This is a genomic window from Desulfonatronum parangueonense (assembly GCF_054656975.1).
Genome location: NZ_BAAHXH010000003.1, coordinates 1,424,921 through 1,540,263, shown reverse-complemented (window position 1 = coordinate 1,540,263; position 115,343 = coordinate 1,424,921). Strand labels below are relative to the sequence as shown.

The following is a 115,343-nucleotide window of genomic DNA, read 5'->3' as shown; positions in this document are numbered from 1 at the left end:
GGACAGGGAGGCTTCCGGCTTCAGTGCATGGTAGCCGAGCAGACGACAGAGGCTCTCGGACCAGACTTCCTTCCCGGCTTGAAAGTCTATCAGCCAGACCCCCCCGGACCGGATGTGCCGCTCCGGCCCGGAACTCGTTCCATCGAAAAAGAGGTTGATGGGTAAGATGTCCAAGATTCCGCAAATTTTTTCAAACAGCGGCAGGGACGGGTTGCGGCTCCCCCGTTCCAGCTGCCCTACGTATTGCTTGCTGACGCCCAGTTCCTGGGCCAGCAGCTCCTGGGTCATGTTTGCCAAAGAGCGATAAAACCTGATCCTGTCTCCCAAAACGTGTGCGAGCATTCGATTCTCCTTCATTTTGGGACTATCCCAAGAATGGAGAGTTTGCCAAGCAATTGGAAGCTTTCTTTCTTGGAATCTGACACTTTGAGAATCAATAAAATTAAAGAAAAAATTGACCTGGTAAGCTATAATTGGCGAAAATGGGGAAATACATCGAATTCGATGGTTTCTTGTTGCAGTTGTGCAATGTTCGATATTGCCATACATCGGACAAGAATGCCCCAGAGTGTAAGTCTTTAAGTGCGATGTATAAACGGCTACAGAAGGATTATCAGCCGTAGGTGTAGGATAGAGAGCTGGTGAAAACTCTGAATGTGTCTACCTGATTAATGTGTAACCGATTGCCTGCGCCACGGCTATGTGACGGCCGGCGCAGCGTCTACAGGAGGCGGTAGTGGCGGAATATGGAGAATGGGTCCGGAAAGGTGCGGTCTTGAGCGACGTTACCGCGGAGAAGGAGTACAAGATCAGTCGGGATTTTATTCATCAGGGCATCAATCTCGGAAAGCTCGAGTTTCGGGAAGCCTCTATCTGGGGCAACCCTTTTATCAAGATTCTGCGCAGTCAGCTTGAAGCCTATATCGCTGAGGAGTTTGGGAAGGAATATTTGGTCGAGGTCAAGGGCAAAGCCGAACTACGGACAATCAAGAAGGACATCAATACGCTGAAAAAGAAGCTGAAAGAACTGGAAGGGCGTAAGGCCGAGCTGGAGGCGCTCTTGAAATGAGGGAATATTGCCTGGAGGGAAACGAAGGCGAACGACACCGGGCAGGATGGGTGGGATGTTGCGCAATGGTTGGAGCTTGTCGTGCCACCTCATATTCGCTGCGCCAACTTTCTGAATTTTTCAATGAAGGTGCTAGTTCGTTCCCATGAATTGAATTCAGCTCGAAACTCGCTGACCTTTTCCTGAACATAATTCGCGGGCAGCAGTTCCGTATCCAGAGCTGGAACGAGGTAATCCCAATATTCATCCGTGTGGGGTTTGAATAAATCATGCTCGGAGGCAAGTTTGCCGAGTTTCGTACCTGGCAGCGGCTGATACACGAAAGCAGCCGCTGCATCCGGCATTATCAATCTGTTCAGCTCTATTGTCCGCTCAAGGTGTCTTGGGGTCTCAAAAGGCATTCCAAAGATGTTGTAGGTGACGAGCATTACGTTGTGCTTGCGCAATGTTTCAGCGCCGTGAAGAATTTCACTGTTGGTCATATGTCTATCGAGATAGTCGGATCTGTACTGTTCATCACCTGATTCCAGACCAAAAAAAACCAGCGACAGGCCGGTGTTCGCAAGGTTTTTTATAATATCCTCCGAGCAGCGATCAATTCGCGCATTTATTGAAAATGGCAAATCGATGTTATGTTTATACAGGTCACAGAATTCTTCTATCCAACTCGATGACTTGATGAACATTTCATCCATAAATTCCAAGAATTCAGGATTATAACGATGTGTGTAGCGCTTGATGAAGTCAACCGCAACTTCTGGAGAATACTTCCGCAAATATTTTTTTTTGCCTCCCAGAATTTCCATGAATGATTTGTTGTTGCAATATGTGCAACCGTATGGACACCCTCGGCTTGTTATCGCCGGCAAGGAAAATACTCCTGTAAATGCGAAACTGCCGGTTATTTTTTCTTGCAGGGGCTGGTTTCGTTCTTGATGAAACAGATCCAAGTTAAGATAAGGGTATTTATGAATATCTTCATTACACCATGGCTTATTCATGTTTTTCGCAGAGCTTGATTTGAAACGCAGGCCAGGAATTTCAAGAAAAGGTTTTGTCGACAGGGCGTCTAAATTGCGGATGAGATCTATCATGGGTTGTTCGCCGTCACCAAGGCAAACTGCGTCAACACCTGGAAACGCCAAAATCTCATCTGGACAGAGGATGGCATGACAACCCCCAACGACGATAAACCCATTGAACACGGACGAGAGACCCGAGATCACTTTTTGAATTCTGTGCCAATTGAAGGTCATCACTGAAAACGCGACAATCATAGGCTGTTTTTCCAAAATTCTCTCAATGGTCTCTTCAACAGTATCAAAATGTTTGCCTTTGATCTCTCGAAATATGACCAGGCTCGAATTCACTTCGCGATTCTGGATGGCGGAAGACAACAAGGCTATCCCCAAGTGATATTCCATATCAGTTGTATGATAGCAGAATACAACGTTTTTCATAGGTTGATTCCTTGGCAAAGAAAGACGCGGACACTAATGGGAAATCTGAATACACAGGCACCGTTGTGTTTAAGAACTTATCCGGCAGTTATTGAACAAGTCTCGTATATCCCAGATTATGTGATTACGTGTCAATGTGTTTTATTTCACAAACAGAAATTCACATCCATGATCTTTCGAGGTCAAGCAGCAAACAGGTCAAAAATGGCACAATAAAGCCACTTAAAACAGCCATAGTGCTGTTGCGCTTCTTCGAGCATTGGGGGCGGGTAAGAGTCATCGCGGCAATTTTCTCGAAGTGTCTTGTTTGCGTATTCAGTCTTACTTCGCAGAGGCCGAGAAAAAGCAAGTTTTTCTGCATTGGAGAAAGGCCTGGGCGGGATCAATGTTCATTTTATTACGCTTCAGAAAGCTCGGGTGAGTAAAAATATTACTGCGTTTTATCGAGAGACTCTTGTGCTTTCGCTTTCAGTTGTTCCTCAAGTTGTTTCAGGCTACCGGCCATTGAGTTTACGAACTGCGCGGCTTGATTGATCGGGATAATCAGGGTGCCTGCTTCTGACTGCGTGTTGTCCGGACCGTTCTGTATCATTGTGATGCGGAGATTGTTGTTGGAAAAGCTGACTTTGCTGATTCCATCGGTGAAAATATGCATTGTTGCTCCTTATTGAAATTTGATCATGTCATCATCGCCGATGACAAAGCCAAGGGTGTCGGCGGTCTGGACGGGAGTATAACCTTTGAGTGGGCCGCGCCGAAGGTTGGCCAGAGACAGCAAGTGGGCGTAGATTAAGGGCAAAGCGCCACTATCACGAAGTTTGTTAAATTCAACGTGGGGCATTTGGTTTAGTTTTTTTTCATTGATCACTTGTAAACCGGTGAGTTGCGAGTCTTCCTTTCCTTGAATCTTGACACGTATCACTTGGTCGGTCATCAAGTCAGCATCTCTGATCAACTGCACTATGCGCTTGGTGACAGGCTCGGCTTTCTGCATCTCTTTCAGCAGGCTCATTTTGTTTGAAAGAGTTGTCGAAGGTGAATTGCCGACGAAGAGCGGGTCGCCTTCCGCTGTATTGATCATGGGCGCTTCAATATCTACGGCAATGCCGAATTGTTCTGGATTTTGTGGGTTATGCACCAAACTGAAAGGATATGCTCGGATGCGGCCAGGGACATATTCTGCGAGCCACTCACCATTCTCCATGCCAACATACGCATTGACTCCCTGCATGACACCCAACAATGCACATGGAATTGACTTGCCTTTTATGAACACAAGCGGGAATTCTCTGGCTATGTCCGCCATTTCTGAAAAGACCACGGGGGTAATAGTTTAGCGCTTTGCATCGGTCCTTACATTAGGCAGCCATCGCCAAGTCCTGCTTCATTTTTTGCAAGTGCCGTTTCTCGATGGCTTTGACGGCAAGCTCTTTGACATATTTAACCTACACGCAGAAATTCAACCGGGCTCACGGAAGGGTAGGGCATGTTTTCAGGGGCGGTTCAAATCCATTGTGGTTGACAAGGATTCCCATCTATTGGAGTTGTGCCGCTATGTCGTCCTTAATCCGGTTCGGACAGGATATGGATCGACAACGCTGGGATGCGTTCTAAATTCTTTAACAGGGCTGAGCAGATCTGTCAGGGGGAGCATTACGCGTTTCTGTAAATCGGGATGCGAGCATTACGCATTTTTTGATGAGCTTCACCCATTTAGATCGCCCCTTCAGGGCTGGATAAACTAACTCATTGATATCCCAGGGCGTTGCCCTGGGCTGTATTTGCCCCTCCTTCGGAGGGGTGCCCGAAGGGCGGGGTGGTTTAGGTTGAAAAGTAAGGACATGTAGCGTTTTTGTACTTCTCTTCGGCACCACCCCGTCAGGCTTCGCCTGCCACCCCTCCAAAGGAGGGGAATTCTTGACCCCGTGCCCGAAGGGCGGGGTGGTATTAAATTCTGTTTCGTCCTTTCAGGGCTTGATTTCAGCCCCAAAGGGGCGACATGTTATATCCCAGGGCAACGCCCTGGGACAACGATGGGAAAGCAGAACTGTGTCATAAACGCGTAATGCTCCCTCTGTCAGGAACCTTGACTTTTTTGGACATACTGTTCAACCAAACATGAAAACTTGGAGAGACGCCTTGGGCCTGCAATCGGAAAAGATGATTTATGAATTTAAAACATATTGGAAAAATTATGTTTTTCAGAGTATTGCCGCAACTTTGACCATCTTCATCCTTCTTCTCGTAGTCAGCATCCAGGAAAAACCGGTCATTATCGCGTCCATAGGCGCAAGCGCGTTTATTGTCTTTGCCATGCCGGGATATTTTACCGCGCAGCCGAGAAATCTGATCGGAGGGCATCTTGTAGGAATGATCTGCGGCTTCCTGGCATCTTCTGTACCGCTTCAGCCCTTCCTGCCGGATAATATCGCCATTTCCCTGGTGTATTCCCTGGCTGTGGGAGTATCAATCTTTATAATGGTGGTTATTGATGCTGAACATCCCCCTGCCGCGGGAACCGCGCTGGGAGTGGCCATAGCCGGTTTTTCCCTGAAGGTCGTGCTTACCATCCTAATCAGCATAATCATCCTTTCGTCTGCTCATTATCTTTTCAGACGGCACTTGAGAGATTTAACCTGAATAGACGTGCGGGAATGGATTCATTCTTCAACGCTTATCGTCCATATTTACCGCAATACGGCGAAGATATCCCGGCACAGAGGGTCGATGAGCGATGAGCGGTCCTCCAGATTCCAGAACGCTCCCTGGGTTCAGTTGTCGGGCCGTGAGGCTCGGCCGGTCTTCTGGGGGCGGTAGCGTGGACACACTTCAACGGATGAGCCGCAACAAGGCCCTTCAGCCGACTCGGCAGCTTTTTCGCCCGAACGGATGAAGGTTGTTGTTCGGTCTCATTGAGAAACCAGGGACAAGCTCAGGCACACAAGCAGAAATGCCGGATGAATCCCCGGCGGAAGAGGATGGCGCGCCAGGACCGTCTCAGGTCCGCCAAGGCGACCGGGTGGGTGAGTCGTTATAGTGGAAAGAACATCATCAAAAGCTATGCACGGTGGTTTGCGGTGGACCTGTTGTGCGCGGTCATCGAACTTCGCATGCTGGGAGTGAGTATCAACCTGGAGCGAGAAGTTCAGATAAAGGCAACGATCGAAGCTCGGGCAGCCGAAAAACAACGGAAGAAGGCGGCGACGGAAGCCGGGTGCGAAGACATCTGTGCGGATTTCGGACAATACACCGATTCACTATAGACAGCTGAAGAACTGTTTACCAATGCGGTAAATCAGTCATGGCAGTGTCTGTCTACCTTGAACAGGCCGGATTGCTTCGATCATTGTGAGGCGGGAAATGAAAGACGATTACCAAGCCATCTACGAGACGCTATACCGGATATACCAAAAGCATCGGCGGAAATATCGAAAGAACCCCGACTCCAGGCAGATGTGCTGCATTTGGTCGACGTACTCCCCGCCGGACATCATCGAGGACACTCCCCCATTCAACGACATTGAAGATGCCTTCGGCATCATCATTGACGAGGACACCGCGTTGATGCTCTACGACATGCATTTGGACGAAGCGGCAAGGAAGATCATGGACATGAGGATTGAGCAGCTCCCAAAATGACCGACATCCTCCCCATAAACACCGTAGATCCTCCCCAAGCCCAACCAAAACCCGAACAAAAAGCCCATGACGTCATCAGCGGCTGGTGAAGGTCGACATCTGAAGGATAAACTAGGTATGAGCGCACGAATCCAGAATGACAGCAAGCAACTCGCGGCATTGGGCAAGTTGATTGAGGAGATCACCGTCGACGCATACGGCGATGATGAGCAGCTTTGGGCTTTTCGGCAAGCCATGGAGGATGACATGGCGCTGCCGGTGGATGGGTTTGTCATCGGAGAGCCGGTTTCGGTGATCGCAATTGACTACGATGGCAATGAACGGCGCGGGTTGACGGCGAGATGCCGACGAGAAAACGGTTCCGAGTATGATGTAGCTGTCTCCGAGGTCGAGTTGTCCCGGGCATCCGCTGGGGCTCTTTACATCGCCGCCTACCGAAAGTGGCTCAACCTCGACCCGTACCCTGTCGAAGCCAGGGTACCCTCCCGAAGCCCGCGACAACATAAGGCGGCAGACGATGACATCGACCTGGGCAAACCCGTCGAACTGGTCGCGCTATTGGTCAAGAAACGTGCCATCCGGTGCCGTTTGTTGGGAAGCGAGCGGATCATTACCTTGCGCGCGGACCGAATTTGGGAAGTGGCGCCTGGCGCAATCGTCACGATATTGCCCCGAAAGCAGTGGCGTTACGGCGGTCATCCATATCTCTCAGGCGAGATGCAGTCGACCCGAATCGACATCAAGGCTCTCGATCTCGTGCCATTGAGGCTTGAGAATATGGGCATGTGGGACCCCAAGGAGGAGTACTGGGGAGGAGAAGGCGAACCCATCGAGAAATGGGCCAAGCCGATCATCGCTCACGGCCCCCGCCCCATGTTCGAGATGGAACAGGTGCTGCCCGGCGAGGATCCAGACGATCCTTTCGATGATCCCATCACCCGGTCGAACGATCTTGAACATGCCGGTGAGCGGGCAGAGGCGTTAAAGCTTTTAATGGAACTGTGTCAGGCGGACCTGCGTTGTCTCGACGCCCATTCTCACCTGGGCAGTTTTGTCTTTGACCACCGTCCCCAGGATGCGATCCTGCATTTCGAAGTCGGCCTGCGCATTGGCGAACTGTCTTTGGGTGACGGCTTTACCGGCGTTCTGCCGTGGGGCCTTATCGACAATCGTCCATTTCTACGATGTATGCACGGTTATGGATTGTGTCTCTGGCGGCTTGGGCGATTTGACGAGGCGGGGCACATCTTTCAACAAATGCTCTGGCTGAACCCGTCTGACAACCAGGGCGTGCGGTTTATCATTGATGATGTGAAGGCGAAAACGGCATGGTCTGCCCGGTGAGGTGGCTTTTCATTCAAAACTTCCTGCGGGTATGTACGGGAACATGTCGTGCCCTTTGATCTGATCGTACTCTTTTCCATCATTACCGTGGCCCTGGTGGTCTTCATCGGAGGCTGGCTGCGCGTGGATCTGGTGGGCCTGCTGGTTCTGTCGGCGCTGGCCCTGACCGGCCTGGTCTCGCCGCACGAGGCCCTGGCCGGGTTCAGCAGTCCGGCCGTGGTCACGGTTTGGGCCATGTTCATCCTTTCCGCGGGGTTGACGCGCACGGGCGTGGCTCATCAGCTCGGACGCCCGCTGCAAGCCTTTGCCAAGGGCAGCGAAGCAGTGCTCATCATCGCCCTGATGGTCAGCGCCAGCCTGTTGTCCGCGCTGATCAACACCGTGACCGTGGCCGCGATCCTGCTGCCCGCGACCATGGAGCTGGCCCGGCGCAGCGGGCGGCCGCCGTCCCGACTGCTGATGCCGCTGGCCCTGGGTTGCCTGCTGGGAGGTCCATTTACCGGCATTTCCACTCCGCCCAACATCCTGGTCACGGATGCGATGTTCAACGCGGGGCTGACTCCCTTCGCCCTGTTCGACTTCACGCCTATCACCGGGGTCATTGTGGCCGCGGGCATCCTCTTCGTGGTGCTCATTGGCCGCCACATGCTTCCTCAACGCAGGTCCGGACCGGACATGGACCCGCAGTTCAATCCCGGCGCCTCCTACCAGATAGATACGTACATCTTCTCCATCCGCATTCCCAGGGACTCCCCCCTGGACGGCCGTACCCTGGTGGAAAGCCGTTTGGGGTCGGCACTTTTTCTGACCGTGGTGGCGCTTCAGCGCAAGGGGGTCTTGATGCTGGCCCCCAGGCCGAGCGACCTCTTGCAGGCGGAAGACAGGTTGATCGTGCATGGGCATCCCGATCAACTCCAACGCTTCCACGGCAGCCACCATCTCCAGGTGGAACAATTGAACCGCCTTGATACCCTGGTCTGCGAATGGCTTGTCCAGACCGAGGCGCGCATCGCCCCGGGGTCGCCCCTTGTGGGGCAGACCTTGGTCCAGAGCGGACTGAGGCGGGAGCATCGGGTTCAGGTTCTGGCGCTGCATGGCGCGGATGGGACGGAAATCTCGGACCCGCAACGACATGGATTCGCCGTGGGTGACCGACTGCTGCTGCAGGGAGAACGGGAAGCCCTGGACAAGCTTGTACGCGAAGGCTTTGTCGAGGGGCTGCACCACGTTCAGGCTGGAGCCGAGCGCATGAATGCCGACGGCAGGTCCCGCTTGCTGACCGTGCGCGTCCCCAAGGGGTCAGTACTGGCGGACCATGATCTGGTGGAGAGCCGCCTGGGCAACGCCTTCGGCTTGACCGTGGTCAGCATTCTCCGCGACGATCAACTTATCTGCATGCCGTCGCCGAGGGAAAAAGTGCTGGCCGGCGACCTGCTCGTGATCCAGGGCTCCGAACGGGATTTGGATGTCCTGAAGGGATTGCAGGACCTGGAGATTGAGGAAAAAAGCCCCAGCCTGACGGCGGAACTGGAGTCCCAGCAGGTCGGCGTAACCGAGGTCCTTCTTTCCCCCAGAACAAATCTTGCGGGGCGCACCCTGGCCGATCTGCTGTTCCGGGATCAGTACGGCGTCAGCGTGCTGGCCGTCTGGCGAAAGGGCAAGGCTTATCGCACCGGCCTGCAGGACATGCCCCTGGAGTTCGGGGATGCCCTGCTGGTGTACGGCCCGCGGCGCAGCCTGGAGGCCGTGGCCCGCAATCCGGACTTTCTCGTGCTCGATCAAGCCGCGGCCCAGGCCCCGCGACTGGAAAAGGCCCCATTGGCCGTGGTCATCATGCTGGCCGTGATTCTGAGCGCCATTTTGGGTTTCGTGCCCATCGCCATTGCCGCGCTGACCGGTTCAGCCCTGATGGTGCTCTCGGGTTGTCTGAGCATGGAGGAAGCCTATCAGGGCATTGAATGGAAAGTGATCTTCCTGATCGCCTCCATGCTTCCCTTGGGCATGGCCGTGGAACACACCGGAGCGGCCCAGATGGGCGCCGAGGCCTTGATCGCCATGGTCGGCGACTTTGGTCCGCGCTGGGTGGTGGCCGCGCTTTTTCTGGTCACGGTGCTGGGCACCCAGGTCATCCCCACGGCGGCCCTGGTGGTCCTGATGGCGCCGGTGGCCCTGACCACGGCGGAAAGCCTGGCCATTTCACCGCACCTGTTGATGATGACCGTGGCCATCTCGGCCTCGTCCAGCTTCGCCAGTCCGCTGTCCCATCCGGCCCATCTGCTGGTCATGAGCCCGGGCGGGTACCGCTTTGTGGACTACATGAAGCTGGGTATCCCCCTGACCGTCATTTCCTGGCTGATGTGCGTGTGGCTGCTGCCCATATTCTGGCCAGCCTAGCAAGCGGCCGGGTGCAAAATGATCTTTGACCCGGCAGAATATTTATCTTGGGAATTAAATCATATGTTTATAGAAATAACAGAAAACGACGTTCTTGTTGGTGTCGAATTTTCATTGCTGAATCGCGAAAAGGATTTTAAGGACGATATAAAAATAAGCTTATCCGAAACATGTCCTAAAGATCAAAGAAAATTATTTCATGCTGATCAAGTGAGTTTGGGATGCTGGTAGTATGCACGCATTGAAATGGACATCTATCTTCGAAACCGCACAAAAAGAATATCCGGTTCAGGTAATATGAAACAGGAAGAGAGCATCGAGAGCCACGTGGGCTGACGGATTACATGCTTTTTGCGACACTGGATGGCGCTGGATACCGGCTATGCGCGCTTGCTCAAAGCCTGGCAGAGCAAACACCAGCGGCGTAGAAATTTGTGGAAGGAGATGCAGGCTTTGGGTTTGCCGACGACACTCGGTTCCGGCTGATTCGGCACTTGCGAACATTTCAGAGCAATTTGTCTCAGGCTGGTTTACCTACGCTGCATTCCTCGGAGAGCTGTTTCTTGATTACATATCCTTGAAGGGATCGACTTGATCGTAAAGCACTGTTTGACAGGTCCTCGAGAACCTGACAATGGTCATTAAAATGATCTTGAGTATGTTTTGAGGACAGTATAATGGCCACACCAGGCGAACGAATTCCAAGAGCCTATTCGCGATACAGTACCGAAGCCGTGAGCCTCTTGGGGCGGCTTATCCGTCTGTACCGGGGTAGGCGCAGGATGACGGCCATGGATCTGGCGGATCGAGCCGGTATTTCCCGGACCACGCTACGCAAGATCGAATCCGGCGACATGAAGTGCGAAATCGGCCTCGTGTTCGAAGTCGCGGCCTTGGTCGGAGTGCCCTTGTTCGCGAACACATCCCTGCCGCTGCATGATCTGCGGGAGCACATCGAAGCCAAGATCGCGCTTTTGCCGCAATCCGTGCGTTCTGGCTCGGGTGAGGTTCATGACGATTTCTAGGCGCGACACGTTCACGGAAGCTTTTGTCTGGGTTTGGCTCCCGGAAGAGACAGAACCCGTGGTGGCCGGACGCCTTGTTGGCGTCCAGGGCGAGACCCTGATCTTTAATTATGGACGGAGCTACCTGGAACGAGAAAACGCCATCCCGTTGTACGACCCGGAACTGCCCTTGCAAACTGGACAAATATCACCGCCACCGGGTTTGCGCATGCCCGGCTGCATCCGTGACGCCTCACCTGACGCTTGGGGGCGACGGGTCATTCTTGGTCGGTTGTTCAGTCGGCTGGAACGGAGGATGTCCGGCAAGACCGAGGATGTCGGACAGGTGGATGAACTGACCTATCTGCTGCACTCCGGCTCCGATCGAATCGGTGCGTTGGATTTTCAACATTCAGCCACGATTTATGAACCTCGATCCGCCGGAATGGTCTCGCTGGAGGAACTCCTGGAAGCGGCCGAACGCGTGGAAAAAGGACTCAACCTTTCCCCGGCCCTCGATCAGGCCTTGCACCATGGCACCTCCATCGGCGGAGCGCGTCCCAAGGCCCTGGTGGACGATGCGGACGGAAAACACATCGCCAAATTCTCCTCTTCCACGGACCTGTACGCCGTGCTCAAGGCCGAGTTCATCGCCATGCGCCTGGCCCATCACTGCGGATTGAACGTGGCGGGAGTGCGCATGGCCCGGTCCGCAAACAAGGACGTCCTGCTCATCGAGCGCTTTGACCGGGTGCGAGTCCCCAAACAAGTCCCCGGCGGTTGGCGGCGCAAAGCCATGGTTTCGGCTCTGACCATGTTCGCATTGGACGAAATGATGGCCCGGTATTCCTCCTATGAACAGTTCGCCGAATTGATCCGGCACCGTTTCACGAACGCCTCGGCAACCTTGCGCGAACTCTTCGCAAGACTGACCTTCAACATCCTGGTCGGCAATACCGACGACCACGCCCGCAACCACTCCGCCTTCTGGGACGGCCGGATGCTCACCCTCACTCCGGCCTACGACATCTGCCCCCAGGGACGAACGGGCCGTGAGGCTTCCCAAGCCATGCTCATTCTGGGCGACAACCGGTTGAGCAAGCTCTCTCTCTGCCTGGATGCCGCGCATCTTTTTCTGCAATCCGAGACCAGCGCCTGCGCGTTGATCGAAGGGCAGATCAAAGCCATTGGCGAGCATTGGCGTGCAGTTTGCGATGAGGCGGGCTGCGGTGCGCTGGATGAAAAAATGATGTGGGGTCGCCAGTTTCTGAACCCTTTTGCTTTCGAAGATCTTCGCGGATCACGCTTGTGGCTGCGTGAGCTTGCCGAGGATGTCCGAAATGCTTCGGATGGTCGGGTTTGATGCACGTATGGAAAACCGCGGCGATACCGGGAGCGGTCATACCGGGCTCAAAGCCCAGCCCCAGATCAAAGCAATGACGTTGGCTGAAACTCACGGCTTCGCCCTGCCCACCCAATGGCGAGTCCCTCTGGTTGATTATGCCGGCAGGGCAAATATTATGTACTGAAGAGCAGTACATAATAGGAGGCGCCAGATGGAAACTGTCAACGTAAAACAGTTTCGCTCAAACATGAAAGATTATGTCGAACAAGCTGCCCGTGAGCATGAGCCGCTTAAAGTGACCCGCCGCAAAGGGGGTGACTTTATTGTCATGAGTGCGGAAGATTGGGAACGAGATCAGGAAATCCTTTACGTTCTTCAAAATTCCAGTCTGATGAAACAGATTGCCGAAGCTGCCCGCACACATGGGGAGCGTTCCGGTTACACGCCAACGGATGGGGAAATGAATGAGATCCTTGGTGTTTGAAGGGGAAACATGAGCTATCTACGAAGAGCTCAGAACAAAGGATACGCGTTTGCATAAAGCCCTTTGTACACTTCTCAAAGAGATGCTTCGTGGGGATCCGACCACAGGCACGGGGAAGCCCGAGCCCCTTCGACACAACCTTTCCGGCTTTTGGTCACGCAGGTTAAGCCAGAAAGACCGCGTCATTACAAATTCGATGATGATTACGTATATATTTTCGCAATTGGCGGTCACTACAATCAAATTTGAGTCCCGCTAATCACGGCGCGGCCCTACGAACACCGAGATGGGGCCGGACCGAGGGGATGACGGATGCGCGAAAAGCCCCGACAGCATGTCCGCCGTCCACATTTTAAATTCCTCGACTACGACACTGGCTGCCGCAAGTCCGTAACTCTCAGTATCAAAAAAATCGAGATCAAATGATGGGTGCAAGTACGGCTTTCGTGGCGCTGGCGGCTCTTTTCTGGGGATTGTCCGGCGGGATCGGCGGAATTCTTATGGCCGCCGGCTGGGATGCGTTCGTGGTTTCATTCTACCGGGGCGTGATCGGACTGCTGTGCGTCCTCGTCTGGCTCTTGCTGCGTCCGTGCGGCAGTGGGCTGACGGATCGCCGGTTATGGTTCTGGTCGGTGATTGCCGGTCTTGGCGTAGCAGGCAACTTTTCTTTTTATTTCGTGAGTATCGGCCAGGGAAGCGTCGCGGTTGCGGCGACGTTGATGTACTGCGCACCTGTGTTCGTGTACCTCGTGTCATTCGTCCTGAAGCTGGAAAGGCCCACCCCGCTGAAGTGGGCAGCGATCGCGGTGGTGATGCTCGGCATCGTGTTGCTCACGGGGATTTACGATATCGCCGCAAGCGGCGTCACGGCGGTGGGCGTGGGCGCCGGGCTGCTTTCCGGGCTGTCCTACGCAATTTTCATTTTCGGCTTCAAGTATGCGGCGCCGCACGGCAGCCCGCAGGCGATTCTCGCCATTGCGTTTGCGGTACTTGCCGTCATCCTGATCTGGCCGGGGGATGCCGACCAGGCCGCTGCGGTTCTGCGTACTCCGGATTGGCCGTTGTTCGTGGTGCTGGGCGTATTCGGCGCGGGATTGTCCTTCGTTCTTTATATCATCGGCCTAAAGCATACGGCGCCGGCCGTGGCCTCGATCGTGGCCACGGTTGAACCGGTCACCGCGGCGCTGTTCGGAGTCGTGATTTTGAACCAAACCCTGATTGGTCCGCAAATTTTGGGCATGGGGCTGATATTGGTCACCGTGACCGCGCTGAGCATAATTTCCCGATCCGCAAGACCACCTTCCGATCTAGTGGTCCGTTGACAAATTTCCAATTGCAGCGTCGAGTTCATGTATGGCAAAGATCAAGAAAAGCGGTTCTTCGGCTCAAAAGCGGGCGTGAGCGTCATGGCACATACATTCTTGGCTGGAAAATGACGGCCTTTTTTGGAGTTGTTTTTTGAATATTCAGATGGTTAGTTCTCTCCGGCCCCAAATTCAAAGAGGTTAATTTTATCAAACAGAATCGTGGGTTGAGTATGGGGTTCGTGGCACTTGCAGCATTATGTTGGGGACTGTCAGGCGGGATTGCCGGCATTCTCACGGCCCAGGGCTGGGACCCGGTTGTGGTGTCGTTCTACTGGGGCGCCATCGGGCTTTTGGTCGTTCTCGTCTGGCTAGCGTTGTGTCCGGGTGGGAGCGGATTGACAAGTAGTCGGCTATGGTTCTGGTCGACGATTGCCGGTGTGGGCGTAGCCGGCAACCTCGCATTTTATTTAGTAAGCATCGCGGAGGGCAGTGTCGCGGTTGCGGTGACCCTGATGTACTGCGCACCAGTGTTCGTCTATCTCGTGTCCTTCACACTCAGGCTCGAAAGACCCACTGTGCTCAAGTGGGGCGCGATGGTGATGGTCATGCTTGGCGTTGTGCTGCTGACAGGTATTTACGACATTGGAGCTGGCGAAATTACGCTGCTTGCCACCGGCGCAGGGCTGCTTTCCGGCCTGTCCTATGCAGTATTCATTTTTGGATTCAAATATGCGGCACCCCACGGCAGCCCACAGGCGATTCTTGTGATAGCGTTAGTGGTACTCACAATTATACTCATATCTCTGAGCGATGCCGATCAGGCCATGGGAGTGCTGAAAGCACCGAGTTGGCCACTATTCGTGTTGTTGGGGGTGCTTGGCGCCGGATTTTCGTTTATTTTCTATATCGTCGGCCTGAAACATACCACACCGACTGTAGCGTCCATTGTGGCCATGGTTGAGCCGGCCACCGCTTCGCTCTTCGGCATTGTGATTTTGAAAGAAAGTCTGGCCGCACTACAACTCTTCGGTATGGGACTGATTTTGGTCACTGTCACTGTTCTGAGTGTATATTCAAGCTCTCAAAGTGAGTCTCTTACGACGAAACCACATGCCAAGTAGTTTCCATCCGGAAACTCCTTGTTTCCGGATGCTGAAATAGACGTCAGTCGCTGATTCAGCGACTGGTGATGGCCGGCATCAGGAAGGAGAAAGATGGATGAGCGCGCGAATCCGGAAAGAAGGCAACGAACTTGAAGCATTGGACAAATTGATTGAGGAGATCACCGTCGACGCATACGGCGATGATGAGCAGCTTTGGGCTTTTCAGCAGGCTTTCGAGAATGAGATGGCATTGCCGGCCGATGGGTTTGTCATTGGGGAGCCGGTTTCGGTGATCGCAATAGACTACGATGGAAACGAACGTCGCGGCCTGACAGCAAGATGTCGACGAGAAGACGGTTCGGAATATGTCGTTGCGATCCCCGAGGTCGAGTTGTCGCAGGCATCCGGGGGTGCTCTTTACGTTGCCGCCTACCGCAGGTGGCTCAACCTCGATCCTTATCCTGTCGAAACCAAGAAACCCTCCCGACGCCCGCGGCAACACAAGGCGGCAGACAATGACATCGACCTGGACAAACCCGTCGAATTGGTCGCTCTATCGGTCAAGCGTACCATTCGGTGCCGTTTGTTGGGAAGCGAGCGGATCATTACTTTGCGCGCGGACCGAATATGGGAGGTGGTGCCTGGCGCAATCATCACGGTAGCGCCCCGAAAGCAGTGGCGTTACGGCGGTCATCCGTATCTTTCCGGCGAGATTCAGTCGACTCGAATCGACATCAAGGCCCTCGATCTTGTGCCACTGGGGCTCGAGAATATGGGCATGTGGGACCCTAAGGAGGAGTACTGGGGAGAAGAAGGCGAACCCATCGGGGAATGGGCCAAGTCGATCATCGCTCACGGGCCCCGACCGATGTTCGAGATGGAGCAGGTGCTGCCCGGCGAGGATTCTGACGATCCTTTCGATGATCCCATCATCCGGTCGAACGATCTGAAACATGCCGGCGAGCAGGCAGAGGCGATGAAGATTTTAATGGAGCTGTGTCAGGCGGACCTGCGGTGTCTCGACGCCCATTCTCATCTGGGCAGTTTTGAATTTGACTATCGTCCTAAGGGCGCCATCCAGCATTATGAAGTCGGCCTGCGCATTGGCGAATTGTCCTTGGGTGACGGCTTTACCGGCGTTCTGCCGTGGGGCTTTATCGACAACCGTCCATTTCTGCGCTGTATGCACGGTTATGGGTTGTGTCTCTGGCGGCTTGGGCGTTTTGAGGAGGCGGAGCACATCTTTCAACAAATGCTTTGGCTGAACCCATCCGACAACCAGGGCGCGCGGTTCCTCATCGGCGAGGTGCAGGCGAAAACAGCCTGGGAAGATCGAGAAGTCGAGTGAAACAAGGTAAATACCCATGAGCCTCACAAAGCGAAAACAAATCGATCCGCTGGAAAAAGCCATCGAAGCGGCACTGTCTCCCGGCCGTTACATTTCCTATAATACCTCCTGGTCGTTCGTGGAGGATGTCCAGGGTGTTGCCGACGACATCGGCGAGATCATCCTGAAAGAGCCGGCACGGGCTGCGCGACTTTACGAGATCTTCATCGCCGCCTGTCATGAAAAAGCCGATGAGATCGACGACTCGAGCGGCAATTTCGGGATGCTGGTTGAGGATCTCTTTCAAGGTTGGATCAATGCACGCCAGGCTGCGAATTTTGATCCGGACGAGACCGCAATAGCACTGATATCCTGGATGGAAGACGATCCTTACGGCTTCTGTCATGATCTCGATCGTGAGGTTGTGAACGTTCTTGACAAGATGGGTTTGGAGGCCTTCGTCCAGCAAATTCGCATCAAACTGGAATCCTCTCCCATCCAGAGTGACGAGGAAAAAGGGTTTTCCGGCTACGCACGCCAAAGGTGGGGCGGGGCACTGAAGACGTTGCTGGCAGCCCAACGGAATGTTGACGCCTATATTGAGCTTTGCGAACAGACCAAGCTTGAAGCCAAGGACTGTTTGACTATCGCAAAAATGTATAAAAGCCGGAGACGTCCTGAAGAGGCGCTTGCCTGGGCTGATCGAGGCTTGAAGATTGCACGATCAGAACGTGGAAAATTCCACGGAGAATACGAGCTGCGTAATTTGAAGCGGACGCTTCAGGTAAAAATCGGTCGATCGAATGATGCGCTTCAATCCGCCTGGGCCGAGTTTGAGACATCCCCCTCCACGTTCTCATACAAGGAACTGATGCGCTATGTACCGGACAATGAGAATGCGGAGTGGCACGAAAAGGCCATGACTGCGTCGGAAAAAGGCGATTTGTCCTCTCTGATTGAACTGTGGCTCGAGCAGAAAGAGTTTGATCGCCTTGTGGCCCGCCTGCACCGGACAACGGATGACGAATTGGAAGCTCTCAGCCACTACGAGGCCGAGCCGCTGGCGCGCAAGCTGGAGCGCTCTCACCCTGATGTCGCCGCCAGAGTATACCGCGGGCTCTGCATGCGCATCGTCAATGCCGGCAAAAGCAAATATTACGATGCGGCGCTCGACCATATCGAGCACGCCAAGAAATGCTACTCAAAAGCCGGCCTTGATGCCGACTGGCAGGCGGTGGTTTCCGAGGTGCGCAAAAGGCACTGTCGCAAGAAGGGATTCATGGCCGGTTTCGAGGATGTCGTCGCCGACGCAATTAAACAGGTTGATCCGTCTTTTCTGGATCGTGCAAAAGCGCGTTGGTCAAGGAAATCAGGTAGCAGTTGAATCATTTTTGGTAAATACTCAGCAGATTCTGATAAATGACAGGAACTGGTCCGGCTTGCCGTGAAGGGTGCGGCTTCCACGTCAATGGTCCGCGCTCAGCTTTTTCGTATAGAACAGGAACAATATGCTTCAAGAAGCCCGCGAGGCATTGCGGGAGTGCGCCAGGGAAAAGGACGCGGCAATCCTGCGGCGATTCTTCAAAACCGGGCCCGGTGAGTACGGGGAAGGGGACCGGTTCATCGGCGTCCGGGTTCCCACGACCCGCAAGATCGCTCGAATGTATCGGGCAATGCCCCTGACCGGTGCGCAATCGCTCCTGACCAATGTGATTGACCATCGGCATCCTTCATGCTCCCATGAACCAAATGCGGTCAGGCCACGAAAATTGGTCGGGATCGAATGAGGCAGGCGTTCTGGATGCCTGCCGTACGTCAACTGGAGCTGTTTCAGGGAAATGAAAGCGGGTACTCTTCATGGCAAGGCCGAATCCGGAACATGCCCTGGATGCGGGGCTCAGATATGTCGATGAATGGACAAGGTGCATCCGGCGCAAGCGGTGGGGCAGGGGATTCCGGTATCTCGACCACAAGGGTGATCCGGTCCGGGATCCTGATGTTCTTGACCGGATCGCGGCGCTGGTCATCCCGCCGGCATGGCGGGACGTCCGGATCAGCGCGGATGAGAATGGCCACATTCAGGCCGTGGGCCGGGACGCCAGAGGCAGGAAGCAATATCTCTATCATGCGCGCTGGACCGAGGCTCGCGGACAGGCCAAATTTGCCGGTCTGCCGGCATTTCTGGAAATTCTGCCAGAAATACGGCGGCGTGTGGCGAAGGATCTGCGGCGTCGGGGATTGCCTAGGGAAAAGGTGATCGCTCTGCTGGTCAGGCTTCTGGAGAGCACGCTCATTCGCGTGGGCAACGAGAAATACGTCAGGATGAACAAGTCCTTCGGCTTGACGACGCTGGAGGTTGATCATCTGGATGAATCCTGTCCCGGTCTCTGCCTGACCTTCGCCGGCAAACGGGGCAAACCCGTATCCGTGAACCTCCGGGACAAACGGCTCTTGAGCTTGATCAGGGAGATCCAGGAACTGCCGGGACAGCGCCTCTTTCAGTACGTCGATGGCGAAGGTGAGGTTGTGCAGGTCGACTCCGCGGACCTGAATGAGTACCTCAGGCAGGTCTCGCAGAGAGAGATAACAGCCAAGGATTACCGGACCTGGGGCGGGACAATGCTCGCGGCGGCCCATCTGGAGGATATCGGCCGCGCGGAAACCGCTACCGGCAGGAAGCGAGCGGTGAACAAGGCCGTCAAACGCGTGGCCAAGGCCTTGAACAACACACCGGCCATCAGCCACAAGTACTACATTCACCCGGATATACTCGAAGCTTATGAGCAGGACACGCTCTTCAACTACATGGAGCAGGGCAGGGCTCGTGCCGAACAAGGCCGTACCGAACTGACTCCGGTTGAAGAAGGAGTGCGTTTGACGCTTTCAGCCGCGATTCAGAGTAAATAACCGGTCGTCTCGACGGTCCTGCGTGACCTGATTGCTCACATTTGTCCGTGAACCCACTGTACAATTTGAGAGGCCCCGAAGCTCCGGAGAAACGGGCTTTTTCTTTTCCACTCTGAAAAAGCACCATGGTCGGTATGGACTGGGTGCCGTACTTCTGTCCGATCCGAGGCGCATCCCGGGTGTTCAGCTTGGTCAGGCGCACCTTGGGAAAGAGGATTAGTGCCGCTTCCTCGAAAGCGGGCGCCATCATCTTGCACGGCGCGCACCAGGGCGCCCAGAAATCCACCAGAACAGGAATGTCCTTCCTGGTGATGTGCCGATGAAAGGTGTTGCCTCCTTGACTCTTTCCCTCCCGAGCGACTGCGAAAACTGAACCGTATTGCCATCGAAACAATAAGCGTACACTGCCGGAAAGCTGAACATGTCAGGCGGAGGGAGCCTCAACGTTCTCGAAACCGATTCCGATACCGACTCCGACCCCGATTGCCGGAGGTAGATTCACATAAAGTGTGCTGAGTAGGGCGATGGAGTTTATGCCTGCAAATTTCGCGGCGGCGAACTCGCGCTTCCTCAGGGAATCCGACAGGCGGGAGAGGATACTTGCCCGCCTGTTGGTTCTGGTCGGCTTGTCCCGGCTGGGAGTGGCGCCGTCGGATGGCCTTTCGTCGTGGGGCGTCGATGTTTTGGGGCGCCCCGCGCTGGGCGGCGCGGACGCTGGTTGGGACTTCAACATCTCGCACACCGAAGGGTTGGCCGCCGCGGTTTTCTCGCTTGCCGGCCGGGTTGGAATAGATGTCGAACGCCGTGGGCCCGGTGACTCGGTGGAGGAGTACCTGGACGCTTTCACGGCGGCCGAACGGCCATGGATACTCGCCGGCGCGAATCCCAAAAAACGCATGTTGCGGCTTTGGACGCGCAAGGAGGCGGTCTTGAAGGCGGCGGGAACCGGTTTTTCCCTCAACCCAGCCACGCTGGATGTCCTGGACGGGGATGTCGTGGTGGGTCGTGTACAATATACAACCCGCGAACTTGGCTTGGGAGTGGATTATCATTGCCATATCGCGGCGGCGTTCGAGCCGACCGGCGTCGAACAATGGCGCCTCGGTCCCGCGGAGCTTTTGATGGAAGCACACAAATGGCTTTCGCGGGCTCGCCAGTCCAGGAGGTGGATTGACAACAAAACTGCGGAGACTGATCGATGATGGCAAATTGCAATTCCTCCGACGGCGGAGCCGCGGCCGCGTTTAAACGACTGTCCCATCCGCAGATGAGGATATTTCTCGACCAACTCCGTTTTCCGGAATCGCCATTCGCCAATATTTCCTGGACGGCCACCTTCGAGTCCAACCCCTCCTCCGCGCGGCTCAAGGCGGCGTTGAACGCCGTGTTGCGCCGACAGGACGCGTTGCGGCTGCGCTTCGCCGTGGATGAGGGGGGGATGCCAGTCCAATACGTCGCTGAGTTTTTCAAACATGATTTCGAGGTGCTCGAGTTTCCTTCCATGGACGCGCCATCCTACTTGGAGTGGGCCGACGCCAACGCCCAGAGGAAGTTCGACCTGATCGACAGCGAAATGTTTTCCCTCGCCATTATTCTCTTCAAAAATGGTGTCATCGGCATTTTCGCCAAGTTCCACCATCTTGTGTATGACGGTTTCAGCGTTGATGTTTTCATTGGTGGGATCGAGCGGTTTTTGCTCGATACCGAGGGGGGCGGGGTTCCTTCCGCCTCCCCCACGGAAGCGTGCTATTTCGACCTCCTGGATTTCGAGGACAAGTATGGCGCGTCGTCAGACTCCGAGAAACACCGGCAACGCTGGCTGGATATTTTTACGCCCCTTCCCGAGGCGGATCCGATCTTTGCCGCGTCCGATGGGGATACGAATGTCGGAACTGATAGAAGAAATGGGTGGGCTGGATCTGATGGTGATTTCCGCGGGAGCCTTTCTTGACGTTGATGAGCAAAATCCATTTGAAGCCGATAAAAAAATCATAGAAGTCGATATATTGGGATTTTGGGCCATGGCGCAATTGGCCGTCGCTTATTTCGAAAAACAAAAGACAGGGCATCTTGTTGGCTTCTCATCCATCGACGCTCTGCGAGGAAATGCGTCATGTCCCGCCTACAGCGGCGCAAAAGCTTTTGTTTCAACGTATTTGGAAGGTGTTAGAAACAAGATGAAACAATCCAGGTTGCCCATTCATGTTACTGAAATAATACCCGGTTTTGTTGACAATGAAAAGATTGCCTTCAGTAAAATGGATGATACATACTGGGCTGCTCCTTTACCCAAAGCGACAAAGCAAATATTTACCGCGATCAAGAATAAAAAAGAAAGGGCATACGTAACCAAGCGCTGGAGAATCATTGCATGGCTATTAGCCATCACGCCTGAAAAAATCTATAATAAAATTGGCGGCTTTTGATAAAGGCTACCATAATGGCGAGTATATTCGGACAACCACACTGAGCAAGAAAGACGCATAAAAGTGTAACTGCTCAACAGAGCCAGAAAAAGGCCTGGATAGCGATAGCGCCGGCCTTCGCCGGTATGACTAACGTGGGAAAGGCTTGCCCAGATACGTCATTCCGGCGAAAGCCGGAATCCAGTGCTGGAGAATGATCATGCACCGTATGTGCTGAATAGTTACTAAAAAGTAAGAATTCTCGTAGCTACTCACCCCTCCCAATCTCCTCCCACCAAATCCGCTCAAACCCCAGACTGACCACCGCATACCCGCGCAAGCGCAAATTTCCGTACTTCCGGTTCAAAATTTCCATGTTCTTCCGCACCTGCTCCCGGGCCTCGTCCATGGCTTGGCGCATCAGGCGCAATCCCTGAAGTTCGTCCAGGCTCATCGCCAGAGCCCGCTCCCCGCTCAGCCCGGCGTCCTTGAGGGTCACGAACTTGAATTCGATGAGGATGTCCAGGATCGTGAACCGGCGGGCGTCCGGACGGATGATCATGGTCAGGTCGGCTCGGCGACGCTCCAGCTCCGGTTCAGAGTCCATAACGTAGAGGATGTCGTTGTACAGCAGGGTCAAAAAGGCCGTCTTTACGGTCAATTCGTTGGCCCAGCGGTAGTCCGCGGTGTGGAAGACCCTGAAGTACTTCTGCTCCACATAGGCGCACAGCGGGGCCATGTCGCCCTTTTGCGAGAGATGCTTGGCAGCGTCCTTGCCTGTGTCCCGAAGCATGGGATCAGGCAGGAGCATCTCGGCGATCTGTTCCACGTAAAGCTTGCGCATCACCAGGTTGGGCACCCGGAGCAGCAGCTCGCCGTCAGGCGTCCTGCCCTCCAGGGAAAGCACGCCGAAGTAGTGCAGCAACGAAGCCATGAAGGAATAATCCTTGCCTTGGTCCCGGAGCATGTCCCGCATCCCGAAGCGACTGGCCAGGCGTTCCACCTGAACCTGCGCACCCTCAACCATAAGATCCAACAACATCTGCCCGCCACCGGGGAGTTGGGCCAGGTATTCCAGCTTGGCCCGGTCCGTGGCCAGATTGTCGTCCAGCATCTCTCGAGGATACTCGCAGTCCAAGACAAAATTTTTGAAGAAATACAGGGCAAGGGTCGGGTTATACAGTTTTTCAACATTTTCCGGGGAAAACCGATATCCGTTGTACCACGTCCGCATCATTTCCAGAGCCTGCTTTCGGACTGACGCATCCAGCTCGCAGACCTCCGCGACCAGATCCATGCCTCGCGCGACATCTTCTTCCGTAAACCCGCAGAGATCGTTGAGTTGTCGGTGCTGATAGATGTTTTCCGCGATATTGAACCCGCTGGTGATGTCGCTCATGACCACGGGGGAAACCCCGGTGATGAAAATCCGGTCGATCAGTCCTTGACCGGCCAGGGATTTCACGGCCTTGAACAGGGTACGCAACGGACCTTCCTCGAACACCAGGGCCTCATAACGACGATTCGCATCCCGTTGGGCGCTCATCATGACTTCGTTGGCGAAGTTGTCATATTCATCGATGAGCAGAAAGAACGGATGACCGCTGCGTCTGGCCACCGAAGCCGCGGATTGCAAAGAGCTGAGGGCATTGTCCCGGTCGATGCGGATTTCTTCGCGCAGATGGTCCCCATACCACAGGACAAAGGAGTCGATGCACGTATTGACGTGATCATGCAGCGCCCGCCTGATCTGGTTCACGGTTCCCGTGGGATCCACGCAGGAAAAGTCCAGTTGCAGCATAAAGAAACTGCTATGCAGCGGAGTGGGGTTTTGCCCGATGGCCAGGCGACCGAACATCTCGTCAAAGAGTTGGGCCGAGGCCAGATCGTAATAGCTGAACAAGGTGGACAGCAGCAGGCTCTTGCCGAACCGCCGGGGTCGGATGAAGAGCTGGTATTTCCCGCGTTCCAGCAGGGGGATGCGGTCCGTACGGTCAACATAGAAATAGTCGTTGGTGGCGACATCGCGAAAATTGCTGTTGCCGTAGGGAAATTGCATGGGATTCCTCCAGGGGCTGCTGATGATTTGGGGCTGGTGGTAAAAACTTAGGTGTAATTCCCCGCGGGAGCAAGATGAAGCAATGTGGCCCTCCTCATCATCTTTCCTGTTCCTTCCCATCAGCATTTTCAGGTTTCTTTCCTCATCTGAAACTGCTCGACTACTCACGAGTAGAGTCTTGCTGGGTAACGGCATTCGCCGGTTCGTATATTGATGATGCCGGGCAGGATGCATCCTGGTCCATGCGTCGTCAAGCCGGCTCAGGGCTTGCGCTTTGCCTCGCGAAAAGCGAAACCGGGGGCCTCGAAACAGTGGAGGTTTGATGTGACATCCCGAAAAACGTTGTTCTCCCGCATTTCTCCGGACCATCTGGTTCATGGCGTCAAAACAGGGCTGGCTGCTGTCCTGGCATATGTCATCGTGCTCGTATTCAACCTGGAATACGGTTTCTGGGGCGTGTTGTCCGCGGTGATCGTGATGCAGATCAATGTGGCCGATTCGGTCCAGATGTGCTGGTACAGGCTCACGGGAACCATTATGGGGGCGATGATCGGCATCGCCGCGATTCTGGTCTTCCCACATCCCGGTTGGCAGACGGCGCTGGGGCTTTTTCTTTCCGTGGGCTTTTGCGCCTACATGACCAGATACAACCCGCGCTACCTGATGGCGGCGATCACGGTGGTAATCATCGTTGTCGCCGGCAGCGAGGAGGACCAGCGGGTGCTGTTTGGTCTTTACAGAATTTTGGAAATCGGAGTCGGTGTGGGCAGCGCCTTTCTGGTTACTGTTCTGGTCTGGCCCCGGCGGGCCGGGACACGGCTCCGGGAACAACTGCGGTCCCACTTTGTGGAAGCGGCCCGCTGTCTGAAAACGCTGGTGGAGGCCTTTCTATCCAGGCAGACCTCCGTCGAGCGGGATTTGCTGGACGACCTCAGCGCAAAGGCGCTGCAGGGCAGGGAACTGTTGACCAAGGCGATTCGCCATGAGCGCCTGCTCTCATCGGAGGATACCGCCGCATTGAGCCAGAGGGTGACGGCTCTGGAAAACTGCGTCGATCAAATGCGATCCATGCAAAACGTTCTCAACAATTTCGAGGAAGGCGAAGGGTATGACATCATCATGGCCCAGGAAGTACGCGATATGGCAATGAAGATTCGCGAGGCGATGGTCTCCATCGGCGAGGGTCGCGAAACCGCGCTTTCCGAGCTGGAAGAGGCCGTTCAGCGCTTCGACAAGCGATTCGAGGAACTGCGTTCCGCCGGTGTCACCAAGCGTTTCAACCTGCACAAGCTGCTCCAGGTTTTTTCCTTCCTGCACGCCCTGGAATACACGGCCAGGGGATTGTTGAAAACGAGGCTGCCTTGACATTCCCTTTCCAAAACAGATTATTTTAGCACTAGTCATGCAAGGTGATCAGCGTTCGACGAATGGTCGAACATGCTGGGTCCCATGGAGAAGATCAAGGAGGCGCTCGATGCGTGAACTGCAACTTGTCGTTGTTTTCTTTTTGATGCTCATGGTCGCTGCCTGCGCCACGGTTCCCGTGACAGGACGCACGCAATTGCAGCTTGTTCCCTCGGATCAGCTCGTTGCCATGAGCCAGGAGCAGCACACTCACTTTCTGGCCGAGCACAAGTTGTCTCGTGATACCGCAAACGTCAGGATGGTGAGAGAGGTCGGAAACGACATTGCCCGAGCAGTGGAAGCCTATATGCGTGATATTGGAAGAGGGGCTGAAGTCGCCAACTATAACTGGGAATTCAATCTGGTCGAGGATGATTCGGTCAATGCCTTTGCCATGCCCGGAGGGAAGGTCGTCATCTTTACGGGAATTCTTCCCATCGCACAGAACAGAGACGGCCTTGCCGTGATCATGGGGCATGAAATCGCTCATGTTGTTGCCGATCATGGAAATGAACGCATGAGCCAAGCTCTTCTGACCCAAATGGGAGGGCTTGCTCTGGCAACGGCCTTGAGTCAAAGACCTGCCGCCACGCAGCAATTGTTCATGGCCGCATTCGGAGCCGGCGCTCAGGTCGGGGTGTTGTTGCCTTTCAGTCGGCTGCACGAGCGAGAGGCTGACCATCTGGGTTTGATATTCATGGCCATGGCCGGGTACAATCCGGAAGAGGCGCCGCGGTTCTGGGAGCGGATGACGGCGGAAAAAGGCGGTGCACATACTCCTGAATTTCTCAGCACTCATCCGGCAGACAGCCGCAGAATCGAGGAGATCCGAAGGCTGTTGCCCGAAGCCATGGAGCACTACAGGTCAGCTCGGTGACGACACGGCTGCATTACCACGGTCTGATCGATATTTTTGATATTGAAGCGCAATTTTGGTAGTTGCCGTCAGTCCGCTGACGACTGGCGGTTTTTCACGGCGTTTCCGCTTTTCGAGAACGGAATGCCGGATTGATAACCGCACGAGGAATATTCTCCAAGTGCGGTTTTTGCTTGCTTTCTTGATGGAGAAATGATGGTCAATGCCGGATTGGTGCTGGAGGGAGGCGGACTGCGGGGCGTGTTCACCTCCGGAGTGCTCAGGCGTTTTGTGGATGAGGATTTGTGGTTTTCCAAAATTTACGGCGTCTCCATGGGCGCGTGCAGCGGCGCGAATTATGTGTCCCGTCAGCCCGAGCGGAACCGGATCGTCAACATCTCGTTCGTGAACGACCCCCGGTACCTGAGCTGGCTGCGGCTGCTCCGGGGCGGGGACCTGTTCGGCATGGAGTTCATCTTCAAGACGATCCCGCATTCCATCGTGCCTTTTGATTACGCAGCCTTCCGGAACAATCCCGTCCGGTTCTGGGTCGGCGTGACGGACTGCTCCACCGGCGAAGCATGGCATCTGGAAAAAGGCGAATTCGCGGACACCGTGGAGAATGTGGATGCGGTATTTCAAGCCACGGCCAGCCTTCCGTTGATCGCCAAACCGGTGCTGTTCAGAGGGCGCACGGTCATGGACGGCGGCATAGCCGACGCGGTGCCCATTCGCAAAAGCATTACGGAAGGGGATGCAAAGCATGTGATTGTGCTGACCCAGATGCGAGGCTACAGGAAAAAAACAAACCAAAGCCGGATTCCGTGGCGACTTTGGTATCCCGGGTATCCGGGCCTGGTTTGGATGCTGGACCGCCGCAATGAAGTCTATAACGAGACAATGGATCTGATCGAAGACATGGAGGCCCGAGGCGAGGCATTTGTCATCCGTCCGGAAACGACTCTTGGCATAGGGCGGATCTGTAGAAAGCCCAAGAAGCTTTATGACCTGTACGACATCGGCTATTTCGAGGCTCAGAAGCGGATGGATGCGCTGCGGGCATATCTCTCCTCGTAACAATGTTTAACTGCTCGTCTGAACAGGTTTGTTCTTCAACGGATTGTTTGACTTGCGCTATGGATTGGTTAAATTGAGATGCTTCCGGCGCGGCGTATATTTTTCCCTGCCTTCGGACGCCTGGATCGTTGCAGATGTAATTTCTCCGGTTGATCACGGCTGATCCCGCGACATTCATGGAGTGCAACTACTCAGCTTCAGAACGGGAAGAGATCAGCTTTGCACAAACTTGTGATAAGCATGACCCTGGATTTCCGCCTTCGCGGGAATGACTTGTTTTATTCCGTCTCCGGATCAGTCATCCCCGCGAAGGCGGGAATCAGCTAATAACTCGGATGAGCTGAGTATTGCCCCATGGAACAATCAAAACATACTATAAAGAGGTAGTTGATGCTTCAATCCAGACCGGGGGTCTGCAAGGAAGGTTTTCCATACATCGGGTTGGGAGTCTTCGTGACCCTGACCATGGCGATCATGGGCTGGACCATTCCAGCGCTTGTGGGCCTGATCCTGACGATCCTGACCTTGAATTTTTTTCGCGATCCCGAACAGGTCACCCCGCGGGAGCCCGGTCTGGCGATAGCGCCGGCCGATGGTAAAATCGTTTATATCGGGCTGGCCGTTGATCCGGCAACGGGCAAGACGCGACAGAAGGTGTCCATCTTCATGAACGTGTTCAACGTGCACGTAAACAGAACTCCCGTGACGGGCAGGGTCGAGAAGATCACCTATTTCGCCGGAAAGTTTCTGAACGCGTCCCTGGACAAGGCTTCGGAAGACAACGAGCGCAATCAGTTCCGGATTGTGGACGAGTTTGGACATGGCTGGACAATGGTCCAGATTGCCGGTCTGGTGGCCCGCAGGATTGTCTGCTGGGCCGAAGAAGGGGACGAGGTGACCCGCGGCCAGCGCATCGGCCTGATCAAATTCGGATCCAGGGTTGACCTTTATCTGCCGGAAGAATATAAAGTTTGCGTGACAAAAGGGCAGAAAACATTTGCCGGACTGACCGTCATGGCCAAGCTGAAAGCTCACCCGAATCTTCCCGAGGCATCGTGAATCGTCAGAATCAACCGATCTGCAAAGGAGTATATCTCCTTCCCAACCTGTTCACCACCGCCAGTCTGTTTTCCGGTTTCCTGGGGATCATCTGGGCCATCGAGGGGTTGTTCGTCCATTGCGCCTTGGCGATTCTGGTGAGTTGCGTGCTGGATGGCCTGGACGGAATGGTTGCCCGCCTGACCCGATCCACAAGCGAATTCGGGGTTCAGCTGGATTCCCTGGCCGATCTGGTGGCCTTTGGCGTTACCCCGGCCATCATGGTCTACATGTGGCAACTTCAGAACTACGGCCGCCTCGGCCTCGTGGCCTCCTTTCTTCTGGTGGCCTGCGGTGCTCTGCGTCTGGCCAGGTTCAATGTCCAGGCTGGAAAGATATCCCAGAAATACTTCATTGGCCTGCCCATCCCCGCGGCAGCTTGCGTACTGGCGACGCTGGTCCTGTTCAGCACCGTTTCCCCGGGGTTCCTTGAGGACAGATTCGGCGTCCTGACCCTGATCCTGGTCTATGTCCTCTCGTTCCTGATGGTCAGCAGAGTCCGGTACCTGTCCTTGAAGGAATTCGAAGGCATGCGGACGCATCCTTTCCGCACCACGGTCGTGGCCATGCTCATGCTCGTGGTCATTGCCTCCGAACCGAAGGTTATCGGGTTCATGTTCTTTCTCACCTACCTGATTTCCGGGTTGGTCCTTTCTTTCCTGATTCTCCCCTTTCGCAAGGTCCGTCTGCTACGGGAGTCCCCTAATGAACTCCCGTAACCAATCCTTCCCCCTCATATCCTGATTCGTTTTCTTGCTTCGTGAACACTTCACGGTCGACACCATCGCGCGTTGGCATCACGTGTTCAGGATTCAGGTTCTTTCTCGGAAATTCGCCGCAAATAGCATTTGGTACACTGCGCAAGGACGATATCAGTTCACCAACTTTTCGTCTTGCCGGATCTTGCATCCGGAGAAGTTCGCAACTGCTCAAAAGGTCCGGCGCAATCCCAGGATCGTATTGTACCTGGAGTTCCACCTTCCTGGGAATGACATCCGTTGGCTTGCATTACCCGGTTCGTCATGAACGTGAAGCCTGTCCTGCGGACGGGGAATGGGCATCCAGACCATGCTGCACCGAGTTGTTGATCAAGTACATGTTTTCGTGGCAACCTGACATATTATATTTTCATATTTCAAATACATTGCGAGGGCGTCATGGATAATTCACGAGTTCTTTTTTTCGATACCACCTTGCGCGACGGAGAGCAGTCACCCGGCGCAACCATGAACATGCAGGAAAAGATTCGTCTGGCCAGACAGCTTGAATCCCTGGGGGTGGACATCATTGAAGCCGGTTTCCCCGCGGCCAGCCAGGGGGATTTCGAAGCGGTGCAGGCCATCAGCCGGACCGTCAAGGAGTGTCAGGTCGCCGGACTGTGCCGGGCCACTCCCGGTGATATCGACCTGGCCTGGAACTCCATCAAGGACGGAGCAAATCCGCGCATCCACACATTTCTGGCCACATCCCCGCTGCACATGGAGTACAAACTGCGCAAAACCCCGGACCAGGTCCTGGAGATGGCCGAAGCCGCGGTGCGGTATGCGGTCAAGCATACCTCCAATGTGGAATTCTCGGCCGAGGACGCTTCCCGCTCGGAGTGGGACTTTCTGGCCAAGGTGGTGGAGCGGGTCATTGCGGCAGGAGCGAGGACAATCAATATTCCCGACACCGTGGGCTATGCCCAGCCGGACGAATTCGGCGCCTTGATCCGCTATCTTCTGGAAAAGGTGCCCAACAGCGATCAGGCTGTTTTCAGCGTGCATTGTCACAACGACCTGGGGCTGGGGGTGGCCAATACCCTGGCAGCCCTGCGGGCCGGCGCCCGGCAGGCCGAAGTGACCCTGAGCGGCATCGGCGAGCGGGCCGGCAACGCGGCCCTGGAAGAGGTGGTCATGGCTCTGAACGTGCGCAAGGACATCTACAACCTGACCACGAACATCAAGACCGAACAGCTTTTTCCCTCCTGCCGCCTGCTTTCCCTGATCATCGGCCGGCCCATCCCGGCGAACAAGGCCGTGGTCGGCGACAACGCCTTTGCCCATGAATCCGGCATCCATCAGGACGGCATGCTCAAGCATCGCTCCACGTATGAGATCATGACCCCGCAGAGCATCGGTCGTGCCGGGACGGAAATGGTGCTGGGCAAGCATTCCGGCAGGCACGCCCTGAAATCTCGTCTGGAGGAGTTGGGATACCGGCTGGACGAGGCCCAGCTGGACCTGGTTTTCCAGGCTTTAAAGCGCCTCGCGGACAAGAAGGAGCAGATTGCCACCGAGGACATCGAGGCCCTGGTGCTGGAGGAGATCTACCGTATTCCGGACAAGTACAAGCTGGTCTACCTGAGCGTGATGTCCGGGAACATGGCCATTCCCACCGCGGCCATGAAACTGGAGGTGGACGGCGAGGAAAAGCAGCTGGCGGATTTTGGCGTGGGACCGGTGGACGCGGTGTTCCACACCATTGCCAAGGTCTGCGGACGCAACCCCAAATTGTTGCAGTTCTCCGTAAACGCCATTACCGGTGGCACGGACGCCCAGGGCGAGGTGACCGTACGCATCGAGGAAAACGGCGCCTCGGCTGTCGGGCGTGGAGCGGATCCGGACATCATCGTGGCCAGCGCCAAGGCGTACTTGAACGCATTGAACCGCATCGCCAAAAAGCAGGAGGAAAAAATATGCCCCAGACCCTAGCGGAAAAAATACTGCAAGGTCACACCGACGACACGATCACGGGTGCGGGCCAGATCGTGCAGGCCAGGGTTTCGCTGGTCCTGGCCAACGACATCACCGCGCCCCTGGCCATCAAATCCTTTGAGGCCATGGGCGCGACTAAGGTTTTTGACCCGGAAAAGGTCGTCCTGGTCTGCGATCATTTCACGCCGAACAAGGACATCGACTCGGCCCAGCAGGTCAAGATAGTGCGGGACTTTGCCCGGCGCATGGGCATTGTTCATTTCTACGACGGCGGTGAATCCGGCGTGGAGCACGCCCTGCTGCCGGAACTGGGGCTGGTGGGGCCGGGTGACGTGGTGGTGGGCGCGGACAGCCACACCTGCACCTATGGCGGCCTGGGCGCCTTTGCCACGGGCATGGGCAGCACGGACGTGGCCGGGGCCATGGCGTTGGGTGAAACCTGGTTCAAGGTGCCGCCGACCATCCGGGCAACGTTCACCGGAACCATGCCCGCGCACCTGGAAGCCAAGGATCTGATTCTATTGCTCATCGGCAGGATCGGCGTGGCCGGAGCGACCTACAAGGCCCTGGAGTTCGACGGCCCGGTGATCCGGGAGATGGATGTGGAAGGGCGGATGACCATGGCCAATATGGCCATCGAGGCCGGCGGCAAGGTCGGCTTGTTCGCCTCTGACGAGAAAACCGCGGCCTATGCCCGGGCCGCGGGGCGCAAGTATCCGGCGCATATTGCCGCGGATCCCGGCGCGGTCTACGAGCAGGAGCTGACATTCGACGTCTCCGGGCTGTCGCCCCAGGTGGCCTGCCCGCATCTGCCGGACAATGTCCGGCCCGTGGAGGAAGTCTCCTCCGTGGCGGTGGATCAGGTGGTCATCGGCTCCTGCACCAATGGACGGATCAGCGATCTACGCCGGGCCGCTGCGTTGCTCAAGGGCCGCAAGGCGGCCAAGGGGCTGCGCCTGATCGTCCTGCCGGCCACGCCCATGATCTACAAGCAGGCGCTACGCGAAGGGCTTCTGGAGATCTTCATGGACGCCGGAGCCGTGGTCGGGCCGCCCACCTGTGGGCCGTGTCTGGGCGGACATATGGGAATCCTGGCTTCCGGGGAAAAGGTTCTGGCCACCACCAACCGCAATTTCAAGGGCCGCATGGGCAGCCTGGAGAGCGAGGTCTACTTGGCCGGGGCAGCGGTGGCCGCGGCAACGGCCGTGACCGGTCATATCTGCCATCCGGCGGAAATCGAGAAGGGGAGCTGACATGATCTACACTGGAGCGGCCCGCAAGGTCGGGGCCAATATCGATACGGACGCCATCATCCCGGCACGGTTCCTGGTGACCACCGACCCTCTGGAACTGGGCAAGAACTGCTTCGAGGGGCTGGAGCCGGGCTGGATCAACCGGGTCCGGCAGGGCGACATTCTGGTTGCCGGCCCGAATTTCGGATGCGGATCATCCCGGGAGCACGCGCCCATCGCCATCCTCGGCGCGGGCATGCCGGTGGTTCTGGCGCACAGTTTCGCCCGCATCTTCTATCGCAACGGTTTCAACATGGGGCTGACCCTGCTGGAAATTGGCGATGCCGTGAACGATATTCAGGAGGGCGATCGTCTGGAGGTGGACGCCGAAAAGGGACTGATTCGCAATTTGGATCAAGACAAGGACATCCCCTGCGCCCCGGTTCCTCGATTCATGCAGGATATCCTGGCCCAGGGCGGTCTGGTGGGATACGTGCGGAACAAGATGGCCGCGTGATGCAAATCAAGGGGGGCTTCCGGTTTACGCGTACTTGATCCGATAAACAGAAGAGAATTTGAACCGCCCGCTCCCGCTGGTCGCTTGCGGCGCCAAGGTACGCCAAGAAAAGTTTTTGTCTTCCGCTGGAAAGATGTGGAAGCCAAAAGGCTGCCATGCTTGACGGTGAACTTGGGTCTTAGGCGAAGCGGGTGGTTCGGTTTTGAAAAGCATGAGTTGCTCGACGGGTTTGTCCTTTCAGAATAAATTCTTATGTATCGCAATGGAGGTACAGCAGCATGCGCAGTTACAATATCGGTTGGTTTCCCGGGGACGGCATCGGGCCGGAAGTGACCATGCAGGGCCGCAAGGTGCTGGATGCGGCCGGAGCCAGGTTCGGATTCAAGATCGACTGGAATCATATCGACCTGGGCGGCGAACGCTACCTGAAGACCGGAGAAACCGTGCCGGACTCCGTGCTGGAAGAGATGCGCGGACTGGATTCCATCTATCTCGGAGCCATCGGCCACCCCGACGTCAAGCCGGGCATCCTGGAGCAGGGCATTCTGCTGAAGATACGCTTCGCCCTGGATCAATACATCAATCTGCGCCCGGTGAAACTCTATCCCGGGGTGGATTGCCCGCTCAAGGACAAGGGGCCGGAGCAGATCGACTATGTCGTGGTCCGGGAAAACACCGAGGGGCTTTATGCCGGCAGTGGTGGGTGTCTGCGCAAGGGAACGGTACACGAGATCGCGGTGCAGGAATCCGTGAACACCTATATGGGCGTGGAGCGCTGCCTGCGCTACGCCTTTGAACTGGCCGCGTCCCGGCCGCGCAAGAAGTTGACCCTGTGCGGCAAGACCAACGTACTCACCTTTGCCTTTGGTCTCTGGGAGCGGGTCTTTCACGAGCTGGCCAAGGACTATCCCCAGGTGGAGTTGGACTACGCCCATGTGGACGCCACGTGCATGTGGATGGTCAAGAACCCGGAATGGTTCGACGTGATCGTCACGGACAACATGTTCGGGGACATTATCACCGATCTCGGAGCCATTACCCAGGGCGGACTGGGCATTGCCGCCGGCGGAAACATCAATCCGGAAGGGGTGTCCATGTTCGAACCCATCGGCGGGTCCGCCCCGAAATATACCGGCCAGGGCAAGGCCAATCCCTTGGCCGCGATTCTGGCCGGGCAGATGATGCTCACCGAATTGAAGGAAGATGCCGCTGCGCAGGCCGTTGAGCAGGCCGTGATCGGGATCCTGCCGACCATGGCCGGTCAGGGCGCCGGGCGGATGGGCATGACCACGGACGAGGTCGGGGATCGTGTTGCCGAGGCTGTCGCTTAAACTGCCCCTCTACAAGCTGGGGGACGGGCTGAACTGGTTTCTGCAAACCATGTACGGCACCGTCCTCCAGTTTCTGAAAAACAACCTTACCAGCCACGCTTCCGCCGCGGCTTTCTACTTCCTGTTGTCCATCGGGCCGTTGATTCTACTGATTGTTTCCCTGCTGGACATGTCCCTGATCAACAATCCGGATCTGAGCGACCGGCTGTTCAACTTCCTTACGCAATTCAACGAAGAATTGAACGAGGACTTTTTTCGACGCATCGGCATCTTCGAGTCCCAGGTGGCCATCAGCGGCCTAGGTTTTTTCGGCTTTCTCTGGACCAGCCGCCTGATCATCAGTTCCATTCAAAGCGCTTTTAGCGTCATTTTTCCTAGCACCCGGACCAGGAATTTTTTGTGGAGCAATCTGCTGTCCCTGGTTCTGGTTCCGGGGGTCCTGACCCTGCTGCTCCTGTCGGCGCTGTTCAACATGATCATCCGCTTTCTGTACAATCAGTTGCAGGTCATCATCCAGATGGAGCAGGTTTATGAACCATTGCTGTATCTCTCCGGCTGGATCGTTCCCCTGGGACTAGTGTTCGGCCTGATTTTCGTCTGTTACCGGTTTTTGCCGCTGGCAAAGCCGAACACCCGGCATGCCGTTCTAGGGGCCGGACTGTGCACCCTGTCCATTCATGGCTTGCGGCTTATTTTCGTCGAATTTATCACCCTGGCTTCCTACAACTACATCTACGGATCCCTGGGCGCGGTGATTTTTTTGCTGCTGTGGGTCTACGTGATCTTTCTGCTTTTCTTCCTGTTTGCCCAGTTCGTGGAAGTGGCCGGACAGGTGGATATCTTTGCTCTCGACCGAATCATTGATCCGCAAACCCGTTCGGAAGGGATCGGACAGAAGATCGAGACAAGGCTGTTCAATCGTTCACGGCGCATCTTTTCCAAATACTCCCGGAAGGTGAAGGCCGGTGAAGTGATCTATCGCAAGGGGGATCGACACCGCCACATCTACTACCTGTATTCCGGTAGCGTGGAATACTTCGACGAAAAAGAACCGGACGCCGCTTCGCGCCTGGACGATGTGGAGCCGGGACAGTTCTTCGGCGAAACGGCTTATCTGCTGGATCACTCCCACATCGTCGGAACCCGGGCCAGGGAGAATTCTGAACTTCTTCTCGTGCCGCCTCATGTTTTCGAGAGTCTCTTGGCCCACAGTCCGGCTGTTGCGCGGAAGGTCATCGAGTCGCTGAGCCTGAGGTTGAAGCAGGTGGCAACGGGAGAGAAGGGGGGAGTGGCGGAACCGACCTGAGGGAGAAGTCGTGTAACTGTTCAATCATTCCGGGAAAGAAAACCTGCAAGGAAACACCTGGACCCGGTGGGCCGGGGGCATGCCCGGCGGAGTCCGCAAGGGGCATGGCTTTCGGTCACAATGGCGCAGCCGACACGTTCCGCTATCCTCGCAGCATGGCAACGACTCAGCAGACTCCGATGAATGACAGGAACTGGTCCGGCTTGCCTTGATTTTGCGGTCTCGCATGTCTGACTGAGCCAGGATTCGTTCATCGAACCATTGCCGGACGCTTGGAGCACCAAATGTTGTTTATTCACGCAATGGTTCGATGTTACGAAGCCGGCGAAGGAGTTTGCGAGGCCGCAAAATCAAGGCAAGCCGGACCTCAAGCTGAGTAGTTACGCAGCATGCCCCTGGCGGGAGATTATCCGATCTTATTGAAGCAGTAGCGAAGCAGTCCCGCGAAGCGTTTGCTCGCGGGACTCTGGGGAAGGGTTAGTCGACCTTGAAAAACGCTTTTTTCATGGCATTGCAGACCGGACATTTTTCCGGAGCTTCGCCTTCCACTGTATATCCACAGACGCTACAGACATGGACGTCCACTTCCGCGGGTTTGCCCAGATTCTGCATGGCCTTTTCATAGAGGCCGGCATGAATTTTTTCCACTTCATTGGCGAAGTGAAAGCCGCGCTCGACCGCCTTCTGCTGTTCTTCCTGCGCTTCGGCGATCATCTGGGGGTACATTTTCGTAAATTCATGGGTTTCACCGCTCAGGGCTTCCTTGAGATTCTCCTCGGTGGTCCCGATGCCGCCCAGCAACTTGAGATGGGCGTGGGCATGGACGGTTTCAGCTTCGGCCACGGCCCGGAACAACCGGGCGACCTGGTGATGCCCTTCCTTGTCGGCCTGCTTGGCAAATGCCAGATATTTGCGGTTGGCTTGCGATTCGCCGGCAAATGCTTCCTTCAGATTTTCCTTTGTCTTGGACATGGGCTTCTCCTTTTTTGCTGCAATGCGCTGTTTTCGGCGACGAGCTTTCTGTGCGCCGTGCCGTTGTCATACATCACTCCCATCATACTGAAAGTGGCTCAGCATGGAAAGTCGTTGTCGCCATCCAGAAAAAGGGATAATGGCTTTTCGGGGCATCCGTTAGGCGTATTCAGGTTTGATTCAGGAGATTTTTGTCGAAAATGGAGGCAAAGACATGTTGGGGAGCATGATGGAGCGCGATTTTCGTCGGCTCAGTGAATTTGTGCAGAAGAAATGCGGCATCAAGATGCCCGCATCCAAAAAGACCATGATGGAGGCCCGGCTGCAGCGGCGATTGAAGGCCCTTGGCCTCGCGGATTACCGGGCATACTGCGAATACGTTTTCAGTCCCAAGGGCACGGAGAGTGAGATCCCGCACCTCATTGACGCCTTGAGCACCAACACGACCAGCTTTTTTCGCGAACCCCACCACTTCCAGTATCTCACTTCCACCGTACTTCCGGCCTGGTGGCAGAAATACGGACACAGCCGGGAATTGGCGGTCTGGAGCGCTGGATGTTCTTCCGGGGAGGAGCCGTACACCCTGGCCATGGTTCTTGCGGAATTCATGGAGCATCATCCGCTGTTTCGCTGGTTTATCCTGGCCACGGACATCAACACTCAGGTACTTGAACGGGCCGCCAAGGGCATCTATCCCGACGACAGGCTGAATTCCATTCCGGCCCAGCTCAGAAAAAAATACTTGTTGCGCAGCAAGGACCGCTCCAAGAAATTGATCCGCATCGTCCCAGCCCTGCGTGAAAAAATCCATTTTCGCCGCCTGAACTTCATGGAGAAATTCGGCTTTCGAGAACCCATGGACATCATTTTCTGCCGCAACGTCATGATCTATTTTGAGCGCGACGTGCAGGAACGTTTGATCCGCAACTTTCTCGACTATCTGCATCCCTGGGGGCACCTAGTCATTGGTCATTCCGAAAGCCTCGCCGGAATGAATCTGGGATTGCGCCAGGTTGCTCCGACGGTGTATGGAAAGGCATAACGGCCTGTTCTTCAGCAAAATTCGTCCTTTGGGCGGACATGAATGCGGAGACATTCACGGATTTCCATTTTTTTTATCCTGCCCTTGACAGACCGACTGCACTTGGCTACTTACACATCCCTTCGAGCGGGAATAACTCAGCGGTAGAGTGCAACCTTGCCAAGGTTGAAGTCGCGGGTTCAAATCCCGTTTCCCGCTCCATTTTTTTTCGGCGGCATAGCCAAGTGGTAAGGCAGCGGTCTGCAAAACCGCCATTCTCCGGTTCAAATCCGGATGCCGCCTCCATTTTTCATATCTCTCGCGGGAGTAACTCAGTGGTAGAGTGCAACCTTGCCAAGGTTGAAGTCGCGGGTTCAAATCCCGTCTCCCGCTCCAGTTTTTACCCTTTCTTCCCCATCAGCAATTTCATCCGATTCCCTATTCCATTTGCTTCGCTCCATCTCATTGCCGAACTGCCATTTCGGCAGGTCTAGAAGGATTTGTTCGAATGCAGCTTCTGAATCGTCCCCTTATCCCACAACAACTCACGCAATTACTGCGCGAAGGAACTCTCGAAGAACTCATGGCGATGGTTTCCGCCAGAAGGGCTGTTCATTTCGAGAAGGTGCGCGTTGGTGAAGATGTTGTGGAGTGTCTTCAGGTGACCGACATGGAAGGCTACATCGAGGAGGAGTTGGAGCGGGCAGGGGGCGCGGGATTCGATGCGTTGCCGCTGTGGGCCAAAATCTGGCCGGCCTCCCTGCCCCTGGCCATCTATATGCAACGCCTGACACCCAGCCCGGATGAGCGTGTTCTCGAAATCGGCGCCGGACTTGGCCTGGCGGGCCTTTTTGCCGCCAGGCACGGATTTTCCGTCGTGGTCAGCGACATCGTGCCGGAGGCACTGCTCTTTGCCAGGATCAACGCATTGCAAAACAGTCTTGGCGAATCCGTCCAGGTTCTCCCCATTGATTTTGTCAAGAACGGTCACAGCGGTCGCTATCACCGGATCATCGGTTCCGAGGTGCTTTACCGGGAACAATTTTTCGATCCGTTACTGGCTTTTTTGCGCACCCATCTGGAACCGACCAGCCGGAGCGAGGTCCTGCTTACCGCGGATGCAAGCCGGCGTTCCTCAAAGTTTTTCGCGGCAGCCAAGAATCATTTTCACATCGCACGCTCTTCCATGCCATATCAGACTGATCGGGTTCATGATATCGGCTTCGGCGACGATAAACCCGAAAAGCAACTCTGGTTTTACCGCATGAGACCGCTATGAGCATTCACCTGAAGTCTTGTCCCAAAGGGCATACCCGAGAGTTGGACAAAGTCTGCTCACCGGAACAAACCGTAGAGTGGGTGCGCAAGGCGTTGGCCGTCTTCGGCGACGATATCCTTGCTGAGACCAGGCGCATAGATACCGGACGGCTTGGAATCCCGGTCTATTTGAGTGTCTGTGGAGAAATGGCGCGACAGGTCATGCCGACACGCAAGCAGATGGGCAAAGGCGCTTCCGCCATCCAGGCCGAAGCCTCGGCACTGATGGAACTTGTCGAGCGATTCAGCTTCTTTACTTTCTGGAAAAAAGTTCAGGATATCGTGCCCTGCACCTGGAGCGAAGCGGAGCGGACGTGGCCGGGAAAGATTTTGCCGATTTCCGAAATCTCCAGTTCGGTTGCCGAAGACATTCCCGCCGAGCAGGCCAGGGCCCTGATGGATCTGGTTTCCTGGCGATTTGTTCCGGCAACCCGTCTGGATACCGGTCAAGAAATGCTTGTTCCCCTGGAATGGTTCAAGAAGATCAATGAATTCAATGGATCTTCCGCAGGCAATACCGAAGAAGAGTCGATTCTACAGGGATTGTGCGAGCTTGTTGAACGGCATGTTTGCGCGGTGGTGGATCGCCGACAAATGGAAACGCCGACCATCGATTCAGCCGGTGTTGAAGACCCTGTACTGCGACAACTCTTGGATGCATTTGAACGTCAAGGTGTTATCGTTCTGCTCAAGGATTTTTCCCTGGGGCTGCCCGTACCCACCGTGGCAGCGGTTGCCTATGATCCGGCCACGTTTCCGGACAGCAGCGAGATCGTTTTCACCGCGGGCACCGCTACGACTCCGGCCAAGGCGGCCATCCGCGCTTTGACCGAAGTGGCTCAGCTGGCGGGGGATTTCGAAACGGGGAGCAACTATGAGGCTTCCGGACTTTCGAAATTCACTTCCCTGGAACAAATCGCCTGGCTGGAACGCGGAGAGTCTGTTGCACTGGCAAGTCTGCCGGATATCGGTCGTGAGGACATTCTCGACGAGCTGAAAAGTTTCTGCGAGGAGTTGTTGAACCAGGATTTTCGGGCCTACAGCGTTCAGACAATCCATCCGGCACTGAATGTTCCAACCCACTATTCCTTCATCCCAGGCTTTCAATTTCGCGAGAGGGCGTCCAATTCCTCCATCGGACTTTTTGTCGGACGCATGCTGGCTGAGGAGTCCTCATTCGAGCAGGCTCAAGCCGGACTGGATATGCTGCGACAAATGTATCCACTGGAAGCGTTTCCCGTGTTCTTTCAAGGCTTGCTGGCCATTCGTCGGGAAGCTTTCCAGGAGGCCCGGGAACTGCTTGCACGGAGCGAGCAGGGATTGGAGCAGCAGGACGACCAGGCCTTGGCCGCCTTCTATCAGGGCTATGCCATGAGCCAGGAGCAACGCTGGCCCGGTTGCATCCCGCATCTGGACCGGGCGATACGGCTTTGCCCTGAGGTCAAGGAATATTTCAACCTTCGCGGCGTGGCCAATTTCAAGCTGGGCGAATATGCCCTTGCTGAATCGGACTTCCGGAGTGCTCTGGATCTTGACAGCGGTTCTGCCATGGATTTGGCGAACATGGGACTTTGCGTCAAATTCCAGGGGCGAACGGAAGAAGCGGAACACTTGTTGCAATCCGCTCTTGATCTCGATCCGAATCTGGGTTTCGCTCGAACCCACCTGTTGGAATTGCAATCCGGAAGAGCAGCTTGACAGCTCGGGTATCGTAGATCGTACTTTGTGATATGATTCCCGTTTGGAAGGGCTAGAGGTTCTTTTCGGACAGTTTTTCGGGGATTCAAGATATTCGGCATTGACAAGAAATCCCTGGTATTTTACAAGCTCCAAAGATTCAGGCGGTCATGTAAATGAAATCCATGAAGTTGTTTTTCAAGGACTTTCATTTGGTCTCGAAGGAATGTTCTCTCGTTTCTGATTATCTCGGACACTTCGTCCGTGATTTTTTTGCAAGGTCCAGGTCGTGCTCACGGCACATTTATTTCGAGTTTTAACAATTGTTAAGGAGGATCGACAATGGCAACAGTAGAATTCAAAGGAAATAACTTCGAGGTCGATGAAGATGGTTTCTTGCAGCGTTTTGAAGACTGGAACCCCGACTGGGTTGAGTATGTCAAGGAAAGTGAAGGCATCAAGGAATTGACCGACGAACACCAGAAGGTCATTGACTTCCTGCAGGATTACTACAAGAAGAATGGAATCGCTCCCATGGTTCGCATCCTGTCCAAGGTGACCGGATACAAATTGAAGCACATTTACGAACTGTTCCCGTCCGGACCTGGAAAGGGCGCCTGTAAGATGGCCGGCCTTCCCAAGCCCACAGGCTGCGTATAGTTTCCAGATTTCGTATCTGATGTTCAAAAGCGGAACTCGTAAGAGTTCCGCTTTTTTTTGTTCTTTTGTAACTATTCAGCTCAAAAAAAAATTCAAAAAAAAATGGTACTTATTCAGCAACAATGCCGTTGCCGTGTTTGGCATTGAAATCAGAGTCGAAATCGAAATCGGTATCGGAAGGGAAGCCATGTGAAGGAGAAAAACCAATTTTCGAAATCGATTCCGATCCCGATTCCGACCCCGATCCCGATTAGCAGAGAAGGGCGTGTACTGAATAGTTGCCGTTTTACTTCGATTGCCGCGACGGACTTTGCCGTGGTTTTGCTTCCTCGCCAACTCCTCGGCGGAACCGCTTGAACTGATTACTTGCGTTGTCTTGAGGCCAGGTATTTCTTTTTTTGCTTTTCGTAACCCAGGCTGGTCCAGACAGCGGCAATGGTTCCGCTGATGATGACCATGATCAGGCTGACGGTTCTTTGGACCTGCCAGCGTTGATCCGTAAGCCATTCCGCGGCCCAGGCCGATCCGGACTGCTGAATGGTATGCAGGAGAACGGGAACCACGACAATCGAAGCCAAGAGACCGAAGATGGCCAGCCAAAGGAATCTTTTGCTCAAGAAGAGCACAAAGAGCGAACTCTCCCGAATCAGCTTGACGCTTTTCATCCGTTTATTCATCTTCTGAAGAATATCTTCCACCTCCTGCATCTGCACCAGTGCCTGCCGATACGTTTTCCCGTTATGCAGATCCATCTTGCTGATGGATTGGAGGATGCGTCCGCCTTTGTTGTAATAGCCATTTATTTTGCGAATCAATCTGGGGAAGGGGAAATAGCAGATCTCTTCATACATTGACCGGATCCTGTCGATATTGTCGCGGCCTCGCATCTTGATCGCGGCAACAGCTTCCTTGATTTTCCTGTCCGTATCCTTTTGAAGATTTTTTCCGGCGGTGATGGTCCTGGAAAACATCACGTAATTCTGGACGTCCTTTTTCTCCTGGATATGCTTGATTCGCTCTTCGGCATCCCGACGAAACGAGTTGTCCGCTTCGAACCATGTTGACAGTTTGGTGCTGAGTTGGTGCAGGTCGTTCTGTTCCCTGGCGGCACGATGTTGCGCCACTGCCCAGGGGCCGGACATGGATGTCAGCAGAAAAGATCGACCGCGTTCCAGTTCGTGGTCAATCAGGATGCGATTGAAAATGTGTGGATTTTCAGCCATCAGCTCTGCAAAAAGGACCCAGGCCTGATCAAGAAAACCTTTCTTTGTGGTGCAGACTCCTTGCCGATACCGAGGTTCCGGCCATTTCGGGCTGAGGGCAAGGGCCTCGCCGTAAAGTCCATGCGCCTGATCATACGCTCCCTGGACCTCCCGCAATCTGCCCTTTAAAAAAAGCAGGTAGGCCTGTTGCAGAGGCGTGTAGCTGAGATTATGGGCATCTCTCCAGTGGGCTTCGGCCTTCCGTTGATTATCCGTTTCCAGGGCGATGAAACCCAGCAACACATGTGGCTGATAGTTTTTCGACGTCCTCAGGATGGCCTGCTGCATCATGCGTTCAGCCTGCGCATAGTTATTGGACCGGGCATTTTCCAGGGCCGCCCAAACGTATTCGCCGTCCGGCTGGGTGAGCTGGCGCAGACCATCCGGAAATTCCTTGCCCCTGCATCTCCAGACAAGACGGATCATGCGCTGCTGTACGGGAAAATTGATCTCGAAGACGGCCTTGAGAAAAAGACTTTCCGGGGCTTCGGCCAGTAGGATGTCGGGATTTGCGCTCAGGTTGCCGTTTCCCACGAGCTGATCCAGCTTCTTGACGGCCTGAGCGAATTCCTTGTGGTCCAGGCTGCCGATTTTATTCCACACGCCCTGATCCTGGTTGAAAATTTGCCGACTCGGGCACTGGGACAGCCGGTGGGATTTCATGCCGCAATAGAAGCACGGCGTTTCCTTGCCCGCGGAGGTGACCGCCGAAACCGGAAACTCAAGGGTTGGACGTTGCGTCGGACCGCTGGTTCGTAAACTCACCCGGCATATGGAGTCCAGCTTCAATGTGCCGGAGGGATCAAGAAAGGTGATTTCGAAATCCTCCCGGAGCAGCAATCCCGCGCTCAGGGGAAGGTGCGGCTCATCCGGAGGAAGACGATCCCAGTCCAAAGCGACCTTGTTGGGCAGGTCATCGGTGAATGCCAGCCCATTGGGTGTGAGTGCATTGTAGAGGCAGGGCCAATAAAAATTCTGGTCTTCCGATTTGACATGCGAAATGGTTGTCAGAAGTTCTTTGCACCAAGTGGTCAGCAATGCCAGTCCGTCAATCCGGAAGAAAAGCAGCTTATGCTGATAGATGTACCGGATGCCCAAACGATCCAGCATTCCTTTCAGGCGGATGTAGAAATTTTTCCAGCGCAGAGCATACTGTTCATTGCCCGTATCCTGCACTGGTTTGACGAAGAAGAACCAGCTCAAAGCGGCATCAAGAGAAAACCCGGGATCAACCAGCAACGTGTGCCAGTTCAAGGAGGACATGCCGTAGGCGGGCGGACGCTGCTCCGCAGACAACCCGGAAAATGTTTTTGCATGTTGAACAAGGTCCGGATGAATCCAGACATCCAGTGATTCTCCCGGCAGAACTTTTTGCTCTTTGAGTTGATTCGGAATGCTCAGCGAAAGATTGCGCAAGGATTCCCCGATGAGGATCTTGGCCGGCAAGACCTGGATCAGCACCGGTTCGGGATCAATCTTGGCCCAAATCAGCAACCGGGCCAAAGCAGGATAAACCTGACTGTTTTGAAAAAACCAAAGACTCTGGTTGGCGGAGACGATGATCTTTTGCCCTCCAAACCGGATCAGGGTCTGGTGGATGGTGGTGTTGGCATTCTTGTTGTTCCAGACCACCCAGACGCCGAAGCCGGAGAGCACAAGGCGAGGGTTCTCGATGCTGGACAGACTTTTCAAGATATCCGAAAGCAGGTACATGCAAACCTCTTCAAAACTCTAACCAAGGATGAATCATGGATATCAGCAAGGCGATCGCGGAGTTGAAGCAAATCCCGGGTTTCGCGGACAACGTGGGCATGGTGCTGGTCCATAACGGTACTGTTCGTAGCTGGTCCAGGCAGGACAAGCAACAGGTCACGGCTCTTGAAGTGACGCCGGATCAGGAAAAAATTCAGGAGCTGGTCCGGGAGTTTTCAGCAAAACCCGGAATCTTCCGGATCGTCGTGGAAGCCAGATCCGGCCGCTTTCAGCCCGGCGACGACCTGCTGTTCATTATCGTTGCCGGAGATGTTCGCGAACACGTCAAGCCGGTGCTTTCCGAACTCCTGGAGCGCATCAAGGCGGAGGGGGTTCGTAAACGGGAAATCACGGCCGGAGGATAATCGTTTCAAAAATGTCCGTGTAACGCCTTCAACGTCCGGGCGGGGGAGCGTTCATTTCCGTCAGCCACGGCCGCAGCCAGTCCTTGACCCGCTGCGCCTCCTCGGACCTGTCGCGTTTGAGGCTGCCCTGAATGTATATCGCCGCCTTGGCGCGAAGTTCCCAAAGCGTCATTTCCCGTTGTCGCGGCGTCAAGTTTGCGTTCCGGAGCAGCTTGTCCATGGCCTGGAGGCGGTAGAGATCCAGGCCGATGATTTTGCGGGACAACTGGTCCGGGTGTCCTCCGGTCTTGCAGACCAGTTTTTGCGGGCATAGCCCCACGGGATGCCGCACCAGCGTGCGCAGCCAGAGGTCGTAGTCCTCGCATGCGGGAAGAAGCGGATCGAAGGGGCCGATCTCGTCCCAGAAGGCACGATCAAAGAGCACACAGGAAGGGCTGATCAGGCAAAGCTTCAGGGCCTGCTCCAGAAACCAGCCTTCGGGTTTGCCATGTTTGTTCTTGGGATTGACGCGTCGGCCATGCCGAATCCACATTTCGTCCGTTTGCGAGATTCGCCATCCGCCGGCCTGATGGCAGCGCAGGTGAACGGCCGTTTTTTCCGGAAGCCACCAGTCGTCCGAATCCAGCAAGGCCAGGTATTCGCCCTGAGCTGCCGCCAACCCGCTGTTTCGAGCAGAGGAAACCCCCAGGTTGACCTCATGCCGGATGAACCGGACACGAGCATCCTTGATGGTCGTGAGGGATTCAGGCGTTGTATCCGTGCTGCCGTCGTCCACCACGATGACTTCCAGGCCATGGCCGGCCGGCAAGTTTTTCTGTTCCAGGACCGACCGGATGGCCCGGAGAACCTCCCCAGGGCGGTTATGGACCGGGATGACCACGGAGACAAGCACTTGCGGCATCACCAGAACTCCAAAATCAACCTGGCATAGACCACGGCGAAAACAAGCATGATCAAACAGGGCAGGGCCAGGCTTTTCAGGACTTCATCCAGGCGGGCGTGGAAGTACTCGCAGGTCAATATCAGGCAGATATGCAAGGGCGAGGCCAGGACGCCGACAAAGCCGGAGAAAAGCACAAGGACCACATAGCCTGTGATCTGTTCGATGTGCAGGTTGGCTGCCAGGCCCACGATCAGGGGCAGCGCTCCGCCGACGAAAGCCACGGTCAATCCGGAAATCATGCCCACGATGAAGGGCAGGAAGACACTGAGCCAGAACAGGGCCGTGGACGTGGTCACTGATCCGGCGAGGGCATCGACTATCCCTCCCTGTTCCAACACGGCCTTGAAAGCAAAAATGGCCGCTATCAGGAATAGCATCCGGAGCGCGTGGGGACTTTTGACCACTGTCCAGAGCATGCTTGTCGGGAGCCGATTCTGCCGGACAAGACAGACCACTGCCGCGGACAAGGCAATGATGAAGCCCCATTCCATGGGGATTTCCGGTTTCAGGAGCGTGATCAGCCCCTCGAGACCCAGGGAACCGAATACGGCGATCAGCATGGGCAGGGATTCCCGGAGCAACGGGGCGAGACTTCTATTTTCACGGTCCTGGGCAACCGGCGCCTGATCCGTCAACGGCAAAACGCCGGGGCGCAGAAAGAACAGCCAGCCCAGAAGGATGGTCAGCACCAGGCTGGGCCAGGTGAACATCAGCAGGCGAAACAAGGCCATGTCCGCGATAAAGGCCGCCAGAATAATCCCCGGATACAGGGGCCAGCAAAGTTCCCAGACATGACGGAACCAGTAGTTGAGCTGAACGAACCGCTGGGGCGAAATGGCGAAGGGAGCGGCGATCTCCTTGAGCATGGGCGCGGAAAAAATCGCGCCCCCGGGCATGGGCAGCAGACCGATCAGGGCCGGGAAAAAAACCAGTCGTGGCCGTGGCCGGTGCAGCAATCCGGAAATGTGCTCCATCATTCGGCGACCCTGGCCGGAACGTTCCAAAATGTCGCTGAAGTACAGGATCAGCAGGACGATCCCGCCCAGCAGGAGAACCTTTTCATGATAGATGCCGGCGGCGGCGATGGTTGCCCATTCCAAAGGGTGGACGCCGAACAACAGGGCCAGGAGCAGGCTGCCCAGCAGAATTGATGTTCCGATGCCCAGCTTGTAACGGATTCCCGTGAGAATGGCGGTGAAGGCCAGGGCGATCATCAGCAACGGCCAGATGGTGGTCATACGGATCAGCGCCGCAGCTTTTGTTCCAGAAAAAGTTTGAACTGATTTGCTTCCGGCATGGCTGGATTCAGTTTCAGAGCCTTGTTCACGAATTTGAGCGCCAGGGTGTTGCTGCCTTTTTCGTGGAAGATGCGGGACATGTTGAACATCAGGTTTTCATCGTCTTTGCTGAAGGGCAGGGCCCGGGCATAGTATTTCAATGCCTGAACGAACATATCGTTTTTGCGCAACGCAATGCCGAATTCATTGAACATATGCTTGTGGCACGGCTGGAAGGCGCCTTTGAGACGGACCAGACGCCGAAAGACGATGTCGCCGCGTTCCCGATCACCTCTGGAGAGGTAGCATTGTCCCAGGCCGAACGTGGCCCGAATGTTCTCCTCGTCGATGCGCAGAACGTTTTTGAACTCCATCTCCGCGCTGAAGGTTTCCTTGTTTTGGAGGTGCCGCTCTCCACGGGCCACGCCCTTTTCCACCTCGCGCATGACTGGAATTACTTTGGACAGGTAGACATCCGGCTCCGGATGGTAGTTTTTGAGCAGCTCTTCCTTGGTGATAAGCTTGGCCGAGCCAGTGGGCATGAAACGATCGTTCAGGGATTGGACGGCGATCTGGTCGTCCTCCTGCTCCACGGCGTAGACCTGGATATTCTGGACCGTATTTTTTTTGGTGTGGCCGAACCCCACGGGAACGAGGCAGTTCGTGGAGAAAACTCCCTTGATGGCGCCGGGGGGCAGAGGGAGTGATGAGGGATTCATTATTAAGATATTTCGATATGTTGAGGTTGTTGTTGACCAGCCTGGAAGCAGTCTATTAACTGCCATTCCCAATGGATGCAAGCTGAGGAATGGTCAGTTCCGGTGTAACTACTCAGCTCTTTCATGCTAAAACTTGGGTGTTCCGGATTGTCTCGATTTTGCGGCATCGCCTGTCTGACTGAGCCAGGATTCGTTCATCGAACCATTGCCGGACGCCTGAAGCGCCAAATGAGGTTTATGCAAGCTATGGTTCGATGTTACGAAGCCGGCGAGTTGCGAGGCCGCAAAATCGAGACAATCCGGAACGCAGCTGAGTAATTACGTTCCAGTAACACATCTGCCACGGTTGTGGATCAACAAGGAGGGAGAATGAGCGACTGCATCTTGGTGACCGGCGGCGCCGGATATATCGGCAGCCAGACGTGCAAGGCCCTGGCCGCGGCGGGATATCGGCCCGTGACTCTGGACAATATGGTTTATGGTCATGAATGGGCCGTCAAATGGGGCGAACTGGTCCGCGGCGATATTCTGGACGCTCGGGCCCTGGATGCGGTGTTCTCCCGCCATGCTCCGGTGGCGGTGATCCATTTCGCGGCCTATGCCTATGTGGGTGAATCCGTGACCGATCCGGAAAAATATTACCGGAACAACGTGGGCGGGTCGTTGAGCCTGCTGGAAGCCATGCGCCGCCACGACTGCCGATACATGGTTTTTTCCAGCACCTGCGCCACATATGGAGAGCCGAAGGAGATCCCCATTCCCGAGAACCATCCCCAGCATCCGGTCAATCCCTATGGCTGGAGCAAGCTGATGATCGAGCAGATGCTCAAGGATTTTGACGCGGCCTACGGAATGCGTCATGTGGCCTTGCGCTACTTCAACGCCGCGGGAGCGGACCCTGACGGGATGGTCGGCGAGGAGCACGATCCCGAAACCCATCTCATCCCGCTGGCCATCCTGGCCGCCCTGGGCAAACGCGGGGCATTGTCCGTGTTCGGCCGGGATTATCCCACGCCGGACGGCACGGCCATCCGGGACTACATTCATGTGGCCGATCTGGCCGAGGCCCATGTGGCTGCCCTGAAGTTTCTGTTCGCCGAAAACCGCAGCGAGGCCTTCAACCTGGGAACAGGCACAGGGCATACTGTGCAGCAGGTCATCGAGACGGTTCAGGAGGTCGGTGGCCGGAAGGTGCCGGTGTCGGACGCGCCACGACGGGCCGGAGATCCGCCGGCCCTGGTGGCCGTGGCGGACAAGGCCCGGAACATTCTCGGCTGGGAGCCGAAAATCTCCGACTTGCAAGGCATCATCCGGACAGCATGGGACTGGCACGGCAAGCAGTAGGCTTTCCTCGAGCCCGCGGGTCCGCGCAGAACGGGTTTGATTATCCGTGAGCGGGCATGGTGAAGGTGAATGTCGTGCCCAGGCCTGGAGTGCTTTCGGCCCGGATCGTGCCGCCGTGTTTTTCGATGAATTCCTTGCACAGCAGCAGCCCCAGCCCGGAGCCGCGTTCGCCCTCGGTGCCGCGGGTACAGGTTCGGCGATCCAGGCTGAACAGCCCCTGGAGAGTGGCAGCGTCCATGCCCACTCCCGTGTCCTGTACGGTGATGCGGAGCGTCTTGCCTTCGGTTATCGCGGTGATGGTGACGACGCCCTCGCGGCCGGTGAACTTGATCGCGTTGAAGAGCAGATTGCGAAATACCGTGCTGAGCATGGGCTGGTCCGCATAAATGGTGACATGATCCGGTACGGCGCAGTTCAGGACGATGGACTTCTGGCGAGCGGTGGGTGCGATGAGGTCCAGGGTGCCGCGGATCAGCCCGGAGAGCGGATGCATCCGCGGTTCATATGGGGTAATCCCGCGCTGCATTCGGGCCCAGTCCAGCAGATTGTTCAGCAGGTTGTACAGATTTTCCGCATTGTCCTTCATGTCCGCGGCCAGACGGCGGATGTCCTCCTGACTCATCTGCTCGATGTGTCCGGACATGAGTCGGATAAAGGAAAGAAAGCCGATGAAGGGCGACCGCAGATCATGGGCGATGATGGCGAAGAACTTGTCCTTCTCGGCCAGGGAAGACTCCAGGCGGGCGTTGACCAGCTTCAATTCCTCTTCGACCCTGGCCTGCTCAACCCTGGCCCGGGCCAGCTTGATCTGGCCGAAGCTGAGGCTGGAAACCAGGTCCGCCAACCTGGCGTAAAAGGCCATGGCATGGTGGACGGTTTGCTCGCTGAAGCGAGTCACTCGGTCCAGGGCCGCGAGATAGGCTGTTTCATCGAATCCGTATTCATGGGCCTGTTTCCGGAACAGATCGCGGTCCGGTACGTCTTCCGCGAAGAGAAACTGCCCCAGGAACAGGTTGCCCAGGTGGTTGCCGCCAATGATGATCGGCGTGGCCACATCCCACAGGTTGTTCTTGCATTTATAGAGCTTGAACGTTCCGGGCTCCCCACTAACCGAGAGTTGCGTGTCGCTTTCGAGGCAGTTGTATCTGGTTTGCGGATGAACACGATGGAACATGGTGCAGATGTCCTGCCACCCAGTGGAAACAAGAACCTTGCCCTGAAGATCGACAATGGCGCTTCCGATGTTGGTCAGGGAGAAAAAGTCGTCCATCAGCAACTGGATCGCCTGGATGTCCAGGATATCCTCAAGGGCCAGAGTGCCGATATCGCCGCCGGGTGAGAGCAGGGCGTGCAGCTTGTTCCGGACCCTGGTCTCGCTCTTGCGCAGGGCAAGATCCATGTTTTTGCGTTCGGTGATGTCCTTGATCAGTCCGTCGTAGGCCACCAGATGCCCCTGCAAGTCCGACTTGGGCACGATGGTGTTGCTGATCCACCGCACACTGCCATCCTTGCGATGGATACGGTGCTCCAGAGGGTCAGCCCGGCCGTGAGCCAACACGCTGCGGGCCTGTTCCCGGACCATATCCCGGTCTTCGGGCAGAACCATGTTGATCCAGAGATACGGATCCGCGGCGAACTCTTCCGCCGTATAGCCGGTCACCGCCTCGCAGGCCGGGCTGTGCACGGTCTGCGCAATCCGGCCGTCTTCAACGCGCACGCTGTACAGATAATCGGTCAGGCATTCGGTTATCCGCCGGTAGCGCTCCTCGCTCTCCGAAAGCGTCTCTTCGGTCTTCTTGCGCTCGGTAATGTCCGAGAGAAAGCCTTGATTCATGACGACGTTGCCGTTCTCGTCGCGAAGGGCCCGCACCGTGGCGGAGATCCAGAACGTTGACTTGTCCCGGCGGATCATGCGGCATTCATAATCGAGAACTTCGTTGTGCAGGGCCAGCAACATGAGCAGTTCTTCGCGGGCTTCTGGATTATGAAAAATCTGTGCGGCAATATCGGTCACGCTGGACAGCAGTTCCTCCGGAGAATCATAGCCGAACATGCGCGCCATGGCCGGGTTGGCCGAGATGAAGCGGCCCTCGGGGGTGGAGGTGTAGATTCCCAGGGGAGTGTTTTCCACCAGAGCCTTGTAGTCGAGTTCCATGATGCGGAAAGCCTCTTCGGTGTCGGTGTCGGAACTTGTGTGCCGGGCAGGGGGATGTTCTTCTGGGGTCTCGGAATCTGGTGCAGAGGACATGAGTCTTGGATCCTTCAGAAATCATACATGTTCAAGATAATGGCCGACCTGGTGATTTCTCCGATCAGGCGGTCGTTTTCCACCACCGGCAAGAAGCCGAGTTCGGAATGGGCCATGAACTGGAGCGCTTCCCGGACGCTCTGGTCCGGATGGATGACGGGAAGGCCTTGGCGGGTCATGGAGGTGACCGGCCTGTCCCATTGCCGGTCCTGGGTGATTTTGGCCGTCTGTTCCCTGCCGAATGATCCCAAAAGCCTGCCGTTGTCTCCCAACACGAGCATGGCCTGACGTTCGGCGTGAGCGAGGCAGGCGGCGGCCTCCCGGATCGTGGCTCCGGCCGGGATGCAGGCGCTGGTCTTTGTCATCAGGTTGCGGACCGGTATCTCCCTGCTCGGCGTCTGGAGGATCAGTTCGATGACCCGGTCCCGGACAGCGTCAATGGGGGCGTGGACAACGGCTGACCCGGCTCCGGCATGCCCTCCGCCGCCCAGGACGCGCACCAGGGCGCCCACATCGAACATTCTCGGATTGCCGCGACCGATGACCACGGTCTTCTGGGCGCTCATGGGAAAAATGCCGAAAGCCGCGTCCAGCCCCTTGATCTCCTTGAACTTGCTGACCACCGTGGGCAGCATGTTCAATCCCTTGTGCGCCTCCTGAACGCAAACGCCCAATTGCAGGCTGCCGATGGCGAAGGTTTCCGATTCGGCCAGCATGCGGGAGAAGATGTCCAGATGCCGGGCGTCGAGAGCACTGTCCAGGTAGGCGCAAACCACGTTCAGGTCGGCGCCGTTTTCCAACAGGAAAGCGGCCATGCCCGCGTCCCTGGCCGTGGTGTTCGGGAAGGACAGGGAGCCGGTGTCGTCGTAGATGCCCAGCAGAAACAGGGTCGCCTGGACCGGTGAAAAGGCGCAGTCCATGGCTTTCATCCGCTCCAGAAGCAGCGTCACCGTGGCCCCGACCTCTTCCCGGTGTACTTCCTTTGCCTCGATGTTCCCCGGAGTCATGTGGTGATCCCAGACAATGGCCGGGAAATTGTCCCTTCGAGCCAGTTCATCCAGGGCGTCCAGGCGTTCCCAGTTGGAGGTGTCCGTGACGATGAGCCGTTCAACTTCGGAAACGTTCAGAGCGTTTCGCGACCTGAGCTGGAGCATGTCCCAATGAACGGCCAGGAATTCGCGCACCGATGGTTGGACATGGGCAGGGGCAATGCGCACAGCACCGGGATAGAGATAGGATGCGGCGACCATGGAGGCCAGGCCGTCAAAGTCCGTATTGGTGTGCGTGGTGACGATGATCATGAACTGACCTCAAGGAACGAAACGAACATTGTGAATGTCGTGCAACGATGGTTCCGGGAAAAGTTCGGGGCGCACCTTTGCATCATGCGCTGTTCTTCGGTATCTTGAAACATGTTGACGATGATATCGGACAAAAGCATGCTCCGTGCGTGTCATGTCTTTTGCTGCGGACAAATACCATAAGGGAGTTTATATGACCAGAAGGACGGGGGGCGTGAAGCAGAAAACACCAACGCTGGACTTGACGTGCAAAACGTTCGACGCGGATATCGGACTGCGGGAAGACAACTCCGTGGAGGGGTTGAAACGGGACATCATCCGGCATGTGGTTTCCACCCAGGGCAATGATTACGCTCGACCCAGCGACTACAATTATTATCATGGCCTGGCCCTGGCCGTGCGGGACCGGATGATCATCCAGTGGATCAAGACGCAGCGCTCCTATTACAAGGATAAAGCCAAGCGGGTTTATTATCTGTCCATGGAATATCTTCCCGGTAAATCGCTGATGAACAGCCTGCATTGCCTGGGCCTGACGGAAACGGCCCAGCAGGCCCTGAAAGATTTCGGACTGGAACTGGAAGACGTGGCCGAGGTGGAATGGGATGCCGGCTTGGGCAACGGCGGCCTGGGTCGTCTGGCGTCGTGTTACCTGGATTCCATGGCCACCCAGTGCATTTCCGGGTACGGGTACGGCATCCGCTATGACTACGGCATGTTTCACCAGATGATCGAGAACGGCGCCCAGGTGGAGAGTCCGGACAACTGGACCAAGCGGGGCAATCCCTGGGAGTTCGATCGTGCCCGGTACATGAAACCGGTCAATTTTTTCGGGCGCGTGCAGACCTGGGTGGATGACCAGGGGCGATTGCGGCACAGCTGGGTGGATACGCAAAAAGTGCTGGCCATGGCCTGCGATCTGCTCGTGCCCGGTTTCCGCAACGGCCAGACCATCAACATGCGGCTCTGGGCCGCCAAGTCCACCATGGACTTCAACCTGGAGTACTTCAACACCGGCAACTATATCGGCGCATTGGAAGCCAAGATCCGGGACGAAACCATCTCCAAGGTGCTTTATCCCAGCGACCAGAAAATGACGGGCAAGGTGCTCAGGTTGTCTCAGCAGTACTTTTTCGTCGCCGCGTCCCTGGAAGACATCCTGCGCCGCTACAAGAAAAAACACGACACATTCGACAAGTTTCCGGAGATGGTGGTCATCCAACTCAACGACACCCATCCGACCATCGCCATACCTGAATTGATGCGCATCCTCGTGGACGAGGAACTGCTGGACTGGGATACGGCCTGGGACATCTGCACCCGTGTCTTCGCCTACACCAATCACACCATCCTGCCCGAAGCCCTGGAGACCTGGCCCTGTTCCCTGATCCAGCGCGTTCTGCCCCGGCACATGGAGATCATCTACGAGATCAACCACCGCTTCATGCAGTGGCTGGACACGCTGGCGGACGGCCACCCGGATCCGGACATCCGCAAGTCCCGCTTGTCCATCATCCAGGAACATCCCGAGAAGGCCGTGCGCATGGCCAATCTGGCCATTGTGGGCAGCTTTTCCGTCAACGGCGTGGCCGCGATGCACACCGAGATCATCAAGAGCGTAGTGTTTCCGGAGTTTCACGCCGTGTTTCCAGGACGTTTCCGAAACATCACCAATGGGGTTACGCCCCGGCGCTGGCTGAACCAGGCCAACCCGGGACTGACCGAGCTGATTTCGGAGAAGATACCCGGAAACTGGCTTTGCTATCTGGACAAGCTGGAGCAGCTTGCGCCTTCTGCCGATGATCCGGAATTCAGGGCTCGCTGGCAGGCGGTCAAACGCGCCAACAAGGAAATCCTGGCAAGTTACGTCCGGCGCAAGATCGGCATCGAGTGCAACCTGGACGCCATGTTCGACGTGCAGGTCAAGCGCATCCATGAATACAAGCGCCAACTGCTCAACGTGCTGCACGTGATCACCCTCTACAATCGCATCAAGGCCAATCCCGGCGGCGAGTTCACTCCACGGTGCGTCTTCTTCGGCGGCAAGGCGGCGCCGTCCTACTTCATGGCCAAGCTGTTCATCCGCCTGATCAACGGCGTGGCGGACGTGGTGAACAACGATGCCGACATGGCCGGTCGGCTGCAGGTGGTCTTTCTGCCCAACTACTGCGTTTCCCAGGCTGAGAGGATCATTCCGGCAACGGAGCTTTCAGAGCAGATCTCCACGGCGGGGTACGAGGCGTCCGGCACGGGGAACATGAAGTTCGCGCTCAACGGCGCGCTGACCATCGGCACCCTGGACGGGGCCAATGTGGAGATGCTTGAGGAAATCGGCGCGGAGAACATGTTCATCTTCGGCCATACCGCCGACGAGATCCGGGACCTGCGTCGATCGGGCTACAATCCCTGGCACTACTGCGAAAGCGATCCGGAGCTGAAAAAAGTCCTGTCCATGATTTCCCAGAACGTCTTTTCACCGCGCGATCCCGGCCTGTTCGCGCCCATCACGGATTCCCTGCTCCATAACGGGGACTATTACTGCGTCCTGGCGGATTACCGGGCCTATGTGGACTGTCAGGAGCAGGTCAGCCTGGTCTACCGCGACCAGGAGGAATGGACGCGCCGATCCATCCTGAACACGGCTCGGATGGGTAAATTCTCCAGCGACCGCTCGATAGCCGAGTATGCCCGTGACATCTGGGGCGTTGAGCCGCTGGCCTGTCCGATTTGATCCTTTGAGTTGAGAAGCTTGATTCAAAAGGGAGGAGCCGAAAGGCCCTCCCTTTTGCGTCCTTAGGGACTTACGCCTGAAGCCCTGTCATCCGGGTGACAAGTGTGAGATAACCGCCCGCTGCGCTCAAGGCGCAGGGGACGCCAAGGAAACATTTTGAAAGCAGGGAAAGAGCTGCTTTCAAAAAGGATGTCTCTCCCCTATCGGGGTGATGTCACTTCGCCGTCAAACGTGAAGCCTATTGCCTGCCGCATCTTTCCAGCGGAAGGTAAAAAAAATCGGTAACTGTTCAGCATGCACTGCCCTGCGGACTTTGGCATCGCAGTCGGGGTCGGTACCGGGATCGGATCGCAGGCGGAGCCATGCATAGGTCTTCTCAACATTTTTCGAAACCGATTCCGACCCCGACACCGACCCCGATGTCGGAGGCAGATCGCACATCATGTACTGAATAGTTACAAAAATCGTAACTATTCAACACATACTCTATGGTCACTCGCCAGAGCTGGATTCCGGCTTTCGCCGGAATGACGTATCATACCACGTCCTTTCCAAGTTAAGTCATACCGGCGAAGGCCGGTATCCAGTTCGATTTTTCTCGGATGAGCTGAGTAGTTTCAAAAAATCTTCTTTACGTCCTTCGCGCCTCGAGCGAAGCGGCCTGCCCCGCCCTCACTTTGTTCAGGAAAGTTGTCATTTGCCACGGACAGCCAGGAGAAAGTGAGTGCGGAGGCGGTTCAAATACCTTCTGTTTGGGTTGCGAGCATGGCCCGCTTTAGGCTCAGAGCAGAAGGATCAACAGCCAGAGTGCGGCTGCCGCGGGAATGGCGGCGATGCCGTCGTCGAGCATGACGCCGAAGCCGCCGGGAACATGGCGGTCCACATAGCGGATCGGCCAGGGTTTAATGATGTCGAAAATCCGGAAGAAGACAAAACCGGCAGCCAGTTGCAGTGGTGAGAGCACGGCAAAGGGCAGCAGGGTCAGCCACTGGCCCAGCAGTTCGTCCACCACGACGCAGCCCGGATCCTTGCGACCGAAAATCCGCTCCGAACGGGACGCCGCCCAGGTGCCGACCAGGAGAATGAACAACAGCACCAGAACGCGCATGGAAAAGGACAAGGGCATGAACAGCCAGGGCGCGGCAAGAATGGCCGCCAATGAGCCCCAGGTACCGGGCATCCTGGGCAGAAGCCCGAACGGGCCAAGGGTGGCGATGATTGATGCGGTGCGGTCGAGCAACGGGCTGGGCATGTGAACTCGCTTGCGGTGAGGAGGTTGAATAAAGTTGGAAATGACAGGTCCCGAATCGAGTAATGCCTTGTTTCCGGTTAGGCAATCATTTCTTGATGAATGACGTGAGAGGCCTTATAGTTGTGAGAAGATACTTGATTTGTTGATATGAGGCGAAACCATGTCCTTTTACCGAAAGTACATCCTTCCCCGAGCAACGCATCTGACATGCGGCATGAAGCCGATGATGCGGCAGCGGCAAAAAGTGATTCCTCGAGCCGCGGGACATGTCCTGGAGGTTGGGTTCGGTTCAGGGTTGAACCTGCCGTTCTATGATCCGCGTGGCGTTGTGAAGCTGTGGGGGCTGGATCCGTATCCGGAAATGACGTGGATTGCGCAGCGTGACATCCCGAAAGCTCCTTTCGAAGTGGAGATCCTTGAGGCGCCGGGGGAGCAAATTCCTCTCGAGCGCAACAGCGTCGATACCATTGTCATGACCTATACTTTATGCACCATTGCCGATCCGCAACGAACATTCGCTGAGATGGCCCGCGTGCTCAAACCCGGTGGTGAGCTGCTGTTCTGCGAACACGGCGTTTCTCCCGATCCCCGCGTGCATTCATGGCAGGATCGACTGACGCCGATCTGGATGCGCCTGGCGGGCGGGTGTCACCTGAACCGGGACATACCAAAAATCATCACCCAAGGCGGCTTCCGGATCAGGGATCTGGAGACCGGATACGTCTCTCGATGGCGGATAGCCAGTTACAACTATCTGGGAACGGCACGTCCCGGATGAAAAAAGGAGGTCACCATGAAAGCATTGGCAGTCAACGGAAGTCCGCGCAAGGGCGGCAATACGGAAATCTTGCTGCGCAAGGTTTTGGAACCGATCCAGAGCGACGGCTGGGAAACCGGGTTCATTCAGTTGAGCGGGAAGAAAATTTCAGGTTGCATAGCCTGCTATAAATGTTTCGAGAACAAGGACCAACGTTGTGCCGTGACCTCGGACGCGCTGAACGACATCCTTGCGGAAGTCCTGGCAGCGGATGCGCTGATTTTCGGTTCACCCACCTATTTCACCGACGTCAGCGCCGAAATGAAGGCCCTGCTGGACCGCACGGGGCTGGTCAGCGTGGCTAACGAAGACCTGCTGCGCGGCAAGATCGGAGCGGCCGTGGTCGCGGTGCGCCGGGGAGGGGGCACGCACGTCTTCGACACCATCAACCACATGTTTCTGATGTCCTCGATGATCGTTCCCGGCTCGATCTACTGGAACCTGGGATACGGTCTGCACAAGGGCGACGTGCTCCAGGACGAGGAGGCGCTACGGAACATGAATCACCTTGGTCGAACCATCGCCTGGCTGGGCAAGGCAATCAAGCCGCATCTAGACACTTTGCCCGAGTCCGGACCGGCGGATGAAACATGAGGGGGCACAGGACACACAAAGCAGACACGGGGCCAACCACGTCTCCATGCTCAGCCGCTTTTTCTAGCAATGTCCTCCAGAATGGAGTATGCTGAAAATGATCGACACAATGAGAAAGAGAAAAGGAGTGACAGGAAATGGACAAGATATTGGAACTAGATTGTCCGCCGGAGATATTGCTGGGCTTGCATTTGGACGCCAACCAGTTCGCCAAACTTGTCAAAATGGAAACCGCCTTGGCCTTGTTCCGTGATGGCAGGCTGTCGTCCGGCATGGCGGCACGCTGGCTGAAAATGCCACGCGTTCTTTTTTTGTTGAAGGCCATGGAACAAGGCTCAATCTCTCTGCTAAATGATACCGAAGAAGATTTCGTCCGCGAGACATCCCTGGTATGATCGTCTTTTCCAACACAACGCCGTTCATCTCGCTTTCCTGCATTCATCGGCTTGACTTGCTGCCGAAAATTTTTGGCACAATCCATGTGGCTCAGGCTGTTGTTGATGAATGCGCCGAGGGTGGAAAGATAGTTGTCCCGCTTCTTGCGGAACTGGAATGGGTTGACATCGTCCCCGACACAAAAGATGTCAGCCTGACGATTTTGTTTGAGCTTGATCGTGGCGAGAAGCAAACGATACTGCTTGCTCGAGAATATAAAGCGGACATAGTCATCGTGGATGAACGGCTTGGCAGAAACATAGCCGAATACCTTGGCCTTGCCGTCACAGGCACACTTGGCGTACTTGCAAAAGCCAAACAACTTGGTCACATCGAATCATTTCGCGATACCGCACGTTTCATGCAGGAACAAGGCATCCATTATAACACATCACTCATAGATCGCATCGCTTATCATATGGGTGAATGAGTCTGTCTTTGTCTTAGAATGAGGTATACGTCGCGCTCGCAAGAGATACATGTCATGAACCTGACATGGGGTAGGGCAGGATCATTCGTACAATTGTCCCCAGGACAGTCGCGCTTCAAACCACATGTTCCTGATGTCCTCGATGATCGTTCCCGGCTCGATCTACTGGAACCTGGGATACGGTCTGCACAAGGGCGACGTGCTCCAGGACGAGGAGGCGCTGCGGAACATGAATCACCTTGGTCGAACCATCGCTTGGCTGGGCAAGGCCATAAAACCGCACCTGGACAATTTTCCCAAGCCCGGACCGGCGAATGAAACATGAAGGGCCACCGGGCTTTTGGGCGGGCATGCGAAAAGACGTGAACGCGCCATGATTTCCCGCTGGACACTGGAAGAAGTGGCCGCATGGGGTCCTCGCTGGCTGGACCTGGGCCGGGATGAGGATTTTTTGCAGCCGCACCCGGACATCTGGCCGTCGGAAATCCGGCTGATTCCGGAATTGCTGGCACAGATCCAGGCTTGTCTGCCGCCGGTCCCCAGACGACTTTTTGATCAAGCCTGCCTCGCCGCCCTGGCTTTGTCTCCAAATCGCACGGACATTTCCGCGCTCGCGGATGTTTGCCTGGATTCGATGCGCAATGGCCTGCCCTTGACCCGGGCGCGGGTGGTCGAAATGTCCTGGATTCGAGTGCCTACGTTTCTGGCGGATCACCGCAGAGGATTGTTGCGGTTTGTTTTGCTGGGCCGAGGACAACAGGAGCATGCGCGGTGCAGTCTTGTAAAGCTGGATTCGACCGCGGCCCGCGCCGTGCGCACTGCCCTAGAACTGGTCGGTACGCCGGACGTTTTTGTCTGGCCCATCGTCGAGCCGGGAATTCTCAGTCCGGCCTTGCACGGCGAATCCCTGGCCCTGCCCGTGGCTCTGGGGGCATGGCTGCTCCGACGGGGCCGCGACTGGCCGGACGGGCTGGCCTGTACTGGTGGATTGTCGACAACCGGAAGCGTGCTGCCCGTGGACAACGTATTCATCAAGGCCCAAACCGCGGCATGGAGGGGATACACGACATTTTTTCATCCTCCGCGGCAACAGGTTTTGCTCGGAGATGGGATGACGGCCGCGGCCGCGGCAATTGCGACTGCTGTGGAAGTTCATACCCTGGACGTGGCGCTGAACCTCGCCGCATGCTTCAATTCGGATCGGATTCCGGGTCATGACGGGCCTCTACCAATATCGGCATGAACCGGAAAAAGCCCAGGATTTCATTGCCGCGTCCCGACAGCGGGGTATGTTCGAGGATTGGCGACATAAGGTTCAGCGTATCCTGTACGGAAATATAAAATCGTCGACCAAGGTTTCCCTGGTATGCCTCATAATAGGCCGAGGCTTCGATTCCGTCGTCAATGACCTTGAACTCCTCAAAACAGATTCCAACGCCAACATCTTGAAGTAACTGCTCAATAAGACAGGGCAACTATCTCCGCGGATCCGTGCCGCCTGGATACCGGCCTGCGCCGGTATGACGGAATTGAGTGCGTGTTGACGAGCACCCTGGGTCGTCACCCCGGCGCAGGCCGGGGTCCAAGCGATGCGGCCCAGAGTTTTTGAGCAGTTACATCTTGAACCCCTAGCCTTTTGCTGCAATGCAACAAAATATATTGCTTCCTTTTAGCAGCCATCTTATAATATGACCTGCTTCCGAAGGTGCTCTTCCCTCAACTTCAGATTCAGGACCACCTCATGCACCGCCCTCCCAACCCCTTTACCATCAAGGAGCTGTCACCCTCCGCCCCCTTTTGCAATCGAGAGGCCGAACTTGAGTCACTGCTCCGCTATGCCGTAGCCGGTGCGTCCGTCGTACTTTACGCACCACGGCGCTTTGGCAAGACATCCCTGGTGCGCAGGGTGCAGGCGAAGCTGGTGCAGCAGGGTGGGGTGGGCTTGTTCGCGGATTTTTTTGGGGTAACCTCATCCGACGACGTGGCCAGAAGGCTGGCCATGGCCGTGTACCGTTTCACCAGCTCAAGGGAAAAGCTGCTCCAGAAGGCCCTGCGCCTGATGCGGACCTTTCGTCCCGTGTTCAAGCCCGACGAAAGTGGTGTCTTTTCGGTTTCGGTGGAACCGACCGGGGCAAAATTGCATGGCCTGGAGCTGCTCGAGCAGACCATGCTGTCCCTGACCGAGGTAGCTGGAGCGTTGTCCGACAGGGTCAATTTGACTCTGGACGAATTCCAGGAAATCGGCGAGTTGCCGGACGGTTTCCAGATCGAGGCCTTGCTGCGGACGAACATTCAGCGCATGCCGTGTTCGTTTTTCTTTGTCGGCAGCAGGCGGCGGATGCTGCTGGACATGTTTGTGGACAAGAACAGGCCGTTCTATCAGAGTGCGATGCTGATGGAACTGAAGGCGTTGCCTGAACGGGCATTGTCCCCATTTATCTTGGAGCGATTTCAGGAAGGCACTGTAAAGTGCGATGCGGAAGCGGCCCGATCCATTCTTGCCCTGACCAAGGGGCACCCGTATTATACCCAGAAGCTATGCTTCCTGATCTTTGAACGATGCGGAGAGGTGGTTCTGGGGAGTGATGTACAGGATGGCTTGAACATGCTGATCGAGATGGAAAAACCATTGTTCGAGGCCATGCTCCAGGGTTTGGCGCCCCGTCAGATCGCCTTGCTGCGCGGGCTGGCCGCCGAACCGACCGAGGCTGTTTTTTCTTTGCCGTACATGCAGCGCCATGAACTGGGTTCCACCGGAGCTGTACAGGGTGCCCTGAAACGACTGACTTCCCTGGATCTGGTGGAGCGAAACGAAAAAAACGGCCTCTGGAGCCTCTCTGACCCTTTTTTTGCTCTGTGGCTTCGTGAGATGTAGATTCGAATTAATTGTCCAGCACACGTGATGTGATTTACCTCCGGCAATCGGGGGCGGGGTCACGAACGGAAAATATACGCATAATGAAAAATGAACAGGCTATAAGGCCTGCTACTAATATTGTCAGAATTTGTATTGTTATAATTGGCATCATCCTTCTGCTGACGGGTTTGCGATCCATGATGGCGGATTTGGATGCGTTGATCCATGATAACGGTAGAGCACAGAATGGGCCTTCCGTTATGCTGAGGCTGCCTGTGGAACGTGTTTTTCTGGATCAAGAAGAGGATGGTCAATCCTCCCGGCCTGGTTCCGGCCAGGATGATGAAGGTGCTGAGGAAACTGCTGAGGCTGAGGAGGCTGCAGAGGACGAGACGCTTGCCGAGGTTACTTCACCGAGTGAGCAAGTGCTGGATCAGGATTTACCGGACGCAGAATTTTTGAAGAAGTCCGTGGATCAGGAGCCATCGGATGAGATAACGGATGATCAGAGTGATGCATCACCCGCTGCCATGCCCCGTCCTGTCCATGATGCAACACCTGAGATCGACGAAACTGATGCAGCAGAACATTCCTATTTTGTCCAGGTCGGAAGTTATCATGTGCAAAGCAATGCCGAGAATTCCGCATCTCGTCTCAGAGAAAAGACCTATCCCGCTCAAGTCCGGACAATGGTCCTGAATGGGCAGACATGGCATTTTGTTTTTGCCCATGGATTTACTCATGAACAAGCGGCCCATGCATGGGCGGCACGCTTCAGGGAGAAGGAACAACGCGATGCCGTGGTGGTTCATATGGCGCCATCAAGATATCGGGTACTCTGGGAAAACGGAAAATGATGCATTTGGTTGCGCCGCACTGAAGACGAAATTATGGGCGTAAGGGAGGATGGCTTTTCGGATCCAGGTGCCGATATCCGGGGGCTTGGCCTGGACCTGACCCGCCCACAATCGGGACGCACTGATTTGTGAACATTGTTTTCAGGTGTCCGGCAATGATTCGATGAACAAATCCTGGCTCAGTCAATCATGCGAAACCAGAAAATCAAGGCAAGCCGGACCAGTGCCGGCATTCAAACTGGCTGAGCATTTGCTGGGAAGTAGCCTGATGCTTTACGCGGTCATGATCGGCATTATGTTGAGGTTAGAGGAGAGGATAAGGTAATTTGGGGTCCAGAAACAGTTGCAGGTTGCCGACGTGTGCTTTTTCAGTCAATCCAGTTGATTGTCAGAACGTCATGCATTTGACGATTCCATCGTTCTTGCGCATCCCTTACGCCAAGGTATTCAAAATGAGCGATTGGCCGGACCAGTTCGAATTTTCGCGGTTTCGGTGATGTTTGGGAGTCGGAAGCAAATTGGCATGGCAATGGCATTTAGGGCTGTATGGCTGAAATACGGACGGTCAACCTCCAACCTGCGAAGGGGGGCGCTCATGCAACAGCCGACAGTCAAATCTCAACCCGATCGAGAAACACACGCCACCATAACCAATCATGCCTGGCGTCGAATGACGGCACGAGGAATATCAACCGAAGCGGTGGAAGCTGTTCTTGACTATGGCCGCGTCGTTTACACCCGCGGAGCTGCCATTTGCGCCATAGGGCGCAAAGAAGTCAAGTTTTTCAGCAGGCAAGGCATCAACCTCACCTTGTATGAAGGAGTGCAGGTTGTCTGTTCCACTGACGGGGCAGTAGTGACAACATACAGAAACCAGGATTTTCGAGGATTACGCTCCTCGCGCCTGCATTTTCCGAAAAGGCGTTTCAGGGGATAACAGGTTACAACCAAGGCAGGCCGGTCATCAGGTCGAATCGTTCCGGAAAGGGCCGGGAGTCGCTGTGAACAAATACAAACAGATTGTTGGGCTTGTTGCCTGGTTACTGATAACCTTTGCTGCCGCTGCAATCGGAAGCGTAGCCTCGATGGATGCCCCGGCTTTTTACGCCCAGCTTTACAAACCGGCATGGTCGCCTCCCGCGCAGGTTTTCGGGCCGGTATGGACGGTCCTGTACACGCTCATGGCAGTGGCGGCCTGGCTGGTCTGGCGTGCCCGTCCTTTGGTGGAAACACGTTTCGCCCTTGGGCTGTACGTGGCCCAGCTTTTCTTCAACGCGCTCTGGTCATGGCTTTTTTTTGTTTGGCAACAGGGGCTGGGGTCATTTTTGGTGATCATCGTTCTGCTGGGACTGATTGCAGCCACTTTGATCAACTTTTGGAAACATAGATCTTTGGCCGGAGCGCTCCTGATCCCATACCTGCTCTGGGTGGGATACGCGGCGTTTTTAAACTATTCGCTCTGGCGACTTAACCCGCATATCCTTTGAAAGGTTTGCAGGAATTTCGCAATTGTCGAAACATTAAAGGGCGAATCTTATCCGCTCAATTCATCGATAGCAGGTGGTGCGTTATCTCAAAGCTTCCAGAGCGGTTTTTAGGATTTTATTCAATACCTTGAGCATGTTATCCGCACCCTGGGCCGCCGTTTTCCCTGCTCCCCATCCATAATAGTTTCCACGGTCACGTCAATTCGTCTTGAAGTTCAGCCTGACTTAATCCCAGGCGTTTCCGGACCTGGCGAGCAAACATTGCTGTAACCCATGGCTTCCATCTCATCCTGACGCTTTTGTTCCACCAATTCAGCTTCGGTTGTCGAATCACGATCAGGCCTTAATTTTACCGCTTCGCGGAGACAGCCCGTTCCAGCGCCTTCGCCAAGCCCTCCATCTTCACCGGTTTGGCCAGATAGTCGTCCATTCCCGCGGCCAAAAATTTTTCTCGGTCTCCGAGCATGGCGTATGCAGTCAGGGCGATGATCGGAATGTCCTTCTTTGCCCCAAGCGTTGTTGACTGGCGGATGGCCATGGTTGCCTCAACCCCGTTCATCACCGGCATCTGAATATCCATCAGGATAGCGTCAAAGTCCTGAGCCTCGAGCAGATCCAGGACCTGCCGGCCATCCTCGGCTATGGTCACGACATGTCCAACTTTTTCCAGGAGCTTGCTGACGAGAAACGAGTTGGACGGTTCATCTTCGGCCAAAAGAATGCGCAGGCACTGTGTGGCTTTGGCAATTTGCCTTGGTCCTTGTACAGAAGAAACACTTAGACCCTCGGGAAGCTTGAAGGGCAGAACCACATACATGGTGGTCCCTTCGCCGGCAGTGCTGTCCACGGAAATATTCCCACCCATCAGGTCCACAAGGCGTTTGACGATGGAGAGTCCCAGCCCCGCGCCTTGATAGGATCGGGTATAGGAGGCGTCCACCTGGACAAACGGCTTGAACAGGGTGTCCAGTTTGTCGTCCGGAATGCCGATGCCTGTGTCTGAGACGGAGAAAAAGATGCGGCATTCGCCCGGCTTTGGGCTGGACAAATAGGCCATCTCCAAGGTGACGATCCCTTTGTCATTAAACTTCAGGGCATTGCCCACGAGGTTGAAGATAACTTGCCGAACTCGGGCCACATCACCGATAAGTTGCCCTGGAATGAGCGGATCCAGCGAACAATCCAGCAGGATGCCTTTTTCCCGTGCCGCCACCGAAAAGAGTTCGATAACGGAATCGTGAAGTTCCTGCAGGCTGAATTGCTCCGCGCGAATTTCCAGCTTGCCCGCTTCAATGCGTGAGATGTCCAGGATGTCCGTGAGCAGCCGGGTAAAACGGTCCGCGGACTTTATGGCTATGGCTGTGTATTCGGCTTGCTCCGCATCCAGCGTTGTTGTTTCCAGTAGCTGCATCATGCCCATGATCCCGTTGAAGGGAGTGCGCAGTTCATGGCTCATGTTGGCCAGAAAATCGCTTTTGGCCTTATTGGCGGCTTCAGCGGCCATGGCTGCAATTTTCTGTTTCTTTTCGCTTTGGATCAACTGGTCCAGCATTCTGGAGTTGCGCAACGCGATAGCTGCCAGATCACCGAAAGCCTTGGCAATGGATGCATCTTCGTCGGTAAAACCCCCGGGCTTGTTGGCCAAGCCGATGATGCCTTGGGTTGCGTTTTCCACGACAAGCGGGGCGAAAAGGACGTTATCCAAACTGAGATGCCCCTTGGGCATGAATTCCATCCAATGGCTGTGCATGAAAGTGTTATCATATACAACGCGGTTGTTCTCGTATGCTTTCGCTCGAAGTCCACGAATCGGCATGGGCAATTCCGGGTTTACAGAGCAGGGTCTGCCTCCGGCTTCCAGAAAGAGCAGTTTGTTTTCTTGTCCATCATCGGAGAGCAAGGCCACGTATCCGGCTGTTGAGCCAATGATGCCGGAAGCGATGTCGAAAATACGTCTTGCTGTTGAAGCAAAATCATCTCGAGTCAAAACTGTTCTTGCAGCCTCAAACAAGGATTTTCGCTGACGTGCAGCTTTTCTGGAGTCTTCCAATGCCTGCTGTAACGCATCTCCGGCTCGTTTCTGCTCAGTGATGTCCCTGAATTCAACCACGCGAGCCATCTTTCCCTGGTAGGGAATGTTTCTCGCCTCAAGGCGCAACGGATACTCTTCCCCATTCTTGCGAAGTCCGAATGCCTCATAGGGCTTTTCATAGCCGGAAACAATATTGTTCATCACCAATGCACGGGATTTTTCAGCAATCAGAAGCAGTCCGTCCATCCCGATAAGCTCATCATAATCAAACCCGGTGATCTCGGAGAGTCCCTGGTTGCACTCCAGGATGACGTCTTTGTCGTGAATAGCAATGCCGCCAAACGATGCATTATGCAGAGCCTTGAAACGCTCCTCGCTTTCCCGCAGTTCATCTTCGGCCTGCTTGCGTTCGGTAATGTCGCGAGAAAAAATACTGACGCCGATGACTTGGCCCTGCTCGTCACGGATTGGGCTGTGGGTAACTTCAATAAACGCTCTGGACAGTTCCTGCTTGCCGGAAAATGCCTCATCAGTGAATGATTCTCCGCGCAAAGCACGATCGAGATTGCCTCGGGATGTTTCCCTGTCCTCTGGAACTGTTTGATATTCATAAAGGCTGTGCCCAATCTTGATGTCCACGCCATACAGCGCCTTCATCCCCTGAGCATGGCTCTGATTGAAGCTGGTGTATCGGTATTCGCGATCTAAAGAAAAAATTGGGGAAAGAGAACTCTCCATGATCCCCTTCAGCAGTGCATTCTTAAACCGCAATTCCTCCTCGGCCAGGTACCGTTCAGTAATGTCCTGATTGACAACAATGGCCGCTTCAATGTTTCCCTGTTCATCCAACACTGGAGCGGTATAGTTGAGGATAATTTTCCTTTTTCCGTTAAAGGCCTCGATTTCCAGGAGTTCGTCGACAATGGATTCGCCCCTGTTCACCGTATGCGCCAAGGCCCAATCATCCGGTGCGATTTCTTCACCGGAGGGCAAACGCCGAGCCTTGAATACGCCGTAATCATTTAGGTCGACATCAGGCTCTGCCTCCCAAATCGCCACGCCTGCCGGATTTCCCTGCAAGAGCTTTCCGTTTTTGTCCGCGATCCATAGACCGATGGGCAGAACTTCAAAGATTTTTCTGAACAGGTTTTCACTTTTGCGGAGCGCCTCTTCGGCCTGCTTGCGTTCGGTGATGTCCTCGGCAGCGCAAACCACATATTCGACATTGCCCTGGCCATCGATTTTGGGCGTTTTGACGATGGACAGCAGCCGTTGCTCCCCTGCTGCATTGGGAACCTGTTCTTCGGAGTGATACTGCCGCCCCATGGAAAAAACATCCCTGTTGCCCAGCCGGAATGCTTCTGCCACGTTTTTTGGCAGAAATTCATACATGTCCTTCTTGGCGATCTCCTTTGGCGAGAAACCAAGAAAATCAGCATGCGCCTTGTTTACCGCCCCGTAGGTATGTTCGTCGGTGAGATGCCAGACCTGGGTCCGGATGTTGTCCAGGAGAATGCGATGGTTCTCCTTGCTTGCGAGCAATTGTCTCTCTGCTAGCAACCTGCTTAGTATTTGCCGCACCCGAGCCAGCAGAACAGCTATATGGATGGGTTTATGGACAAAGTCCTCGGCACCCAATTCCAGCCCTGCGACTTCGTGTTCTTTCTTTCCCGAAGCAGTGATAAAGACTACCGGTATATGCTTGGTTCGTGCGTCGGCTTTGAGCGCGGAGCATGTCTCAAATCCGTCCATGCCGGGCATTATCACGTCCAGAAGGATCAGGTCAGGTTTTTTGTCGGCCGCTATGGACAGGGCTTCAGGACCGTTCAAGGCGGTAAGGACTGAATAGTTGTTCGTTTCGAGTGCTTCCGTGATGAAATGAAGGATGGTTTGTGAGTCGTCGACAACCAGGATTGTGCTTTGATTTTTTTCAGGCATTATAATGTTCCTGTTCTTATCGCCATCCTGTTTACAGGAAAATAACATTTTGACAAATACGCCATTGCAGAGCCGTCGCGCCCCTCGGGCACGCCCTTTTTCTGTTCCTGGCGACGACGAAATCACGTTTCAGGTAGAAGTGGCTGAGCTTCGGGAATTGATGTGGTGGGCCATGCAGTTCGGTCATGAAGCGGAAATCCTGGAGCCGGCCTGGCTCAGAAGAGTGGAGGCGGAAGCGGCGCTCCGGACGGCAAGCGTTTATTCGCCGACTGGAACAAGATGAACTTTCAACTTGCACCACACTGCCTGGGCATACTTTTTCAAGGTGGCGATGCCTGGAGAGTGCCGGTTACCGGACAAGGAAGTCTCCAGTCAAGTCACCGCCGGGGGCTTAATTCTCATTTTTCGGCCACTTCCGCTTGGGCTCGTCCATTGTGGCTTCCGCCCTGATTGCGGACCAGCCCTTCCACGCCTCGGGAGGCGGCGGACAGGGCTCCGTGGAACGATCGTAACGTACGGCGCATTCCTGGACCGGAATGTAGAACCGACGCAGCAGGTCCCCGTCGTCAGGCGTGTATTTGAGCTGCCAGGAGAGGGAGGGGAGGGTGAAAGCGGAATTCATGGCGACTTGTCAGGGTCTTGCCTGTTGTCAAAAACTGCATGGATCACAATTTCGTTCGGTTCGATGGAGAAGAAAACCGAGAAGGGAAATTTTCGCAGCAATATCCTCCTGGATTGCTTGTGGTGCAGTGCATAAATGTTTGGATTCCTGGGATTCTTTTTAAGGCATCTTCCACGCAATCCAGAAAATCCAGGCCAAGTCTCTGGAGCTGCTGTTCTTACCACTCTATGGAGATGGCAATATCTTCAAGTGATTTCAGAGTGTACCGGATTTTCATTTGTATGTGTTTCGTAGTTTTTCATGGACTGTTTGCCAGTCATGCATCTCAAGATCGCCTCGCTGATATTCTTGATACCTTCTTTCAAGCTCCATTTTTTGCCATTCAGGCATTGGCAGCGCATCTTGATCTTTTGCAAGCGAATCCCAGGCGTTCTGAATCAGATGCAGTCTTTCGGAAATATTCAGCTTGGCAATTTCATTCTCAATTTGGATTGTGTCCATGTCTATCTCCTTAGGTGATTTCCGGAATTAACTGTACCCAGAAATCGACCCCTTACCCCAACCCTCTCCCAGTGGGAGAGGACGGCAAAGGGTATCTTTGTTTATGGGAATCCCCTTGATGTCATCCTGATTGCAAAAGTCCAAAAAGGACGTTCCAGCCTTGAGATTATATAACATTGTTTTCAATCAACTTTAAAGGATCAACTGTCAACGGCCTTGGTTCTACGGTACTCTTTAGACCAAGCTCTTCTTTCCGTTCCTCCAGAGTCACTTGGCCATAAGTTCTTCCTCATGAATGGCTCGCCAGGCTTGCAGCATTCCGTCGTTATTCACGTCGGGAAGTCAGGAGGTGTCGAGGGCCGTCCCTGATTCTTCTCGCAACAGTCAACTGTCGAGATGCCGCGAAATATCCATGCTGTCATGCAGTATGCGAAGGACGTCGATGACGCGCTCTTTGCCGGGGCGAAAGACAATGAAGTGTCGGCCGCGTCGTCCCTGGCGTGCGACATGCATCAGCGATACGCCTGGCTGAATGTCATCCCGACGTCTGGCCCCGATGATACCCGGTCCATCGAACAAGGCCTCCAGGGCCAGGGTCAGGGTTTCGGCATACATCCTCGCCTGGCGAGAACCGAAGTGTTCCGTGGTCCAGGCGATGATTTCGGCCATGTCCTGATCAGCTTTCAGAGCGAGGCGTATTGTCCAACGCGGCATCAGGATGCGTCTTCGGTCCGTGCGATGACCTCGCCGATGTGGGCGCGCAAACTGTCGGCGGAAGAAAGTGACGTGAAGCGTCCGGATTCGATATCGTCAAGGCCAACGGCGACGGCTTCACGGAGCGCCTGGAAGCGCAAAACCTGCTCCTGTTCACGCCGTTCAACCAGGCGCAGGCCGTCTCGCAACACCTCGCTGGCGTTCTGATAACGTCCCGAAGTGACGAGGGCTTCCACGAATTGGGCTTGATGCTCCGTCAGGACAACATTCCGTGTCGGCATGACAATCCTCCGAAAAAGTAATTGGCATATTCTGCCAAGGTGCCGATAAAAAAACAACCACAACCCGCCAGCCACTAATCACTGCCCATCAACCACCGCCGCAACCATCGGATTGAACCGCTCTTGCATCTTGGCTTCTGCCCTGATTGCGGACCAGCCCTTCCACGCCTCGGGAGGCGGCGGACAGGGCTCCGGCGGAGAAATAGCCCGTGGATCGATCGTTACGTACGGCGCATTCCAGGGCCGAAATGTAGAACCGACGCAGCTGGTCCCCGTCTTCAGGCGTGTACTTGAGCTGCCAGGAGAGGGAGGGGAGGGTGAAAGCGGAATTCATGGCAACTTGTCAGGGGCTGTTGTCAAAAATTATCCTGGGAGCGCCGCACCCCAGTGCGGCAACGGTGTAACGCACTCAGGGAAAAGTTCCGGCTGGAGAATGGCCCTCGTAGCCTGGTCATGAAACTCCGCGTCAATGGGAACCCTTGCACAGGAAACTTCATCGCCCGATCTTTTTGAGCAGTTACATTTCTGGACGTTGAACAGGCTGGCCGGAGAATTCAGGCTCCGGATCATGTACCGCAGAGCAACAATGTTGGAAACCCGGTGGCGCGCCACCAGGTCCCGCAGAACAACCACATTCAGATATTCCTGCAACACCCTGACGCGATAAGTAAATGAAAAATTATCTTGAATAGGAGATAACTCCCCGGTTCTTTCTCCAGTTCCAGAACTTCATTCGCGACGCTGGAGCGTCTGGGGCTGCGTTCCCACGCTGGAGCGTGGGAACGATCGGACGGAATACCCGGTTTTTCCTCCAGTTCCGGCAATTCACTTGCGACACAGGAACGTGGGAACGATCGGCATAATTATCACATGACGTTCCGATTATTTCCCAATCAAACCTGATCCAGGCTGAGCGCCCATCTCCAGGCGGGTACGATATGTATGCACCCTGCATCTGTCTGAAGCTGCTTCGTCGTGGCAAGGGTCACAATGGTGGCCTCGGTGAGGTTGCATTCCTCCATGGCTTCGGACAGTGCGCTGATTTCCCGCTCGGCTGTCTTCGTCTCCTCCATCGACGCAGCCGACTGGAGCAGACTGTTGTTCCCGGTCGGATCAGTGACCAGAAAATCCACTTCCCGGCCGCTTCTCGTGCGATAGTATTCTATCCGCCAGGCTCTCCGGCGCAGCTCCATGAAAACGAAATTCTCCAGAAGATGGCCCCAGTCCGGGGAAGTGCTCCGGGAACAGGCACTGACCATGCCGTTGTCCACGATGTAAACCTTTCTGGGGTTGACCATCCTGGCGCGTTCCGAATCTGCATGAATCAGGACCGGGAAAAAAAGATAGGCATCCGCAAGGTGGTCAAAGAATTCATGAAGGGTGTTTTTTCCGCAGGCAATACCCTGGGATTTCAGATCATTGTAGAATTTCTGGACGCTGAACAGGCAGGCAGGGGAATTCATCAGGCTCCGGATCATGTACCGCAGGGCCACAAGATTGGAAACCCCGTGGCGCTCCACCAAGTCCCGCAAAACAACCACATCCAGATACTCCTGCAACACCCTGACGCGGTGATGGGCCTCGAGCCCTTGTACTTCCGGGAACCCTCCGCGGGTCAGGTAGGCTGAAAACCGGTTTTCAAGAATTGCTCGCCGCTTGGAGCCGGGCTGTTTGGCCACGTCGCTGTCAATGCTCTGGTGTTCCAGGAATTCTGAAAAACTGAAAGGAAAGATTTCCGTCGCCAGGGACCGGCCTCTCAGACTGCTTGCAATCTCGGTACTCAAAAGCTTGGCCGAAGAGCCGGTCAGGCAGATACGCGCATTCTCGGAATCCAGGAGCCTGCGGACAAAGCGATCCCATCCGTGCACATTCTGGATTTCATCAAAGAAGTACACGCAGAGCCGCTCCTTGAAATGCGGATAGCGTCGATAAAAGGTGTCCGGTATCAGGTGCAGGTCCGAAGCGGTCATGGGCATCAGGCGTTCATCTTCAAAATTCAGGTAGACAAAGGCTTCGGCTGGAAACCCCTCCTGAAGCAGTTCGCGCATTCGTTGATACAGGAACCAAGTCTTGCCTGACCTGCGCATGCCGATGACCGTGTCGATCTTGCCCGGGATCCAGGGGAGACGAGCCTTGCGCCGGGTCATCACCGGCAGTTCCCGTTCATGAAAATCAGCGATCAACTGGTCGAGTATGGAGTGCATCAGCGATATTTATCTTTAATTATGAGACAAGTAAATTGTAAAATGTCTTTAAAAAAGAGACAAATGTCCGGTTCCTCCTCCAGTTCCGGCACTTCATTCCCACAACGAAGCGCCGGAACGATCGGCAACCCTCCCTGCTCCATCTTTCCCTGCTTCCTGCTCCTACCTCGGCTCCTCCGCCAGTTCCAGCAATTGCGCGAAACTGTAATTCAGGTCTGTCACCCGGAAGTCCGGCTCCCGCTGGAAAGGTCTGCGCACGGAGTGGACCCGGTGGGTGTTTTCGTCCAGGAATTCCACAATGGCCAGGATGTAGTCATCCGGCTTGTTCAGGGAGTACAGGACTTCGTTCTTGGTCACGGTGATGGTTTCGGCACCGGTGACCCGGCCCTTGACCTCGATGAAGCGCAAGCGGCCCGTGCCTGGGATGCGGCTTTCGATGTCGTAGCCCAGCTTCTCCAGTTCCCGGTCTATCGGATCGAAACCCAGACCACGCTCGATATCCGTGACAATGGCCCTGGCCCTGGTCGCGGACGCCTGGGTGTCCTTGGGGAGGGTCGGAGCGGTTGAGGGGTGACCAAGCCGTCTTACTCCGGATGGTTGCGATAATGCGATAATGTGCAGGGGCGCTCCGAGCATGGCATCAACAAGCTGGTTGTGCTTCGGGCTGGCTTCCCTCCAGGCTGCGAAGTTGTTCTTCACGGCCTGCGTCGCCCGATCCGCGAATTCCAGAATCCCGCCTTCGCCGGCCAAATACCCCGGATGTCAAAGGACAAAAAAAATACGAGGTCGGACAAACTGTCCAACCTCGTATTTGATTTATTGACCTTTTGTACTGAGCCGGTCTTGCTCGGATTGTGTTTTAAATGACCTCACCTGATTGCTTACGGTCAACACAGCTGGTCGCTCCATGTTCACCATTTGATACCCGAGCCCGTTTAGGAATGACAACCGAAAGTTGTCCCCCAGCGTTGCCCCGCACAGTCAGAACTTCCCATCTCAACCTATTTTTTCAAAGCATTCAAAAAGCCATTCCGATCAACGGCATCGTTCAGTGTGCCCTGCTCAAGCCGCGGAAAAACTGGGCATCCAGGTGACCAGAGTTCAGTACTTTCAGGATTGGCGTCAAAGTAGTCCGGGTCGGTGGTGACGCGGATTGGGGCTTTCATGCCGGGTTCGATGTAGGCGAAGTCTTTGGAGGCCAGTCTTGTGGCCTCGATGCCGGGCGGAAGCAGGAGCGGGTTCGACAAGACACGGCCCAGGTCGTTCAGATCGTACAAAGGTGCATGTCGCTCGGGCTCGATCAGGTCGTCCTGGGCAGCCTGGTCGATGTCAAATCCTCCGGCCTGGAGCTGTTCCGCCTCGTCGGAGATCCGGGAAATCAGTTCCAGGCGCTCGTCCTTTTCGTCCCGCTCTCCGGCGCGTCCCTTGCCCAGAGTCAGGGCGGAAATGGCCTGGGGCAGTCTGGCCAGGATGGGTTGGAGCTTGCCGACAAACGTGGTGAAGAGCTGAATACGGTCGCGCAGGGCGCGGTAGACGTCGGTTTCCACGGTGTCTTCGTAGTGCAGGTTCACGATGCGGATTTGCGCGAAAGCCTGGCCAAGGCGATCGATGCGGCCAATACGTTGCTCCACCTTCATCGGGTTCCAGGGCATGTCGTAGTTGACCAGCGCCCCGCAGAATTGAAAGTTCAAGCCTTCGGCCGCGGCGTCGGTGCAAATCATGATTTCGGCCTTGCCGTCCCGGAACATCTTCTTGGTGTCCTCACGGGACACTCGCCGCCAAGCGCCGTTTCCATCCAAGACCTCTCCGCCGCGACCGGAAAAGCAGATCACCGAGTCCGCGCCGAACTTGCGGACCGTCTCCTCACGCAGGAAGTCCATGGTATCCGTGTACTGGGTGAAGACCATGACCTGGGGATAGCCTTGCTGGCGGAGCGTCTCCAATTCCGCCAGCAGGACAGATGCCTTGGAGTCCGTAGGCAAAAGACGCGCCCGGTGCAGCAGCGTATCGATATCTCCCTGTTCCTCCAGGGCCAGGGCTTGTCCCGCCAGATCAACGGCCTCGTCGGCATCCATGACGTCAGCGGCCAGTTCATCCTCCAACACGTCTTCCTCGGCGCGTATCATGTCCGGCTGTGCATCGGCCACGGCGAAGCCCGTGGCTCCCACCTGGGCATGGCGGTTTTCCAGGGTCCGGACCAGAGCCGCGAAGCTGCTGGCCAGCCTGCGGCGATAGATGGTCATCACGAAGCCGACGGCGGTTTTTTTGTCCAGGGAAGCATTATCGTAAGTGGAGGAGATATAGTCTTCCACCGCGTTGTACACGTCCCGCTCGGCCTCGGTCATAATCACAAACCGATCCTCCACGTGGCGGTCCGCGATCCGCACGGAGAGCTTCCCGGCCTTATGGTAGGTGCGCAGCAGCTCCCGGGTATGCCGGGAAATCAGGTGTCGAATCGGGGTCTGGGAGAGCATCAGCCGGACCGCGGCTTTGCGCTCCGGCGTTTCCAACTGACGCAGGGGGATGGTGCTCTTGTCCCGCAGGGCGTTGAGAATTTTTTTCGTCTTGATCCTGCTCAAGCCCGACAAAGCTTTTTGAGCATTCTCCAGTTCTACCTGGCCAAAGGTGGATTCCACGTTGCGAAACAGGGCGGCCATGAACGATAGATCGTTATGATCCGGCATGGGCTGGGCCGCGATGTCGTAGAAACGCAGGAATGCCGTGCTGTTCCATGCAGAGGGCAGGCCCAGCAGATTGAGCAGATCCCAGACCTCCACGGGGCTGACCTGCATGGGCGTGGCCGTGAGCAGAATCAGACCCTGGGTCTTGTCTTTAAGCCGGTGCATCAGCCGCAGCAATTGGTTGGGCCGGTCATCGGTGCTGCCCACGCCCCCGCCACGTCGTCGGGCATGGTGAGCTTCGTCCAGGACGATCACGTTCCAGGGTTCGGCCTGCTCCAACAGTTCAGCGGCCCGGTCCCGGCGGCGCATCAGGTGGCTGGAGGCCAGAACAAAGGGTTCCTTGTGCCAGTCGCCGCGGTCCACGGCGCAGACGGACTTGTCCACCAAGGCGGGGGACGGGAAGCGGCAGAGCCGTTGACCGTCGTAGATGGGCCAGTTCAGGTTGAACTTTTCGCGCAGTTCGATCTGCCACTGGCGGAGCACGGCCTTGGGAGCGAGCACCAGGATTCGTTTGGCTCTTCCAGCCATCCATGCTTGGCGCAGGAGCATCCCGGCTTGGATGGTCTTGCCCAGGCCCACCTCGTCGGCAATCAGCAGTTTGGGCGGCCATGAGTCGTACATGCGTTGAAAGGCCCGAATCTGATGGGGCCAGGGCGAAATCGGACACGTGGCTTCTCCCACCCGTTCACCGCCGCCGGGCAGTGAAGGAGCGGCCTTCAGGAAGGACCAGACTATGGTCCGGCGGTCGATGCTCGGTTCCAGAGGTGTGAGGGCAGGTTGCGACTGGGCTTTCGGTTCCGGCTCCACCCCGTAGTCATCCTGTTTTTCATGCAGCAATCGGTGCGGCCGTCTTTCCTGTTCGGGCAGAAATTTGAGCAGTTCCTCCCGAATGGCCGTGGGGATGTCGATGACCAGGGCGGATTTGGCCTTGTCCGCCCAGAGTTGCTGAAACGTCGTTTCCTCCGCGTCCACATGTGCCGCGGACCCGCCCCAACTGGTGAAGACATGGAAGCTGTCCCAGTTGCACTTCCAGCCATAGATCGTTTCGTTGATGCTGCCATTGAAGGCGAGGCGATTGCCGGCCTTGTCCTCGATGACTCCGGCCTTTTCATGAAAAATGGCGTCCGTGCGCATAGGCCGGCGTTCATGGTTGCAGGGGATGGCGACCTTCACGTCCAGGTAGCCTTTGGCCACCATCCAGGCCAACAGCTCCAGGGCGTTGACCGTGTCCTTGTCGTCTGCCGTCAGCGGAGTCCGTTGCAGGCTGGTCTCGACGGCTTGGCGCAGCGATTCCCCTTGAGATATGGCCTGCACCTCTGGTTCGTCCAGTGTGCAGCCGACAATCAGGCGCATCCGCCCCTGATTGCGGACCAGCCCTTCCACGCCTCGGGAAGCGGCGGAAAGGGCTCCGGCGGAGAAATAGCCCGTGGATCGATCGTAACGTACGGCGCATTCCAGGGCCGGAATGTAGAACCGACGCAGCAGGTCCCCGTCGTCAGGCGTGTACTTGAGTTGCCACGTAATGTCCGGAAGCAGGCTCACGCCTCAGTCTCCCACAACGAAAGCTGACGCGGTTTGCGGATCTGTTCCGTGAAGGCCAGGCGGCGCAGGTTTTCCAGGACCTCGAAGTCGTTGGCCGCTGGTTCAACGGCCTTGGCCGAGTCGAATCCGGTAAAGGTCCGGGACGGGGGCAGGACTTCCAGGACCGCCTCCAGGGTTTTCAAGAAGGCCGGTTCCTTGTCCACGCCTGCCTTGGTCAACAGATCCCTGGCCGCATCCAAAGTCCGGGTGCGGGCCATGTGCGCGGCGTGATGCACGGCGTCGATCATGGCTTTCGCCCCGCTGGGAGCGCCCAGCACCCCTTTGGCCGCCCGAGTAGAACTGTCCCAAAGCACCACGTCGCTGGTCTTTTTCTCGGCCAGCTTGCCGATGATCTCCTTGTCCAGGTCCAACCCGGCCACTCGGGCCAAGCGTAGGGCTTCGTCGTAGGGAAACTGCGGGGCCTGGAAGGCGTCCCAGGCCAGGACGAACCATTCGGTGAGCGGGTCCAGCTCAACCTTGCGCTGAACCGTGGTCAACTGTTCCATCCGCCAGTTCTTCACCTCCCGTCGGGCCGCGTCCAGGGCGTCCTCCGGGGTGGCGGCGTAGGGATCGAACTCTTCCTCTAAAAAAGATAATTGCGTTCCAGCCTTGGCAACCGGCTTGGGCAGCGGCGTGCCCCGGCGCACGGGCCAGTGCCGTGAGAACTCCTCCAGGGCCGGACCGAAACTGGACAGGTACAGGTCCACGCCTTTGATCCCGGCATCCTGAAACTGCTTGACTCGACCACGCACGGCCTGACGCACCATGGGCTCCAGGTCTTCCCAGAACATGGTTTCCTGATTCTCGTCCCGCTCCGGCCGGGGTCGGCAGACCAGGAAGATGGTGGAATTGGCCGCGGACTTGTCCTTGATATGCAACGATCCTTCGGCCTCGGTGTTGATGGGCCAACTCGCAGTGATCACAAAACCAGCCTCCATCAGCCCCTTGGTGAGGGCGTCCCAGGCACCGGTGGCCTTGTGGGTGAACATCAGGGTCATGATTCCGTCCGCGGTGAGCACCCGCCGACACTCGGCGAAAATGGCCGCCATCCGCTCCCGGTAGTCATGATCGGCCAACTTCTTGGCCCCTTTTTGGCCCTTGAACTTGGCCGGATTGGCCACCGCCTCATTGTCCTTGTCCGTCAGCCGCCGGGTAAACAACTCCGGATAAACGTGCCCAGCGGTGCGTTTCAGCCAAACGTAGAAAAAATCCGACAGCTCCGCGTACATCACGTTGTCGTAATACGGCGGGTCCATGACCACCACGTCCACGGTCCCATCCGCGATATGATCCAGAGAGTCACCGGACTTGCAGGTGATGGTCACGGCAGGCGGAACAAACTCCGGCCCAGACTCGAACATTGATATCTGGGTTTCCTTGGATTTCTTCCTGGCTGCCTTCATGTTCACGTCCGGCCGGACCAGGTCCACCAGCTCAGCGATGCACTTGGCGGTCTGCTCAATGGCCCAGTCGTAGCCAAGGCCGACGATCAGCGGAGCCATTTCGGCGTGAGACCATGAGAAAGAAAAGTCATGTCGATTAAAGGTATTCGCAACTACTTCCCTCGTGGACATCCAAACGGACATGCGAGAATTGTAGTTGAGAAGCTTATCAAGAGAAATTGACAAGTATGCAAATGCAGCCCTTGAAGCGTCGTTAAATCCGGGCTTGTTTTGTTCTTCATCCAATAGTTCCCGAAAAACTTGGACGCTCGTTCCATGACAGAGCAGTTGTCGGGGGGAAAAGAGGTCTCGCCACAATGGCATACCGTATTGAATGGGCCGAGTATCGTTGCCGTCTTCCGGAAACTCCTCCGTCGGCACCATATCCAGCGCTTCCCACTCCGGCAGCTTCTCCTCCAGAGCGGCCTTGATCCGTTCGCTGACGTCATCCTCAGGCCGAGGGGCGCGGTAGCCGCGTTCCCATTTTTCCCGCTTCTTCCCGGTCTTTGTCGTGGTTACGACCCGCTTCTTGAATACTACAGCATAAAGCTGTTCGCCCATGTTTCCGGCCTGGGCCTGTTCCTTGATAGCGTCTCCGTCCACCACACGGCCGCAGTCCGGGAAAGGGCAAGTAGCCGTGCCTCGGGCCACTGTGCCTTCGGACTGCTTCTGGGTCGTATTCACGATCTGAAACGAACAAACCCGGCCAGGCGTGTTGGGGCCGTCCGCTGTTTGCGGATCAAGGCGTACGCCCGTGCCATCTGGAGCAAGCCGCCAGTTGGGAGACAGGGGAATCAGGCCGTCGCAGTACGGGCAGGTTATGGTGCGCGCCCATATCCAGTTCGTTGGTATGGAGTCGGAGTCGGGTTCTGAGGGGAAGAACTCGGTAAGCTTTTCTTCACGGGCTTTCAGAAATTTCTCGCGGAGTTGAAGAAATGCGTCATGTACCTTTGAGTGAAACGTTAAAGGCGATTCAATCGTACTCTTCAAGATCAGCGTTGCGACCGGGTTTATATCATTTGCATAAGTTTCCAGTCCAAGGCGAGCACTTTCAAAGGGAATGCTTCCCCCACCGGCAGTCGGGTCCAAAAAAACTGCATTACCTAATCCAATCCTCCGAGACTCATAAGAAATCCAATCCATATCCTGAGTGTTTGGCATGTATGAGAACGCCCGTGGATATTCATAAGCCTGCCCTTCAAAACGTTCGCCTTTTTGTCTTGCAGCATCAATTCTTCTCCGTGAAGCAACCGGATCCCCATGAATCCCCAAGGCATGCATAAACTTGTCCTGGTCCGCGTCCGCCGGGAGCAAGGAGGCCAGGATGGCGACGCGGGAGGCCACCAGGGGGCGTCTGGCCCACCAGACATGCAGGTAATATGTGGGCGGCAAGGCTGTCATGGAGCGGCGTTCGCGCACGCTCTCTTCACCCAGGGCGGCTATGGGTAGCCAGTGTTCGATGAGGCGTTTGGACATGATCAGGTGGCCTTGTTGGATGGTCGAGGAAATTTTGTGAAGATGAAATCCACATGCTCGGCTAGATGCGGCGATATGGGATTCCAAAGGGGATCGAGACAGACCTGCATGCCTTCTGTACGGGCAAACTTGAGGACCGGCACGATATCCTCGTCTCCGGTGATGATAACCAGCAGGTCCGCCAACCGCTTGATGGCAATTGTCGCAATGTCCAGGCCTATTTTCATGTCAACGGTTTTTTGCTCGATATGGGGCCTGACGTCGAACTCCGAGAGATCAGCGGAAGTAATTTTTCCCTTCAGCAACAACTTCGTCTTTTCTGGTGTGAGTACCCAGTTGCTGTTTCGCCAAACAGTCCGTCCCAGCCGCAGAGCAAAGTTCGGCGTTTTTTTAAGGGATTCAAGGAGGTTTCTCTGATGTTTGGCGACATCCGTCTGCGCAAAGTCGACATGCTTGCCCGTGACAGGGTGATGCCCTTTCATTTCAAGGGGATTCGTGTCGTAATAAAAGATGCGGTAGAGATAATCGTTTTCGCGAAGGTGCTTCAGACAATACTCTCGGATGCTTGGCCCGTCGTAATGAAACGCTCTCAAGGTGTAGATGCGTTTGCGCATGAACCATCCATCAATCATGAACACGACTTTTCGCATGTCAGGCTCCAGAAAATGAAAAGCCCCTTGGTCGGCCAGCGGAGATAAGGTTCCGCGGCGTCGCAAGGGGCGCTTTTTTCGTGGTGTGTGAAAAGCAGATAACTCCAGCCCATGGGAGTGTCAAGCGACATTTCAAGAAGCGTCTTGTTTAGGATCAATCAGCAGAAAACGCAGGGCCATGAGCACCCGGCGCGGGTATTTGCGGTGCATGGCCATGCCCAGCCAGTAGGCGGCCTCTTCCTTGCCCATGGCCTCAATGCCTTCCGTAACCTGGCGGATATTGGTCCGGCTGCGCATGGGGGCCAGGACCCGGAAGAGGATGCCCAGGTTCAGGGCCAGGTCCTCGTCCAGCTCATGACGTGTTGCCGTACCGTTTGCGGGGCTGATCAGAATACCCGCCTTGGCCAGACGGCGCAGCACACGATGCTCCACCAAGGAAAGATTGCGGCCGGCAAGACCGGCAAGACGCAGAGGGGATTTGATATGTGGCGTAGCAGAAGAGGGAAGCTGCCAGACCTCCAGTTCCAGATTGTCCGGTCCGTGGTTGCGAGCCCGCAACTCGTAGCGCGGCATGCCACCACTCTTCCTGTCAGGAAGTGCGTCAGGATTTGATAGCGTAATAATGCTTGGCAAGGCCGCGCTCATTGATCTCCCTCCGCAACAGCCGTGACGTAGGCAGCCCCGGCCCCGAACCTGGTCAGCCGCTCGGTCAGTTTTTCCGGCTCGTCGCCGCCCATGGTCAGCCCTTCCGGAAAAAGCACGTTAAAGACAATCTTGCCCTGCTTTTCCGATGCGGCCCGAATCTGCTGCTCCAGAAAATCCTTGACCGGCAGGGCGTCCTGGATATGCCCGGAAAACTCAAATCCCATTTCGCTTCCCTCACGGGTGGCGTAGTCGCCGCTGATTTCAACCTTCTTTTCACTTTTTGGGATGGTATTGATCAGCCCCAGCAGTTTGAAGCCGTCCGCCAAATCAAAAAATGAGAGATGCAATGAGGAAATAGCGGCATATTTCCTGGTCCGGGCCGACTCCCAAATCCTGGTCAACGCCTCCTTGAGCACGCCCTCGGCGGAGATGCTTTTCTCCGGTGGAGGTGTTGCTGACCCAGTTCCTTGATCCGTGCCTTTGGTCGCGCCGTTACTGCCGGATGTTTGGCCTGTTCCGGTAATGGCTCCCGTATTGGTTCCGGTTACGCCATCTGAAACGTCGGTTGTCGTGGTGGTCGCCGACTCTGGTTCCGGCCTGGGCCAGATGTTGTGTTCCTTGGCAAACGAGGCCGTGAGCACGAAGGACTGTTCGTTGATCTTGATCTCGGCCCAGGGATCGCCCTGGCCCCAGATCAACTCCCCGCTGCGATAGACGAATTCGCCCTGCTCGATGCCCTGGCGGATGCCTTTGACGAAGACGTCGTCGCCCACCAGAATTGGCAGGGACGGGTCGCGGCGGAATTCGTCACGCAGGGCCGCGGTGCTGATCTGCCCCTTTTTCAGGGGCGTTCTGTCGCGAATGAACTGCGGCGAGTCCGGATTGTCCTCGGACAAGCGCAGCTTCTGGATGTCCCGCAACACACGCAGAACCTGACGTTGTCCATCGCCGGGATTGGCCGAGGCGCTCTGGACCTCGATGGATGAGTGCCCAAGGTCCACATCCGCCCCATCAACTCGATTCCTGGTCGGGTAGAACACATGACGATAGGCCTGCTGGATGGCCACGGCCAGTTCCTGCTCGGACTTGTGATACAACTCCAGGAGCCGATCCTGCTGGTGTTTGGCCAGATCGCTCAGGCGCTCGGGCCGACGCAGGTCCTCCAGGGCCAGACGGCGGATCATTTTGCGTTTCATGTCCTCTTTCCGCCGGGCGTCCACAACGACGAAGACAAGGTTGTTCCGGTTCATGCGCACATCGCCGCTTGATCCCTTTTCTCGATACAACCTGCGAACCAGACCGGGCAAGGCAACCCGTTCCCCGTCCACTTCGTCTGCATCGTAGCTGATCACACCCAGGGTGGGTTTGCCGTCACCGGCATCGTCAGCGATGTCGTTGGGCAGGCTGGGAAACGCCGCGAGCTGAAAGTTGTTTCCGCTGAAAATGCTCCTGATTCGGTCGTTGAGCTGGGCGCGGACCTCGCCGTGATCCACCTGGCGTTCCTGGCGGCGGATCATCTGGGTCAGGTTGGCCTCGGTGAGGAAGCGCAAGGGGACGTTGGGCCGGTCGTCCAGATAGGCCGAGGCCTGCACGAAGCGGCGCAGGGCGTCATCCACGAAACTGACGTCCGTGCCTGGCGAAAGGATGGCGTAACGCAACTCCTCCCGAGAGAGTCCTTTGAGGTTTTCATTGAAGGCCAGGGTGTGAAAAAAGATGGTCCTGGTCACATACGAGCCGTAAGGCGCAAGGCCCTTGTACTGGGCCGAGTCCATTTCCTGGGCTATGGAGGGAGCATCGCCCTCCACCGCGGCCACGTCTGCCTTGAGCGCCGGGACAAAGCTCTTTTGCCCGAGCTTGGTCACGATTTCTTGGCGGATGGGGCTGGAACAGAGGTTGATGTGGTGCAGGTGAACGGCGTAGGCGTCCTGGGGTCGATCAGCCCAGAGGGAGCCCACGGTGCGGGCCAGTAGTCGGAGCATGCCGCGGACTCGCTGGAAATTGCTCAAGGTTGACGTCTTTTCCTTGAGGGTCTGGATCAGTTCGGGATGCAGAGGAAACCCGGCCTTGAACGCCTCCAGGCGAGAATCCTTGGCCCCGAAAGGAGGGAGGTGGTCCCGATGCTCATCCCAAAGTTGACGGTAGCTCTCGATGATCTGGGAGGCCCGGGCATCATCCACCGTGCTGAAAAGCCTGCGCCGGAGTACCTGCACGGTTTCATCTTCTTCCGTGGGGTCGAGCAAAGCCGCCTTGCGCGCGGAAACGCTCTCGACCTCTTCCATCTTTTCGGCGATGAACTGATTTTCCTCGCTGTATGCGTCAATGGCCGTACGGTCCCCCTTGCCAATAGCCAGGGTATACACCAATGCCGCGTTGGGGCTGGACTCCACGGCCTTGAACAGGCCGGTCAAGAATGCGGTCAACTGCCCGCCGGCCCGGACCCGGTCGCCGGCGCTGAGCTTGCGCAGATAGACCGACAGTTCATCGATCAGGATCAAGGTCGGCTGGTTGCCAAACAATTCTTTGATTGTGTCCGCACCAGGAGCCACGCGGTCTTCGTCGCTGCGGCGAATCCGTTCGTATCCCTCCAGGCCCGCAAGACCGTACGCAATTTCGCCCCAAGGCGTGTAGGCGCGCAAGCCATCCCCCAAGGGCCTGCCGTTGGCGGGGTCTGCGTTTTCTCCATCAAAGGCCGCAATGCGCACGGCATGTCGTGGAATCAAGGCAGGGTCAATGAACTCGCTGATATTGGGCACGCCCTGCATGCCTCGCGCTGTATGAGACAGAGCGATCAATCCATGGGTTTTGCCGCCGCCGTAGTTGGTGTCCAGGCGAAGAATGGACGCCGCGGCATGCCCGCTGGCCGTCAACCGCAGGCAGACGTTCCACAAGAGGTTCTTCAGCCCACGAGTGGGATGGGTGTTCGCGAAAAACTTGACTGGGTCAGTGTATTCTTCCGGGGCATCCCCGCGCAGCACCTGGGCCAAGTCAGCCGCAAAATCCGACTCGGAAATTGTTCCCTCCAGCACGTCGCGACGAGGCGTGCAGACGTCAAAAAGCGTGGGCAAAGCCATGCATTGAACTCCTTGAGGTTTGAGACAGACGACATGTCCCCGATATGGAAAAGCTGATCATGGGCCTGACGGTCCAGTTTGTGCGTTAATGGCCGTTTGAAGTGCCGGCCTTTCAAAGTCGATCATGGGGCGTACTTCAACCGTTACGCGATTGCAATATGTTCGTGCAGTGGCTTGATACCGAGAATTAAGCGTCTGCACCCCCATTGTGGCACCGGCTCCTGGTTCGCTTACAGCTCACGTCTGGCCTCCTATTAGAAGGTTCGCCCATGGATACACATTGGCAAATCATTGCATACCTCGGATAAAACAAAGCATGCCCGGTCCTGAAGAGCTCTTCTATAAGGTTCTTTCCGTGCAAAGGCGCTCGTAAGTCGGCGGGTTAAGCTGAGCGTTAATATGCTATAAATAAAAAAAACTAAGCCATCTTTCTTTCACCCTCCTCCTGCTCCCGGCCCCGACCGGGTCATGGCCCGGCAATGTCATTTCCATCCAGGACAGCAGACACCATCACGGTCTTGTCCTAGGACTGCAGCAGGTTCGTATTCGGCTCTACGGCATCGATTGCCCCCGAGGGTGGCCAAGCGTCTTCAATGGCCTCCTGTCCAACAGGCCTGTGGTTGAGATAGACATCAAGGACATCAACCTCTAGGCACGAATGTAACCGTGGTGATCATGCACCACGCAGTCATCCATTTTTTCCATTTCGCCTTCTAGTAATTTTGTCATGCAACCCCCAGCCTAACATACATTATAAAGATTCAAGAAAGGCCTACGTCTTCGACATTGAGGAAGACGCCCTGAACCAGGACCCAGAGAAGGTCTGGCTCTGGGAACATGAGAATATGTCTTCACACTGAATGTGGCCGGCCCGAGAGAGTGGGAAGCTGGGCACGAGGATTTTGTCGAGGCGGTGTGAAGTGAATTGCCTACTTGCTTGTATAGGCTGGTTCTGCACATCAACCATCAATATGACTTGATTGCAATCCTTCATGGCCAGCCTCACGGTCAGCACCGCTCCGCCGTTGATTCGATGTATGTGAAGATCAGTGTTTCGTCCGAGTTCTTCACGGTTTGCCTCGGTTCTGGCTTGGCAAGAAGCCGAGGAATGTCCAGTGAGCGGATACTTGTCAGGTCCGGCCATCGTCAGATTTGGGTTTTTCTGACACCAGTTGCCGCAGGGGTGCTCTAGCTTCAAGGCTGCGACCAGAGCATCCTGTCAGCGCAGGCCTGCCCGCCGGAGATGATCTTGAAGGAGATTTTCGAACGTTCATTTCAGGAACATATTTCTGAAGGCGATGTCCTTAAAAGTTGCAACAGACTGTTTGCTCATATTTTGTCTACCTTCCCGAAGATGCTTTCCACCAACAGCTCCGCAACCGCCTCATCCTTCAATACCTGCATGGCCTCATGCGGCATCAGGTTCAGCATTTCCGCGTACTTCTCTTTCGTCATGCCGGCCTTCTTCCAGGGCCTGGCAGCGGCGTACTGCTTGCGGGTGATGCCGAGGATGGCCCAGGGCTTTTCGGAAGCGAGTATGGATTTTATGTTGGGCATCTGCTGTGGTTATGGGTTCATCTTCTCTGGCCATAATCAGGTCCCGATTATGCCCTTTTTCGCGGAGATAGCCCGCTCCAGCGCCTTCGCCAAACCTTCCATCTTCACCGGCTTGGCCAAGTAATCGTCCATCCCTGCGGCCAGGAACTTCTCCCGGTCCCCGAGCATGGCATAAGCGGTCAGGGCGATGATCGGGATGTTCTTCTTATCACCAAGAGTTGTTGATTCGCGTATGGCCTTGGTCGCCTCAACCCCGTTCATCACCGGCATCTGAATATCCATTAGGATAGCATCAAAGTCCTGAGCCTCGAGCAGATCCAGGGCCTGCCGGCCATCCTCGGCTATGGTCACGACATGTCCAACTTTTTCCAGGAGTTTGCTTGCGAGCAAAGAGTTGGACGGTTCATCTTCGGCCAAGAGGATGCGCAGGCTATGTGAAGCTTGGGGAAACTGCCTTGGTCCTTGCCCGGAAGAAATACTCACACCATCAGGAAGCTTGAAGGGCAGGACCACATACATGGTGGTCCCTTTGTCAACTGTACTGTCTACGGAAATATTCCCATCCATCAGGTCCACAAGGCGTTTGACTAAGGAAAGCCCCAGCCCAGCGCCCTGGTAAGATCGGGTATAGGAGCCGTCCAACTGGACAAATGGCTTGAACAGGGTGTCCAGTTTATCATCCGGAATGCCGATGCCTGAGTCCGAAACGGAGAAAAGGATGCGACATTCTCCCGGCTTTGGGCTGGGCAGAAAGCCCATCTTCATGGTGACGCCGCCACGATCAGTAAACTTTAGGGCATTGCCCACGAGGTTGAAGAGGACTTGCCGAATCCGCGCCATATCGCCGATAAGTTGACTTGGAATGAGCGGATCCAGCAAACAATCCAGCAGGATGCCTTTTTCACGTGCCGCCACCGAAAAGAGATCGGCAACGGAGTCGTGAAGATCCTGCGGGTTGAATTGCTCTGTGCGGATTTCCAATTTCCCTGATTCGATACGTGAGATGTCCAGAATGTCCGTAAGCAGCCTGGTAAAGCGGTCCGCTGATTTTATGGCTATGGCTGTGTATTCCGTTTGCTCCTCATCCAGCGTTGTTGTTTCCAGCAGTTGCATCATGCCCATGATTCCGTTGAAGGGAGTGCGAAGTTCATGGCTCATGTTGGCCAAGAATTGACTCTTGGCCATATTAGCGGCTTCAGCCTGCTCCTTGGCTCGCAGCAGAGCCTCCTCGGCCTGCTTGCGATCGGTGATGTCAATGTGACACCCAATCATCCTCTTTGCATTTCCATCATCATCCCACTCAACCACTTTGCCTGTGCATATAACCCATACGGTGGAACCGTTTTTGTGATGGTAACGGACCTCATTGTAAAATGGCACTCTCCCTTTACTTTTTACATGCGAGTTAAATTTTTCAAAAACCCCCGGCAAATCTTCGGCAAATATCAATTTCTGCCAGGATTCAGCTTTGTTCTCAATCTCATTATCTTCATAGCCAAACATTTTTTTAAAATTCAGACTCAAATATTCATCACCAGTAGGAATATTCCAATCCCAATATCCTGCCAGAGACTGCTCAAGAATTAGTTCATAAGTTTGTCGCTGAGCTTTTAAAGCTTCCTCAGCACGTTTTCGTTCAGAGATATCCCTGCAGATAGTAATTACACCGAGTATCTTCCCATCGTTGTCCCGATAGGGCGTTTTCAAAGTATCGAGCTGGATTTGGCTGCCATCCGGATAGTTTACCTTCCACTCCTTGCTGTGTAGCTGTTTTTCAAATTCAAGCACGTGTCTGTCATCATTCCTGAAACGGTCCGCCTCTTCCTTGGAATACAGATCATAGTCTGTTTTTCCCACAATATCTTTCTTACAAAGTCCGATGTATCGGGAAAATTCGGTATTGCACCCAAGGTAAATTCCTTGGGTGTCCTTGATAAAGATGATATCTGGGATAGAATCCAGTAGCGAGATGAGCAGGGCGGTCTGACGCTTTATCTCCGTCTCGTTCCTCTTTCGTTCTGTAATGTCCTGGGCAATTTCAATCGCCCCGATTATTTCACCTTCGGCATTTCTGACTGGGGCGGCAGTAATTGCCCAAGCTCCCTGTTTATCTGGCCAATTTTCTTGGTTTTCCGGAGTCAGTTCACCTTTTTGTGGTACGCCTGTCTCGATGGCCAAGGTAACCGGACATTCTCTGCATTCTTCTTCTAATCCCCAGGTCTCGTAGCATTTCCTTCTTTTGACGCTTTCTAAGTCAGGCAACATACCGGAATTTTTAGAAATGCAACGTAGGTATACATTGTTGGCCCAAACAAGGCGTCGTTCAGTGTCATGGTAGGCAATGATTTCATTTGCATTCTCCAGGATCAACGATTTTTCGTAATCCGAATTCCGAAGCGTTTTCTCGGCCAACTTGCGCTCCGTGATGTCTGTGACAAATCCTTGATAATGAGAGACATGGCCATCTTGATTCCATATTGCCCTAACGTTTCGTAATACCCAGAACTCGGTCCCGTCCCTCCGGCGAAACCTACATTTATGGTTGACCACCTCTCCGTGTTTTTCCAGAAGGTTTTTGAACTCATTCCTGTCCGCGGGATCAGCATATACTTGAGCTGCAATGTCCTTAACGGATGCAATCATCTCCATAGACGATGTATAACCATGCATTTTGGCCAAAGCAGGATTGACAGCAACGTATCGACCATCCGGCGTGGACGTGAAGATACCGATGGGTGCGTTCATCAGGATATCTTGGGCGTCAGGAAAGCCTGTTTGCGTAAACTCATTATCAGGTTGTTGCTTCAGATCCATGCAGGACTCCTAGAGCTGTGCCTTAGAACGGGGTGCGGTTTGTTTCAAGCCAGATGGGTAAAAAGCGCCTAACTGCACAACATTAACGTCTACAAGCATACGGACTAATCATTATGGGTTAAATTCTTTTCCTTTCCCTCATCTTTAGCAACAAGGTCAAGCACAAGTTTCAACCTCAGCCCTTAGCCGGAGAAGCCTGCAAACTTTAAGGGCTTCTCCGGCACACTCATCCTGCTACGCTGCCTTCCGGAAGTTCTCCAGCGCCGCGAAGTAATCAATCAACTGCTTCAACCACTGGTGTCCCAACGTTGCCAACGGAAAGGGGTATAATATGTTGAAATTAATGAGTTAAAAGGCCTTGCCCGCTTGTAACGACTTGAAAGGCTTTCGGAAACTCGACATTTTTATTCGTGGAAATAATGTAAAGGGAACACAAAATTGAAGCTTCTCTCTACACAATTCTACAGTTTTTGAGCGTAAACAACTTTGAACGAGTTCCATTATTACAGGTGGTTGTATGTTCTGAATACGAAAGCGAACAGGCCCCCGAACAGCAAGTAGTTATGTTTATTTGATTAATTGTTGGGACACTAGTGTGCTTCAACATCTTCGCATCACGCTTGCACCGGCTCATTGTTATGAATTGTTCACTGATCTCGCCGAGTGTCAAATCCTTAGAGCCGTGACCATACTTCTTGACCAGATACATTACGTACAGCTCAACCTGATCCCCGACACCCAGGGGCAAATACCCCGGATGTCAAAGGACAAAAAAAAAAGAGGTCGGACAAACTGTCCGACCTCGTCTTTGATTTTATTGACCTTTTGTTCTGAGCCGGTCTTGCTCGGATTGTCTTCTGGTGCCGAAGGGGGGACTCGAACCCCCACGAGGTTTCCCTCACCACCCCCTCAAGATGGCGTGTCTACCAATTCCACCACTTCGGCTTTTTGGCTTGCAGGTCTATTCAGACTCCGTCGGTGCTTGAGGAGGCGCGATGGAGTCAGCGGGTTCGCGGGGAGTCAGGATCTGTTGTTCGATGGTCCCCGGAGCGGAAGGAACTTGCAGCATGTCGCCGGGAATGTCAAGGATGATCGATTCTTCGGCTGTTCGCTGGCCGCTCATGTAGGTGAAGCTCAGCGAGGTGATCAGGAAGACGCTGGCAACGCTGATGGTCAACTTTTTGAGCAGACCGCCGGCGCCTCCGCCTCCGAAGACCGAACTGCTTCCGCCGCCGAAGATGACGCCCATGCCTTCCTTGCCGGACTGCAGTAGGATCAGGACGACAAGGGAAATGCACGCGAGAATGTGAATGGTGATGATCAGGGTACTCAAAATTAAAACTCCTTAAATATCATCCAGCCGTGGCGATGGCTGTGAAGCTTTCAACCTGCAAACTCGCACCACCTACCAGCACCCCGTTCACATTGTCAAGGCCGAGTATCGCGGCGGCATTGTCCGCTTTCACGCTGCCGCCGTAAAGGATGCGTATGGCATTGCCGCTATGGGGAAAATATTCTTCCAGCGTTTTTCGGACAATGGCATGGGCCGAAAGGATGTCCTCAGGTTCGGCCGTTTCTCCGGTGCCGATGGCCCAGACCGGCTCATAGGCAACCGTGAGTTGCTCTGGAGTGACGGTTTCCTTGTCCACCTGGGCCAGCCCGAGACGCAGTTGTCCCTTGAGCACGTTTTCCATGCTGCCGTGGGTGCGCTGGTCCAGGGTTTCGCCGATGCACAGGATCATGTGCAGGCCGGACTGCAGGCCGAAGGCGACCTTCTGGGCAATGAACCTGTCGGATTCCTTGATGACATGGCGGCGTTCGGAGTGTCCGGCCAGGGCATGGGTGCATCCGGCGTCGGTCAGCATGGAAGGGGCGATTTCGCCGGTATAGGCGCCTTGCTCGGAAGGATAGAAATTCTGCGCTCCAAGGTACATGCGTTCCCGGCCATGCAGTGTCTCAGACACGGCCTTGAGTGCCGTGAAGGGCGGCAGGAGCAGAAGTTCGCGCTCCGGGGGCAGGGCGTCTTCGAGTCCGGCAACCAGGCCGGCAGCCAGTTCAACGGCCTGTTCCTCGGTTTTGTACATTTTCCAGTTGCCGGCAATCAAGGTTCTTGGCTGACTGCTCATTACTTGCACTCCTTAAGGGCTTTGAAGGCGGGGAGATCCTTGCCTTCCATGAATTCAAGAAACGCGCCTCCGCCCGTTGAGATGAAGCTGATCTTGTCCGCCATTCCGGATGCGTGCAGCATGGCGTCCGTATCGCCGCCGCCCACAATGCTGACCTGGGCGGATTCGGCCACGATTTTCGCCATGTGCATGGAACCGGCGGCAAAGGCCGGGTTTTCGAAGGCGCCCATGGGACCGTTCCAAACGACGGTTCCCGCCTTGTCCAGGACTTCCGTGAACAGGGCCTGGGTGGCCGGGCCGATGTCCAGAACCATCTGGCCTTCGGGAATTTCCTGGAATCCGCAGGTGCCTTCGGCCTGTTCGGATTTCGGATCGGCGGCATGGATGAAGTCCACGGGCAGGTGCAGGTCCACGCCGCGCTCCTTGGCTTTGGCCAGAATATCCCGGGCCGTGTCCAGATATTCGTTTTCCACCAGGGAGGCGCCGACGGGATAACCCTGGGCCTTGATGAAGGTGTTGGCCATGGCCCCGCCGATGATCATGCGATCCACCTTGTCCAGGAGATTGTTCAGGATGCCGATCTTGCCGGAAACCTTGGCCCCACCGGATACGGCGACGAAGGGCCGCTTGGGGGCGGCCAGGGCCTGGCCCAGGTACTCCCATTCCTTCTGCATCAGCAGTCCGGCGCAGCAATACGGAATGGATTTGGTGATTCCGGAATTGGAAGCATGGGCCCGGTGCGCGGTGCCAAAGGCGTCGTTGACGTAGATTTCAGCCAATTTGGCCAACTGGGAGCTGAATTCCGGATCGTTCTTGGTTTCACCGGCATGAAAGCGCAAATTTTCGAGCAACAGGATCTGACCCGGCTGAAGGGCCTGCGCCATGGATTCCACTTCCTGCCCGACACAGTCATTGGCCATGGCCACATCCTGGTTAAGCAGTTCGGAGAGTCGCTGGGCAATGGGCCGTAGACTCAGTTCCGGATCGGCTCCCCCCTTGGGCCGGCCCATATGGGAGCACAGCACCAGGGAGGCCCCCTGGTCCAGGGCCAGCTTCAGCGTGGGCAGACTGGCCTTGATGCGGCTGTCTTCCTGGATTACCCCCTGGTCCATGGGCACATTGTAATCCACCCTGATCAGGAGCCGTTTCCCCTTGACGTCCATGTCCTTTAAAAAACGTATGCTCATGATATTCCTCCTCTGTCTGTTGCGTTCATTGGCGCCGGGGTCGACCCCGGCGAGCAGCGCATGAGTATTGCGTCTCTGGCGCCGGTAGGAAGGCGGTAGTATGCCCGCCTTCGTCCTGATTGGCAAAATCCGTATAATTCGTAGAGGCCCAAAGCCGCGGTGTTGGCTTCGTCAACCTCGAGGAAACAGGTCTGGACACTGCCGGCGCGGGCGTGTTCCAGCGCTGCTCCGACAAGGGCCTTGCCCAGCCCCCGCCTCCTGTGGTCAGGATGAACGGCAATGTTCAGGATTTCCATTTCCGGCGGCAGGACCACAAGACTGATATAGCCGGCCAGAATGCCCTCGTCGCGCACACCGAACAAGCACCCCGATTCCGAATTGAATCCGGATCGGATCTGCTGCAGGGTCCAGGGAGTGCTGAAGCAAAGGGCTTCCAGGTCGGCCACCTCGGGCAGGTCCTCGTGGGTCAGACGGATGACGCGCATGAGGTTTGGTCATCCTTTGCCGTCAGGGACATTGCCTCCAAATGCGGCCAGGGCTTCCGCCACTTTGGCATGGATCAGGATGTTGCCCGCCAGAATGGAGGGAGCATGCAGGTCAAAGGGGGATTGGTCGATCCGACTGACCAGTCCTCCGGCTTCGTGGACCAGCAGCCAGCCCGCGGCCACGTCCCAGGGCTTCAGGTCGAGCTCGTAAAAGGCGTCGAAGCGGCCGCAGGCCGTGTACGCCAGGTCGCAGGCCGCGGAACCGGCTCGCCGGACACCCCGGGTCGAGGCCAGCATGATTTCCATCCAGGCCAAAATCTGCTCCATCCGTTCCCGGACGGTGTAGGGAAATCCCGTGGCCACCAGGGCGTTTTCCAGCTCCCCGGTGTCGGAGACATGGGCCGGAACGCCGTTGACGAATGCACCGTGACCGCGCACGGCATGGAATAGTTCATCGAGCACGGGCATGTGCACCAGCCCGAGCTGCACCTGGCCCTGGTCCCACAGGGCCACGGAGATGGCCACGAAAGGAATGCCGTGGGCGAAATTGGTGGTTCCGTCAACGGGATCGATGACCCAGGTCGGTCCTGTGGGAGCGCGTTGCAAATCATCGGCCTCGGCTGATTCCTCGGCAAGAAAGCCCGCGCCGGGTAAAAGCGCTTTCAGGCGTTCCTTGAGCAGCTTCTCCAGGGCAATGTCCGCACTGGTCACTAGGTCGATGCGCCCCTTGTGGCGAATCTCCCGCGGCTCGTGCCAGAACCGCATGAGCAGGTCGCCGGCTTCACGAACGATGCGTTCCGCATCGGGCAAGAGGGATGTGTAGTTGGTCATATGCATAAGGTATGCTCAATTGACACCAAAGCCAAGACGTTGAACAGTAAAGCTGTAACTACTCAGTAACACCTGACAATAAAACAACACGTAAACACCTGGCCCCCGGCCTGCACCGGGATGACGACCCGGAAAACTCGCAACGCGGCACTCCATTCCGTCATGCCGGTGCAGGCCGGTATTCAGCAATTACTGTAACTGCTCAAAAAAAACTGTGACAATCAACGGGTTGAATCCTGGGAGCGCCGCACCCCAGTGCGGCAACGGAGTGACGCACTCAGGAGAAAGTCCCGGCTGGAGCATGGCCCCAGTAGCTAGGTCACGAAACTCCGCACCGGCGGGAATCCTTGCACAGCAAGATCATCGCCCAACCTTTTTGAGCAGTTACCAATTACTTGATCAGATGTTTCATTGTGGCAACTGGCGGCTTTGATTCGAGATGTTCAAGGCTGTACGAGATCGGGAGGCATGTATTGGGACGAAAAATTCGCGCGGATCAGGCGCTGGTGGAGCAGGGGCTGGTGGAAAGCCGGGAAAAGGCCGAGCGTCTGATCATGGCCGGCAGGGTCAGCTGCGTCGTTGACGGTTCGCCGCGGCCGGTGGCCAAGCCTGGCCAGGGTGTCGCGCCGGATACGGAGCTGCGCGTCGCGGCGGGGGAGCGGTTCGTCAGCCGGGGCGGCGAGAAGCTGCTCACGGCCCTGGAGCATTTCGCCGTGACGGTCCAGGGCCGCATTGCGCTGGATGTGGGAGCCTCCACTGGAGGATTCACCGATTGCCTGCTGCAGCACGGCGCGCTCAGGGTCTACGCCGTGGATGTGGGCAAAGGGCAGCTGGACTGGAAACTGCGCCAGGACTCCAGAGTGGTCAACCTGGAAGGTGTGAACTTCCGCCACGCCGGCCCGGATCTGCTGCCCGAACCCGTGGACGTCATCACCGCGGACTGTTCGTTCATCTCCCTGCGCCTGATCCTGCCCTCCTGCCTGCGGTTTTGTAAAAACACCACGGACATCATAGCCCTGATCAAGCCGCAGTTCGAAGCCGATCCCGGGGCAGGGGAGAGGGGCGTGATCCGGGATCCGCTGCTGCGTCAGCAGATACTGGAAGATATCGCCATCTTTGCCCGTGACGAGCTGGGGCTGGTCTGCCATGGAACCGTCCCCTCAAAGATCCTGGGGCCCAAGGGCAACCAGGAGTATTTGGCCTGGTTCCGTGCGGCGGATGGCAAGTCATTCCCGTGAAGGCGGGAATCCAGGTCATGCTTGCCACATTGAAAAAAAAGTTGGCTTGGCCCGCAACCCAGTTGTCAGATGTCTGGATTTTCCTGACAACTGACAGCAAGTAGCTGACAACATTTATTTTTGTAACTACTCAGCAGAGTCAGAAAAAAGATCTGGATCCCGGCTTTCGTCGGTATGACTACATGGAAACGGCTTGCTCCGATTCGTCATTCCGGCGAAAGCCGGAATCCAGTGCTGGGGAAATGGTCATGCACCGTATGTGCTGAATAGTTACTTCTGTTCAAGTATCCGTCGATGCGGAGTTTTGTGTCCAAGCTACGGGGGCCATATTCCAGCCGGAACTTTGTCCCGAGTGCGTTACACTGTTGCCGCACTGGGGTGCGGCGCTCCCAGGGTTTATCCTGTTGATTGCCACAAGATTTGAGCAGTTACGAGCTGAGTGGTTGCTTATTTTGTATCTATTCAGCAAATCCGCGAAAAAGATCTGGATACCGGCGTTCGCCGGTATGACTGTATAGATGCAGCTTGCCACGATAAGTTATTCCGGCGAAAGCCGGAATCCAGTGCAGGTGAATGACCACCCTCCGGATGAACTGAATAGCTACCTTTTTTTGACAGCTTGAAGCAGCAAGTCACAATTTTTTGCCTGATTGCTCGTCTTTTTCCTGCAGCAAATATCTGAGTTGCGCGACGGAGCGGCCGGTGCGGCGAGCGAGTTTTTGCAGCGCATCGAATTCCGGGCGAGCATAAGTTTGCTCGTTCAACTGCGCCTGTTTCATTTCGAGCATTCCCAGCGACGTATCGCGGGCAATATCCTGCCTTGGCAAGATGACGCGTTCAATGTGTTGACGGCGAATCCCCAGGCTCAGGGTGTGCCGGAAAAACGCTTCCTGTACCGTGGGCAGGTGTTTTGGAGCGCACAGAACCTGAATCTGGCCTCCGGGTCTGTTCTTTTTCATGACGCCGGGGAGAAAGAGGACGTCCAGGGCGCCTTCCTGGAACAACGCATCAAAACAACTGCCGAGTTCCTCCCCGGTCAGGTGGTCGATATTGGTCGTCAGCAGGACTACTTCATCGACGATCTCTTCGGCGGACCGTGCAGGGAGGGATGTGGTTTCCTCAAAAAGGAAGCAGCGCAGGGCATTTGGCTGGTCGGCCAGTTCCATGGTTCCGAGGCCGACTCCGCACTTGAGAAGATGTCCCTTGGGACCTGACGTGAAGTCCTGGACAAGGCAATCCAGAAGCAATGCGCCGGTGGGAGTGATCAGTTCAACCCGGTGATTCGTGGCGTAGACGGGTTTGCCTTGCAGCAGTTCCGCCACGGCGGGCGCGGGCAGGGGAAGCATGCCGTGGGCGCAGTGAACTTGTCCTTGAAACCAGGGAAGTTTTCCCGCGCGGACTTTTTTGATCTCAAGTTGCTCCAGCCCCCAAAAGACTCCCACCACGTCGACAATGGTGTCCACGGCGCCGACTTCGTGAAAATGAATGGTTGCCGGATCAACGCCGTGAACTTTGGCTTCGATGAAGGCCAAGCGATGGAAAGCCAGTCTGCTTTGTTCCAGCACATCCAACGATAGCGGCAGACGTTCCAGAATGGATACGATATCCTTCAGGTGCCGCAGTGGGGGGGGCGTCGCGGAGGCAGGGGCAATTTCAAGACGTTTGCCGGCGAGTCCGCACCGGACATCGTCAATCGCGGAGAGAGTGACGTCCATGCCGGACTGTTGAAAGATTCCGGCAAGCAGCTCCGCATCCAGTCCCAGATCAATCAGCGCGCCCAGGAACATGTCCCCGCTGATCCCGCTTGTGCAGTCCAAATACAAAGATTTCATAGTTTCCTTTCCGGCTGATAATTGATATCTCTTGCGTTTCTGTAACTACTCAGCTCATCCGAGAAAATCGGAATGGATACCGGCCTTCGCCGGTATGACTTAACTTGGAAAGAACGTGGTATGATACGTCATTCCGGCGAAAGCCGGAATCCAGCTCTGGCGAGTGACCACAGAGTATGTGCTGAGTAGTTACCCGTTTCTTGTGGTTAACCCGGCAATTCTCACTTATAAGGAGGAATCATCAATGCTTATCAGCGACTGGATGACCAGGGATGTCATTTCCGTGGAACATGATATTTCCATGATGAAGGTTTCCAAAATCATGAAGGAAAAACGCATCCGCAGACTTCCCGTCGTGGATGCCGGAGCAAAATTGCTGGGCATCGTCACGGACAGGGATATCAAGGAAGCATCTCCATCCAAGGCCACAACCCTCGACATCCATGAATTGTATTATCTTCTTTCCGAGATCAAGGTCAAAGACATCATGACCACGAAACCGTTCACCGTTTCGCCCAACGATACGATTGAGCGAGCCGCTCTGGTGATGATGGAAAAACGGGTCGGTGGTTTGCCAGTGGTCGACGAGCAGGGAAAGGTTGTCGGGATTATCACGGAAAGCGACATCTTCAAGGTGCTGATTGCCATCACCGGAGCGCAGTTCGGCGGCGTGCTGCTGACTTTCAAGCTGCCGAATACCGAAGGGAGCCTGAAGGAAGTCCTGGAAGTGTTGCGCCACGAACAGACCAGGATCATCAGCATTCTCACTTCCTATGGCCAGCAGGAGGAAGAAGGCTACAGGCAGGTCTATGTGCGGATTCAGGATTTGGAAAAAAATGCTCTGGAAGCTCTCATGGAAAAGCTCAAGGGCAGATTCAACGTGCTGTATTGGGTGCGGGAGAATCTGCACCGGTAGGGAAATGGAGTTGAGCGCAGCGGCGGTTCATTCAGGTTCAGGATGAAAAGCCCTTGAGCTGTTGCACCGCAGAAAAGGGCAAAATGAAATTGCTTCCTGGGTTGAATGGTTGACCTGCCCTGTCGGTGACTCCCTTTTTACATACAGGATTAACGGCGGTTCCACGGACAAGCCTGGTTTTCCTTCTCTCCTGGCTTCGAGCAGCAGAAGGGATGCAGGCTTGTCGTCATATGGGTGGACCAGGCGCAGCCGTTTCGGTTCAAGCCGATGTGCGTCGAGAATCTTCAATACCCGGTTGGCGTGTTCCGGCAGGTGGATCATGCATAAACGGCCCTTCGTCTTCAAAATTCTGGATGATCCGCGGATAAAGTCCTCAAGTCCGGCTTCCGCTTCGAATCTGGCCAGGCGTTTGGCCGGAGCCGTGGGCGTTCTTCCGTGGCCAAGGAGACGATATGGTGGATTGCAGAGGATGAGATCGCAGGAGCCGGGCTGGAATTGCGGGAGGTCGGCGATGTTCCGGACATCACCATGCACCGGCGTGAACCGATCCGTAAAGCCAAGGTTGTGCGCATTCACTTCAGCAGCGGCGACCATCTCCGGATTGATGTCCAGTCCGGTGATTTGAAAATCATGATCCGGATAGATCAGCAGAAGCCCAAGGCTGATCACGCCGCACCCGGTTCCGAGGTCCGCAACCCTTTCCGGCAGTTGTTTTGCAGCGAAACAGGCGAGCAGGAGGGCGTCCACGGAAAATCGGAACCCATTCTCCGGCTGCCTCAACCCCCGCGGGTACAGTTTCCGGTACTCTGCCGTCGATATTTCGCTAATCATATACGTAGCTGCTTAGCCCATGACCAGGCAGGGCAAATTTGTTCTCTGAAATGTTATAATCACAGAACGGTTGGTGCATGAAGGGGGCAAGGCGTGTCTCCAGGATGGGCCGGCATCAGTCGAAATCGAAATCGAAATCGGAATCGGAATTGAAATAGATTTTGGAAAGCTATCAGCAATCGATTTCGATTCCGATTTCGGATAGCGCCCGAGGATTGAGGTTAAATCTGCCCGGGCACAGTATAGTAATCACTTGGCCCCGGAACATAAAGTGGCTACAGTTAAGAAGCTGGTGGTCCTCTCCGAAGTCGGCAGACCTCCGACAGGTTTCGGGAGATGAGGCGATTACCATAAGGAGAGCTTTGATGGAAATAAATTATTTAACCGATAAAAATGGTCATCCATTGGCCGTCGTGGTGCCCATCGACGAATGGGAAAGTATTCGTTCCCGCCTGGACAGGCAGGCCGAGGATGAAACCGCTTACCTGCTCGAAAGCCAGGAAATGCGTCAGCGCCTGGCTTTGGCCAGGTCCCGCAAAGGCGGCAAGACGCTGGAAGAAGTGAAAAATGCCCTTGGTATTTGACGAGCAAGCCGTTGATGACCTGGAATGGTGGGTGACCACCAACCCCAAAAAAGCCAGGAAGATCTTTTCGTTGCTCAAGGAGATCGGGAAAACGCCTTTCAAGGGAAGAGGCAAGCCGGAACCTCTCAAGTACGATTTAGCTGGGTGCTGGTCCAGACGAATTGATGATGAACACAGAATTGTTTACGAGATCGTTGACGGCAATGTCCGGATATTGGCCTGTCGATACCACTACACAGCGAATTGAGAATGCATTTTCAGCAAAGCCAAAGGTGGTAATTACTCAGCATGATAGAGCGGGATGAGGGTAGCTTTTAAAACTTGTGGCAAGCATGTCCTGGATTCCCGCTTTCGCGGGAATGACTTTGTTTTTCATGCCGTTTCGGAGTTAGTTATACCCGCTAAGGCGGGTATCCAGCCCATTTTATTCAGACGGCTGAGTAGTTGCCAGCAAAGATCAGAGACGTGCCCAAGCCTGCATTTCCTTGAGGTTCGCCTAGTCGATTAGCCATCGTTTTATCAGAAGTATGGAGTGCGGGCTTGTCTTATATGGACGCCGGCCTGAAAAAAAGGGGTTAGAGATAATCATCTCTAACCCCTTGATTTTTATGGTGGAGGCGGGGGGATTCGAACCCCCGGCCTCTGCCTTGCGAAGGCAGCGCTCTCCCAACTGAGCCACGCCCCCATGAAAAAAAGATTCATAGACGACCAAAGGTAATGAGGTCAAGTCGGCGAATCGCTCAAGCCTTCTTTACATGTGCCAGCAGTTTTCAGCTCATTGAATCTTCCTCGGAAGACCGGACGCGCATCCGTTCAATGATTACGTTCAGTTCCACAGCCATGTGGGCCATTTCGGACACGGCTTCGGCGGACTGGTTCATGACCTGGCTGGTCTCGCCTGAAATGCGGTTGATGTCCTCGACGCCGCGATTGATTTCCTCGCTGGTGGCGGATTGCTGTTCCGCGGCCGTGGCAATGGAGCGGACCTGGTCCGCCGCGAGTTCCGCCAAGGACAGAATCTGCTGGAGGGCCGCACCGGACGCGTTGGCCAGAGCCGTGGCTTCCTCAATGGCTGCCATGGCCTTGTCCATTCCTTCAATATTCGATCTTGTTCCCTTCTGGATATCCGCTATCGCCTGACCAACCTCCTTGGTGGCGTTCATGGTCTTCTCGGCCAGTTTGCGCACCTCGTCGGCTACCACGGCAAAGCCTCGTCCGGCGTCTCCGGCCCGGGCCGCCTCGATGGCTGCGTTCAGAGCCAGAAGATTGGTCTGGTCCGCGATGTCCTCGATCACGTTCATGATCCGGCCGATCTGACCAGCCTGGGTTCCAAGCTGGCTCAGAGTGGATTTCAATTCCTCGGATTGCTGTTGCACCTTGTTGATGGCCGCGACGGACTCTCCCACCACCTTGGCGCCGTCCAGCGCTTTTGTTCTGGCCTGATCCGAGGCTTCCGCGGCCTGGGAGGCATTCTTGGCCACTTCCAAAACCGTGGCGTTCATCTCTTCCATGGCCGTGGCCGTTTCGCCGGTTCTGGCCCGCTGCTCCTCGGCTCCGCGGCTGGCCTGCTCCACCTGGGCGGCCAGTTCCTCGGCTGCCGAGGCCATGGAGTTGGAGATGTTCGTCGCCTTGTCCGCCGCTTGCGAGATGACTTGGTTTTGTTCGTGGATCTGGGTCTCCTTGGTTTTCAGGGCCGTCATGTCCACGTAGAGGCAAAAGCCTCCGATGCAGACGCCGTCGAGGTCGTAAAGCGGGCAAACATTGGCCAGCACATGGCGTATCCCCCCCTTGTGTCCGGTGATGGTCACCTCCAGATTCCGGAAGACCTGGCCGTGGTTGATGGCCTTGCCCACGGCGGTCTGGCGCGTCGGGTCATTATAGAAGATTTCCGCCAAGGTCCGGCCATACTGCCTTTCCGGAGACCCGTCGATCTGGAGCATGTCCAGGCAGGCCTGATTCGTGAACAGTGCGCGTTCCTTGACGTCCACCAGCAGGAAAGGGGTGGGCAGGCCTTCAATGATCCCCTTGCTCATGCCCTTCTCATGTTTCAGTGCATGAGCCAGGTTTTCAATGGCTGCAAACAATTCCGGCGAACATTCGGAACGATTTTGCGTCCGGTCGGAAACATTTCGGAACTCACCGGCACTGAGGTGGTTCAGGAGAACCTGGACTTCGCCGAGAATTTTTTCTGAACGCAGGTACAGAAAGGCGATGCAGGCCAAGGCGGCCAATCCGGCGCCGGCCACGAGCAAAATTCCAGCAGTTCCGTCCAGATCGAAAAATAATGTTCCTGCAACTGCCGCGGCAATGACAAGAACGCTGAAAAACACCCTGAGCATCATGAGTCGTTGGTGACGCATTGTGCATTCTCCTTTCATGGGTCGGATACGCATCATCACGTAAAATATGCCGCGGTGGTTTGCCGAGAACGACGTCGGTATTCAACAGGAAATGTGGTTCAGATGCCCCTATACATTGCGGCTGGCAAATGCTCAACGGGTTGTCCATGCCGGAGCACAAGTGTTGTTTGTTCGGCAAGCACGCAGCACATGTCGTGTAATCTGCCTTCGGCAATCGGAGTCGGGGTCGGTATCGGTTTCGAAAGCGTTGAGGGCCCTCCGCATGGCTTCGCTTTCGATCCCTATTCCTGAGCCGAGTGCAAAAAGTGCTTTTTGCATTCGGCAGTGGTTAGTGACTTGTGGCTTGTGGTCTGTAAAAACAGGAGGTTGTCGAAAAACCTTGTAATTGCTCAAAAAGATCGGGCGATGAAGTTCCCTGTGCAAGGATACCCATCGACGCGAAGTTCCGTGAGAAAGCTACGGGGGCCATGATCCAGCCGGAACTTTGCCCTGAGTGCGTTACACCGTTGCCGCACTGGGGTGCGGCGCTCCCAGGATTTATCCCGTTAATTACCACCAGTTTTTGAGCAGTTACAAAACCTTGTGGTGTTGGATTCGTCAAGGGACTTTTGCACCAACCTCTATTCCTGATATTTGATACAGAATCCGACAGAAATGCCCGACTTCGGCAACAGCATAAGTATGCTGAATAGTTACACATGCTGAGTAGTTACGCCGGTGAAGGAGTTTGCGAGGCCGTAAAATCAAGGCTACCCGGTCTTCAGCTGAGCATTTTTGTCTGCTTTTTCGAAAATTGTCGATGTAGGTCCTTTCAGGAGCTGGAACGTGGTTGCGTGGACAGCCAGGAAGGCAATATCCTTGCCTTCCAGAAAACTGTGCAGGTGGGAATGTTTTTGGCGCAGTGCATCGGCAACGGCCTTGGATTGCTCTGGATCCTGGAGAACAACGGCCTCTCCGTGAACGGTCAAGGCCATGGTTTTCAGGCGATTTCCAGATGGATCCCCGGAAGGATTCTCGGAAGGATTTTCGGATGATTTCGCGAATGGATCACCCGGTGGGTGGGCATTGCGATCATCCAGCAGCAGGCTGACCTGCGGGTTGGATATAATGTTTGCGAACTTGCTGGTGTTGCGGTAGGTGGCCATGAAGAAGGTCGTACTGTCCGCGGATGGGACGTAGGCCATCAAGGATGTGTGCGGGATGTTGTTGTCGGATGTGGCCAGGACCAGGATATCCTGGCTTTGAATCAACGTCCGGATGCTCTCGTCCATGAATAGCTCCTTCATTAATGTCGATTTGCATCATTTGGCCAGCAAGAAGAACGATGGCCAACAAGTGATTTTAGAGTGCCTGAAGGACAGGATTTGCAATCAATATGAATTTATAACGTTTTCAACAACGGCTTTCAATGGTGGTAACTACTCAGCTTCAGAACGGGATGAGGTTAGCTTTGCACAAACTTGTGACAAGCATGACCTGGATTCCCGCCTTCGCGGGAATGACTTATTTTATGCCGTCTCCGAATCAGTCAGACCCGCGAAGGCGGGTATCCAGCCCGGTTTTACTCGGATGAGCTGAGTAGTTCCATGGTGTACCCAAAAAAAAGCAGCCCATTGGTGAGCCGGTAATAGTGGAGGTGGACAATGACGAATGAATTGCGCGGTCAAATGCTCAAGCTGGCCAAGGAGGCCAGGCAGGCTTCGCGGATACTGGCCGCGGTCCGGGGAACGCAGAAGAATGCGGCGTTGCGGGAACTGGCCCAGCGGCTGCAAACACATTCCGACCAGGTGCTGGCGGCCAATCAGCGCGATGTGGATGCGGCGCTGTCCGCCGGCCTGGACGACGCGCGCGTGGATCGCCTGCGCATGACCGGCTTGACCCTTGAAAGCATGGCCCAGGCCTGTCTGGAAGTGATGGCCCAGACCGATCCGGTGGGGGAGATCGAATCCATGTGGCAGAGGCCCAACGGCATGCAGTTCGGCCGGATGCGCATCCCCCTGGGCGTGGTGATGATGATCTTTGAATCCCGTCCCAACGTGACCATCGAGGCGGCGATTCTCACACTCAAGGCCGGTAATGCGGCCATTCTGCGGGGCGGTTCGGAGGCGTTCCACTCCAATCAGGCCCTGGCCGCGCTGATTGCCGACTCCCTGGAGGCTGCCGGGCTGCCCAGGGCAGCGGTCCAGCTGGTTCCGGTCACGGATCGCGAGGCGGTGTCCCATCTGCTGAAACTGGACGAACTCATCGACGTGGTCATTCCCCGGGGCGGAGAATCACTGATCCGGGCCGTATCCGAGCAGGCGACCATGCCCGTGCTCAAGCATTACAAGGGAGTTTGCCACGCATACGTGGATCAGGGCGCGGACCTGGACAAGGCCCTGGAGATCGTTTTCAACTCCAAGGTTCAGCGATGCGGGGTGTGCAACGCCCTGGAATGCCTGCTGGTGCACGAGTCCGAAGCCGAGATCTTCCTGCCCCGGGTCGCGCGACAACTGGGCGAGGCAGGCGTGCGCTTCAAGTGCTGTCCCCGCAGCCTGCCCTTGATGGGAGAGCATGCCGAAGCCGCTGAAGAGGCGGACTGGGGTCGTGAATTTCTAGACCTGGTACTGGCTGTCCGGGTGGTCCGGGACATGGATCAGGCCCTGGAACACATTGCGGCATACGGATCCAACCATACCGAAGCCATTCTGACCCGGGATCATGACCGGGCAATGCGTTTTCTGCGCGAAGCCGACGCATCCCTGGTTCTGGTGAACGCCTCCACCCGGTTCAACGACGGCGGACAGATCGGTCTGGGCGCGGAAATTGGCATCAGCACCTCCAAGCTGCACGCCTACGGCCCCATGGGTGTTCGGGAATTGACCGGACTGAAGTTCATCGGTCTCGGGCAGGGACAGGTCAGGGAATGACCGGCGGACTTTCATGGAACAGGTCTGTCTTGCAACGCTGATATTTTGTGGACCGTGACGGACATGTTCATTCGACGGACACGAATCGGCGTCCTGGGAGGTTCGTTCAATCCCGTTCACAACGGGCATCTGCGTCTGGCCATCGAGGCCCTGGAAATCCTGGGTCTGGACAGGGTGGAGCTGATTCCTTCGGCGGTTCCGCCCCATAAGGAACCGAAGGGGCTCTTGCCGTTCGGTCTGCGCTGCCGCTGGGTCCGCAAGGCCATCGACGGCCTCCCTGGACTGCATTGCAATGTGATGGAGGGACGCAGAAAAGGTCCCTCCTATACGCTGGACACTCTTGAAGAGCTGGTGCGTTCCCTGCCGGGCGCCCGGCTCTTTTTTTTGCTCGGCGTGCCGGATCTATTGACGTTGCCGACCTGGAAAGGCGGGCTTGAACTGTTGCACAAGGCTGATATCGTGGCTGTGGCCCGTCAGGATATGGCACTGGAAGACGCCCGCGGTTTTATCCAGGAACACTGGCCTTACGCCGCGAACGCGGAGCGCCGCGAATCGCCTCACGGCGTTGCGTGGCAATGGAGTATTGGACAAAACAACGCTCGAATGCTGCTCATCCAACCTCCGTTTCTGGACATCAGTTCGACAATGATCCGCGATTATTGGCGCATGGGTCGGACCATGAAATATCTTGTGCCTGATCCGGTGCTGGAGGAGATGGAACTCCGAAACTCCTTGCTGGGACGATTCTGGAAATGACGTAACAGACCCTTGTTATGCATGAGCATAAGCCGCCTTGCTCAGGATGGAGGCAGGATTGTTTGAACGTTGTTTGCCGGTAACTACTCAGCTGAGGTCCGGGTTGCTTTGATTTTGCGGCCTCGCCAACTCCTTCGCCGGCTTCGTAACACCGAACCATTGCCTGAATAAACTACACTCGTGCTCCAGGAGTCCGGCAATGGTTCGGTGAACGAATTCTGGCTCAGTCAAACAGGCGAGACCGCAAAATCAAAGCAACCCGGACCATCCCTGCTTCAACTGCTGAATAGTTACGTTTGCCGAACATGAAAAATCTGATGCCGCTTCTCTTGGTTTTTTTGTAAAATCGGCGTACTGCAGAAGCAAAAGCAAGCCGTGTTCGGTTGAGATGGACCAGCAGCTCGCATGCAAAGGAGTGGTAGATGGCCAGGAATAATCAGAACAGGATTCGTGCCCTGCTTGCAGGCTTGGGTTTTCTTGCGCTGGGGTTGTTCGCCGCGGCGCAGTGGACGGCTTTCTGGTGGCTGTTCATACCGGGAGCCATGGCCTTGGCTCTGTTGGTGTTCTCGGCCGCGACGGGTTGCGCGGGACCTTCCGTTTCGGCTCTGCAGGCCGCGGAGGATGTCCTGGCGGGCAAGGCAGTTCATTTTGCCGGTTTGCAACTCGAGGACGTCATTGACCAAAAAATTGTCGAATTGGCCCGTCTTGCACGGCACGGGCAGCAGGAAGTCGCATTTTTCCGCCAGGCAATGCGTGAATTGAAGACGCCGTTGCTGAAGTGCGATGCCCGGGGCGAGGTGCAATTTTCCAATGCCGGTCTCCATGAGGTCCTGCGCAAATCCCGGGAAAAGATCGACGGCAAACCGGTTTCGGAAGTCCTTTTCGGCGGTCCGGCCGGAACTGTCCTGGAGCAAGCCATGGCTGAGGGGCGGGCGCTGGATGAAGAGATTGCCCTGACGCTTTGGGACGACAGGGTCTGGAATGTGCGGTCTCTGGTGGCTCCGGTACGGGACGAGCAAGGACATCTCGACGGTTTCCTGGTGGTCTTTGTCGATTTGCAGGCCGTCAAGGAAAGTCAGAAGCGTCTGGAAGAACAAGAGCGGGTACGGATGCAACTGGGGGAAGAGATCAATGAGCTGTCCCAGCGGGTGGCGTCGGCATCGGAAGAGCTTTCCGCCTCAGCCGATGAGCAGGCCAGAGGCGCGAGGCAACAAAAGGAGCAAACCGATTCCGTTGCCACGGCCATGGAACAGATGACCGCCACGGTGCTGGAAGTGGCCAAAAGTTCCTCCACGGCGTCCGAGGCCGCGCACGAAGCCAGGCAAGCCGCCCAGGAAGGAGTGGGCATGGTCGAACAGGCCGTCTCCGGTATCCAGGGCGTGGCCGGGTCGGCTCGCCACCTGGGTCAGGTGCTGACGCAGCTGAATCAACAGGCCGGCGCCATCGGACAAATCATCAACGTGATCAACGACATCGCGGATCAGACCAATCTGCTGGCCCTGAACGCGGCCATCGAGGCGGCCCGGGCCGGGGATGCGGGGCGCGGCTTTGCCGTGGTGGCCGATGAAGTCCGCAAGCTGGCGGAAAAGACCATGACCGCCACCAAGGAGGTGGAAAGCGCGATCCTGACCATCCAGGGGCGTTCCCAGGATGCCGTGGTTTCCATGGAGCAAACCGAACGGCAGGTCAAGGACAGCACCGAGCACTCCAACCAGGCCGGCGAGGCGCTGAAGCTCATCATGGTGCGGGTGGAGGATGTGGTCTCCCAGGTCACCCAGATTGCCACGGCAGCCGAGGAACAGTCTTCCGCCACCGAGGAAATCAACCGCAGCGTCGAGGACATTGCCCATATTGCCCGGGAGGCGGATGAAGGCGCTGACCAGGCCGCCGCGGCAACCCGGGACCTGGCGCAGCTGGCCCAGGAACTGCTTTCAGCGGCCCAGGCCTTCAGCGGAAGCACGGACATGAGCAGGCTGAAATCCTCCCAAGGGGAGATGAAGGGGATCCTGCCGAAATTGATGCAGGAGTACATCAAGGAAGATTTCGGCCAGGAGGTGTTCACCAAGCTGCAGCGTGAACTTGGGAATCCGGTTTTTCTGCCCACGGCCGGCTATCCTGATCAGGTCATTCGGCAAATGGCGGACATTGTTTCCCAGATTACAAACAAGAGCAGCCGGGAAGTGCTGCTGGGCCTGGGCATGTACACGGTGCCCCAGTTCCACAAGGTGTACCGCCGGCACTTCAGTGCGCGGGATCTCAAGCAATTCTATCTGAAAATGAACGATGTCCATGCCAGGTTGACCAGGGAGCACCCGGGCATCAAGCCTCCCAGCTTTACCTATGAGGATAAAGGAGATGTCCTGTTCATGAATTATCGATCTCATCGCGGCTTGTTCGACTACTTTGAGGGCATCCTCAGGGGCGCGGCCCGGTTCATGAAGGAGCGGGCGGACATAACGGTCAAGCCGCTCGATGAAACCACGGCCAGAGCGGAAATTCGTTTTTTGAAGAGTTGATCATGGCTGAAAGCATGCCCCACACAGCCATTGATCCGGATCGATTTTTGTCCTCGATTCGGCAATGGGCAAGCGTTCTGGAGCGGCTTGACCTGGAATTGTCCCAGGTCATTCCCGCCAGGGAGGAGGAGTTTCTTGCTCTGGGTTCGAACATCCAGGCGTTTACTTCCAAGTCCAGGAAAATGGCCAAGGAAGCCGCCGACTTGACGACCCTGACCGGTGGAGAAGAGATCGCCCAGATTGTTGAGACGTTGGGCGGCGAACTTCATCAGATTAACGAGGTTTGCGGCTTTACGAGCCGGGAAACGGATCTGCGGAGGCTGGAGAAGATCGTGCAGCTGATCAGCTCCCTGGAAACGCGGACGGGCAGTTTCCGCAAGATCGTGCGTACCCTGCAGATGCTCGGCGTAACGACCCGGATTGAAAGCGCCCGGCTGGGGGAGAAGGGCAGGGGTTTCATGAATCTGGCCGGTCAGGTGGACAGCCTTGGCCAGAACATCATCGAACACTGGAACAAGATCGCCAACGATACCAAAATCCTCCACGAACACGTCACCTCCGCGCTCCACCGGACCGACTCCCTGGTCCGGGAGCAGCGCTCCGTCACCGAGGAAGCTCTGAGCAGCGGGCACGAGAACCTGGAAACCCTGGTTCGACTGACGGATCAGTCCGCCGCTGCATCGCAAACCCTCTCCAGCCGGACCACCGAGATCAGCAGTCATGTGGGTTCCATCGTCTCCTCGCTCCAGTTTCACGACATCGCGCGCCAGCAGGTGGAACACGTCTGTGAGGCCGTGGAGGACATGACCCAGATGCTGCTTGTGGGCGTGGACGGTGAAGGCGAGGACGCTGCAACGAAAATGCAGGACCTGGCCTGCTGGATCGCCGACGTCTGCTCCCTGCAGGTCTCCCAGCTGCGGCAATGCGGCGTCTCCTTTGAGCAAGCCATTGTGACCCTGACGGGCAACTTGTCCAGCATCACGGACACGGTGGCGGCCATGGACAGGGATCTGCGGTCCATACTCGGGGCCGACGACAATTCCAGCCACAACGCCCTGGACCAGATCGAGGCCAACGTGTATCTGCTGATCGACTTCATGCAGGGATATTCCGCCAAAAGCGAGGAGCTGGCGGACATCATGCGCACGGTGGGCGACATGGTATCGCAAATGGCGGCCTATGTCGCCAATATCGAGGAGGTCGGCGCGGAGATCGAACTCATCGCCCTCAATGCCAGCGTCCAGGCGGCCCATACCGGCGAGGAAGGTCTGGCCCTGGGAGTACTGGCCGGAGCCATCCAGCGGCTGTCCATGGATGCCCGGACCCTGACGGACGTGGTTGCGGATGAATTGCGTGACATATCGGAGCATGCTCAGGAATTGATGAAGGTGGCCGATATTTCCATGAACACCCAGAAGCTGGGGCAACAGGTGGGGCGGCTGGAGGAAATGATCAGCAGTCTGCGGACCTTGAACCAGCAAACTGCCCAGACGTTCAGCGAAGTGCGCGACATGGGCGCGGAACTGAGGCGGGATCTTCTGGACCAGATCGAGGCGATCACCTTCCACCATCCGATGCTCGCGGAACTGCGGCAGGCGGGAGAGGCCTTCAAGGATCTTGCCGACCAGGCCCTGGAGCAATCTTCGCGCGACTGTGACCCGGCTGATCGTCCGGAGCGATTGAAGGTGCTGCTCTCCCGGTACACCATGGAAGCAGAGCGAATGGTTCACCTCGGGCTCGATCAGGGCGAGGCGAATTTTGCCGTGGAAGACAGCGGAATCGAACTCTTCGGCGATGATGACGGGGTTGAACTTTTTGGCGACGATGCCAACGTGGAATTGTTCGACGATGATGCGCAAACCTCGAAGAAACCCGAAAAGCGTGAGGAAGATCTCGGGGACAATGTGGAGTTGTTCTGAGGGAGAACCGGCGCAGCACAGGGGAAGACGACATGGCACAGTGGGAAATTTTGGATCAGGACACCGCCACCCGAGTGATCAAGCTTTCCGGGCGTTGGGGAGTCGAGAGCGCGGAGGAACTCCACCAGGCGTTCCTGCGGGCAGTGGACGGACCGGCATTGCTGCAGGTGGACATGGAGGCGGTGGAGGACGTTGACTTGTCCTTTTTTCAGATTGTTAGCGGGGCATTCAAGACCATGGAGCAAGGGAAGATGCAGGTCGTGAACATCCCGGAGCACATTATCGACAAGGCGGACAGAATGGGTTTTCTCCCGAGACATTCTTCGGGAATTTTCGGTAAAGGAGTTCAGCAATGAGCAAGCGCATCATGACTGTTGACGATTCCAGCAGCGTTCGTCAGATGGTCGGGTTCACGCTCAAGGATGCGGGATACGAGGTGATTGAGGCTGTTGACGGCAAGGATGCGTTGAGCAAGCTGTCCGGAACGGTGGACATGATCATTACGGACTTGAACATGCCGAACATGGACGGCATTGAGTTGATTCGCCAGGTGCGCGCCCTGCCCGCGTACAAGTTCGTGCCCATCGTCATGCTGACCACGGAATCCCAGGCCGAGAAGAAGCAGGTGGGCAAGGACGCCGGGGCTACGGGTTGGATCGTCAAGCCCTTCAAGCCGGAGCAGTTGCTGGCCGTTGTGAAGAAGGTCGTTCGCTAGCCACGGGTAGTTCCCGGGAACAGGGAGTTAAGTCATGAGCGGTGATCATCTGATACAGGCCAGGAATGCCTATCTGGAAGAGGCTCAAGAGCTGTTGAGCGATCTGGAAGAATCCCTGCTTGAGCTGGAATCCAGGCCCGAAGACCAGGAACTGATCAATCGCGTTTTCCGGTCCATGCATACCATCAAGGGATCAGGGGCGATGTTCGGGTTCGACGACATCGCCATGTTCACCCATGAACTGGAGACGATTTTCGATCAGGTGCGCAATGCGGAATTGCCGGTCACCTCGGAACTGCTCGACCTGACCCTGCGATCCCGGGACCTGATTCTCGATATGCTCCTGCAGGACGGGTGCGACAGTACGGCATGTCGGGCCAAGTCCGAGCAGATCGTCACCGCGTTGCGAAAAATCGGCCAGGCCGGCGCTCCCGCCTCAGTCCCTGTCCCGGATGGCGACCAGTCCGCATCGCCGGCTCAGGATACGCCCCGAGACGACGTGACCACCGTCTTTCGGATATGCTTCAAGCCCAATGCGCGGATCTTCCTGTCCGGGACCAATCCTTTTTCGCTTCTGGAGGAGCTTTCCGAACTGGGAGACTGCAGGATCGTGGCCCGAACCGAGAGTGTTCCCGGGCTGGATGTTCTGGACCCTCTGGCCTGCTACACGTGGTGGGACATGATTCTGGCCACTGTTCACGGCGAGGAGGCCATTCGGGATGTTTTCATCTTCGTGGAGGATGACTGCGAGCTGATTATCCAGAAGATCGAGACCATTACCCAGGAGAATGCCGCCGCCGTCGGCCGAAAGCTCGGAGAGATTCTTGTGGCGCGGGGCAACGTGAGTGCCCAGGACCTGCAGGATGTTCTCAAGCAGCAACGGCCGCTGGGCGAATTGCTGACCACCGCCGGACTGGTCAGCTCCCAGGAAGTGGAGTCGGCCTTGACCGAACAGGAGTTTGTGCGCGAGGTGCGCAGCGTTCGGGCCGAGCCGAAGGAGGCGGTGACCAGCATTCGGGTGGAAGCCTCCAAGCTGGACAAGCTCGGTGATCTTGTGGGCGAACTGGTGATTGTCCAGGCAAGGCTGAGCCAGCTCGTCACCCTGCATCATGATCCGGCCCTGATCAGCCTGGCCGAAGAGCTGGAGCGACTCAGCGACGAACTGCGCGACAATACCCTGGGCATCCGCATGCTGCCCATCGGCAGCACCTTCAACAAGTTCTTGCGGCTGGTCCGGGACTTATCCCGCGATTTGGGCAAGGAGATCGATCTGGTCACCCAGGGCGGAGAAACCGAACTGGACAAGAACGTGATCGAGAAGCTCAACGATCCGCTGGTGCATTTGATGCGTAATTGCATCGACCACGGAATCGAGCTTCCGGATGTGCGACAGGCCAATGGGAAACCGCGTATGGGCCGGATCGTCTTGTCCGCGGAACACTCCGGGGGCGAGGTGTTGATCCGGATATTCGACGACGGGGCGGGCATCGATCCGGCCAAGGTTCAGGCCAAGGCGGTGGCGAAAGGGTTGATCGCTCCGGATGCGGCACTTTCCCAGGAGGACATTCTGCAGCTTGTCTTTTTGCCGGGTTTTTCCACCGCGGAGCAGGTGAGCAGCGTATCCGGCCGCGGCGTGGGCATGGACGTGGTCAAGCGCGGGATCGATTCCTTGCGCGGTGCGATCAAGCTGGAAAGCACGCCGGGCAAGGGCACCACCGTGTTGATCAAACTGCCCCTGACCCTGGCAATCATAGACGGCCTGCAGGTGGAGGTGGGACGGCAGCAATACGTCATCCCATTGTCGGCCGTTGAGGAGTGCGTCGAGCTGGACCGGTTTCGCACGAATTTCGGAGAGAACGGTGAAATGATCAACCTGCGCGGCGAGGCCGTTCCGTTCATTCGCTTACGCAACTGGTTCAACCTGAACGGAAAGTTGCCGGCCATCGAGCAGATCGTGATCGTCAACGTACTGGAGCAGCGTATCGGGCTGGTCGTGGACAAGGTCATCGGGCAGCATCAGACCGTGATCAAGAGTCTGGGACGGGTCTACCGTGAGCTGGAGGGCATATCCGGGGCAACGATCAACGGCGACGGCAGCATGGCCTTGATCCTCGACGTACAGGCCATGGTTCGGGCGGTAATGCGCATGCCCTGAAAACGGAAGTGCAGGCCGCGAATCGAGGCAGCGCTTCTCATATCACCTATACAACCATGACGATCGCCGGCAGGGCGTCATGTTCAGGCGCAGGCTTATATGGATACCGAAAATATCTGGGCCAAAATGGCAAAGTTGGAGCGGGAGCTGGAACAGGCCCGCCAGGAGGCGATGGAGAAGTCGAAACATCGGGATGTCTTCGTGAGCCGGATCAGCCATGAACTGCGGACTCCGCTCAACGCGATCATGGGGTTGACCGAGCTGCTGCAGGGCACCGGCCTGAATCCCACCCAGGCCAACTACCTGTCCATGATCAATCAATCCACGTCCCAGCTGCTCAGACTGGTCTACGAAATCCTGGACTTTTCCCAGATGCCCATGGGGCCGCTCCAGCAGCAGGAAAGCATTGATTTTACGCTGCTCGAGGATGTTGTTCCCCGGTTGCGGCCCCTGGAAACCCAGGCTCGGGAAAAGGGTCTCAATTTTTTCATCCACATCGATCCCGTTGCCTCGGGGACCATGCACGGCAGTCCGGCCTGTATCTCCCAGGTCACGCTTGCCCTGGCCGACAATGCCGTCAAATTCACGGATTACGGGGAAATTCTCGTCCAGTTCTCCATGAGCAGAAAGGAAACGGGGGAGACCGCTCTGTGCCTCGGGGTCACGGATACAGGCATCGGGGTGCCCAAGGAAAGCCAGGAGGCCATATTCAACAAGTTCGTCACCGGTCCGCATTCGGAACGGTTCGGCGGAATCGGCATGGGCTTGACCCTGGCGAAGAAGCTTGTCGACAAAATGCAGGGCAGGATCTGGGTGGACAGCGAACTGTATCTGGGCAGTTCCTTCTATGTCACCCTCCCGATGTCCAAAAGTACCGCTGCTGCGCCTTCAGAGAGCGAGCTGCAGGGGCCGTTCACGGTTCTGCTGGTGGAAGACGAACCGGTCAATCAATTCATGACCTTGCAGTTGCTGTCCAAGCATGGGCACCGGGTTACCGCGGTGAACAACGGACAGCAGGCTTTGGATGCCCTGGCGGAAGGGAAATATGACTTGATCTTGATGGATATTACCATGCCGGTGATGGATGGCCTGGAGGCGACCAGGATCATTCGTTCCGGCGAAGTTGCCGGCGTTGATCCCGATATTCCCATTATCGCCCTGACAGCCATGGTCATGCCCGCGGATCGCCGGCGCTGCCAGGAAGCGGGGATGAACGCCTTTGTGACCAAACCCGTGGAAACCGTGAAGCTGGAAGAAGTCATGCGGACCGTTCTGTCCGAGAGACACCAGAAGCAGTCGTAACGGGACGAACGACGTCGCTTGCCGCCCCGGTGCACGAGGGGGATTATTTTTGGCTACTCAGTACTCTCGGGATGGAACCGGAACGTGACTGCTCAAAAACTTGTGGCAATCAACAGGATAAACCCTGGGAGCGCCGCACCCCAGTGCGGCAACGGTGTAACGCACATAGGGTAAAGTTCCGGCTGGAATATGGCCCCTGTGGCTTGGTCACGAAACTCCGCGTCGATGGGATACTTGAACAGAAAACCTCGACGCCCGATCTTTTTGAGCAGTTACACCGGAACGCGCTGAACAGTTATCATTTTTTATAACTATTCAGCACATACTTTGTGGTCACTCGCCAAAGCTGGATTCCGGCTTTCACCGGAATGACGTATCATACCACGTCCTTTCCAGTTAAGTCATACCGGCGAAGGCCGGTATCCAGTCCGATTTTTCTCGGATGAGCTGAATAGTTACATCATTTTTTGGTAACTATTCAGTACATGGTGTGCGAGCTGCCTCCGGCATCGGGGTCGGTGTCGGGGTCGGAATCGGTTTCGAAAAATGTTGAGAAAGACCTACGCATGTCTCCGCCTGCGATCCCGATACCGATACCGACGCCGACTGCGATGTCAAAGTCCGCAGGGCAGTAGCATGCTGAACAGTTACATTTTTTGTAACTATTCAGCACATACTTTGTGGTCACTCGCCAGAGCTGGATACCGGCTTTCGCCGGAATGACGTATCATACCACGTCCTTTCCAGTTAAGTCATACCGGCGAAGGCCGGTATCCAGTCCGATTTTTCTCGGATGAGCTGAGTAGATACCTTTTTTTTGCCTTGCGACGTTCCGCTCTGACCCGTCAAGATCCTGATCCATATTTCTTGCATTGCTGTCAGGGCCACCCCACCCCTGTCTCCATACATCGTTGGCATGCATGGAGGCAGGCACGGATGGTGAACCCTGGCTCAGCCGGACAACACATGCCGCAAAGTCAATTCCGCCGGACCAGTTCCTGTTTCCGAACCTGAACAGACGCCCATGCGCTTCTGGAAAGATTATTTTTGGGAGTCTGGAAAGGGCTGGGCGAGTCCTTATCCGATCTATGTGCTGCTGTTGGTATTGCTGACGGGAATGCTGTTCGCCTGGTCCGCCATCCAGCAAGCCGACAGGCTGATGCGCGAGGAGTTGCTGCGTAAAACACGGTTGGTGGCCCAGGCGATGAACCTGGAACGGATCCGGGTGCTCAGCGGAACGGAAGCTGACCTGGGCACGCCGGAATATGACCGACTCAAGCAGCAACTGTATCTGGCCAAGCAGGTCGACCAACGGTGGGAATGGCTCTATCTCATCGGCCGCAACGATAAGCGGGACGTTTTTTTCTTTCTTGATTCGGAGTCGGACGAGGACGATCTGCCGTCGCCGCCCGGCCAGATCTATGAAGAAGCATCCCCGTTGATGCATCAGGTTTTCGATACGCGCCGGGCCATTGTGGAAGGCCCGGACGAGGATCGCTGGGGCGTCTGGGTCAGTGCGCTGGTTCCGCTCCTGGATCCCGGGACGGATGATCTGCTCGGGGTCGTGGGTATTGATGTCGAAGCCGGGGACTGGTTCCGGGAAACATGGCGGGCCGGGCTGGTCCCTTCACTCTTCACGCTGGTCCTGCTTGTGGTTTTGATTGTCGGCCGGGTACTGGCGGTCAAGAACCGGATTGCGCGCCGAAACGGAAACCGTGCGGCGTCCCGTTTCTTCGAAACGGTCTTGACCATGCTCGTCGGCGCGATCCTGTCCCTGGCCGTGGCCTGGACGCTGCATTCCGTCGAGACGCGCAACCGATTCAAGACATTCGCCATTCTGTCGAATGCCAAGACAATGCACACCCTGGAAAAACTGCGCGATATTTCGGACGCCGAACTCGCGGGGCTTGTCGCCTACCTCCAGGGCAATCCTTCCCCAACGCAAGCGGACTATCTCAATCACACGAGCTATCTGACCAGGAATCCCGCCGTGCAGGCCTGGCAGTGGATCCCCGGCGTGCCCTCGGAGGCCCGGGCGGTTTTCCAGCGGCACATCAGCCAGGCCGGAGTTCCCGATTTTACCATCTGGGAATTTGACGCTGTGCAACAGCGGATACCCGCCATGATGCGGGACGTGCATTATCCCGTGGTTTTTTCGGCTCCAGCGGGGACAAGCCAGGACTTGCCGGGTTTTGATCTCGGCTCGAGACCCGAACTTGAATCAACCATCCGGGAAGCCCTGGACAGCGGGTTGATCACGGCCGCGGACTTCATGGTTCTCAGCCCTGATGCGCAGCACGGGGCCGTTTACCTTTTTCATCCCCTGTCGGCCTTGCGACACAAAGATCCACTTGTGGAACCCGGACTGGATCAGGGAGTGGCCGCCGCGGTCCTGCTGCCGGAGGTCTTGATCCGCAGTATTCTGGATGCTGATTTCAGCTTCGGCGGTGCTGCCTTGACCATGATCCATTTATACCAGCTCCATGACGAGGCGCCGCCGGAGCTGCTGGCGTCCACCGCCCCCGACGTGACCGGCGAATTCCAGGACAATTCGGGACTGATCATCACCAGCCCCCTCTTTGCCTTTGGTCGGACCTATGCCCTGGTGATCCGGCCGACTCCGGCTTTTGCCGCGCTGAATCCCGTTGTTGCCGGCTGGATGGCCTTTTTCTCCGGCCTGGTCGTCACCGCGGCCGTGGCTCTGGTGGTCGGGGTTCTGGCCAACCGTCGGGAGCAGTTGGAGCATTTGGTGGATCAGCGCACTTCGGACTTGCTCGAACACAAGGAACT

At 55.9% G+C, this 115,343-nt stretch carries 100 protein-coding genes, 5 tRNA genes and 1 pseudogene (2 of these 106 running past the window's edge); 65 read left to right on the top strand and 41 right to left on the bottom strand.

What is annotated here, in order from left to right:
• Positions 1 to 342: the beginning of a PAS domain S-box protein gene (locus ACYQ15_RS07130; RefSeq protein WP_459936831.1), read on the bottom strand. 2,628 nt of this gene lie to the left of the window's left edge; 342 of the gene's 2,970 nt are visible here — the first part of the coding sequence; the start codon lies at positions 340 to 342; the stop codon falls past the left edge of the window.
• Positions 343 to 736: 394 nt separating this feature from the next.
• On the opposite strand from ACYQ15_RS07130, the gene ACYQ15_RS07125 reads away from it, so the two are divergent.
• The gene (locus ACYQ15_RS07125; protein ID WP_459936830.1) at positions 737 to 1,069 is read left to right on the top strand and encodes a hypothetical protein; all 333 of its coding nucleotides are present in this window, start codon (positions 737 to 739) and stop codon (positions 1,067 to 1,069) included.
• A gap of 89 nt (positions 1,070 to 1,158) precedes the next feature.
• Here the strand turns inward: ACYQ15_RS07125 and ACYQ15_RS07120 are convergent, their stop codons facing one another.
• The 3 genes from ACYQ15_RS07120 to ACYQ15_RS07110 all read right to left on the bottom strand — a co-directional run bounded on the left by ACYQ15_RS07120 (position 1,159) and on the right by ACYQ15_RS07110 (position 3,850).
• Positions 1,159 to 2,529, bottom strand: coding sequence for a B12-binding domain-containing radical SAM protein (locus ACYQ15_RS07120; protein ID WP_459936829.1), 1,371 nt, complete (start codon positions 2,527 to 2,529; stop codon positions 1,159 to 1,161).
• Positions 2,530 to 2,959: 430 nt separating this feature from the next.
• Positions 2,960 to 3,184, bottom strand: a complete 225-nt coding sequence (locus tag ACYQ15_RS07115; RefSeq protein ID WP_459936828.1) for a hypothetical protein — start codon at positions 3,182 to 3,184, stop codon at positions 2,960 to 2,962.
• Positions 3,185 to 3,193: 9 nt separating this feature from the next.
• Positions 3,194 to 3,850, bottom strand: coding sequence for a SapC family protein (locus ACYQ15_RS07110; RefSeq protein ID WP_459936827.1), 657 nt, complete (start codon positions 3,848 to 3,850; stop codon positions 3,194 to 3,196).
• Positions 3,851 to 4,668: 818 nt separating this feature from the next.
• Here ACYQ15_RS07110 and ACYQ15_RS07105 point away from each other — a divergent pair.
• The 16 genes from ACYQ15_RS07105 (at position 4,669) to ACYQ15_RS07030 (ending at position 19,383) form a co-directional block, all read left to right on the top strand.
• Positions 4,669 to 5,169 (top strand): HPP family protein, encoded by a 501-nt coding sequence (locus tag ACYQ15_RS07105; RefSeq protein ID WP_459936826.1) that lies wholly within the window; start codon positions 4,669 to 4,671, stop codon positions 5,167 to 5,169.
• Positions 5,170 to 5,507: 338 nt separating this feature from the next.
• Positions 5,508 to 5,792, top strand: a complete 285-nt coding sequence (locus tag ACYQ15_RS07100; protein ID WP_459936825.1) for a hypothetical protein — start codon at positions 5,508 to 5,510, stop codon at positions 5,790 to 5,792.
• Positions 5,793 to 5,889: 97 nt separating this feature from the next.
• Positions 5,890 to 6,168, top strand: a complete 279-nt coding sequence (locus tag ACYQ15_RS07095; RefSeq protein ID WP_459936824.1) for a hypothetical protein — start codon at positions 5,890 to 5,892, stop codon at positions 6,166 to 6,168.
• Between the two features lie 117 nt (positions 6,169 to 6,285).
• Positions 6,286 to 7,512: a hypothetical protein gene (locus ACYQ15_RS07090; RefSeq protein ID WP_459936823.1), complete on the top strand. Its 1,227-nt coding sequence runs from the start codon at positions 6,286 to 6,288 to the stop codon at positions 7,510 to 7,512.
• A gap of 48 nt (positions 7,513 to 7,560) precedes the next feature.
• Positions 7,561 to 9,906, top strand: coding sequence for an SLC13 family permease (locus ACYQ15_RS07085; RefSeq protein WP_459936822.1), 2,346 nt, complete (start codon positions 7,561 to 7,563; stop codon positions 9,904 to 9,906).
• Between the two features lie 18 nt (positions 9,907 to 9,924).
• Positions 9,925 to 10,137 (top strand): hypothetical protein, encoded by a 213-nt coding sequence (locus ACYQ15_RS07080; RefSeq protein ID WP_459936821.1) that lies wholly within the window; start codon positions 9,925 to 9,927, stop codon positions 10,135 to 10,137.
• 446 nt (positions 10,138 to 10,583) lie between these two features.
• Entirely contained in the window at positions 10,584 to 10,931 is a 348-nt protein-coding gene (locus ACYQ15_RS07075) for a helix-turn-helix transcriptional regulator (RefSeq protein WP_459936820.1), read from the top strand.
• Positions 10,918 to 12,273 (top strand): type II toxin-antitoxin system HipA family toxin, encoded by a 1,356-nt coding sequence (locus ACYQ15_RS07070; RefSeq protein WP_459936819.1) that lies wholly within the window; start codon positions 10,918 to 10,920, stop codon positions 12,271 to 12,273. Before ACYQ15_RS07075 ends, ACYQ15_RS07070 begins: the two co-directional genes overlap by 14 nt.
• A 193-nt stretch (positions 12,274 to 12,466) precedes the next feature.
• The gene (locus ACYQ15_RS07065; protein ID WP_459936818.1) at positions 12,467 to 12,739 is read left to right on the top strand and encodes a type II toxin-antitoxin system Phd/YefM family antitoxin; all 273 of its coding nucleotides are present in this window, start codon (positions 12,467 to 12,469) and stop codon (positions 12,737 to 12,739) included.
• A gap of 16 nt (positions 12,740 to 12,755) precedes the next feature.
• A complete protein-coding gene (locus tag ACYQ15_RS07060; RefSeq protein WP_459939553.1) occupies positions 12,756 to 12,998 on the top strand; it encodes a type II toxin-antitoxin system YoeB family toxin in 243 nt (80 codons plus the stop codon).
• Positions 12,999 to 13,161: 163 nt separating this feature from the next.
• Positions 13,162 to 14,061: a DMT family transporter gene (locus ACYQ15_RS07055; protein ID WP_459936817.1), complete on the top strand. Its 900-nt coding sequence runs from the start codon at positions 13,162 to 13,164 to the stop codon at positions 14,059 to 14,061.
• 215 nt (positions 14,062 to 14,276) lie between these two features.
• The gene (locus tag ACYQ15_RS07050; RefSeq protein WP_459936816.1) at positions 14,277 to 15,167 is read left to right on the top strand and encodes a DMT family transporter; all 891 of its coding nucleotides are present in this window, start codon (positions 14,277 to 14,279) and stop codon (positions 15,165 to 15,167) included.
• Between the two features lie 97 nt (positions 15,168 to 15,264).
• Complete coding sequence (locus ACYQ15_RS07045; RefSeq protein WP_459936815.1) at positions 15,265 to 16,497, top strand: hypothetical protein; 1,233 nt, start codon at positions 15,265 to 15,267, stop codon at positions 16,495 to 16,497.
• A gap of 16 nt (positions 16,498 to 16,513) precedes the next feature.
• The gene (locus tag ACYQ15_RS07040; RefSeq protein WP_459936814.1) at positions 16,514 to 17,860 is read left to right on the top strand and encodes a DUF6880 family protein; all 1,347 of its coding nucleotides are present in this window, start codon (positions 16,514 to 16,516) and stop codon (positions 17,858 to 17,860) included.
• A 124-nt stretch (positions 17,861 to 17,984) separates the two neighbouring features.
• A complete protein-coding gene (locus tag ACYQ15_RS07035; RefSeq protein ID WP_459936813.1) occupies positions 17,985 to 18,263 on the top strand; it encodes a DNA alkylation repair protein in 279 nt (92 codons plus the stop codon).
• A 70-nt stretch (positions 18,264 to 18,333) separates the two neighbouring features.
• A complete protein-coding gene (locus ACYQ15_RS07030; RefSeq protein WP_459936812.1) occupies positions 18,334 to 19,383 on the top strand; it encodes a DNA topoisomerase IB in 1,050 nt (349 codons plus the stop codon).
• Here ACYQ15_RS07030 and ACYQ15_RS07025 read toward each other — a convergent pair.
• Entirely contained in the window at positions 19,274 to 19,777 is a 504-nt protein-coding gene (locus tag ACYQ15_RS07025; RefSeq protein ID WP_459936811.1) for a thioredoxin family protein, read from the bottom strand. The genes ACYQ15_RS07030 and ACYQ15_RS07025 overlap by 110 nt on opposite strands.
• Before the next feature lie 139 nt (positions 19,778 to 19,916).
• On the opposite strand from ACYQ15_RS07025, the gene ACYQ15_RS07020 reads away from it, so the two are divergent.
• From ACYQ15_RS07020 to ACYQ15_RS07010, 3 genes are read left to right on the top strand one after another with little or no spacing between them, the layout of a single operon-like run.
• Positions 19,917 to 20,585: a 4'-phosphopantetheinyl transferase family protein gene (locus tag ACYQ15_RS07020; RefSeq protein WP_459936810.1), complete on the top strand. Its 669-nt coding sequence runs from the start codon at positions 19,917 to 19,919 to the stop codon at positions 20,583 to 20,585.
• Positions 20,582 to 21,334, top strand: a complete 753-nt coding sequence (locus tag ACYQ15_RS07015) for a condensation domain-containing protein (protein ID WP_459936809.1) — start codon at positions 20,582 to 20,584, stop codon at positions 21,332 to 21,334. Before ACYQ15_RS07020 ends, ACYQ15_RS07015 begins: the two co-directional genes overlap by 4 nt.
• Positions 21,267 to 21,809 carry an SDR family NAD(P)-dependent oxidoreductase gene (locus ACYQ15_RS07010; protein WP_459936808.1) on the top strand — a complete coding sequence of 181 codons (543 nt, stop codon included), beginning with the start codon at positions 21,267 to 21,269 and terminating at the stop codon, positions 21,807 to 21,809. The genes ACYQ15_RS07015 and ACYQ15_RS07010 overlap by 68 nt, the downstream gene beginning before the upstream one ends.
• 247 nt (positions 21,810 to 22,056) lie before the next feature.
• Here ACYQ15_RS07010 and ACYQ15_RS07005 read toward each other — a convergent pair whose 3' ends face one another.
• Entirely contained in the window at positions 22,057 to 23,847 is a 1,791-nt protein-coding gene (locus ACYQ15_RS07005; protein ID WP_459936807.1) for an AAA family ATPase, read from the bottom strand.
• 324 nt (positions 23,848 to 24,171) lie between these two features.
• Here ACYQ15_RS07005 and ACYQ15_RS07000 point away from each other — a divergent pair, with 324 nt between their 5' ends.
• The 10 genes from ACYQ15_RS07000 (at position 24,172) to ACYQ15_RS06955 (ending at position 35,364) form a co-directional block, all read left to right on the top strand.
• A complete protein-coding gene (locus ACYQ15_RS07000) occupies positions 24,172 to 25,212 on the top strand; it encodes an FUSC family protein (RefSeq protein WP_459936806.1) in 1,041 nt (346 codons plus the stop codon).
• 109 nt (positions 25,213 to 25,321) lie between these two features.
• Entirely contained in the window at positions 25,322 to 26,128 is an 807-nt protein-coding gene (locus ACYQ15_RS06995; RefSeq protein ID WP_459936805.1) for a M48 family metallopeptidase, read from the top strand.
• Positions 26,129 to 26,320: 192 nt separating this feature from the next.
• Positions 26,321 to 27,184: a patatin-like phospholipase family protein gene (locus tag ACYQ15_RS06990; RefSeq protein ID WP_459936804.1), complete on the top strand. Its 864-nt coding sequence runs from the start codon at positions 26,321 to 26,323 to the stop codon at positions 27,182 to 27,184.
• 390 nt (positions 27,185 to 27,574) lie between these two features.
• Positions 27,575 to 28,243 carry a phosphatidylserine decarboxylase family protein gene (locus tag ACYQ15_RS06985; protein WP_459936803.1) on the top strand — a complete coding sequence of 223 codons (669 nt, stop codon included), beginning with the start codon at positions 27,575 to 27,577 and terminating at the stop codon, positions 28,241 to 28,243.
• A complete protein-coding gene (gene pssA, locus ACYQ15_RS06980) occupies positions 28,240 to 29,001 on the top strand; it encodes a CDP-diacylglycerol--serine O-phosphatidyltransferase (RefSeq protein WP_459936802.1) in 762 nt (253 codons plus the stop codon). Before ACYQ15_RS06985 ends, pssA begins: the two co-directional genes overlap by 4 nt.
• Before the next feature lie 438 nt (positions 29,002 to 29,439).
• Complete coding sequence (locus tag ACYQ15_RS06975; RefSeq protein WP_459936801.1) at positions 29,440 to 30,975, top strand: 2-isopropylmalate synthase; 1,536 nt, start codon at positions 29,440 to 29,442, stop codon at positions 30,973 to 30,975.
• The gene (locus ACYQ15_RS06970; RefSeq protein WP_459936800.1) at positions 30,960 to 32,231 is read left to right on the top strand and encodes a 3-isopropylmalate dehydratase large subunit; all 1,272 of its coding nucleotides are present in this window, start codon (positions 30,960 to 30,962) and stop codon (positions 32,229 to 32,231) included. The genes ACYQ15_RS06975 and ACYQ15_RS06970 overlap by 16 nt, the downstream gene beginning before the upstream one ends.
• A 1-nt stretch (position 32,232) precedes the next feature.
• The gene (locus ACYQ15_RS06965; RefSeq protein ID WP_459936799.1) at positions 32,233 to 32,727 is read left to right on the top strand and encodes a 3-isopropylmalate dehydratase small subunit; all 495 of its coding nucleotides are present in this window, start codon (positions 32,233 to 32,235) and stop codon (positions 32,725 to 32,727) included.
• A 278-nt stretch (positions 32,728 to 33,005) separates the two neighbouring features.
• Positions 33,006 to 34,058 carry a 3-isopropylmalate dehydrogenase gene (locus tag ACYQ15_RS06960; protein WP_459936798.1) on the top strand — a complete coding sequence of 351 codons (1,053 nt, stop codon included), beginning with the start codon at positions 33,006 to 33,008 and terminating at the stop codon, positions 34,056 to 34,058.
• On the top strand, positions 34,036 to 35,364 hold the full coding sequence (locus ACYQ15_RS06955; RefSeq protein WP_459936797.1) for a YhjD/YihY/BrkB family envelope integrity protein: 1,329 nt from the start codon (positions 34,036 to 34,038) through the stop codon (positions 35,362 to 35,364). The genes ACYQ15_RS06960 and ACYQ15_RS06955 overlap by 23 nt, the downstream gene beginning before the upstream one ends.
• Before the next feature lie 477 nt (positions 35,365 to 35,841).
• Here ACYQ15_RS06955 and ACYQ15_RS06950 read toward each other — a convergent pair whose 3' ends face one another.
• Positions 35,842 to 36,336, bottom strand: coding sequence for a rubrerythrin family protein (locus tag ACYQ15_RS06950; protein ID WP_459936796.1), 495 nt, complete (start codon positions 36,334 to 36,336; stop codon positions 35,842 to 35,844).
• Between the two features lie 214 nt (positions 36,337 to 36,550).
• On the opposite strand from ACYQ15_RS06950, the gene ACYQ15_RS06945 reads away from it, so the two are divergent.
• The 7 genes from ACYQ15_RS06945 to ACYQ15_RS06915 all read left to right on the top strand — a co-directional run bounded on the left by ACYQ15_RS06945 (position 36,551) and on the right by ACYQ15_RS06915 (position 41,011).
• Entirely contained in the window at positions 36,551 to 37,378 is an 828-nt protein-coding gene (locus ACYQ15_RS06945; protein WP_459936795.1) for a CheR family methyltransferase, read from the top strand.
• A gap of 126 nt (positions 37,379 to 37,504) precedes the next feature.
• Positions 37,505 to 37,579 (top strand) — tRNA-Gly (locus tag ACYQ15_RS06940).
• A gap of 9 nt (positions 37,580 to 37,588) precedes the next feature.
• Positions 37,589 to 37,663, top strand: a tRNA-Cys gene (locus ACYQ15_RS06935).
• A gap of 15 nt (positions 37,664 to 37,678) precedes the next feature.
• Positions 37,679 to 37,753 (top strand) — tRNA-Gly (locus tag ACYQ15_RS06930).
• A 112-nt stretch (positions 37,754 to 37,865) separates the two neighbouring features.
• Entirely contained in the window at positions 37,866 to 38,636 is a 771-nt protein-coding gene (locus ACYQ15_RS06925) for a class I SAM-dependent methyltransferase (protein ID WP_459936794.1), read from the top strand.
• Positions 38,633 to 40,372 carry a YcaO-like family protein gene (locus ACYQ15_RS06920; RefSeq protein ID WP_459936793.1) on the top strand — a complete coding sequence of 580 codons (1,740 nt, stop codon included), beginning with the start codon at positions 38,633 to 38,635 and terminating at the stop codon, positions 40,370 to 40,372. The genes ACYQ15_RS06925 and ACYQ15_RS06920 overlap by 4 nt, the downstream gene beginning before the upstream one ends.
• Before the next feature lie 321 nt (positions 40,373 to 40,693).
• Positions 40,694 to 41,011, top strand: coding sequence for a TusE/DsrC/DsvC family sulfur relay protein (locus tag ACYQ15_RS06915; protein ID WP_092116458.1), 318 nt, complete (start codon positions 40,694 to 40,696; stop codon positions 41,009 to 41,011).
• A gap of 362 nt (positions 41,012 to 41,373) precedes the next feature.
• Here ACYQ15_RS06915 and ACYQ15_RS06910 read toward each other — a convergent pair whose 3' ends face one another.
• Entirely contained in the window at positions 41,374 to 43,986 is a 2,613-nt protein-coding gene (locus ACYQ15_RS06910; protein WP_459936792.1) for a hypothetical protein, read from the bottom strand.
• Positions 43,987 to 44,021: 35 nt separating this feature from the next.
• On the opposite strand from ACYQ15_RS06910, the gene ACYQ15_RS06905 reads away from it, so the two are divergent.
• Positions 44,022 to 44,390, top strand: a complete 369-nt coding sequence (locus ACYQ15_RS06905; RefSeq protein ID WP_459936791.1) for a molybdenum cofactor biosynthesis protein MoaE — start codon at positions 44,022 to 44,024, stop codon at positions 44,388 to 44,390.
• A 28-nt stretch (positions 44,391 to 44,418) separates the two neighbouring features.
• Here ACYQ15_RS06905 and ACYQ15_RS06900 read toward each other — a convergent pair whose 3' ends face one another.
• The 3 genes from ACYQ15_RS06900 to ACYQ15_RS06890 are packed head-to-tail and all read right to left on the bottom strand — an operon-like array spanning position 44,419 to position 47,329.
• Positions 44,419 to 45,291, bottom strand: coding sequence for a glycosyltransferase family 2 protein (locus ACYQ15_RS06900; protein WP_459936790.1), 873 nt, complete (start codon positions 45,289 to 45,291; stop codon positions 44,419 to 44,421).
• Positions 45,291 to 46,571 (bottom strand): DUF401 family protein, encoded by a 1,281-nt coding sequence (locus ACYQ15_RS06895; protein WP_459936789.1) that lies wholly within the window; start codon positions 46,569 to 46,571, stop codon positions 45,291 to 45,293. The genes ACYQ15_RS06900 and ACYQ15_RS06895 overlap by 1 nt, the downstream gene beginning before the upstream one ends.
• 5 nt (positions 46,572 to 46,576) lie before the next feature.
• On the bottom strand, positions 46,577 to 47,329 hold the full coding sequence (locus ACYQ15_RS06890; protein ID WP_459936788.1) for a tetratricopeptide repeat protein: 753 nt from the start codon (positions 47,327 to 47,329) through the stop codon (positions 46,577 to 46,579).
• Between the two features lie 369 nt (positions 47,330 to 47,698).
• On the opposite strand from ACYQ15_RS06890, the gene galE reads away from it, so the two are divergent.
• Positions 47,699 to 48,673 (top strand): UDP-glucose 4-epimerase GalE, encoded by a 975-nt coding sequence (gene galE, locus ACYQ15_RS06885; protein WP_459936787.1) that lies wholly within the window; start codon positions 47,699 to 47,701, stop codon positions 48,671 to 48,673.
• 40 nt (positions 48,674 to 48,713) lie between these two features.
• Here galE and ACYQ15_RS06880 read toward each other — a convergent pair whose 3' ends face one another.
• Both ACYQ15_RS06880 and ACYQ15_RS06875 read right to left on the bottom strand, forming a co-directional pair.
• On the bottom strand, positions 48,714 to 50,921 hold the full coding sequence (locus ACYQ15_RS06880; RefSeq protein ID WP_459936786.1) for a PocR ligand-binding domain-containing protein: 2,208 nt from the start codon (positions 50,919 to 50,921) through the stop codon (positions 48,714 to 48,716).
• A 14-nt stretch (positions 50,922 to 50,935) separates the two neighbouring features.
• A complete protein-coding gene (locus tag ACYQ15_RS06875; RefSeq protein ID WP_459936785.1) occupies positions 50,936 to 52,222 on the bottom strand; it encodes a CBS domain-containing protein in 1,287 nt (428 codons plus the stop codon).
• Between the two features lie 193 nt (positions 52,223 to 52,415).
• Here ACYQ15_RS06875 and ACYQ15_RS06870 point away from each other — a divergent pair, with 193 nt between their 5' ends.
• Entirely contained in the window at positions 52,416 to 54,953 is a 2,538-nt protein-coding gene (locus ACYQ15_RS06870; RefSeq protein WP_459936784.1) for a glycogen/starch/alpha-glucan phosphorylase, read from the top strand.
• Positions 54,954 to 55,734: 781 nt separating this feature from the next.
• On the opposite strand, the gene ACYQ15_RS06865 is transcribed toward ACYQ15_RS06870, so the two are convergent.
• Positions 55,735 to 56,205 carry a phosphatidylglycerophosphatase A family protein gene (locus tag ACYQ15_RS06865; protein ID WP_459936783.1) on the bottom strand — a complete coding sequence of 157 codons (471 nt, stop codon included), beginning with the start codon at positions 56,203 to 56,205 and terminating at the stop codon, positions 55,735 to 55,737.
• Between the two features lie 160 nt (positions 56,206 to 56,365).
• Between ACYQ15_RS06865 and ACYQ15_RS06860 the strand changes: the two genes are divergently transcribed.
• The 10 genes and pseudogenes from ACYQ15_RS06860 (at position 56,366) to ACYQ15_RS06815 (ending at position 63,682) form a co-directional block, all read left to right on the top strand.
• Positions 56,366 to 56,983, top strand: coding sequence for a class I SAM-dependent methyltransferase (locus tag ACYQ15_RS06860; protein ID WP_459936782.1), 618 nt, complete (start codon positions 56,366 to 56,368; stop codon positions 56,981 to 56,983).
• A gap of 15 nt (positions 56,984 to 56,998) precedes the next feature.
• Entirely contained in the window at positions 56,999 to 57,616 is a 618-nt protein-coding gene (locus tag ACYQ15_RS06855; protein WP_459936781.1) for a flavodoxin family protein, read from the top strand.
• A 137-nt stretch (positions 57,617 to 57,753) separates the two neighbouring features.
• Complete coding sequence (locus tag ACYQ15_RS06850) at positions 57,754 to 58,011, top strand: UPF0175 family protein (protein WP_459936780.1); 258 nt, start codon at positions 57,754 to 57,756, stop codon at positions 58,009 to 58,011.
• On the top strand, positions 58,008 to 58,481 hold the full coding sequence (locus ACYQ15_RS06845) for a PIN domain-containing protein (RefSeq protein WP_459936779.1): 474 nt from the start codon (positions 58,008 to 58,010) through the stop codon (positions 58,479 to 58,481). Before ACYQ15_RS06850 ends, ACYQ15_RS06845 begins: the two co-directional genes overlap by 4 nt.
• 118 nt (positions 58,482 to 58,599) lie before the next feature.
• A pseudogene (locus ACYQ15_RS06840) lies at positions 58,600 to 58,806 on the top strand (flavodoxin family protein); the annotation flags it as partial.
• Positions 58,807 to 58,854: 48 nt separating this feature from the next.
• Positions 58,855 to 59,724, top strand: a complete 870-nt coding sequence (locus ACYQ15_RS06835) for a hypothetical protein (RefSeq protein WP_459936778.1) — start codon at positions 58,855 to 58,857, stop codon at positions 59,722 to 59,724.
• Positions 59,725 to 60,222: 498 nt separating this feature from the next.
• Positions 60,223 to 61,356 carry an AAA family ATPase gene (locus ACYQ15_RS06830; RefSeq protein WP_459936777.1) on the top strand — a complete coding sequence of 378 codons (1,134 nt, stop codon included), beginning with the start codon at positions 60,223 to 60,225 and terminating at the stop codon, positions 61,354 to 61,356.
• Positions 61,357 to 61,439: 83 nt separating this feature from the next.
• Positions 61,440 to 62,195 carry an SPOR domain-containing protein gene (locus ACYQ15_RS06825; RefSeq protein ID WP_459936776.1) on the top strand — a complete coding sequence of 252 codons (756 nt, stop codon included), beginning with the start codon at positions 61,440 to 61,442 and terminating at the stop codon, positions 62,193 to 62,195.
• A gap of 595 nt (positions 62,196 to 62,790) precedes the next feature.
• Positions 62,791 to 63,132: a DUF4258 domain-containing protein gene (locus ACYQ15_RS06820; protein ID WP_459936775.1), complete on the top strand. Its 342-nt coding sequence runs from the start codon at positions 62,791 to 62,793 to the stop codon at positions 63,130 to 63,132.
• Between the two features lie 64 nt (positions 63,133 to 63,196).
• Positions 63,197 to 63,682 (top strand): TspO/MBR family protein, encoded by a 486-nt coding sequence (locus tag ACYQ15_RS06815; protein WP_459936774.1) that lies wholly within the window; start codon positions 63,197 to 63,199, stop codon positions 63,680 to 63,682.
• A 349-nt stretch (positions 63,683 to 64,031) separates the two neighbouring features.
• On the opposite strand, the gene ACYQ15_RS06810 is transcribed toward ACYQ15_RS06815, so the two are convergent.
• Positions 64,032 to 67,652, bottom strand: coding sequence for a response regulator (locus ACYQ15_RS06810; RefSeq protein ID WP_459936773.1), 3,621 nt, complete (start codon positions 67,650 to 67,652; stop codon positions 64,032 to 64,034).
• A 4-nt stretch (positions 67,653 to 67,656) separates the two neighbouring features.
• On the opposite strand from ACYQ15_RS06810, the gene ACYQ15_RS06805 reads away from it, so the two are divergent.
• The gene (locus tag ACYQ15_RS06805) at positions 67,657 to 67,935 is read left to right on the top strand and encodes a WCX domain-containing protein (RefSeq protein ID WP_459936772.1); all 279 of its coding nucleotides are present in this window, start codon (positions 67,657 to 67,659) and stop codon (positions 67,933 to 67,935) included.
• 108 nt (positions 67,936 to 68,043) lie between these two features.
• Here the strand turns inward: ACYQ15_RS06805 and ACYQ15_RS06800 are convergent, their stop codons facing one another.
• From ACYQ15_RS06800 to ACYQ15_RS06700, 21 genes are all read right to left on the bottom strand, one after another.
• Entirely contained in the window at positions 68,044 to 68,274 is a 231-nt protein-coding gene (locus tag ACYQ15_RS06800) for a hypothetical protein (RefSeq protein WP_459936771.1), read from the bottom strand.
• A 273-nt stretch (positions 68,275 to 68,547) separates the two neighbouring features.
• Positions 68,548 to 68,775, bottom strand: coding sequence for an addiction module protein (locus ACYQ15_RS06795; protein WP_459936770.1), 228 nt, complete (start codon positions 68,773 to 68,775; stop codon positions 68,548 to 68,550).
• A gap of 384 nt (positions 68,776 to 69,159) precedes the next feature.
• The gene (locus ACYQ15_RS06790; protein ID WP_459936769.1) at positions 69,160 to 69,489 is read right to left on the bottom strand and encodes a type II toxin-antitoxin system RelE/ParE family toxin; all 330 of its coding nucleotides are present in this window, start codon (positions 69,487 to 69,489) and stop codon (positions 69,160 to 69,162) included.
• Complete coding sequence (locus ACYQ15_RS06785) at positions 69,489 to 69,770, bottom strand: type II toxin-antitoxin system ParD family antitoxin (protein ID WP_459936768.1); 282 nt, start codon at positions 69,768 to 69,770, stop codon at positions 69,489 to 69,491. The genes ACYQ15_RS06790 and ACYQ15_RS06785 overlap by 1 nt, the downstream gene beginning before the upstream one ends.
• Positions 69,771 to 69,858: 88 nt before the next feature.
• A complete protein-coding gene (locus ACYQ15_RS06780) occupies positions 69,859 to 70,104 on the bottom strand; it encodes a phospholipase D-like domain-containing protein (protein WP_459936767.1) in 246 nt (81 codons plus the stop codon).
• A gap of 559 nt (positions 70,105 to 70,663) precedes the next feature.
• Positions 70,664 to 71,974, bottom strand: coding sequence for an ATP-binding protein (locus ACYQ15_RS06775; RefSeq protein ID WP_459936766.1), 1,311 nt, complete (start codon positions 71,972 to 71,974; stop codon positions 70,664 to 70,666).
• Positions 71,975 to 72,136: 162 nt separating this feature from the next.
• Positions 72,137 to 72,724: a protein NO VEIN domain-containing protein gene (locus tag ACYQ15_RS06770; protein ID WP_459936765.1), complete on the bottom strand. Its 588-nt coding sequence runs from the start codon at positions 72,722 to 72,724 to the stop codon at positions 72,137 to 72,139.
• 251 nt (positions 72,725 to 72,975) lie between these two features.
• Entirely contained in the window at positions 72,976 to 76,197 is a 3,222-nt protein-coding gene (locus ACYQ15_RS06765; protein WP_459936764.1) for an SNF2-related protein, read from the bottom strand.
• Positions 76,194 to 79,154 carry a DUF1156 domain-containing protein gene (locus ACYQ15_RS06760; RefSeq protein ID WP_459936763.1) on the bottom strand — a complete coding sequence of 987 codons (2,961 nt, stop codon included), beginning with the start codon at positions 79,152 to 79,154 and terminating at the stop codon, positions 76,194 to 76,196. The genes ACYQ15_RS06765 and ACYQ15_RS06760 overlap by 4 nt, the downstream gene beginning before the upstream one ends.
• A gap of 2 nt (positions 79,155 to 79,156) precedes the next feature.
• On the bottom strand, positions 79,157 to 79,804 hold the full coding sequence (locus ACYQ15_RS06755; RefSeq protein ID WP_459936762.1) for an NYN domain-containing protein: 648 nt from the start codon (positions 79,802 to 79,804) through the stop codon (positions 79,157 to 79,159).
• 132 nt (positions 79,805 to 79,936) lie between these two features.
• A complete protein-coding gene (locus ACYQ15_RS06750; protein ID WP_459936761.1) occupies positions 79,937 to 80,377 on the bottom strand; it encodes a DUF7680 family protein in 441 nt (146 codons plus the stop codon).
• A gap of 68 nt (positions 80,378 to 80,445) precedes the next feature.
• Positions 80,446 to 83,520: an ATP-binding protein gene (locus ACYQ15_RS06745; protein WP_459936760.1), complete on the bottom strand. Its 3,075-nt coding sequence runs from the start codon at positions 83,518 to 83,520 to the stop codon at positions 80,446 to 80,448.
• Between the two features lie 772 nt (positions 83,521 to 84,292).
• Positions 84,293 to 84,730: a YpsA SLOG family protein gene (locus tag ACYQ15_RS06740; protein ID WP_459939552.1), complete on the bottom strand. Its 438-nt coding sequence runs from the start codon at positions 84,728 to 84,730 to the stop codon at positions 84,293 to 84,295.
• A 119-nt stretch (positions 84,731 to 84,849) separates the two neighbouring features.
• Positions 84,850 to 85,077 (bottom strand): hypothetical protein, encoded by a 228-nt coding sequence (locus ACYQ15_RS06735; RefSeq protein ID WP_459936759.1) that lies wholly within the window; start codon positions 85,075 to 85,077, stop codon positions 84,850 to 84,852.
• A 36-nt stretch (positions 85,078 to 85,113) separates the two neighbouring features.
• Entirely contained in the window at positions 85,114 to 87,891 is a 2,778-nt protein-coding gene (locus tag ACYQ15_RS06730; RefSeq protein ID WP_459936758.1) for a PAS domain S-box protein, read from the bottom strand.
• An 858-nt stretch (positions 87,892 to 88,749) separates the two neighbouring features.
• Positions 88,750 to 88,836 (bottom strand) — tRNA-Leu (locus ACYQ15_RS06725).
• 16 nt (positions 88,837 to 88,852) lie between these two features.
• Complete coding sequence (gene secG / locus ACYQ15_RS06720) at positions 88,853 to 89,224, bottom strand: preprotein translocase subunit SecG (protein WP_459936757.1); 372 nt, start codon at positions 89,222 to 89,224, stop codon at positions 88,853 to 88,855.
• Between the two features lie 19 nt (positions 89,225 to 89,243).
• Entirely contained in the window at positions 89,244 to 90,017 is a 774-nt protein-coding gene (gene tpiA / locus ACYQ15_RS06715; protein ID WP_459936756.1) for a triose-phosphate isomerase, read from the bottom strand.
• Complete coding sequence (locus ACYQ15_RS06710) at positions 90,017 to 91,204, bottom strand: phosphoglycerate kinase (protein ID WP_459936755.1); 1,188 nt, start codon at positions 91,202 to 91,204, stop codon at positions 90,017 to 90,019. Before ACYQ15_RS06710 ends, tpiA begins: the two co-directional genes overlap by 1 nt.
• Positions 91,201 to 91,689: a ribosomal protein S18-alanine N-acetyltransferase gene (gene rimI / locus ACYQ15_RS06705; RefSeq protein ID WP_459936754.1), complete on the bottom strand. Its 489-nt coding sequence runs from the start codon at positions 91,687 to 91,689 to the stop codon at positions 91,201 to 91,203. The genes ACYQ15_RS06710 and rimI overlap by 4 nt, the downstream gene beginning before the upstream one ends.
• Positions 91,690 to 91,698: 9 nt before the next feature.
• Positions 91,699 to 92,526 (bottom strand): inositol monophosphatase family protein, encoded by an 828-nt coding sequence (locus tag ACYQ15_RS06700; protein ID WP_459936753.1) that lies wholly within the window; start codon positions 92,524 to 92,526, stop codon positions 91,699 to 91,701.
• 467 nt (positions 92,527 to 92,993) lie between these two features.
• On the opposite strand from ACYQ15_RS06700, the gene ACYQ15_RS06695 reads away from it, so the two are divergent.
• Positions 92,994 to 93,758: a TlyA family RNA methyltransferase gene (locus tag ACYQ15_RS06695; protein WP_459936752.1), complete on the top strand. Its 765-nt coding sequence runs from the start codon at positions 92,994 to 92,996 to the stop codon at positions 93,756 to 93,758.
• A 632-nt stretch (positions 93,759 to 94,390) separates the two neighbouring features.
• On the opposite strand, the gene larC is transcribed toward ACYQ15_RS06695, so the two are convergent.
• Positions 94,391 to 95,590 carry a nickel pincer cofactor biosynthesis protein LarC gene (gene larC / locus ACYQ15_RS06690; RefSeq protein WP_459936751.1) on the bottom strand — a complete coding sequence of 400 codons (1,200 nt, stop codon included), beginning with the start codon at positions 95,588 to 95,590 and terminating at the stop codon, positions 94,391 to 94,393.
• Between the two features lie 244 nt (positions 95,591 to 95,834).
• Between larC and ACYQ15_RS06685 the strand changes: the two genes are divergently transcribed.
• On the top strand, positions 95,835 to 96,506 hold the full coding sequence (locus ACYQ15_RS06685) for a CBS and ACT domain-containing protein (RefSeq protein ID WP_459936750.1): 672 nt from the start codon (positions 95,835 to 95,837) through the stop codon (positions 96,504 to 96,506).
• Between the two features lie 27 nt (positions 96,507 to 96,533).
• On the opposite strand, the gene ACYQ15_RS06680 is transcribed toward ACYQ15_RS06685, so the two are convergent.
• Positions 96,534 to 97,337, bottom strand: coding sequence for a tRNA1(Val) (adenine(37)-N6)-methyltransferase (locus tag ACYQ15_RS06680; protein WP_459936749.1), 804 nt, complete (start codon positions 97,335 to 97,337; stop codon positions 96,534 to 96,536).
• Between the two features lie 365 nt (positions 97,338 to 97,702).
• Between ACYQ15_RS06680 and ACYQ15_RS06675 the strand changes: the two genes are divergently transcribed.
• On the top strand, positions 97,703 to 97,921 hold the full coding sequence (locus ACYQ15_RS06675; RefSeq protein WP_459936748.1) for a hypothetical protein: 219 nt from the start codon (positions 97,703 to 97,705) through the stop codon (positions 97,919 to 97,921).
• Complete coding sequence (locus ACYQ15_RS06670) at positions 97,905 to 98,168, top strand: Txe/YoeB family addiction module toxin (protein WP_459936747.1); 264 nt, start codon at positions 97,905 to 97,907, stop codon at positions 98,166 to 98,168. Before ACYQ15_RS06675 ends, ACYQ15_RS06670 begins: the two co-directional genes overlap by 17 nt.
• A 362-nt stretch (positions 98,169 to 98,530) precedes the next feature.
• Here ACYQ15_RS06670 and ACYQ15_RS06665 read toward each other — a convergent pair.
• From ACYQ15_RS06665 to ACYQ15_RS06655, 3 genes are all read right to left on the bottom strand, one after another.
• Positions 98,531 to 98,606: transfer RNA gene (locus ACYQ15_RS06665), tRNA-Ala, on the bottom strand.
• An 85-nt stretch (positions 98,607 to 98,691) separates the two neighbouring features.
• Positions 98,692 to 100,281 carry a methyl-accepting chemotaxis protein gene (locus tag ACYQ15_RS06660; protein ID WP_459936746.1) on the bottom strand — a complete coding sequence of 530 codons (1,590 nt, stop codon included), beginning with the start codon at positions 100,279 to 100,281 and terminating at the stop codon, positions 98,692 to 98,694.
• 749 nt (positions 100,282 to 101,030) lie between these two features.
• Positions 101,031 to 101,552: a pyridoxamine 5'-phosphate oxidase family protein gene (locus tag ACYQ15_RS06655; protein WP_459936745.1), complete on the bottom strand. Its 522-nt coding sequence runs from the start codon at positions 101,550 to 101,552 to the stop codon at positions 101,031 to 101,033.
• Here ACYQ15_RS06655 and ACYQ15_RS06650 point away from each other — a divergent pair.
• The 10 genes from ACYQ15_RS06650 to ACYQ15_RS06605 form a co-directional block, all read left to right on the top strand.
• Positions 101,551 to 101,859: a hypothetical protein gene (locus ACYQ15_RS06650; protein ID WP_459936744.1), complete on the top strand. Its 309-nt coding sequence runs from the start codon at positions 101,551 to 101,553 to the stop codon at positions 101,857 to 101,859. The two genes, ACYQ15_RS06655 and ACYQ15_RS06650, sit on opposite strands and share 2 nt — an antisense overlap.
• Positions 101,860 to 101,924: 65 nt before the next feature.
• Positions 101,925 to 103,190 carry a glutamate-5-semialdehyde dehydrogenase gene (locus tag ACYQ15_RS06645; protein ID WP_459936743.1) on the top strand — a complete coding sequence of 422 codons (1,266 nt, stop codon included), beginning with the start codon at positions 101,925 to 101,927 and terminating at the stop codon, positions 103,188 to 103,190.
• 63 nt (positions 103,191 to 103,253) lie between these two features.
• Positions 103,254 to 103,946 carry a nicotinate (nicotinamide) nucleotide adenylyltransferase gene (gene nadD / locus ACYQ15_RS06640; protein ID WP_459936742.1) on the top strand — a complete coding sequence of 231 codons (693 nt, stop codon included), beginning with the start codon at positions 103,254 to 103,256 and terminating at the stop codon, positions 103,944 to 103,946.
• Between the two features lie 422 nt (positions 103,947 to 104,368).
• Complete coding sequence (locus ACYQ15_RS06635; protein WP_459936741.1) at positions 104,369 to 106,462, top strand: methyl-accepting chemotaxis protein; 2,094 nt, start codon at positions 104,369 to 104,371, stop codon at positions 106,460 to 106,462.
• 2 nt (positions 106,463 to 106,464) lie between these two features.
• The gene (locus tag ACYQ15_RS06630) at positions 106,465 to 108,381 is read left to right on the top strand and encodes a hypothetical protein (protein ID WP_459936740.1); all 1,917 of its coding nucleotides are present in this window, start codon (positions 106,465 to 106,467) and stop codon (positions 108,379 to 108,381) included.
• Between the two features lie 32 nt (positions 108,382 to 108,413).
• Positions 108,414 to 108,737, top strand: a complete 324-nt coding sequence (locus ACYQ15_RS06625) for an STAS domain-containing protein (protein WP_459936739.1) — start codon at positions 108,414 to 108,416, stop codon at positions 108,735 to 108,737.
• Positions 108,734 to 109,096, top strand: a complete 363-nt coding sequence (locus ACYQ15_RS06620) for a response regulator (RefSeq protein ID WP_459936738.1) — start codon at positions 108,734 to 108,736, stop codon at positions 109,094 to 109,096. The genes ACYQ15_RS06625 and ACYQ15_RS06620 overlap by 4 nt, the downstream gene beginning before the upstream one ends.
• Positions 109,097 to 109,130: 34 nt before the next feature.
• Positions 109,131 to 111,251 carry a chemotaxis protein CheA gene (locus ACYQ15_RS06615; RefSeq protein ID WP_459936737.1) on the top strand — a complete coding sequence of 707 codons (2,121 nt, stop codon included), beginning with the start codon at positions 109,131 to 109,133 and terminating at the stop codon, positions 111,249 to 111,251.
• Between the two features lie 99 nt (positions 111,252 to 111,350).
• Positions 111,351 to 112,553 carry a response regulator gene (locus tag ACYQ15_RS06610; protein ID WP_459936736.1) on the top strand — a complete coding sequence of 401 codons (1,203 nt, stop codon included), beginning with the start codon at positions 111,351 to 111,353 and terminating at the stop codon, positions 112,551 to 112,553.
• 1,024 nt (positions 112,554 to 113,577) lie between these two features.
• A protein-coding gene (locus tag ACYQ15_RS06605; RefSeq protein ID WP_459936735.1) for a PAS domain S-box protein crosses the window boundary here: on the top strand, positions 113,578 to 115,343 show its start. 2,959 nt of this gene lie beyond the right edge of the window; only the first 1,766 of its 4,725 coding nucleotides appear in the window; its start codon is at positions 113,578 to 113,580; the stop codon falls past the right edge of the window.

Bases quoted from the DNA above. Each gene is read 5' to 3' on its own strand.
- ACYQ15_RS07120 (WP_459936829.1), bottom strand. From the start codon at position 2,529: ATGAAAAACGTTGTATTCTGCTATCATACAACTGATATGGAATATCAC.
- ACYQ15_RS07115 (WP_459936828.1), bottom strand. From the start codon at position 3,184: ATGCATATTTTCACCGATGGAATCAGCAAAGTCAGCTTTTCCAACAAC.
- ACYQ15_RS07100 (WP_459936825.1), top strand. From the start codon at position 5,508: ATGGCGCGCCAGGACCGTCTCAGGTCCGCCAAGGCGACCGGGTGGGTG.
- ACYQ15_RS07095 (WP_459936824.1), top strand. From the start codon at position 5,890: ATGAAAGACGATTACCAAGCCATCTACGAGACGCTATACCGGATATAC.
- ACYQ15_RS07090 (WP_459936823.1), top strand. From the start codon at position 6,286: ATGAGCGCACGAATCCAGAATGACAGCAAGCAACTCGCGGCATTGGGC.
- ACYQ15_RS07080 (WP_459936821.1), top strand. From the start codon at position 9,925: ATGATCTTTGACCCGGCAGAATATTTATCTTGGGAATTAAATCATATG.
- ACYQ15_RS07075 (WP_459936820.1), top strand. From the start codon at position 10,584: ATGGCCACACCAGGCGAACGAATTCCAAGAGCCTATTCGCGATACAGT.
- ACYQ15_RS07070 (WP_459936819.1), top strand. From the start codon at position 10,918: ATGACGATTTCTAGGCGCGACACGTTCACGGAAGCTTTTGTCTGGGTT.
- ACYQ15_RS07065 (WP_459936818.1), top strand. From the start codon at position 12,467: ATGGAAACTGTCAACGTAAAACAGTTTCGCTCAAACATGAAAGATTAT.
- ACYQ15_RS07055 (WP_459936817.1), top strand. From the start codon at position 13,162: ATGATGGGTGCAAGTACGGCTTTCGTGGCGCTGGCGGCTCTTTTCTGG.
- ACYQ15_RS07050 (WP_459936816.1), top strand. From the start codon at position 14,277: ATGGGGTTCGTGGCACTTGCAGCATTATGTTGGGGACTGTCAGGCGGG.
- ACYQ15_RS07045 (WP_459936815.1), top strand. From the start codon at position 15,265: ATGAGCGCGCGAATCCGGAAAGAAGGCAACGAACTTGAAGCATTGGAC.
- ACYQ15_RS07040 (WP_459936814.1), top strand. From the start codon at position 16,514: ATGAGCCTCACAAAGCGAAAACAAATCGATCCGCTGGAAAAAGCCATC.
- ACYQ15_RS07035 (WP_459936813.1), top strand. From the start codon at position 17,985: ATGCTTCAAGAAGCCCGCGAGGCATTGCGGGAGTGCGCCAGGGAAAAG.
- ACYQ15_RS07030 (WP_459936812.1), top strand. From the start codon at position 18,334: ATGGCAAGGCCGAATCCGGAACATGCCCTGGATGCGGGGCTCAGATAT.
- ACYQ15_RS07020 (WP_459936810.1), top strand. From the start codon at position 19,917: ATGCCTGCAAATTTCGCGGCGGCGAACTCGCGCTTCCTCAGGGAATCC.
- ACYQ15_RS07015 (WP_459936809.1), top strand. From the start codon at position 20,582: ATGATGGCAAATTGCAATTCCTCCGACGGCGGAGCCGCGGCCGCGTTT.
- ACYQ15_RS07010 (WP_459936808.1), top strand. From the start codon at position 21,267: ATGTCGGAACTGATAGAAGAAATGGGTGGGCTGGATCTGATGGTGATT.
- ACYQ15_RS07005 (WP_459936807.1), bottom strand. From the start codon at position 23,847: ATGCAATTTCCCTACGGCAACAGCAATTTTCGCGATGTCGCCACCAAC.
- ACYQ15_RS06995 (WP_459936805.1), top strand. From the start codon at position 25,322: ATGCGTGAACTGCAACTTGTCGTTGTTTTCTTTTTGATGCTCATGGTC.
- ACYQ15_RS06990 (WP_459936804.1), top strand. From the start codon at position 26,321: ATGATGGTCAATGCCGGATTGGTGCTGGAGGGAGGCGGACTGCGGGGC.
- ACYQ15_RS06985 (WP_459936803.1), top strand. From the start codon at position 27,575: ATGCTTCAATCCAGACCGGGGGTCTGCAAGGAAGGTTTTCCATACATC.
- ACYQ15_RS06975 (WP_459936801.1), top strand. From the start codon at position 29,440: ATGGATAATTCACGAGTTCTTTTTTTCGATACCACCTTGCGCGACGGA.
- ACYQ15_RS06970 (WP_459936800.1), top strand. From the start codon at position 30,960: ATGCCCCAGACCCTAGCGGAAAAAATACTGCAAGGTCACACCGACGAC.
- ACYQ15_RS06965 (WP_459936799.1), top strand. From the start codon at position 32,233: ATGATCTACACTGGAGCGGCCCGCAAGGTCGGGGCCAATATCGATACG.
- ACYQ15_RS06960 (WP_459936798.1), top strand. From the start codon at position 33,006: ATGCGCAGTTACAATATCGGTTGGTTTCCCGGGGACGGCATCGGGCCG.
- ACYQ15_RS06950 (WP_459936796.1), bottom strand. From the start codon at position 36,336: ATGTCCAAGACAAAGGAAAATCTGAAGGAAGCATTTGCCGGCGAATCG.
- ACYQ15_RS06945 (WP_459936795.1), top strand. From the start codon at position 36,551: ATGTTGGGGAGCATGATGGAGCGCGATTTTCGTCGGCTCAGTGAATTT.
- ACYQ15_RS06925 (WP_459936794.1), top strand. From the start codon at position 37,866: ATGCAGCTTCTGAATCGTCCCCTTATCCCACAACAACTCACGCAATTA.
- ACYQ15_RS06920 (WP_459936793.1), top strand. From the start codon at position 38,633: ATGAGCATTCACCTGAAGTCTTGTCCCAAAGGGCATACCCGAGAGTTG.
- ACYQ15_RS06915 (WP_092116458.1), top strand. From the start codon at position 40,694: ATGGCAACAGTAGAATTCAAAGGAAATAACTTCGAGGTCGATGAAGAT.
- ACYQ15_RS06910 (WP_459936792.1), bottom strand. From the start codon at position 43,986: ATGTACCTGCTTTCGGATATCTTGAAAAGTCTGTCCAGCATCGAGAAC.
- ACYQ15_RS06905 (WP_459936791.1), top strand. From the start codon at position 44,022: ATGGATATCAGCAAGGCGATCGCGGAGTTGAAGCAAATCCCGGGTTTC.
- ACYQ15_RS06900 (WP_459936790.1), bottom strand. From the start codon at position 45,291: ATGCCGCAAGTGCTTGTCTCCGTGGTCATCCCGGTCCATAACCGCCCT.
- ACYQ15_RS06895 (WP_459936789.1), bottom strand. From the start codon at position 46,571: ATGACCACCATCTGGCCGTTGCTGATGATCGCCCTGGCCTTCACCGCC.
- ACYQ15_RS06890 (WP_459936788.1), bottom strand. From the start codon at position 47,329: ATGAATCCCTCATCACTCCCTCTGCCCCCCGGCGCCATCAAGGGAGTT.
- galE (WP_459936787.1), top strand. From the start codon at position 47,699: ATGAGCGACTGCATCTTGGTGACCGGCGGCGCCGGATATATCGGCAGC.
- ACYQ15_RS06880 (WP_459936786.1), bottom strand. From the start codon at position 50,921: ATGTCCTCTGCACCAGATTCCGAGACCCCAGAAGAACATCCCCCTGCC.
- ACYQ15_RS06875 (WP_459936785.1), bottom strand. From the start codon at position 52,222: ATGATCATCGTCACCACGCACACCAATACGGACTTTGACGGCCTGGCC.
- ACYQ15_RS06870 (WP_459936784.1), top strand. From the start codon at position 52,416: ATGACCAGAAGGACGGGGGGCGTGAAGCAGAAAACACCAACGCTGGAC.
- ACYQ15_RS06865 (WP_459936783.1), bottom strand. From the start codon at position 56,205: ATGCCCAGCCCGTTGCTCGACCGCACCGCATCAATCATCGCCACCCTT.
- ACYQ15_RS06860 (WP_459936782.1), top strand. From the start codon at position 56,366: ATGTCCTTTTACCGAAAGTACATCCTTCCCCGAGCAACGCATCTGACA.
- ACYQ15_RS06855 (WP_459936781.1), top strand. From the start codon at position 56,999: ATGAAAGCATTGGCAGTCAACGGAAGTCCGCGCAAGGGCGGCAATACG.
- ACYQ15_RS06850 (WP_459936780.1), top strand. From the start codon at position 57,754: ATGGACAAGATATTGGAACTAGATTGTCCGCCGGAGATATTGCTGGGC.
- ACYQ15_RS06845 (WP_459936779.1), top strand. From the start codon at position 58,008: ATGATCGTCTTTTCCAACACAACGCCGTTCATCTCGCTTTCCTGCATT.
- ACYQ15_RS06835 (WP_459936778.1), top strand. From the start codon at position 58,855: ATGATTTCCCGCTGGACACTGGAAGAAGTGGCCGCATGGGGTCCTCGC.
- ACYQ15_RS06830 (WP_459936777.1), top strand. From the start codon at position 60,223: ATGCACCGCCCTCCCAACCCCTTTACCATCAAGGAGCTGTCACCCTCC.
- ACYQ15_RS06825 (WP_459936776.1), top strand. From the start codon at position 61,440: ATGAAAAATGAACAGGCTATAAGGCCTGCTACTAATATTGTCAGAATT.
- ACYQ15_RS06820 (WP_459936775.1), top strand. From the start codon at position 62,791: ATGCAACAGCCGACAGTCAAATCTCAACCCGATCGAGAAACACACGCC.
- ACYQ15_RS06810 (WP_459936773.1), bottom strand. From the start codon at position 67,652: ATGCCTGAAAAAAATCAAAGCACAATCCTGGTTGTCGACGACTCACAA.
- ACYQ15_RS06805 (WP_459936772.1), top strand. From the start codon at position 67,657: ATGTTCCTGTTCTTATCGCCATCCTGTTTACAGGAAAATAACATTTTG.
- ACYQ15_RS06800 (WP_459936771.1), bottom strand. From the start codon at position 68,274: ATGAATTCCGCTTTCACCCTCCCCTCCCTCTCCTGGCAGCTCAAATAC.
- ACYQ15_RS06795 (WP_459936770.1), bottom strand. From the start codon at position 68,775: ATGGACACAATCCAAATTGAGAATGAAATTGCCAAGCTGAATATTTCC.
- ACYQ15_RS06790 (WP_459936769.1), bottom strand. From the start codon at position 69,489: ATGCCGCGTTGGACAATACGCCTCGCTCTGAAAGCTGATCAGGACATG.
- ACYQ15_RS06785 (WP_459936768.1), bottom strand. From the start codon at position 69,770: ATGCCGACACGGAATGTTGTCCTGACGGAGCATCAAGCCCAATTCGTG.
- ACYQ15_RS06780 (WP_459936767.1), bottom strand. From the start codon at position 70,104: ATGAATTCCGCTTTCACCCTCCCCTCCCTCTCCTGGCAGCTCAAGTAC.
- ACYQ15_RS06775 (WP_459936766.1), bottom strand. From the start codon at position 71,974: ATGCACTCCATACTCGACCAGTTGATCGCTGATTTTCATGAACGGGAA.
- ACYQ15_RS06760 (WP_459936763.1), bottom strand. From the start codon at position 79,154: ATGTCCAAACGCCTCATCGAACACTGGCTACCCATAGCCGCCCTGGGT.
- ACYQ15_RS06755 (WP_459936762.1), bottom strand. From the start codon at position 79,804: ATGCGAAAAGTCGTGTTCATGATTGATGGATGGTTCATGCGCAAACGC.
- ACYQ15_RS06750 (WP_459936761.1), bottom strand. From the start codon at position 80,377: ATGCCGCGCTACGAGTTGCGGGCTCGCAACCACGGACCGGACAATCTG.
- ACYQ15_RS06745 (WP_459936760.1), bottom strand. From the start codon at position 83,520: ATGGCTTTGCCCACGCTTTTTGACGTCTGCACGCCTCGTCGCGACGTG.
- ACYQ15_RS06735 (WP_459936759.1), bottom strand. From the start codon at position 85,077: ATGCCCAACATAAAATCCATACTCGCTTCCGAAAAGCCCTGGGCCATC.
- ACYQ15_RS06730 (WP_459936758.1), bottom strand. From the start codon at position 87,891: ATGGATCTGAAGCAACAACCTGATAATGAGTTTACGCAAACAGGCTTT.
- tpiA (WP_459936756.1), bottom strand. From the start codon at position 90,017: ATGAGCAGTCAGCCAAGAACCTTGATTGCCGGCAACTGGAAAATGTAC.
- ACYQ15_RS06710 (WP_459936755.1), bottom strand. From the start codon at position 91,204: ATGAGCATACGTTTTTTAAAGGACATGGACGTCAAGGGGAAACGGCTC.
- rimI (WP_459936754.1), bottom strand. From the start codon at position 91,689: ATGCGCGTCATCCGTCTGACCCACGAGGACCTGCCCGAGGTGGCCGAC.
- ACYQ15_RS06700 (WP_459936753.1), bottom strand. From the start codon at position 92,526: ATGCATATGACCAACTACACATCCCTCTTGCCCGATGCGGAACGCATC.
- larC (WP_459936751.1), bottom strand. From the start codon at position 95,590: ATGAAATCTTTGTATTTGGACTGCACAAGCGGGATCAGCGGGGACATG.
- ACYQ15_RS06685 (WP_459936750.1), top strand. From the start codon at position 95,835: ATGCTTATCAGCGACTGGATGACCAGGGATGTCATTTCCGTGGAACAT.
- ACYQ15_RS06680 (WP_459936749.1), bottom strand. From the start codon at position 97,337: ATGATTAGCGAAATATCGACGGCAGAGTACCGGAAACTGTACCCGCGG.
- ACYQ15_RS06675 (WP_459936748.1), top strand. From the start codon at position 97,703: ATGGAAATAAATTATTTAACCGATAAAAATGGTCATCCATTGGCCGTC.
- ACYQ15_RS06670 (WP_459936747.1), top strand. From the start codon at position 97,905: ATGCCCTTGGTATTTGACGAGCAAGCCGTTGATGACCTGGAATGGTGG.
- ACYQ15_RS06660 (WP_459936746.1), bottom strand. From the start codon at position 100,281: ATGCGTCACCAACGACTCATGATGCTCAGGGTGTTTTTCAGCGTTCTT.
- ACYQ15_RS06650 (WP_459936744.1), top strand. From the start codon at position 101,551: ATGAATAGCTCCTTCATTAATGTCGATTTGCATCATTTGGCCAGCAAG.
- ACYQ15_RS06655 (WP_459936745.1), bottom strand. From the start codon at position 101,552: ATGGACGAGAGCATCCGGACGTTGATTCAAAGCCAGGATATCCTGGTC.
- ACYQ15_RS06645 (WP_459936743.1), top strand. From the start codon at position 101,925: ATGACGAATGAATTGCGCGGTCAAATGCTCAAGCTGGCCAAGGAGGCC.
- nadD (WP_459936742.1), top strand. From the start codon at position 103,254: ATGTTCATTCGACGGACACGAATCGGCGTCCTGGGAGGTTCGTTCAAT.
- ACYQ15_RS06635 (WP_459936741.1), top strand. From the start codon at position 104,369: ATGGCCAGGAATAATCAGAACAGGATTCGTGCCCTGCTTGCAGGCTTG.
- ACYQ15_RS06630 (WP_459936740.1), top strand. From the start codon at position 106,465: ATGGCTGAAAGCATGCCCCACACAGCCATTGATCCGGATCGATTTTTG.
- ACYQ15_RS06625 (WP_459936739.1), top strand. From the start codon at position 108,414: ATGGCACAGTGGGAAATTTTGGATCAGGACACCGCCACCCGAGTGATC.
- ACYQ15_RS06620 (WP_459936738.1), top strand. From the start codon at position 108,734: ATGAGCAAGCGCATCATGACTGTTGACGATTCCAGCAGCGTTCGTCAG.
- ACYQ15_RS06615 (WP_459936737.1), top strand. From the start codon at position 109,131: ATGAGCGGTGATCATCTGATACAGGCCAGGAATGCCTATCTGGAAGAG.
- ACYQ15_RS06610 (WP_459936736.1), top strand. From the start codon at position 111,351: ATGGATACCGAAAATATCTGGGCCAAAATGGCAAAGTTGGAGCGGGAG.